Below are 113090 nucleotides of genomic sequence, written 5' to 3' on the forward strand. Positions count from 1 at the left end.
GCGCGCTCACCCCGTCGGAGACGACCGACAGGCGGTTGCGCAGCTTGTTGTCCTCGAACGCCTCGCGGGTCATCAGGACGTCGCCCGGGTCGTCCTCGACCAGGAGGACGTCGATGATCTTGGTGCTGGTGGGCACGGGGCTCTCCGTTCAGGCTCGGTCGTCGGCAGCGGGAAGGGTCCAGTGGATGCTCGTGCCCTCGCCGTCAGGCTGCTCGATCCAGATGCGACCGCCATGGAACTCGACGATCTTCTTGCACAACGAGAGCCCGATGCCGGTGCCCTCGTAGACGTCCTTCGCGTGCAGCCGCTGGAAGATGACGAACACCCGCTCCGCGTACTGCTCGTCGATGCCGATGCCGTTGTCCCGACACTCGAGCTCCCAGAAGTCTCCCACGAGCCGTGCGCTCAGGTGGACGGCAGGAGGCCGGTCCGGGTGGCGGAACTTGAGGGCGTTGCCGACGAGGTTCTGGAACAGCTGGACCAGCAGCGGCTCCTCCCCCCGGACCACCGGGAGCTCGTCGTGCGTCACCACGGCACCGGACTCGGCCACGGCCTCGCTCAGGTTGTCCAGCGCGTCCACGAGCACGGCGCCGAGGTCGACGTCGGTGACCTCGCCGCCGACGCGCCCGACGCGCGAGAAGCCCAGGAGGTCCTGGATGAGGCGCTGCATGCGCTTGGCACCGTCGACCGCGAACGCGATGTACTGGTCGGCGCGCTCGTCCATCTGCCCGCCGTAGCGCTTCTGCAGCAGCTGCGTGAAGCTCGCGATCTTGCGCAGCGGCTCCTGCAGGTCGTGCGAGGCCACGTAGGCGAACTGCTCGAGGTCCCGGTTCGAGCGGCGCAGCTCCTCGGCCTGATCGGTGAGCTGCTCGTGGGCCAGCGCGATCTCGGCGCGGGAGGCCTCCAGCACGTGCACCTGGTCGACGAGCGCCACGCGCATGCGCTCGACGTCACCCGCCAGCGCCGCGATCTCCCCCGGCCCGACCGTCTCGACCGGGTGCAGCAGGTCACCCGAGGAGACCGCGCGCGCGTCCGTGGCGAGCGCGTCGAGGGGTTCGAGGATCCAGCGTCGCAGGGTCACCCACAGCGAGACGCCCAGCGCGACGGCCGCCAGCACGAGCAGGCCGACCGTTGCCCCCGCGATCGTGGTCCACAGGTGGAGCTCGTGCAGGGCGTCGACGCGGCGCTCGCGCAGCAGAGCGGTGTAGCCGTCGGCGGCCGCGCGGGCCTGATCGAAGAGCACCCGGCCCTGCTCGATCTCGTCTGGGGTCACCGCTCCCTTGCCGCCCGCATCGACCTCGGCCATCACCGGGACGGCGAACTCCTCGTTCCACGTCCGGGCGGCGTCGGCCGCAGCCTGCGCGGCCGTCGCGAGCTCCTCGTCGTCGCCGCGCGCCGCGGTCTCGGCGAGGGTGGCGAACGACACGTCGTCGGCCATGGCGCGGTCGTAGGGCTCGAGAGTGATCGGGTCCCCCGTGAGGGCGTAGCCGCGGACTGCGGTCTCGGCGTCGATGAGCTGGATGTAGGCGCCGTCGGCGAGCGTGATGGCGTTGAAGTACGTCTGGGTCACGGCCTCCTGGCGGTCCACGAGCCGGACCAGCACGAAGGCGGCGCCGAGCACCACGACGAGCAGGGCGGCGCCCGCCGCGATGATGACCGTGCGCAGGCGCCGGCGCAGGGTCGAGGAACGCCTCGCGGGCGTCGTGCCAGCGCTCACGCAGACCATCCGAGGACGACCACCGCGGCGTCGTCGACGAGGTCGCCGCCGTGCAGGGCGCGCACGTCGTGCAGCACGCGGTCGACCAGGTCGTCCTGCGGCGCGCTGCCGAGTGCGCCGTCGACGATGCGCAGCAGACCGGTCTTGCCGACGCGGTCCGAGCCGCCGGCGATCGTGGCCTCGAGGACGCCGTCGGTGTACAGCAGGATGCGCCAGGACGCGCCGAGCTCCAGGCGGACGGGCTCCCACCCGCCGCTCACCGGGATGCCGAGCGCCCGCCCGCGACCGTGCGTGGGCAGGAGCTGGGACGGCGTGCCGAGCAGCAGCGGCACCGGGTGACCCGCCAGGTACAGGTCCACGGAACCGCGGTTCGCGGCGACGTCGAGCATGGAGACGGTGGTGAAGATCTCCGGCCGGGCACGCTCCGACATGAGGACCCGCTCGAGCAGGCCGAGGATCTGGACCGTCGGCACCTCGGCCAGGACCAGGGTCCGCCAGGCGGTGCGGAGGGTGGCGCCGAGCGCGGCCTCGTCGGGCCCGTGCCCGCAGACGTCGCCGACGAGCGCGAGGACGGAGCCGTCTGGGCGCTCGACCACGTCGTAGAAGTCGCCGCCCAGCACGCCGTCGCGACCGGCGCGGTAGCCCACCCGCACCTCGAGCTGCTGGTCCGCCACGGACGGCGTCGGCAGGAGCGCGCGCTCGAGCCGGTTGACCTCCTCCGCTCGGACGAGGCTGCGGTACAGGGCGCGGTCGGTGTCCTCGAGCCGGCGACGTTGGATCGCGTACCGGATCGACCGCCCGAGCAGCTCGCCGTCGACCTCGCCCTTGACCAGGTAGTCCTGTGCTCCGGCGGCCACGGCGGCCAGGCCGACGTCAGTCCCTGAGAGCCCGGTGAGCACGACGACGGCGGGGGCGCCCGCACCGAGCAGCCGCTCGAGGGCCGCGATGCCCATCGCGTCGGGCAGGCCCAGGTCGAGCAGCACGACGTCGACGTCCAGCCGGTCGATCGCCTCGTCCAGCGTCCTCGCCCAGGACAGGTCGACGCGCAGGCCGGCGTCCTCGAGGTGCTCGCGCACCAGGATCGCGTCGCCCTCGTCGTCCTCGACGAGCAGCAGACGGATCGGCGCGGCCACCGCGTGGGTCTCTCGGGGCACCGCAGTGCGTGCCTCGCTCAAGAATGCTCCTCCCGGCCGTTCGCCTGCCTCTGCTCGACAGACACCCGAAGCGTAGGGTGCCCGCCCGGCCCCTGCGCGCCATCTCACCCGCTCCGGGGCCGCACCCACCCGGACGGGCGTGTGCACCGGGGTCGCGGACAACGGATAATGGACGGCCGCTCCGCGCGCCGCGCCGTCCCTCGGCCGGAGCAGGAGCCGCGCAACGCACGGCCGGGTCGCCCCGGCGGAACGGAGATCGCCCAGGTGGCAGGCATGGACAACGAGCTGACCGGTGAGCAGCGGGTGGTCGACCAGCTGTACGGGCGGCTCGACGACCTGCGCGCGCAGATGCGGGCACGGTTGGCGGACGTCCGCCGCGAGGGTCCGTCGGGCTCGCCGCAGAACCGCAGCGAGCGGGACGCGTTCGCCACGCTCTACGAGGACCGCATCGCCCAGCTCGAGGCCGTCGAGGAGCGTCTCGTCTTCGGTCGGCTCGACCTCGACGACGACTCGCGTCGCTACATCGGCCGGCTCGGGCTGACCGACGAGGAGCAGTCGCAGCTGCTGACCGACTGGCGGGCACCGGCGGCGCAGGCGTTCTACCGGGCGACCGCGGCGCACCCGGACGGCGTCGTCCGCCGCCGCCACGTGGTGACGCGGGGCCGGACCGTGACCAGCGTGGAGGACGAGGTCCTCGACCTCGACCTGCTGACGGACGACTCCGGCGAGCGGCTGAGCGGGCTGTCCGGCGAGGGCGCGCTCCTGGCCGGCCTGGCGGCGGGGCGCACGGGCCGGATGGGCGACATCGTCGCCACCATCCAGGGCGAGCAGGACGCGATCATCCGCTCCGAGCTGGGCGGCGCGCTCGTGGTCCAGGGCGGGCCCGGCACCGGCAAGACCGCCGTCGCGCTGCACCGCGCCGCCTACCTGCTGTACGCGCACCGCCGCATGCTCGAGCGCTCCGGCGTGCTGCTCGTCGGCCCCAGCCGCACGTTCCTGCGGTACATCGACCAGGTGCTGCCGTCGCTCGGTGAGACGGGCGTCGTCACGACGACCGTCGCGGAGCTGTACCCCGGCATCCAGGCGACGGCCACCGAGGACGAGGCCGTCGCGGAGCTCAAGGGCCGCGCCCTGTGGGGCAGCGTCATCGCCCGCGCGGTGCGCGACCGCGAGCGCATCCCGGCGCAGCCGGTGCAGGTGCGGGTCGACGGGCACGACCTGGTCATCCGCCCGAACGACATCGCGTCCGCCATGGCCCGCGCCCGCCGCAACCACAAGCCGCACAACCAGGCGCGCGTCTCGTTCGTGCGCGACATGCTGGCCCGGCTCGCCGAGCAGTACGTCGTCCAGCTGGGCGGGGACGTGCCTGCCGACGAGCGCGGCGAGATCATCGAGGAGCTGCGGACCACCCGCGAGATCCGGGTGGCGCTCAACCTGGCGTGGATGCCGATCACGCCGCAGAAGCTCGTCGCGGACCTGTGGTCCAAGCCCCACCGGCTCGCCTCCGCCGCCCCGCAGCTCACGCCGCAGCAGCGCGCGATGCTCGTGCGCGACGCGGACGCACCGTGGACCCCGGCCGACGTCCCGCTGCTGGACGAGGCCGCGGAGCTGCTGGGCGAGGACGACCAGGCCGCCCGCGCCGAGGCCCGCGCCGCGTCCGAGCGACGCGCGTCCGAGCTCGCGTACGCCCGGCAGGTGCTCGAATCGACGGGCAGCGGCGGCATGGTGTCGGCGGAGATGCTGGCGGACCGGTTCGCGGTCACCGGCCCGACACTCACCACCGCCGAGCGCGCCGCGGCGGACCGCTCGTGGACGTACGGGCACGTCGTCGTGGACGAGGCGCAGGAGCTGTCCGCGATGGCGTGGCGCTCGCTCCTGCGCCGGGTGCCGACGAGGTCGCTGACGATCGTCGGCGACGTCGCCCAGACCACCGCGACGGCGGGCGCCCACAGCTGGGCGGCCCAGCTCGATCCGGTCCTGCGGACGTCGTGGCGGCTCAACGAGCTGACCGTGAACTACCGGACGCCCGCCGAGGTGGCCGACACGGCTCGTCGCGTCGCCGTCGCCGCCGGCCTGCCGGTGAGCCCACTGACGTCGGCGCGGGACGTCGACGACTCCCTGGTCGTCGAGCACACCGCCGACGTGGTCGGCGCCGTCACCGAGCGCACGGAGAAGCTCGTCGCCGAGGTCAGCGACGCCTCGGGCGCCGGTCGCATCGCGGTGATCGCCGTGGGCGCCCGGCTCGGGCCGGTCGCGGACGCCCTGCGTGCGGCCGGTCTGCGGYCCGCGCTCGGCACCGGGTCCAGCGCCGCCGACCTCGACGCGCCGCTGGTCGTGCTGACCCCGCGGGAGGCCAAGGGGCTCGAGTTCGACGTCGTCGTGCTGGTGGAGCCGGCCGAGGTGATCGACGCGAGCGCCGGTGACCTGTACGTGGCGATGACCCGACCGACGCGCGCGCTGCACGTGTTCCACGACCGTCCGCTCCCCCGTGGCTGGGGCGTGGCGGGCTGACGGGCGGCGTCTCACGTCTGTCCGAGGGCCGGACCGGTCTGGGCCGCGGGAGCTGTGGGGCGCACCATAGGGGCGTGCTGAAGGCCCTGCTGCTCGAGAACCTCCATCCCCAGGCTCGCTCGATCCTCGAGACGGCCGGCTTCGACGTGACGACCCGCACCGGGGCGCTCGACGAGGCCGAGCTGATCGAGGCGCTCGACGGCGTGCACCTGCTGGGCATCCGCTCCAAGACGCACGTCACCGCCGAGGTGCTCGCGCAGGCGCCCTCCCTGGTGACCATCGGCGCCTACTGCATCGGCACCAACCAGATCGACCTCGCCGAGGCGGCGTCGCGGGGGGTCGCCACGTTCAACGCGCCGTTCTCCAACACCCGGTCCGTGGTGGAGATCGCGATCGCGGACATCATCTCGCTGACCCGGCGCCAGACCGAGCTCGACCGGGCCATGCATGACGGCATCTGGAACAAGTCGGCCACCGGCGCCCACGAGATCCGCGGCCGCACGCTGGGGATCATCGGCTACGGCAACATCGGCACCCAGCTGTCGGTGCTGGCCGAGAACCTCGGCATGTCTGTCGTGTTCTACGACACGGCCGAGAAGCTCGCGCTGGGCAACGCGCGCCGCATGGACACTCTGGACGAGCTGCTCGAGACGGCGGACATCGTCACGCTGCACGTCGACGGCCGCAGCGGCAACGCCGGCCTCTTCGGCGCCAAGCAGTTCGCGCGGATGCGCCCGGGCGCGGTGTTCCTCAACCTCTCGCGCGGGTTCGTCGTCGACTACGCCTCGCTGCGCGACGCGATCGTCTCCGGCCACGTGGCCGGCGCGGCCGTCGACGTGTTCCCGGTGGAGCCCAAGCGCAAGGGCGACCCGTTCGAGTCGGAGCTGCGCGGGCTGCCGAACGTCATCCTCACGCCGCACACCGGCGGATCGACCGAGGAGGCCCAGGAGGCCATCGGGCAGTTCGTGTCCAACAAGGTCCGCGACTACCTGGCCACGGGCTCCACGACACTGAGCGTCAACCTGCCCAACCTCGCGCTCGAGCAGCGGCCCGGCGTGCACCGCCTCGCCTACCTGCACCGCAACGTGCCCGGCGTGCTGGCCGCGGTCAACGCGACGCTCGCCGAGCACGGCGTCAACATCGAGGGTCAGCTGCTCACCACCCGCGGGGAGCTCGGCTACGTGGTCACCGACGCCGGGGCCCCGGTCGACGACGCGGTCGTGCAGGCCCTCTCGTCGCGGCCCGAGTCCGTGCGGCTGCGCCTGCTGTCCTGACGGTCGTCATGCACGAAGGGCCCGACCACGTGTGGTCGGGCCCTTCTGCTGTCCATGAGGGCGGAGCTTCAGTCCTGTCAGGCGGAGCCGGACTTGCGCTGGAAGCGTCGCTGCGACGGTCCCGCGGTCTCGGAGCCGTGCACCTGACCGGTGTTGGCCGAGCCGTCCGCGGTGCGGTGCTGGTTCGACTTCTTGCGCTCCAGCGCCTCGCGGAACTTCGCCTTCGTGTCCTCGGTCACCGCCGCCTCCGTGGTCGCCGTTCCTTCGTCCTTCGCCATGGCGCCTCCTCTGATGCGGTGCAGTCTGTCGACGGACGTCTGCGCCCGCGACCCGCCCAGCCTGACCGACTCCCGCCCGCGGCGCCACCTCTTCTCACCCCGGGTAGCGTCGGACCGTGTCCGATGCCCCGTCCCTCGCCAGCCGGAACGCCGGCGGCCTGTCCTGGCCGGTCGTCTCCCTGGGCCTCTGGCAGAACTTCGGCACGGCGACACCGTTCGAGGACCAGCGCCGGCTCGTGCGGCACGCGGTCGACCGGGGCGTCGTGCACCTCGACCTCGCCAACAACTACGGCCCTCCGCCGTTCGCCGCCGAGGAGTCCGTGGGCCGGCTGCTGGCCCGTGACCTGCGCGGTMGCCGCGACGAGCTGCTCATCACCACCAAGGCCGGCTACCGCGCCTGGCCCGGGCCGTACGGCGAGCACGGCTCCGCCAAGTACCTGCGCGCGTCGCTCGACGAGTCGCTGCGCCGGCTCGGCCTCGACAGCGTCGACGTGTTCTACAGCCACCGGTTCGACCCGACAACGCCGCTCGACGAGACGCTCGGCGCCCTCGACCGCGCCGTCAGCTCGGGCAAGGCCCGGTACGCGGGGATCTCGTCGTACTCGGCCGAACGCACGACCGAGGCCCTGGCCGTGGCCCGGTCGCTCGGTCTGCGGCTGACCGTGCACCAGCCCGCCTACTCCATGCTCAACCGGTGGATCGAGCAGCCAGGCCCCGACGGGCGCTCCCTGCTCGAGGTCGCCGGCGAGGCCGGCATGGCCGTCGTCGCGTTCTCACCCCTGGCGCAGGGCATGCTCAGCACGCGGTACCTGCACGGTGTCCCCGCCGACTCGCGCGCCGCCCGCGGCGGCCCGTTGCGCACCGAGTGGCTCACCGACGAGGCACTGGGCCACGTCCGCGCCCTCGACGAGATCGCCCGCGCCGGTGGTCGGACGCTGCCGCAGCTCGCGCTGGCCTGGGTGCTCCGCGACCCGCGCGTCACGTCCGTGCTGGTCGGCGCGCGCACCACCGACCAGCTCGACGAGAACCTCGCCGCCGTCGCACGTCCGCCGCTGACCGGCGACGAGATCGCGGCGATCGAGCCCCACGCCGTCGACGCCGGCATCAACCTGTGGGGCGTGCGCTCGAGCGACCGTTAGCCCACCGGCAGGTGCGTGTCCCACCAGCGCAGCACGTGCTCGAACCGGGCCCGACGGTGCTTCGGGTTCCCCGAGCGCGAGAGCTCGTGCCCCTCGCCCGGGAACAGCAGCAGCTCCGCCTCCACGCCGCGGCGCTTGAGCTCCACGAACCAGCGCTGCCCCTGCTCGACCGGGCAGCGCCAGTCCTGCTCGGAGTGGATGACCAGGGTCGGCGTGCGGACCGCGCCGACGTGGGCCATCGGCGACTGCGCCGCCACCCGTACCGCGCCGTCGTCGTCGGCGGTGTCCCCCAGGTAGGCGGTGCCGAAGAACCAGCCGATGTCGCTGGACCCGACGAAGCTCACCGGGTCGAGGAAGCCGCGCTCGACGATCGCCGCCACGAACCTGTCCGTGCGCGTGGTCAGCCACGCGGTGAGGTACCCGCCGTAGGAGCCGCCCATGACGCCGACCCGCTCGCCGTCGAGCGTGGGATCTTCGAGCGCCGCGCCGAGCAGAGCGAGGACGTCCTCGGTGTCGACGGTGCCGAAGCCGCCCTGGATGGCGAGCCCGTGGGCGCGTCCGTAGCCCGACGACCCGCGCGGGTTGCCGTACACCACCGCGTACCCGGCCTCGGCGAGTACCTGCACCTCGTCGAACAGCCCGTGCGTGTACTGGGCGAACGGACCACCGTGGATCATGAGGATCGTCGGGTGCGGTCCCGCGCCGAACCGCTCCGGGTCCGGCGTCACCACCCAGCCGTGCACCTCGTAGCCGTCCGCCGCGGTGGCCAGCAGCTCGGTGGGCACGCGCACGCGACCCGTCGCCCGCAGCGGCGCGGAGAGATCGGTGCGCACGTCGACGGCGCCGGTGCCCAGGTCCACCGACAGCACCTCGCCGGAGGACGCCGGTGACGAGGCGACGACGACCGCGCGCGCCGCGCCCGACGCCACCGCCGCGCCGGAGACGACGAACGTGCCCCCGACCAGCGTCGTCGCCGTGCCGTCGGACGAGACGCGCACCAGGTGCTGGGCACCGCGACGCTCGACGCCGACCACGGGGTCTCCGTCGACCTCGACGAGGACACCGGTGAGCTGGTCGGCGTCCGGGTCCGTGAGCCGCTCCGCCGGGCCGCCTGCCGCGCCGAGCGCGAGCCGGTACAGGCCCGTCTGCGCGGCGACGAAGTCCCGGCCGGTCGGGCCGAGGTCGCTCGCAAGAAGCCACAGCGTCGTCCCGTCCGACGAGGGCAGCACGGTCTCCACGCCGAGCGGGCTTCCCGCGTCAGCGTCCGTGACCGGGATCGGCGCCGCCGGGTCGCCGTCCGGGGAGGCGTCGACGAGCACCGCGTCGCTGCGCAGGTCCGACTCGCGCGTCGCGTGCCGGGCGGAGACGCCGACCAGGGCGTCGCCCGACGGCAGCCACCGCGCGCCGGACACGCCGACGTCCCCGGCCGTGAGAGCGACGGCGTCCGGCAGGTGCGCCGGCCGCTCGCCGTCGGTCGGGACGTCGACGACGAACACGTGCTGCGGGCGGTCGCGCAGGAAACCGGTGCCGTCGGAGCGATACTTCAGCTCGGTGATGTGCCGGGGATCCTCCGACCCCGGCTTGCCGTCCGCCTCGTAGCGACCGGGCTCGGGGACCCGGGCCACGAACGAGATCCGCGTGCCGTCGGGCGAGAACCGCGGCTCGGCGGCGCCCAGCGGCGCGTCGGTCAGCTGCACGGGTTCCCCGCCGGCGGACTCGACGAGGAACACCTGCGGCTTGCCGTCGGGCTCCGCGCGCAGGAACGTCACCCACCGGCCGTCGGCCGACACCTCGGGGGCCGTGTCCTGGTGGCCGCGGGTCAACGCACGGGGAGGCTGGTCACCGACGAGGTCGACGGACCAGAGGTGGCCGGTGTACTCGTCGCCGGTCAGGTCGGGCCGGACGACCGAGACGATGGCGCGGCTGCCGTCGGGAAGGACGGCGGGCGGACCGGGGACATGAAGGAGCTCGAGGTCACTGGGAAGCACCCGACGAACCTACGTGCTCCCGCCGACAGGCGGCGAGCCGTGCTCGAGCTCGTCAGGCCGTGCGGGCGACCTCGTCCTGCGGCGCTACGGTCTCGTCGAGCCCATCGCCGTTCTCGGTGCCGTCAGGTCGTGCGCGCGGCCTCGTCCTGCGGCTCGACGGTCTCGTCGGGCTCCTCGCGGTCCTCGGTGCCGTCACGCTCGGCACGCAGGACCGTGATCGCCGCCTCGAAGTCCTCCAGGGAGTCGAACGCCTGGTACACGCTGGCGAACCGCAGGTAGGCCACCTCGTCGAGCTCCCGCAGCGGCCCGAGGATGGCGAGCCCGATCTCGTAGGCGTCGATCTCCGCCGAGCCCGCGCTGCGCAAGGTTTCCTCGACCTTCTGAGCCAGGAGCGCGAGGTCGTCCTCGCTCACCGGGCGGCCCTGGCAGGCCTTGCGCACCCCACCCGCGATCTTCTCGCGGCTGAACGGTTCCGTGGCGCCGGACCGCTTGACCACCGACAGGCTGGCGGTCTCGACCGTGGTGAACCGACGGTTGCAGTGCGGGCACTGGCGCCGGCGTCGGATGGTCGACCCGTCGTCCGAGGTCCGCGAGTCGACGACCCGCGAGTCCGGGTGACGGCAGAACGGACAGTGCACCGTGATCCCCTTCGAGCTGGCACGCCCGGCCGAGAGGTCGGCCGGCGGCGATGGCGTCGGAACGCCCCCGTGACGCTAGGCCACGGTCTGCGACGGTGCAAGGTCGACCCGCGCCGGCAGAGAGGCTGCGTCGGCCCGGACACACGCCAGCGACGGAAGGAACGAAGAAGGACGCACGAAGGGCGGCCATCCAAGATGGCCGCCCTTCGCGGGGACGCCCCCGTCCCTTGTCACGGGCCGACTCGCCTCGGCGCCGCGCAATACTGCGGGTCAGAGCGAGATGCTCACGCACCCTGGGTCCCGCACCTCCGGCAAGCCCCCCAGCTCGCCTTGTGAGGTAAGGCTAACCTAGCAAGCGAGGTCGAGGGTGACAACCGCGTCGCCGGCAGGCTGCGCCCGACCTTCCCTCCGTCTGCCTGACCCGGTGGGCCTCAGCCCGCCGGGACGACGATGACCTGACCGGCCATGAGGCCGGCGTCGGGCAGCTCGTTGAGGCGGACCAGGTCGAACACCACGTCCCGGACATCCTCGGACGGGCCGGCGACCGACGCGGCGATCTCCCAGAGGGTCTCCCCCGGCTCGACCGTGTGCCGCACGACCTCCTGCGCGCCCACCGGACCGTCGGCGGCGGCGCGGCTGCCGAGCAGCGTCACGAGAGCGACAACCACGGCGGCAAGGACCCAGAGCACGGCGCGGCCGCGGGCGGTGAGGCGGAGGTGCGCCGCTGCAGGTCGACCGGCGTCAGACGCGCGGATCGCAGCCGCGGTCCGACGCGCGCCGGCCGTGCGGGCCGCGGTGCTCGGCCGTGTGCTCGGCGTCGCGAAGCTCGACATGCTCGGCAAGGTCGGCATCGCGGGTCCCATCACCATCGCGCTCATCAAGTCTCTCGTTTCCTGCTCGGCCCGGGCTCCCGGGGTACCGCTGATCGTCGAACGCCTGTTCGTCGAACGTCTGTACGATGTCTACCAGCATCCGGTGACACTGTCGAGACACGATCGAACAGATGTTTGATCTTCGGTCCCGACATCCCTAGGCTGGCGATGCAGCACAAGCGCACCACGAGCCACTGACACGCCCGCCCCGAGCTTCCCGTCGGCGCAGGTCAGGAGCCCGGGGACGCCGGTGGAGCAGGCGAGGAGGCGGAGCGGGCCGAGAGGCGGCCGCCCGACGGAGGAGGAGCGCAGTGACGGACTCACGGGACACGTCCCAGCCCGAGCAGGACCTGGCGACGATCCACGCGCTGCCGGACAGCGCGCCGGGTCCGGACGGCCTGACGGCGCGTCAGCGGCTGGTGCTCGACACGATCCGGTCGTCGGTCGAGTCCCGCGGGTACCCGCCGAGCATGCGAGAGATCGGCGAGGCCGTCGGTCTGACCAGCCCGTCCAGCGTCAAGCACCAGCTCACGGCGCTCGAGCGCAAGGGCTACCTGCGCCGGGACCCCAACCGCCCCCGCGCCATCGAGGTCGTGCACGCGGACGACTCGCGCGGCGTCGGCACCTGGACCGCGCCCGACGGCAGCCGCTCCCACTTCCCGGACCAGGCCGACGGCGAGCGGATGCCGGCCCCGTCCTACGTCCCCGTCGTCGGTCGGATCGCGGCGGGCGGCCCCATCCTCGCCGAGCAGGTGGTGGAGGACGTCTTCCCACTCCCCCGCCAGCTGGTCGGGGACGGCGACCTGTTCCTGCTCAAGGTCGCGGGCGACTCGATGATCGACGCCGCGATCTGCGACGGCGACTGGGTCGTGGTCCGTCGGCAGCCCGTCGCCGAGCAGGGCGAGATCGTCGCGGCCATGATCGACGGCGAGGCCACGGTCAAGACGCTCAAGCGCATCGACGGCCACGTCTGGCTCATGCCGCACAACCCGGCGTACTCGCCGATCCCCGGCGACGAGTCGACCATCCTCGGCCGCGTCGTCAGCGTGCTGCGCAGCCTCTGACGCACCTGCCGGGCCACCCTCCGACGAGGGCGGCCCGGCAGGTCACTCAGAACCCGAACTGCCGCGCGACCGAGCGCACCGCATCGGCCGACTTCCGCAGGCCCGCGAGCTCGTCCCTGGACAGCGGCACCGGGAGGCGTTCGCCCACGCCGTGCGCTCCGACGATGGCGGGAACCGACAGGCACACGTCGCTGATGCCGTGGAAGTCGTCGAGCAACGACGAGACGGGAAGGACCCGGCCCTCGTCCTTGACGATGGCCTCGATGATCCGCGACCCGGCCAGCGCGACCGCGTAGTTCGTCGCGCCCTTGCCCTCGATGATCCGGTAGGCGGACTCGACGACCTCGCGGGTGATGCTCTCCCGGACGTCGGCCGTGAGCGGGCCGGAGCCGCCCGCCCCGGTCCACTCGAGCAGCGGGACGGACCCGATGCTGGCGGACCCCCAGAGCGGGAGCTCCGTGTCGCCGTGCTCGCCGGCGATGTAGGCGTGCACGTTCTGCACGGCGACGCCCGTGTGCTGCGCGATGAGGTAGCGCAGCCGCGAGGAGTCCAGCACGGTGCCCGAGCCGAAAAGCTGGGCCGGCGGCAGGCCGGAGATCTGCAGCGCCGCGTAGGTGACGACGTCGACGGGGTTGGTCACCATCACGTAGACCGCCTCGGGCGCGACCTCCACCAGCGCCGGGAGCACCTTGCGGACCAGCCCGATGGTCGCTTCCGCGAGCTCGAGCCGGGACTGCCCCGGCTTCTGCTTCGCACCCGCCGTGAACATCACGACGTCCGCGTCCGCGCACACGGCGATGTCGTCGGAACCCACGACCTGCGCCATCGGCATGAACTGGATGCCGTGCCCGAGGTCGAGCGCCTCCGCCTCGACCTTCGCCGCGTTGATGTCGTACAGGGCCACCGAGCGGGCGGCCCCGCGCATCAGCGCGGCGTACGCCATCGTCGATCCGACGGCCCCCGCGCCCACGATCGCGAGCTTCGACGTGCGGCGCGCGCTCCGATAGGGGGCCATGCCGACGTCTTCCATGTCCAGGCTCTCGGTCATCTTGCGTACCTCCGGGTCGTCGACCCGACGAGGCTATCCGGCGGTGGCGAGCCGCTGCAGCGCGGAGACGGCGACGGCGCGGTMGGTGGTCCGCCAGAAGTCGGGCAGCGACCGCGTCAGGAAGCTGCCGTAGCCGGCGGTCGCGAGCCGGGGGTCGAGCACGGCGACGACCCCCCGGTCCTCACTGGTCCGGATCAGCCGACCGGCGCCCTGGGCGAGCAGGAGGGCGGCGTGGGTGGCGGAGACCGCGAGGAAGCCGTTGCCGCCCGCCGCCTCGATCGCGTCCGAGCGGGCGGAGGTCACGGGGTCGTCGGGCCGCGGGAAGGGGATGCGGTCGATGAGGACGAGCCGGCAGGTGGCGCCGGGGACGTCGACGCCCTGCCAGAGCGACAGGGTGCCGAACAGGCAGGTGGGCTCGTCGGCGATGAACTGCGAGACGAGCGTCGGCAGCTGGTCGTCGCCCTGGACGAGGATCGGGACGTCGAGGCGCTCCCGCATGGCGGCCGCGGCCGCGATGGCCGCGCGGCGCGACGAGAACAGGCCCAGGGTCCGGCCGCCGGCCGCGGTGATGAGCTCGGCGATCTCGTCCAGCTGTGCGTCGGTGGCCGGCTCGCGGCCGGGCTTCGGCAGGTGCCGCGCGAGGTAGAGGATCCCCTGCTTCGGGTAGTCGAAYGGGCTGCCGACGTCGAGCCCGCGCCAGGGCTGGCCGGCGGGCGCGGCGCTCGGTGCGCCGGCCAGCGAGGTGGGCCCGACCGGCTCGGCGTCGGGGCGCACCTCGAGGCCCACCGCGCGGGCGATCGGGTCGAACGAGCCGCCGAGCTCCAGGGTGGCCGACGTGAGCACGCCCGAGCGGCCCGCGAGCAGGTGGGTGCGGATGAGGCCGTTGACCGCGAGCGGCGCGGCGTAGAGGCGGGTGAGCATGCTGCCGCGGCGGTCTTCGCTGCGGGAGCACCACAGCACGGTGTGCCGGTTGTCGTCGGGGTCCGCGGCCATCCGGTCGGCCACCTCGTGGAGCGCGAGCATGGTCGCCTGGGCCATCTTGCGGCCACCCTCGGCGGGCGCGCTCGGCCCGGACTCGGGCTTGAGCACGCTGAGCAGCGCCCGCGTGGCGTCGCGCACGCTGGCCACCGCGTCGCGGGCGGCGGGCGGTAGGCCGTCCCGGAACCGCGCCTCGGGCAGGCCGACGAGCACCGTCGCCAGTGCCTGGCTGGCCGAGTCGAGGTCCGTCGTCGGGACCCCGCCGTGCCGTCGGGCCAGGCGGGCGGCGTGCTCGATGGTGGCCACCGACAGCTCGGAGGTCGCCTGGGCGGTCACCCGGTCCGTGAGCTCGTGGGCCTCGTCGACGACGAGCACCTGGTGCTCGGGCAGCACTCCGGGCGACCCCGACGCGGCGATCCCGAGCATCGCGTGGTTGGTGACGACCACGTCCGCCTCGCGCGACGCGGCCTTCGCCTTCTCGGGGAAGCACTCGGCGAGCATCGGGCACTTGCCGCCGAGGCACTCCAGCGACGTGACCGAGACCTGCCGCCACGCCTGCGCGGTCACGCCGGGCACGAGGTCGTCGCGGTCCCCGGTCTCGGTCTCGTCGGCCCACTCGCGCAGCCGCAGCACCTGCTCGCCCAGGCTCTCGGTGGGGCCGGTCGCGCCAGTGCGAGCGGGCGCCGGGTGCTCGGCCGCGCCGGCGTGCTCGCCGAGGTCGAAGAGCGTGCCCGTGTCGTCGTCGGGGTACCCGCCCGCGACCTTGTGCACGCAGAGGTAGTTGTGCCAGCCCTTGAGCAGCGCGATCGACGGCGTCCGCGGGAGGTGTGGTTCGAGGGCCTTCGCGACGAGCGGCAGGTCCCTCGTGATGATCTGCCGCTGCAGCGCGAGCGTGGCCGTCGAGACGACCACGTGCTCGTTCTCGAGGACGGCGTGCCGCAGCGCGGGCACCAGGTACCCGAGCGACTTGCCGGTGCCGGTCCCCGCCTGGACGAGCAGGTGCTCGCCCTTCTCGATGGTCTCCGCGACKGCCACCGCCATCTGGTGCTGGCCGTCACGACGGACGCCACCGAGCGCCTCGACCGCGACGTCGAGCAGGTTGTCGACGGAGGGGTCGGCGTCTGGCACCGCGTCAGCCTAGTGGCGGCCGACGACGCTCACGGACGCGCGAGCGCGGCCGCCTCGAGCTCGGAGGCCAGGCCCGCGTCGACGCGCGCGCGGATCGCCGTCCCGTCGGCCGTGTGCTCCTCGGCCTGGATGTCGCCGTGCTCGTGCACCCGGCTGATCAAGTCACCGCGGTGGTACGGCACGACCAGGTCGACGGCCACGCCGGGGCGCGGGAGCTGGTCGGCGACGAGCGCCTGCAGCTCGTCGATGCCCTCGCCGGTGTGCGCCGACACGACGATCGAGTGCACCTCGCGCGACCGCAGGCGGGCGATCGCCTCGGGCGTGGCCAGGTCGGCCTTGTTGAGCACGATGATCTCGGGCACGTCCATGGCGCCCGGGATGTCCGCGAAGACGTGCCGGACGGCCGCGATCTGACCCTCCGGGTCGGGGTGCGAGGCGTCGACCACGTGCAGGATCAGGTCGGCGTCGGCGACCTCCTCCAGCGTCGAGCGGAAGGCCTCGACCAGCTGGTGCGGGAGCGCCCGGACGAAGCCGACGGTGTCCGCGAGCGTGTAGACCCGCCCGTCGACCGTCTCCGCGCGCCGCACGGTCGGGTCGAGGGTTGCGAACAGGGCGTTCTCGACGAGCACCCCGGCATGCGTCAGCCGGTTGAGCAACGACGACTTGCCCGCGTTGGTGTAGCCGGCGATGGCGACCGACGGGATCGCGTGCTTCTTGCGCGACGTCCGCTTGGTCACGCGGGCGGGCTCCATCGCCGCGATCTCCCGGCGGAGCTTGGCCATGCGGTTCCGGATGCGCCGGCGGTCGAGCTCGATCTTGGTCTCACCGGGACCGCGCGAACCCATGCCCGCGGCGGCGCCGCCGACCTGGCCACCGGCCTGCCGGGACATCGAGTCGCCCCAGCCGCGCAGGCGCGGCAGCAGGTACTCGAGCTGCGCGAGCTCGACCTGCGCCTTGCCCTCCCGCGACTTGGCGTGCTGGGCGAAGATGTCGAGGATCAGCGCGGTCCGGTCGATGACCTTGACGCGCACGATGTCCTCCAGCGCGCGACGCTGGGACGGGGCGAGCTCGCCGTCCACGACGACGGTGTCCGCGCCGACGGCCGCGACCAGCGCGGCCAGCTCCGACGCCTTGCCGGAGCCGAGGTACGTGCCCGGGTCCGGCTTCTGCCGGCGCTGGAGCAACCCGTCGAGCACCTCCGAGCCGGCCGTCTCGGCCAGCTGCGCGAGCTCGCGCAGGGAGATCTCCGCGTCCGTGACGGTCCCGGACCCCCAGACACCGACGAGGACGACCTTCTCCAGGCGCAGCTGGCGGTACTCGACCTCGGTGACGTCCTGGAGCTCGGTGGACAGGCCGGCGACGCGGCGCAGCGACGTGCGCTCCTCGAGCTCCAGCTGGTCCCCGTCGTAGGACGAGTGCACCGTGCCACCGGCGTGCAGCGAACTCCCCGCCCGGGCGAGCACCCGGGCGACGACGTCGTCGGCCACGTCCTGGGCAGAACGCTCGAGGGGGGCGTCGTCGGTCTCGCGGGTGATGGGCTGCGGGTCGGTCAAGGGTTCCTCTTCTCGTGCGGTGCCTCCAGGGTCGCACGCCCGCTCGGAGGCGGACGAGGTATTTCGCTGCGGGCCGAGCGCGCGGTCCTGGGTATCGTCGGCGGGTGAGCCAGCCCGACCACTACTTCACCGCCCAGCCGGCCTCGCCCGACGAGCGACGGCTCCTGCGCGTCTGGCTCGCCGGGCGGGATGTCGAGGTGGAGACCGCCGGCGGCATCTTCTCCCCGGACCACGTGGACCTCGGCACCCGGGTGCTCCTGGACCACGTCCCGGCGCCCCCGACCGAGGGCGACCTGCTGGACCTCGGCTGCGGCTGGGGCCCGATCGCGCTGACCCTCGCGCTGCAGTCCCCCGGCGCCCGGGTCTGGGCGGTCGACGTCAACGAGCGCGCCCTGGACCTCACGCGGCGCAACGCCGACCGGCTCGGCGTGACCAACCTCCACGCGGTCACGCCCGACGGTGTCCCCGCGGACGTGGTCTTCGCGGCCATCTGGTCGAACCCGCCGATCCGGGTYGGCAAGGACGCCCTCCACGCCATGCTCCGGCTGTGGCTCGGTCGACGCGCGCCGGGCGGCGAGGCGCACCTGGTCGTCGGCAAGAACCTCGGTGCCGACTCGCTGCAGCGCTGGATCGCGGCGGAGCTGGGTGTCGACGTCGAGCGGACCGCGAGCGCCAAGGGCTTCCGGGTGCTCGCCGTGCGCGACCGATGAACGACTGGAAGGCGCTGCGCCCGACCACCTGGAGCCTGGTCGCGCTCATCTTCATGGTGGCGTTCGAGTCGCTGGCCGTGACCACGGTGATGCCGACGGTGTCGAACGCGCTGAACGGCGCCTCGTTGTACGCGTTCGCGTTCGCCGGACCGCTGGCCACCGGCGTGGTCGGGATGGTGCTCGCCGGCCCGTGGAGCGACCGCAGCGGGCCGCGCACCCCGCTTCTGGTCGCCGTCGGCCTGTTCACGGTGGGCATCCTCGTCGCGGGGTCGGCGCCCACCATGGGCGTGCTCGTTGCGGGTCGCCTGCTCCAGGGACTGGGCGGTGGCGCGATGACCGTCGCGGTCTACGTCGTCGTGGCCCGGCTGTACCCCGCGCTGCTGCACCCGCGGGTGTTCGCCTGGTTCGCGGCCGCGTGGATCGTGCCCTCGCTCGTGGGTCCTGCCGGGGCGGGCGCCGTGGCACAGCACGTCGGGTGGCGCTGGGTGTTTCTCGGCGTCGCGCTCCTGGTGGTGCCGACGACGCTGGTGCTGGTCCCGGCGCTGCGCAGGATCGGGCCGCCGGAGACGCGCGGCGACGCGGYGCCGCGTGGGCGGGTCGCGTGGGCGGCCCTGGCCGCGGCAGCGGTGCTCGGGCTCAACCTGGCCGCCCAGGTGCCGCTGCCGTGGGCTGCGCTGGTGGCGATCGGTACGGCCGTCGCGGCCCTCGTCGCGCTCCGCGGGGTGGTGCCGCCGGGCACCCTGCGCGCGGCCCCGGGCCTGCCGAGCGTCGTCGCGACGCGTGGGCTGGTCTCGGGGGCATTCCTCGGGGCGGAGGTGTACCTCCCCTACCTGCTGACGGAGAGGTACGCGTTCTCGCCGACGACGGCCGGGATCGCGCTGACCTTTGCCGGCGTCGCGTGGGCTGGCACGTCGTGGTTCCAGGGCCGTCTCGGGGACCGGCTGCCGCACCGCACGGCCGTGGTCGTCGGCTCGGTCCTGGTCGCCGTGGCGGTCGCCGGCGTCGTGGCCGTCGCGGCCGCCCATCTCCCACCGGCGGTCGCGATCGCCTCGTGGACCCTGGCCGGCGCGGGGATGGGCCTCGTCTACACGCGTCTGACCGTCCTGGTGCTGGCGTACTCGACGCCGGGTAACCAGGGCGTCAACAGCTCCGCGCTGTCGATCGCCGACTCCATCGGCGCGGCCCTCGCCCTCGCGCTGACGGGGCTGGCGTTCAGCGCGGCAGCCGACCGCGGACCCGACGCGCCCTTCACCACAGCGCTGGCGGTCGCCGCCCTCTTCGCCGTCGGCGCGGCCCTGGTCGGACCGCGCGTGGGCAGCGGTCGGCGTCAGGCGGAGGACGCCACCGACGACGCCGCGTCGAGCGCGCTGCGCACCTGAGCGAGCGTCGGCACCCCGGACGCCCGGCGCACCACGTCTCCGCGGGCGTCGAGCACGAGGACCGTGGGCGTCACGTCGATGTCGAGGCGCTCGCCGAGCGCGGTGCGGTCCGCCACGTCGAGGTCGATGTACGCCACGCCCTGCGTCGTCGCCACGGCCCGCTCGACGACATACCGCGTGGACCGGCACGGCGCGCAGAACGTGCTGGAGAACTGCACGACCGTCGCGCGCTCGCCGAGCGGCGAACCCAGGTCGTCCGCGGTCAGGCGCGTGGTCATCGGCCGGCGGTCAGCGCGGACAGGTCGACGTCGGCCGACGCGACGAGCACCGCGGGACCGGCGAGCTCGACGTGCCCCTCGGGCAGCACGCTGACCCGGACCGTGCCGCCGGGCACGTCGACCAGCCAGACGTCCGGCGCCCCGACGCCGGCCCAGGTGCGGACCGCGAGCGCCGCGGCGCACGCTCCCGTGCCGCAGGACCGGGTCTCGCCCACGCCGCGCTCGTGCACGCGCATCCGCACCCGGCCGACCAGGGTGCCGTCGGGCGCGTGCTGCTCACCGAGCGGGACGACCAGCTCGACGTTGGTGCCGTTCGGCGGCACGGGCGTGACCAGCGGCGCGCGCGTGAGATCCGCAGCGGTCAGCTCGTCCTCGTCCATGAGGGCCAGCACGACGTGCGGGTTGCCCACGTCGACGCTCAGGCCGGCGCGCGCGACCTCCAGGCCCACGACCTCGACCTCGGCGTCCGCGCCGGCTCGGGCTGCCTCGGTGCCACCCGGCAGGTCCCAGCGCCCCATGTCGACCGCGTACCAGACGTCGTCGCCGATGCCCGCGGGCACCGGCACCTTGCGCACGCGGCGGACTCCGGCGCGCGTGCCCAACGCCAGCTCGCCGTCCGCGGGGTCCCACAAGCCGAGCCGCTCGAGGTAGGCGGCGAAGACCCGGACCCCGTTGCCGCACATCTCCGCGACCGAGCCGTCGCCGTTGCGGTAGTCCATGAACCAGCGCGCCGCGGGCTCCTCGGCGAGCGCGGTGACGCCCTCCGGCACGAGCTCGCCGGCGACCACCCGGATGACGCCGTCCCCGCCGACGCCCGCGCGCCGGTCCGCGAGCTCCCGGACGAGGGTGGCCGACAGGTCGACGCGGGCGTCGCGGTCGTCGAGCAGCACGAAGTCGTTCTGCGTGCCGTGGCCTTTGGTCACGTGCAGCGTCGGGGTGGCAACGACGGTCATGAGCCCAGGCTACGTCGTGGCGCGGGATCGTCCGTGGCCGGCCCGAGCTCGTCCGCGTCGGCCGCAGCGACGAGCGCCAGGGCCTTCGCGACGAGGTCCGGGTCCCGCGAGTCCAGCCAGTGCACCCGCGGGTCGCGGCCGAACCAGCCCATCTGCTTGCGCGCCAGCCGGCGGGTGCCCGCGGCGACCGCGGCCCGTGCCTCGTCGGCCGTCAGCTCACCGTCGAGCATCGCGAGCACCTCGGCGTAGCCGACCGCGCGGGAGGCTGTCCGGCCCAGGCCGTGCGCGCGCAGGTGCACGACCTCGTCCACCAGGCCGCGCGCCCACATGCGGTCCACCCGCGCCTCGATGCGCTCGTCGAGGACCGCACGGTCGCAGTCGAGCCCGATCTGCACCGCCGGGACCTCGTACACGTGCTGGGGCAGGCTCGCCGAGTACGGGCGCCCGGTGATCTCGATGACCTCGAGCGCGCGCACGGTGCGGCGGGCGTTGCGGGGGCCGATGCCCTCGGCGGCGACGGGGTCCTTGCCGGCCAGCTCGGCGTGCAGCGCCCGCGCACCCTCGGTCTCGACCCTCGCCTCGAGGCGCGCGCGGATCTCGGGGTCCGTGCCGGGGAAGTCCATGTGGTCCAGTAGGGCGCGCACGTAGAGTCCCGAGCCGCCCACCGCGACCGCCCGGGCGCCCCGCGCTGCGATGTCCTGGAGGGCTGAGCGGGCACGCGCCTGGTAGTCGGCGACCGACGCGTCCTCGTGCACGTCGAGCACGTCGAGGAGGTGGTGCGGGACGCCCTCGCGCTCGTCGGGCGTGAGCTTGGCGGTGCCGATGTCCATGCCGCGGTACAGCTGCATCGCGTCGGCGTTCACCACCTCGCCGCCGAGCGCGTGCGCGAGCGCGAGCCCGAGGTCGGACTTGCCGGTCGCCGTCGGGCCGACGAGCGCGACCACCCGGGACACCGCGAGGGGCACGGCGTCAGTCGATCGTCGGCCGCGCCGGGTCCGTGTACGACACGGGGGGCGCCGCCGGGGGCGGGACCGGCTGGGTCTCCGCGGCGTCCGGGTACTTCTCGTCGAGCTGCGCGAAGTAGCGCAGGGCGCTGGCGATCCCGCCGGTGATCTGCAGGTCCAGCTGCGCGTCGCTCACGCCGTGCTCGTAGTCGACGGTGTGCTCCGAGTACACGGCGACCTGCTCCATCTCGATCCGGACGTAGAGCTTGGGCCAGACCATGGTCTCCGACCACGCGTTGGCGCCCAGGAGCACGTTGCCGAACTCGGACGTCGGCACCTGGCGCGCCCAGCGGCCCCGCACCTGGAAGTACTCCTTGTCGCGGCCCATGGTGATGAACCAGAACGGGTGGCCGTCCCAGCGACCGACCAGGTCCCCGTCGGAGTCACGGCCGTATACCGAGCCGCGTGCGTCGAGCCGCGCGGCGACGCGGTCGATGGTGAGCGGCGGGAGGGTGGGCTCGGGGGCGTCGGCAGACATCAGGACCTCGGGTGTCAGGGGGTGGACAGCGAGACCCTACCCGGCGTCCCGCACGGGCTCCCAGACGAGGACGGCGTGCTGGGCGCCGAGCTCGGTGCTGGTCGCCAGCAGTCTCCCGGTGACGGCGTCGCCGGCCCCGACCGCGCCGAGCAGCACCTGCCACGGAGCCCAGCCGCGGACGGCGAGCTCGTCGGCGAGGGCCGGGTCGTCGAGCGCGAGCCGCGCGCGGGCGTCCGTACCGGCGTCGGTCAGGTCCTCGAGCAGACGGGCGTCGTGGGCCACGGCACGCGGGTCGTCGGCCAGGGGTGCATCGGGGCCGTGTCGGCCGCTCCCGGAGCCGACGACGACCAGCCCGGTCGGGCCGTCGGCGACCAGCGCGGACCCTAGCGCCGCGAGCTCGTCCGCCCGGTCTCGGCCCGTGACCTCGACAACACGCAGGTCGCGGCGGCGGTGCGCCTTGATCAGGAGATGCAGGGCGACCGCGGAGGCGATCGACGGCCCCGCCGATTCCGTGTCCGCGTCTGCGCGTCCGCCTGCGAGCGCCACGGCGTGGCTGGGCCACCAGAGCAGGTCGTCCGGGATCCCGGCCGCGCCCAGCGAGGGCCGCACGGTGCCGACGAGCTCCCGCGACGTCGGTCCGGGCGCCACGACCACGAGTGAACGGGCGCCGGACGCCACCACCTCGGCCACGGCCGCGAGCGCCGCCGTGCGCAGCCCTCGAAGCACATCGGCGGATCCCGCGGCCCCAGGCAGGAGCAGGGCGGTGTCGGGAACGAGCGCGGCACGCACGAGCATGGGGTGAACCTACGCGACGCCGGCGCGACACGGCGTCCCCCGGATGACGGCCGCCGTGTGTGGGCGAGCGCCGGTACTGTCGTGCGCATGGGGTCGTTCGGGGAACGTGCGCGGCGATGGTTCTCGGGGCGTCCGCGCCCTGAGGCGACCGACCGGCTCCCGGCGCCGGTAGCCGACGACGACGAGCTGCACGACCGGGTGGCGGAGCTCCTCGCGCGCGAGCTCGGCGTCGCGGAGCCCGCGACGGACCTGCCCACGGACGTGACCCCCGCGCGGATCGCGGCCTGGATGACCAACAACCAGTTCAGCTACTTCGTGGACAACGACGGAGACCTGGGCGGGCTGTGGCGCGGGCGGCTGTTCTATTTCTTCCTCTTCGGTGAGAAGTCCGAGATCCTCCAGGTCCGCGGGCAGTGGCACCGCGAGGTCGCCATCGAGCGCCTGGAGGAGGTGCTCGACGTGTGCAACGAGTGGAACGCCGACCGCATCTGGCCCAAGGCGTACGTGCGGGTCCGCGACAACGGGCGCGTGCACGTCGTCTCCGAGGTGGCCACCGACCTGGAGCACGGCGCGACCGACTCCCAGCTCAGCCAGATGCTCTTCTGCGGCCTGTCCACCGGCAGCATGTTCTTCGACGCCCTCGACGAGCGGTACCCGGACCCGGCGGGAGTGGCTCCGTGAGCGGCCCCGGCTGGCTGCTGCGGGTGCTCGGCGGACTGCCCAAGCCCACCAAGCGTCCGACCCCCGACGACGAGCCGCCGGGTCCGCTCACGCGCGAGCGCATCGCCGACTACCTGGTGGGCCGCGGCTACCGGTTCGTGATCGACGACGACGGCGACCTCACCGGCACGTGGGACGGGAGCCGGTTCTGGTTCCTGCTCCTGGGCGAGCAACAGGAGATCCTGCAGGTCCGTGGGCGCTGGCACCGCAGCCTGCCCCTGGACCAGCGCGAGATCGCGTCGCTCGCGGTCAATGACTGGAATCGCGAGCGGATCTGGCCGAAGGCGTACCTGCGTGAGGAGGAGGGCGTCCTCGCCCTCTACAGCGAGGTGTCGGCCGACTTCGAGCCGGGGGTCACCGACCCCCAGCTGGCGCAGCTGCTGGCCTGCGGGTTGGGCACGGGCGTGCAGATGTTCTCGTCGCTCGAGGCCGTGCTCCCGCACGACGGCGCCCCGCCGCCGGACGTGCCGGACAACTAGCCGACCGTCAGCGCCGACCGATCGTCGGCAGGCCCAGCACGACCGGGCCGGTCGGGCCGCCGGTGCCGCAGGAGTCGCCCGCGCCGCCGTGGCTGTGCTCGTCGTCGCCGTTCTGCCGGCGCTCCCACGCGTCCCCGGCCGCGGTGCGACGCACCGCGAAGGTGCCGCCGGTCAGGGCGGAGTCGGCCACGAGGTGGTACGGCGCGGCGCGCGTGACGGTCACGGCCACCAGGTCGCCCGGGCGCGGGGCGTCGGAATCCCCGCCGGGCAGCGCCAGGTGCACCAGCCGGTTGTCGGCCGCGCGCCCGGTCACGCGGTGCGTCGCGTCGTCCTTGCGCCCGTCGGCCTCGGACACGAGCACCTCGACGGTCCGGCCCACCTGCGCGAGGTTCTCCTCGTGCGAGATGCGGTCCTGCAGGGCGGTCAGGCGCAGGTAGCGCTCCTGGACGACGGCCTTGGGGATCTCGTCCGGCAGGTCGAACGCCGGGGTGCCGGGTCGCGGCGAGTACTGGAACGTGAAGGCCGAGGAGAACCGCGACGCCTCGACCACGCGCAGCGTCTCCGCGAAGTCCTCCTCGGTCTCCCCGGGGAAGCCGACGATGATGTCGGTCGTGATGGCCGCGTCCGGCATCGCGGCCCGGACGCGGTCCAGGATGCCGAGGAACTTGTCCGACCGGTACGAGCGGCGCATGGCGCGCAGGACCCGGTCGGAGCCGGACTGCAGCGGCATGTGCAGCTGCGGCATGACCGTGGGCGTCTCGGCCATCGCCGCGATGACGTCGTCGGTGAACGAGGCCGGGTGGGGCGAGGTGAAGCGCAGCCGCTCGAGCCCCTCGATCGCCCCGGCGGCGCGCAGCAGCTTGGCGAACGCAGCCCGGTCGCCGAAGCCGACGCCGTAGGAGTTCACATTCTGGCCCAGCAGGGTGACCTCGATGGCGCCCTGCGAGACGAGCGCCCCGATCTCGGCCAGGATCTCCCCCGGCCGGCGGTCGCGCTCCTTGCCGCGCAGGTGGGGCACGATGCAGAACGTGCAGGTGTTGTTGCAGCCCACGCTGATGGACACCCAGCCCGCGTAGACCGACTCGCGGCGCGTGGGCAGCGTGCTGGGGAAGACCTGCAGCGACTCCTCGATCTCCACCTGCGCCTCGGCGTTGTGCCGGGCCCGCTCGAGCAGCGTCGGCAGGACGTCGAGGTTGTGGGTGCCGAACACGACGTCGACCCAGGGCGCTCGCTCCACGATGCCCGCACGGTCCTTCTGCGCCAGGCAGCCGCCGACGGCGATCTGCATGCCGGGTCGTGCACGCTTGGTCCCGGCGAGCCGGCCCAGGTTCCCGTACAGCTTGTCGGCCGCGTTCTCCCGGACCGCGCACGTGTTGATGACGATGACGTCGGCGTCCTCCGCCGCGGCGTCCGCCGGGCTGGCCGCGACGTAGCCGGCCTGCTCGAGCATGCCCGCCATGTGCTCGGAGTCGTGCACGTTCATCTGGCAGCCGAGGGTCTTGACCAGATAGGTGCGCGCTCCGGGGGTCGCCGGCGGGGCGTACGGCAGGGCGAAGGGCAGGGTCGTGGACATCACCGCCCAGGGTACGGCGACCCGGTTGGCGGACCCGCATCGAGCCCGTGCCTTGACGATGCCGTGGCCCGATCGTGACTGGAAGCGCTCGCCAGATCGGACATTCCCCCCTAGGTTCGATGAATGGGGGACCCGTCAGCCGCTCCGACCGACCATCCGAACGACGCCCTCGTAGAACTACGAGGCGTCGACAAGCACTTCGGCTCTCTGCACGTGCTCCAGAACATCGACCTCACCGTGCGCCGCGGCGAGGTCGTCGTCGTCATCGGGCCGTCCGGCAGTGGCAAGTCCACGCTGTGCCGGACGATCAACCGCCTCGAGACCATCGACTCCGGCACCATCGCGCTCGACGGCCAGCCCCTGCCCGCGGAGGGCCGCGGGCTCGCCCGGCTGCGGGCCGACGTCGGCATGGTCTTCCAGTCGTTCAACCTGTTCGCGCACAAGACGGTGCTGCAGAACGTCGTGCTCGGCCAGGTGAAGGCCAAGGGCGTCAAGCCGGCGAAGGCCCGCGAGATCGCGCTCGACCTCCTCGACCGCGTGGGCGTCCGGGACCAGGCCGACAAGCTCCCCGCGCAGCTGTCCGGCGGTCAGCAGCAACGCGTCGCCATCGCGCGCGCCCTGGCCATGCAACCGAAGGTGATGCTGTTCGACGAGCCGACATCGGCGCTCGACCCCGAGATGATCAACGAGGTCCTCGACGTCATGGTCGGCCTCGCGCACGACGGGATGACGATGATCGTCGTCACCCACGAGATGGGCTTCGCCCGCAGGGCCGCGAACCGCGTCGTGTTCATGGACGGCGGCCAGATCGTCGAGGAGGCCGACCCCGAGACGTTCTTCACGGCCCCGGCCAGCGACCGCGCACGCGACTTCCTGTCCAAGATCCTGACCCACTGACGAGACCGACAACCCCACCGCACCCGACCGAAACCGCACACACACAAGGGGACACATCATGCGACGAGGACGACTGGTACTGGCTCTCGCAGCCGCCGCCACGCTCAGCCTGGCCGGCTGTTCGAGCGGCGACGACGACAACGACGCCGGCGCGACGAGCGACACCTCCGCCAGCAGCAGCGGCGGAGCCGAGGGCACCGTGAAGATCGGGATCAAGTTCGACCAGCCCGGCCTGGGCTACCAGGACGGCAGCGAGTACACCGGCTTCGACGTCGACGTCGCGAAGTACGTCGCGGGCAAGCTCGGCTACGGCGAGGACCAGATCGAGTGGGTCCAGTCGCCGTCCGCGCAGCGCGAGACGCTGCTGCAGAACGGCCAGGTCGACATGATCTTCGCGACCTACTCGATCAACGACAAGCGCAAAGAGGTCGTGTCCTTCGCCGGTCCGTACTTCGTCGCCGGGCAGGACCTCCTGGTTGCCGCGGACGACGACTCGATCAAGGGCCCCGAGGACCTGGAGGGCAAGAACCTCTGCTCCGTCACCGGGTCCACGTCGGCGCAGCGCATCAAGGACGAGTACGCCACGGGCACCAACCTGCTCGAGCAGCCCGGGTACGCCGAGTGCGTCACGGCCCTGACCGCCGGGACCGTCGACGCGGTCACCACCGACGACATCATCCTGGCCGGCCTGGCCGCCGTGCCCGCCAACAAGGGCAAGGTCAAGGTCGTCGGCAACCCGTTCTCGGAGGAGAACTACGGGGTCGGCATCCCCAAGGACAGCGACAAGTGCGAGGACATCAACGCCGCCATCACCGAGATGATCGACGACGGCACCTGGAAGAAGCTGCTCGACAAGAACGTCGGCGCCTCGGGCTACAAGGCGAACGAGGACCTGAACCCCCCGACGCCCGCCGCCTGCGCCTGATCCGTCCTCCGGGGGCCCGCGCGGTGATCGCGCTGTTCCGCGAGTTCGACGTACCCGCGGCCTTCTGGGTCAACATCCAGCTGACGTTCTACGCCGGCATCCTCGCCCTGATCCTCGGCACCGTGCTGGCGACCATGCGGATCTCCCCCGTGCCGAGCCTGCGCTGGGCCGGGTCGACCTACGTCACGCTCCTGCGCAACACCCCGCTGACGATCATCATGGTGTTCTGCGTGCTCGGCCTGTGGGGCCAGCTCGGCTTCACCCTGTCGACGAACTTCCAGACGAACTTCTTCCGGCTGGCGATCCTCGCGCTCGCCGTCTACCACGCCGCCTTCGTCTGCGAGGCCCTGCGGTCCGGAGTGAACACCGTGCCCGTCGGCCAGGCCGAGGCGGCCCGTGCGATCGGGCTGTCGTTCTGGCCCGCGGCGCGGTTGATCATCCTGCCGCAGGCGTTCCGCGGCTCCGTCGCACCGCTCGGCAACGTGCTGATCGCGCTCACCAAGAACTCGACCGTCGCCTCCGCCGCGGGCGTCGCCGAGGCGTCCGGGCTGATGAAGACGATGATCGAGTTCCGGCCGGACGTCATCGTCGCGATCTTCCTCACGTTCGCCTTCGGCTTCGTGATCATCGTCGTCCCGATCGGCCTGGCGACCACCGCGCTCTCCCGACGACTGGCGGTGGCCCGATGAGCACTCTGTTCGACGTCCCCGGCCCCGTCGCCCGACGCCGGATGGTCTGGGCGAACATCGTCGCGACCGTCGTCGTCGCGGGCATCGGCGTCTGGGTCCTGTTCCGCCTGGGCGCCAAGGGCCAGCTGGACCCTGCGCTGTGGAAGCCGTTCCTCACGGCGAGCCCGTGGACGAACTACCTGATCCCCGGGCTGGTGGAGACCCTCAAGGCGGCCGGCATCTCCATCGTCACCGCGTCGGTGTTCGGCCTCATCTTCGGCATCGGGCGACTGTCCGGCTCGGCCGCGGTGCGCTCCGTGTCCGGCATCATCGTGGAGTTCTTCCGCGCCGTCCCCGTGCTGCTGATGATGATCTTCTTCTACCTCGGCCTGGGCCAGATGCGGATCATGGAGCCGTCCGACGTGCCGCTGGTCGCCGTCGTCCTGGGGCTGACGTTCTACAACGGGTCCGTGTTCGCGGAGCTCGTCCGCTCCGGGGTGCACAGCCTGCCGCGCGGGCAGCGGGAGGCCGCGCTCGCCGTCGGCCTGCGTCCCACCCAGTCGCTGCGCCTGGTCGAGGTCCCGCAGGCGCTCATCGCGATGCTGCCGGCGATCGCCAGCCAGCTCGTGGTGATCCTCAAGGACACCGCTCTCGGCGTCATCATCACGTACCCGGAGCTGCTCGACGCCGCCCGGCGGTTCGGGTCCGGGAACGGCAACATCCTGCAGGCGCTGGTCGTTGCGGCGCTCATCTTCATCGTCATCAACTACGCGCTGACGCGGCTGGCGTCCCTGCTCGCCGGACGCGTCGGGAAGCGCACGGCCGGGCGTCCGCGGGCCGAGGCGCCGAGCCTCGTCGTCGCGACGGGCAAGGACTGAGCTCCGCGCCTGGTCGAGCGTCCTCGCCAGGACGAACCGACAGTCGCGAAGGACCGCGCGTCAGCCCGCCGTCGCGCTCGCGCGCATCTCGCGGACCACCGTCACCTTGATCTCGCCCGGGTACGCCAGGTCGGCCTCGATGTGCCGGGCGATGGCCACGGCGAGCTGTGGGAGGGCGTAGTCGTCCACCTCGGACGGCTCGACGACCACCCGGACCTCCCGACCCGCGGACATGGCGAGCGCGCGCCGCACGCCCGCGTGTGCGGCCACGAGCTGCTCGAGCTTGTCGATGCGCTCGACGTACTGGTCCAGCTCCTCGCGGCGCGCGCCGGGGCGTGCGGCCGAGATCGCGTCCGCGACCTGCACGAGCACGGCCTCGACGGTCTCCGGCGGGACCTCGTCGTGGTGTGCGGCGATGGCGTTGACGACGGTCGCCGACTCGCCGTGGCGGCGCGCCAGGTCCGCGCCGACGAGCGCGTGCGTGCCCGGGACCTCGGCCGTCAGCGCCTTGCCGAGGTCGTGCAGGAACGCCCCGCGCCGGCTGACCTCGACGTCGGCGCCCACCTCTGCGGCGATCGCGGCGGCGAGCACGGCGGACTCCACCAGGTGCTCGAGCACGTTCTGTCCGTACGACGTGCGGAGCCGCAGCCGACCCAGCGCCCGGACCAGCGTCGGGTGCAGTCCCCGCACGCCCGCGCGCTCGGCGGCGTCGTGGCCGGCCGCGTCGGTCCGCTCCTCCGCCCCGGCCAACGCCTCGGCGTACGCCTGCTCGATCCGCTGCGGATGGATCCGACCGTCGGCCATGAGCGCCTCGAGCGCGACCTGCGCGACCTCGCGGCGCTCCGTGTCGAAGCACGAGAGCACCACGGCGTCCGGCTGGTCGTCGATGAGCACGTTCACGCCGGTCAGCGCCTCGAAGGACCGGATGTTGCGGCCCTCCTTGCCGATGATCCGGCCCTTCATCTCGTCCGACGGKAGCGCCAGCACGGTGAGCGCCGACTGCGAGCTGGTGGGGACCGCGAGCCGCTGCACGGCCGTCGTGACGATCCGTCGCGCCCGCGCCTCCGCGGTCCGGCGCGCCTGCGCCTCGGCGCGGCGCACCTGGGCCGCCGCGTCGTTCTGGGCGTCCGCCACGATCCGCCGCGTGAGCTCGGCGCGAGCGTCGTCGGCCGTCAGACCACCGACCGCCTCGAGCTCCGCCCGCGCAGACCGCTCGGCATCGGCCACCCGCTGCGTGGCCGCGCGCTCGGCCTCCTCGACCACCTGCGCACCCGCCCGGCGGGCCTCCGCCGCGGCGTCGGCGTCCACGCGACTCCGCCGCTCGAGCTCGTCCACCGCGGAGCGGTCCGCCGCGACCAGCTGCTCACGCTCGGTCAGCCGCCGTTCGCGGCGCTCGACGTCCGCCAGCATGGCCCGCGCCTCGTCCTTGATCAAGGCCACGTCGCGCTCGGCCCGGGCGCGCTGGACGCCCGCCTCACGGCGGGCGACGAGGACGAGCACCAGAGCGACCAGACAGGCGCCGAGCAGCCCCACGATGGTGGCGATGGCGCCTGCGTCCACGTCGTTCTCCTGGTCCGTGCGGGTGGGACCCGCAACGAAGCCGGTGCGCGGTCCGGTCCATTGTTGCTCACCGGGAACGGCCGCCAGGGCCATCGCCACCCCGGTCGAACCGGTGGATTCCCGGCTCTCGACGGGTCAGAGGCCCACGTCGGAGCCGTCGAGGCCGGCGCCGTCCGCCGCGCCCACGGCTTCCAGCTCCTCGCGCACGAGCCGCGCGACCAGACCGGGCGGGTACCCCTTGCGACCCAGGGCGGCGAACGTCCGCCGCGTCCGCGTCTGCGCGTCGAGACCGGCGGTGGACCTCAGCTTGCGCCGCACCAGCTCGCGCGCGGCGGTCTCCTCGTCGTCGGAGTCGACCTGCTCGAGGGCCTCGCCCGCCAGCTCGTCGTCGATCCCCCGGCGCCGCAGCTCGACCGCGATGGCCCGGCGTGACAGGCCCCGCTCCGCGTGCCGGGTCCGCACGACCATCCGGGCGTACTCCGCGTCGTCGATGAGCCCGACCTCGGTGAACCGGTCGAGCACCCGCTGCGCGACGTCGTCCGGCACGTCCTTGCGCGCCATCGCCTCGGCCAGCTGCGACCGGCTCCGCGCCGACGACGTCAGGAGTCGGAGCGCGATCGCTCGCGCCACCGACTCCTGGTCCGGCTCGACGTCCTGAGCCGCCGAGCCCGTCGGGGGCGGCTCGCTGCCGTCCCGCCCCCGACGTCGGGTACCACCGGTCATGGGACTGCTCAGAAGTCGACAGCCGGAGAGACCTCGGCCGGCGCGTCGACGCGTGCGCCGATGCCGAGCTTCTCCTTGATCTTCTTGTCGAGCTCGTTGGCCAGGTCGGGGTTGTCCTTGAGGAAGGATCGGGCGTTCTCCTTGCCCTGCCCCAGCTGGTCGCCCTCGTACGTGTACCAGGCGCCGGACTTGCGCACGAAGCCGTGCTCCACGCCCATGTCGATGAGGCTGCCCTCGCGGGAGATGCCGACGCCGTAGAGGATGTCGAACTCCGCCTGCTTGAAGGGCGGCGCCATCTTGTTCTTCACGACCTTCACGCGCGTCCGGTTGCCGACCGCCTCCGTGCCCTCCTTGAGGGTCTCGATGCGGCGAATGTCCAGGCGGACCGAGGCGTAGAACTTGAGCGCCTTGCCACCCGTGGTCGTCTCGGGCGAGCCGAAGAACACGCCGATCTTCTCGCGCAGCTGGTTGATGAAGATGGCCGTGGTGCCGGACTGGTTGAGCGCACCGGTGATCTTGCGCAGCGCCTGCGACATGAGCCGGGCCTGGAGGCCGACGTGGCTGTCGCCCATCTCGCCCTCGATCTCCGCCTTGGGCACGAGCGCGGCCACGGAGTCGATGACGACGATGTCGATGGCACCGGAGCGGATCAGCATGTCCATGATCTCGAGCGCCTGCTCACCGGTGTCCGGCTGCGAGACGAGCAGGGCGTCGGTGTCGACGCCCAGCTTCTTGGCGTACTCCGGGTCCAGCGCGTGCTCCGCGTCGATGAACGCGGCGATGCCGCCGGCCCGCTGCGCGTTGGCCACGGCGTGCAGCGCGACCGTGGTCTTGCCCGAGGACTCCGGGCCGTAGATCTCCACGACGCGGCCACGGGGCAGCCCGCCGATGCCGAGCGCGACGTCCAGCGCGATGGAGCCGGTGGGGATGACCTCGACCGGGGCACGCCCGTCGTCGCCGAGGCGCATGATCGATCCCTTGCCGAACTGGCGGTCGATCTGGCTGAGTGCGGCCTCGAGGGCCTTGGCACGATCCTGGGGTGCGGGCATGTCCGACCTCGTCTGTCTCGAGCAGCTGTGGAGCTGCGGTACGGGGGCTGGTCTCGTCGCGAGTGACGCTATGCCCGACCACCGACATCCCGACCGGACCACCCCCACCCCCGGGATCCGGCAGACGCCGGACGGGGCTGTGGGAGGCTCGGTCGCTCACCCGCACGACCCACCCTAGCCGAACAGATGTTCGATGCACGCGACACGCCGTCAGCGTGTCGAGTGCGTGTCTCAGCGCGCTTCAGCCACGCTGATCTGCTCCCCGGGCATCGCCACGTGCACCTCCAGGCCGGGCGCCACGCGCGCCGCGGCGGCGGCGAACGCGGGGCCGGAGTGGTCCATCCACCCCGGCGGCAGGCGTCGCGACACCGGTGCGTGCAGCGTCCCCCAGTGCACCGGGACCGCCACCCGCGCGCCGACCACCGCACAGGCGCGCGCGGCCTGGACGGCGTCCATGTGACCGCCCGACAGTCGCGGACCCCACCCGCCGACCGGCACCAGCGCGAGGTCGATCGGGCCGCCCGCGAGCGCCGGGATGTCGGCCATCGCCGCGAACGGCGCGGTGTCCCCCGCGAACCAGATGCGCAGGGAGTCCGTCACCACGACGAACCCGTGGGTCGCGTTCGGCCGGTGAGGCATCGGCCGGTGCACGTGGATCGCGGGGACCAGGCGCACCCGCACGTCGGAGCCGGGGACCGACCACCACTCGGTGTCCGTGAGGCCGACGGCGCCGCCGATCCCCTTGTGGCGCAGCCAGCGGGCGTTGGCGGGCGCGCTGACCACCGGGACGTCGTCGAGCAGGCGCAACGAGCCGAGCTCGGCGTGGTCGTGGTGCAGGTGCGAGATGAGCACGGCGTCGGGGTCCCGCCAGTCCACCCGCCGCGGCGCGGCGCCCCGGCGACGCAGGAGCCCGGCGTGCCGGAGCAGCAGCGGGTCGGTGAGCAGCCGGACGCCGTCCACGTCGAGCACGGTGCTMGCGTGGCCGAGCCAGCGGACCTGCAGGGTCACGGCCGCAGGCCCGCGGCGTCCGCCCACCGGACCAGCTGCTCGTGCACCGACTCGGCGCCCACGAGGATCTCGTGGTCGCCGACGGGCTCACGCAGCTCGTCGGACAGGGCCCATCGCGTCGGGTKGAGCAGGAAGGCGTGGTTCTGGGCGCCGCCGATGCCACCGTGCGAGCCGACCTGGCCCTCGAACGCGTGGATGTGCCCGCGGTCGGTCACGGTCGAGATGAGCAGCAGGTCCCCGGTGTGCGTCAGCCGTGCCGCGCGCAGCAGGTCCGCGTGCCCGCGCGGGCCGTAGGGCGCGAGCGGGTCCTCGCCCTCCGGCTCGGCGCCGGGCTGCTCGAGGAGCACGAGTCCGCGGGGGCCGATGGCGACCAGGCCGCTGGCCAGCGTGTCGACCACGACGACGCCCACACCGGGCCGCTCGGCGAGCCCGGTGACCAGGCCCGGCCAGCGCTCCTGGAACTCCTCGAGCGTCAACCGGTGCGGCACCTGCGGGAACCAGACGAGACCCAGGTTCCCCGACCCGACCGTGACCACGTCGGGCAGGTCGCCGGCCTCGGCGGGCTTCTTGGGGCGCCCCTGGTCGGGCCCGAGGACGGTCGAGCCGCGGGAGAGGTTGAGGGCGCTGTTGACCAGGGCGTTGAGCAGACCCCAGTCCTCGCCGGTGCTGCTCTCGACGCCGTCCGCGGCCGGCTCCGCCATGAGCGCGCGGACCGAGTCGAGCAGCGTCTCGCCGCCGAGCTGCTCGTACGTGGCGCCGAGGGCCTGGCCGTGGTCGGAGAGCACCACGATCTCGTAGTCGCGCGGCGCGACCGCCACCACCCGCTCGAGCGTGCCGAGCACCCGGTCGAGGCCCTCGAGCGAGCGCAGCGACTCCGGCCGGGTGGGCCCGGCGTGGTGCGCGATCTCGTCGTAGTCGACGAGGTCGACGTAGATCGTCGGCGCACCGCGCAGCAGCGCCTCGGCCACGAGCGACGTGTTGAGATCGCGCAGGAGGACGTTCGTGATTCCCCGCAGCACGACGTACCAGCCGGAACGCGAGATGCGCGGCTCGACCTCGCGCACGCGCTGCCGATGGGCCTGGTACAGCTCCTTGAGCATCTCGCCGACCGACACGGTCACGGCGCGGGCGAGCACGAAGGGGCTCGCGAAGAACCGCACGTACGCGGGGCCGGGCCCGAGACCTCCGTCGGGCCCCTTGGTCCGCGACCGGCTCATCACCACGAACGCCGTGGCGGCGTCGCCGGAGAACATCGTGGAGACCGCCGTCCCGCCGCCCGCGAGGAGCCCCTTGCCGGTGGTGAGCCGCTGCTCGACCAGCGCGGCGTCCTCGGGGTGGTTGGTGACGACGAGCCGGCCGAGGTCGCGGTCCCACCAGCGGAACGCCGGGATCTGCGACGAGTCGCCGTGCAGCAGGCCCGCCTGGCTCGCGGGGGTGGTGGACGGGATCCGGGCCCACCATTCCTCGAGCGTGTGGCCGCCCGTGCTCAACCAGCGCTGGATGTTGGGCGCGAGGCCGGCCTCGATGGCCTCCCGGAGCACCGGCGCGGCCACCCCGTCCAGCTGCACGACGAGCATCCCCGCCTGGCGCTCCTCGCCCGCCACCGGCGTGCGCACACCCTCACGACGAGCCTGCCGCCGCGCCCGCCGCACCAGGTCGGAGACGACGTAGTCGCTGTTGCTCGCGCCGATCACCCACCGGCCGATCGCCATGACGACCGCCGTGAGCACCAGGACCCCGAGGACGGACCAGAGGTTGTCCGCGCCGATGCCGGGCACCACCCCGAGGGCGAGCCACAGCACCGCGACCTGAGCGAGCAGCCCGAGCCCGAGCGCCAGCGCGGCGCTCCCCCGCCGGGCCAGGAACCGCAGCGGCGCCCGGAGCAGCAGGTCGCCCGCCGCCACCACGACGGCCGCGAGCACGATGGCCCACGGCGTGTCCGCGCGGACGCCGTCGATGAGCCACACGGCGATGGCGAGACCCAGGGTGGTCGTGGCGAGCGTCAGCACCGCCTCCCCGATGTCGCGCAGGGTCGGCATCCAGGTGGGGGTGCGCATGCCGGTCGATGAGGTCATCGGGGGTTGACGCTCCTATGCCCGCGGCGGGGCCGGACGCCGGGCGTCAGCCCCCCAGCGCGCGTTGTCGGGGATCTCGAGCTCGTCGCAGAGCGCGTGCCAGACCGTGCGCGGCTCGACGTTGTCGTCGAGCGCCTGCATGGCGGTCCGCTGGTCGAGCCCACGCAGCACCAGCTCGCGGGTGAGCTCACGCCCGTGCGCACTGCCGAGCACCTCGTCCACCAGCTGCCAGAACTCTCGTAGCCTCACGGGGACACCCTGCCATCCTCTGGGGCGCGCGGGTGTCGGTGGCGGCCGACAGAATGGCCCGGTGGTGCTCGACCGCTTCTCCGACCCGACCCGGGCGTGGTTCACGGGTGCGTTCCTCGAGCCCACGAGCGCGCAGCTGGGCGCCTGGACGGCGGTGGCCGGGGGCGACCACGCGCTCGTCGTCGCACCCACCGGGTCGGGCAAGACGCTCGCGGCCTTCCTCTGGGCGCTGGACGGCCTGCTGTCGGGTCAGGCACCCGAGGACCCGGTCGAACGGTGCCGGGTCGTCTACGTCTCGCCGCTCAAGGCACTCGCCACGGACGTGGAGCGGAACCTGCGCTCGCCGCTGGTCGGCATCCGGCAGGCCGCGACGCGCCTGGGCCTGACCCTGCCGGACGTGACCGTCGGCATCCGCACCGGCGACACACCGCCCAGCGAGCGTCGGGCCTTCGCGACGAAGCCGCCGGACATCCTCATCACCACGCCAGAGTCGCTGTACCTCGTGCTGACGTCGGGCGCCCGCGCCGGCCTCGCGGGCGTGCGCACGGTGATCGTCGACGAGATCCACGCGGTCGCCGGCACCAAGCGGGGCGCGCACCTCGCGCTGTCGCTCGAGCGGCTCGACGCCCTCCTCGACCACCCCGGCGGTCCCGGACCGGCGCAGCGGATCGGCCTGTCGGCCACGGTCCGCCCGGTCGACGCGGTCGCGGAGTTCCTGGGCGGTGCCCGCACGCCCGAGGACCGGGGGCGACCGGTCGTCGTCGTGCAGCCGCCGTCGACCAAGAAGATCGTGGTCGACGTCGTCGTCCCCGTGCCGGACCTGTCCGACCTGCGCAGCGCGTCCCCGGCGGACGACGAGCTCGACCTGTCGGGGGCGGCGGCGGGCGAGCTGCCCCGCCCGTCCATCTGGCCGCACGTCGAGGAACGCGTGGTCGACCTGGTCGCCGCGCACCGCTCCACGCTCGTGTTCACCAACTCCCGCCGTGGTGCCGAGCGGCTCACGGCGCGGATGAACGAGGTGTGGGCGGAGCGCTCGGGCGAGGACGTGCCCGATCCCGCGACCCTCCGCGCGGCGCAGGTCCCGGCGCAGTCCGGCACGGCCGTCGGCGTCGACACCCGCGAGGCGGCGACGATCCTGGCGCGCGCGCACCACGGTTCGATGAGCCGCGCGGAGCGGACCCGCACCGAGTCGGAGCTCAAGGCCGGCCTGCTGCCCGCGGTCGTCGCGACCAGCTCGCTCGAGCTCGGCATCGACATGGGCGCCATCGACCTCGTGGTGCAGGTGGGCTCACCGCCGTCGGTCGCCAGCGGGCTGCAGCGCGTCGGGCGCGCGGGCCACCAGGTCGGGGCCGTGTCGCGCGGCATCGTGTTCCCGACGTTCCGCGGCGAGCTGGTGCCMGCGGCGGTGACGGCGCAGCGGATGCGGGACGGCGCGCTCGAGGCGCTGCGGATCCCGCGCAACCCGCTCGACGTGCTCGCGCAGCAGATCGTGGCGATGGTCGCGATCGAGGACTGGTCGCTCGAGGATCTCTCGGCCGTCGTACGCCGCGGGTCGCCGTTCTCCGGGTTGGGCGAGGCGACGTTGCGTGCGGTGCTCGACATGCTGGCCGGGCGGTACCCCAGCGAGGAGTTCGCGGAGCTGCGCCCGCGGCTCGTGTGGGATCGGGTGCGGGACGTGCTCAGCGGTCGTCCCGGCGCGCTGCGCCTGGCGGTGACCAGCGGCGGGACCATCCCGGATCGCGGGCTCTACGGCGTGTTCCTCGCCAGCAGCGCGACCACGAGCGACGTGCCCGTCGACGCCGAGCGCACCGGCGGCACCGTCCGCGGCGGCAAGCGAGTGGGCGAGCTGGACGAGGAGATGGTCTACGAGTCGCGCGTGGGCGACATGTTCACGCTCGGCTCGAGCACCTGGCGCATCGACGACATCACGCCCGACCGCGTCCTGGTCACCCCCGCCCCCGGGGTGCCGGGCCGGCTGCCGTTCTGGAAGGGCGACGCACCCGGCCGCCCCGCGGAGCTGGGCCAGGCGATGGGCGCCTGGGTGCGCGAGCTGGGGGCGCTGTCGCCCGACGACGCCCGCGCCCGCGTCGAAGGTGCGGGCCTGGACCCGTGGGCCGCCGACAACCTCCTGACGTACCTGGGCGAGCAGCGCGAGGCGACGGGCGAGGTGCCGTCGGACACGGTCCTGGTGGTCGAGCGGTTCCGCGACGAGCTGGGCGACTGGCGGGTGGTCTTGCACTCGCCGTACGGCGCGCGCGTGCACGCTCCGTGGGCGATCGTCATCGGAGCCCGCCTGCGCGAGCGGTACGGCGTCGACGCGGCGGCGATGCACTCGAACGACGGGATCGTGCTGCGGCTGCCGGACATGCTCGACGCGGGCTTCGAGGGTGGCCTCGGGGTCGAGGACCCGTGGGCGGAGTCGACCGGCCCGGCGATCGACATGGCCGACTTGCTGATCGACCCCGACGAGGTGCTCGACGCCGTCCGGGCCGAGCTCGGCTCGTCGGCCATGTTCGGCGCGCGGTTCCGCGAGGCCGCCAGCCGGGCGCTGCTGCTCCCCCGGCGCCGCCCGGACCGGCGCCAGCCGCTGTGGCAGCAGCGGCAGAGGTCCGCGCAGCTGCTGGCGGTCGCGGCCGAGTACCCCGACTTCCCGATCCTCCTCGAGGCCGTCCGCGAGTGCCTGCAGGACGACTTCGACACCGACGCGCTCACCACCCTCATGCGGGACGTGGCGGCGCGCCGGATCCGCGTCGTCGAGGTCACCACGACGCAGCCGTCGCCCTTCGCGCAGTCGCTCCTGTTCGGGTACACCGCCCAGTTCCTCTACGACGGCGACGCCCCGCTCGCCGAGCGCCGCGCGGCGGCCCTGACTCTCGACCCGACCCTCCTGGCCGAGCTGCTCGGCCAGGGCGGCGAGTCCCAGCTGGCCGATCTGCTGGACCCCGAGGCGGTCCTGCGCACCGAGGCCGAGCTCAGCGGTCGGGCCCCCGAGCGCCAGGCGGGCACGCTCGAGCAGCTCGCGGACGCCGTCCGGCGCCACGGACCGCTCACCGCCGACGAGCTCGGCGAGCGCACCCAGGCCGAGGTCCGGGACCAGGTGCCGACCTGGCTGACCGAGCTCGAGGGCGCCCGGCGGCTGATCCGCGTGCGGCTCGGTGCCGTGAGCCCCGAGCGTGCGGAGCAGTGGGCGGCCGTCGAGGACGCCGGACGGCTGCGCGACGCGCTCGGGGTCGCCCTCCCGGTCGGCGTGCCCGAGGTCTTCACCGAGATCGTGCCCGATCCGGTGGGTGACCTGCTGCGCCGGCACGCGCGCACGCACGGCCCGTTCACGGCGGCGCAGGCCGCCGCCCGGTTCGGCTGGGGTGTCGCGGTGGTGACCGAGACCCTGCGCCGGCTCGAGCGGCTCGGGGTGCTGGTCCAGGGGCGGCTGCGCCCCGACGTGCTGGGCGGCACGGGCGACGAGTTCTGCGACGCGGACGTGCTGCGGACGCTGCGACGACGCTCGCTCGCCGCGCTGCGGGCCGAGGTCGAACCGGTCGCTCCGCAGGCGCTGGGGGTCTTCCTGCCGCGCTGGCAGGGCGTCCAGCCGGTCGGTGGGTCCGGGCGGAGCTCCGCGACGGGGTCGCTGCGCGGCGTCGACGGGGTCGCCCGGGTGGTGGAGCAGCTGGCCGGCGCGGTGCTGCCCGCGTCGGCGCTCGAGACCCACGTGCTGCCCGCGCGCGTGGCGGACTACACCCCGGCGATGCTCGACGAGCTGACCGCCGCGGGCGAGGTCGTCTGGGCGGGCCACGGAGCGCTCGCCGGGCACGACGGGCTCATCTCGCTGCACCCCGCGGCCGTGGCGGACCTGACGCTGCCGCCCGCCCTGGCGCTGCCCGACGAGCCGCTGCACGCCGCGATCCTCGAGGCGCTCGACGGGGGCGGCGCCTGGTTCCTCGGCGCGCTCGCCGAGCGCGTCCGCCAGCTCCACCCCGACGAAGCCTCGCCGAGCCAGGCGGCCGTCGCCGAGGCGGTCTGGGACCTCGTGTGGAGCGGGCACGTGACCAACGACGGGCTCGCGCCGCTGCGCGCCTGGCTGGGCAGCGGCAGCACCGCGCACAAGACCCGCGCGGCCGCCCCGCGGGGTCGGCCCCTGCGTCCGCGGCTCGGGCTGCGGGCCGCGGTCGAGCTGGCCGGCGACCCCGCCACGCGGTCGTCCGCCCTCGGCCTGAACGGGGCCGGGAGCGGCGGCCGGTGGTCGCTGCTTCCGGCGCGCGAGGCCGATCCGACGCTGCGCGCCCACGCGCTCGCCGCACAGCTGCTCGACCGGCACGGGATCCTCACCCGGGCCGTCGCGCCGGCCGAGGGCATCGGCGCCCGGTTCGGCGACGTCTACAAGGTGCTCTCCGCGCTGGAGCAGGGCGGGCAGGTGCGCCGCGGCTACTTCGTGGAGCGGCTCGGCGGCTCGCAGTTCGCGCTGCCCGGCGCGGTCGACCGGCTCCGGGTCGACGCCCAGGTGGTCGATCGGGCGGCCGACGAGCAGGCCGCGCGCGACCCGCAGGTGGTCGTCCTCGCCGCCACGGACCCCGCCAACCCCTACGGCGCCTCGTTGCCGTGGCCGGCCCCCGGTCCCACGCCGAACGACCCCGCCGCCGGGCGACACCGGCCGGGCCGCAAGGGCGGAGCCCTCGTGGTGCTGGTCGACGGGGCGCTGGTGCTCTACCTCGAGCGCGGCGGGCGCACGGTGCTGTCGTTCACTCCCGACCCCGCGGTGCTGACGGCGGCCGCGGACGGGCTCGCGTCGACCGTGCGCGCCCGGCGCGCCGGCCGGCTCACGATCGTCCGCATCGACGGCGTCGAGGTCTTGGCCGGCGCGTTGCACGGCACCCTCGGGCAGGCCTTGGTCGGCGCGGGGTTCGCGACGACGCCCCGCGGGCTGCGCCTGCGGGACCGCCCGTGACGGCGAGCCCCCGTGCCTGAGGGCGACATCCTGCGCCGGACCGCCGACCGGTTCCAGCTCGCCCTCACCGGGCACGTCGTGGTCCGCTCCGACCTGCGCTGGCCGTCCGCCGCCACGGTGGACCTCGTCGGCACGACCGTGCTGGAGACCCGGTCCTACGGCAAGCACCTGCTCACCCGGTTCGACGACGGCCGCACGCTGCACACCCACCTGCGCATGGAGGGCTATTGGCGCATCTGGCGGACGGGAACCCGCGAGGCCGCCGCACGCTCACCAGAGGTCCGCGCCGTTCTGGCCACCGATGCCTGGACGGCGGTCGGCCATCACCTGGGAATGCTCGACGTGGTGCGCACGCGGGACGAGCGCACCCTGATCGGCCACCTGGGACCGGATCTCCTGGGCGAGACGGTCGACGTCGACGAGGCGCTCCGGCGCTGGGCGGCCCGCGGGTCGACGCCGGTCGCCGAGGTGCTGCTCGACCAGACGGTCGTCGCCGGGATCGGCACCATCTTCGCCGCCGAGTCGCTGTTCGCCGAGCGCCTGTGGCCGTGGACCCCGGCCGACGCGATCCCGGACCCGTCCCGGCTGCTCGCCGTCGCTCGCCGGCTCCTGCAGCGCGCGGTCGCCGAAGGCAGGCCGCCGGGGCACGTCCACGGGCGGCTGCGCCAGCCGTGCCACCGCTGCGGTGCCCGGATCGAGGTGCGCCAGGCGCGCAAGCCGCCGATGGAGCGGCCGATCTTCTACTGCCCGCGCTGCCAGGCCGACCGCGGCTGAGCCACCGGCAGCGATGGGCGCCCCGGGCATGTGGCGGGAACAGCACGAACCCGCGAACAGCAACCACGGAACGAGCAGGGGACGAAGCGGGAACGAGCAACAGCCCGGGGACAACGTCCACGGCGGAGCGGAACGAGCAACGGCCCGCGGACAACGTCCACGGGCCGTGCATGAGGTCGGAGCACCAACGAGCAACGGCCCGCGGACAACGTCCACGGACCGTGCATGAGGACGTCCGGACATCGCTGTCCGCCGTCGTGGGCGCGCTCAGAGCGACCCACCGATCGGACGGACGCATCCGTCCGATCATCCGAGGATGACCGAGGCCATCCGATCAGCCGATGGCGGCGAGCTCCGACCGCGACCGCGCCCATCCGGAGTCGGCGGCACCGGCCACCGACGCCGCGAGGTCCGCGGGCACCGTGTCGGGGATCAGCAGACCCTCGGCGACTGCGACGCGGTCACTGACCTCGCGCAGGACGAGCGACATCGGGACATCGAGCGCCTCGCAGATGCTGTTGAGCAGCTCCGACGACGCTTCCTTCTGACCCCGCTCCACCTCGCTCAGGTACCCGAGCGAGACGCGGGCCGCCGACGACACCTCGCGCAGGGTGCGCCCCTGGCGCTGTCGCGCATCCCGCAGCACATCGCCGATCTCTCGACGGAGTACAACCATCCGGGCTCCCCCTCTCGCGTCACGTGCCTCATTCACTCCGGAAACCGGAGTCCGAACAACCGAAGAACCCTGCTGTCCMTTGACCGGGAGGATTCCACCGTACCTTGCACCGCCGACACGCGAAGGCATGCGTCGTGCCGGGGGTCGAGTGCTCATCACGGTCGTAGTAACGGTCCGTCGAGCGCAAGTGTTCCCGCTCACTCGCCCCGCGCGCCCTCGGACGCGCGAGATTCACCCCGGCCCGCCACGATCTCCACCCCGAGTGCCAGCACCGCGTCCACACTCTGGGCGCGGACGGCTCCCCGGTCGCCGGCGAGCCGGAGCGACCGGACATGCGTGCCGGCGGGCGTCGAGACCGCGACGTGCACGGTGCCTGGCGGGTGCCCGTCCTGCGGGTCGGGTCCGGCGACGCCGGTAGTCGCGAGGCCCACGTCGGCGCCCAGCCGAGCTCGGACGCCGGTCGCCATGGCGCGCGCGACATCGGGGTCGACGGCGCCACGCTCCGCCAGCAGCACCTTGTCCACGTCGAGCAGCGTCGCCTTGAGCTCGGTGGCGTAGGCGACGACCCCGCCCCGCAGCACGGACGAGGCGCCGGGCACGTCGACGAGGGTCGCGCTGACCAGGCCGCCGGTCAGCGACTCGGCGACGGCCAGGGTCCAGCCGCGGTCGCCGACGGCCGCGAGCAGGTCCGAGGCGAGCGACACGTCACAGTCCGGCGGCGGGCGGCCGGCTCGCGGCGCGGTTGATCCGCAGGCCGGTGCGCGCGTAGTCGAGGCCCGTCACGACCGTCACCACGAGCGCGGCGGCCATCAGGATCTGCGCGACGACGGTGACGAACGTCGGCAGCTGGTCGAGCGGCAGCAGGTAGAGACCGATGGCGACGGACTGCAGCACCGTCTTCAGCTTCCCGCCGCGCGAGGCGGGCAGCACGACGTAGCGCAGCAGGAAGAAGCGCATGGCGGTGATGCCGAGCTCGCGGACCAGGATGATGACCGTGACCCACCACGACAGGTCCCCCAGGTACGACAGCAGGATCAGCGCGGTGCCGATGAGCACCTTGTCCGCGATGGGGTCGAGCAGCTTGCCGAGGTTGGTGACCTGACCCGAGCGGCGGGCGAGCCAGCCGTCGAGGCGGTCGGTGGCTGCCGCGAGGGCGAACAGCGCGGTCGCGACGAGGCGCCCGGTGGTGCTGTGACCCCCGTCGATCAGCAGTGCCCACGCGAAGAACGGCACCATCGCGATCCGCAGCACCGTGAGCGCGTTCGCCAGGTTCCAGGCGGACGGCCCAGAGGACGCGGCGGGCACGGAGGGCGCTGGGGGTACGGCGTCGGACACCCAGACAGCCTAGAGCGATGCGGAAGGTGGCCCGTCCACCCATTACAGTCCGCCCGTGACCCGCCATGCCCGCGCCGGCCGAGGCCTGCCCGTAGCCGTCGGCCTCGCGGTCCTGCTGGTCGTCGTGGTGAGCCTCGGTGCCGCCGGGGCCGCCGCTCTGCGCTCGTCGGACCAGAGGGTCGCCGCGCAGACGGCCGCACCCACGGCACCGACGTCCGACCCCACCCCGGAACCGGAACCGGCACCGACCCCCACGGCCGATCCCGACGCGGAGTTCTCGATCGTCGCGGCCGGGGACGTGCTGCCGCACCTGCCGGTGCTCGCGGACGCTCGGGTGGCCGGCGGCGGCTACGATTTCGCGCCCGTGCTCTCGCCGATGGACCCGTGGATCCAGGGCGCCGACCTCGCCCTGTGCCACCTCGAGGTGCCCGTGGCGCCCGCCGGAACGCCACCGAGCGGGTACCCGATGTTCGGCACCCCGGCGCAGATCGCGTCGTCGCTGGAGGCGCAGGGCTGGGACGGCTGCTCGACCGCGTCGAACCACTCGGTCGACCAGGGGTTCGCGGGCGTCACCGCGACGCTCGATGCGCTGGACGCCGCCGGGCTCGGCCATGTGGGCACCGCCCGCAGCGCGCTCGAGCAGTCGCAGCCGCAGCTGTACATGCTCGAGCGGGCCGGTCGGACGATCACCGTGGCGCAGATCGCCGCGGCGTACGGCACGAACGGGATGCCGATCGACGCTGACAAGCCGTGGTCGGTGAACCTCATCGACGTCCCGGCGCTGGTGGCCCAGGCCACCGCCGCTCGGGCGGCCGGCGCGGACCTCGTGATCGCGAGCATCCACTGCTGCGTCGAGTACCGCACGGAGCCGACGCCCGAGCAGGTGGCGATCGACCAGCAGCTGGCCGACTCCGGCGTGATCGACCTGGTCATCGGCCACCACGCGCACGTCCCGCAGCCGGTGGTGCACCTGGCCGGCGGGCCGCGCGGCGAGGGTATGTGGGTGGCCTACGGCCTCGGCAACTACGTCTCCAACCAGGACAGCGAGTGCTGCGTGGAGAACACCGACTCCGGCTTGCTGCTCACGGCGCACGTGGAGGCCACCGGTGCCTTCCCGGCGGAGGGTCGCGCGGCCGGATCCGCCCGCGTGACCGGCGTCGAGTGGACGCCCGTCACGGTCGACCGCCTCGGCGGCCACCAGGTCCACGCGCTCGTCGACATCCCCGCCGGCACGGGCACGCTGACGTCCGCGCAGGTGGCGGACCGGACGGCCCGGGTGGTCGCCGCCGCCGGGGCGGACGCGCCGCAGCGGACCGCGCCCCTTTCACCGACGGGGCGGGCGCCCGTCGTCGTGGCCCGCGTCAGCGGCTGATGTCGCCCGGCTGCGCGCTGCCGTACAGCCAGCCCTGCCCGTAGCGCCACCMGTTGCGGTGCAGGTACTCGGCCTGCTCCTCGTGCTCGATGCCCTCGGCGATGGTCACCATGGCGAGCTCGCGGGCCAGGGCACCGAGTGCGCGGGCGACCTTGCCGGCTGTCGGGTCCTCCGGGATGCCGGAGGTGAACGACATGTCGAGCTTGACGCCGGCGACGGGCAGGTCCCGCAGGTAGGACAGCGGGGACACCCCGGTGCCGAAGTCGTCGAGCAGGATCGGGACGCCCGCGGCGGACAGCTGCGTGAGCTCGTGCCGGATCCGGGTGCCGGACGCCACGAGCGAGGACTCGGTGAGCTCGACGACGATCCGCCCGGCGGTCAGGCGGTGCCGCGAGATCTCCGCGAGCAGGGTCGTCGCGAACTCCCCGTCGCCCAGCTGGTCGGCGGAGACGTTGACCGACACCCAGCGGGTGCGGTCGTGGATCGACGCGACGAACTCCACGACGCGCGTGGCAACGAGCTGGCCGAGCGCGACGGACATGCCCGTCTCCTGGATGAGCGAGAGGAACGAGGCCGGCAGCAGCAGGCCGCGCGTCGGGTGCTCCCAGCGGACCAGGGCCTCGTACCCGACCACCCGGGCGTCGGACAGGTCGACGATCGGCTGGTAGTGGACCACGAGCTGGTTCTCCGCGATCGCCGCGGCGAGCTCGCGGTGCAGGTCGGAGGCCGAACCCCGGGTCATCGACGCCTCGTAGACCTCCGTGCGGCCGCGGCCCGACCCCTTGGCGCGGTACAGCGCCGCGTCCGCGGCGGCGAGCAGCGCGGGCGCCCCGCCCTCGATCGTGTCCGGGTCCGCGAGGGCGATCCCGATGCTCGCCGCCACGGTCAGGCGCCGCCGACCGACCCGGACCGCCTCCAGGAGGCCGGTGTGGATCGCCGCCGCGACCTCGAACACCGCCCGCGGACCGTCGAGATCCTGCACGACGACCACGAACTCGTCGCCGCCGAGCCGCGCGACCGTGCCCCGGCGTGCCGTCGCGGCCCGCAGCACGCCCGCGACGTGCACCAGCACCTCGTCGCCCGCGGCGTGGCCGTACCGGTCGTTGATCTCCTTGAATCCGTCGAGGTCACAGGCCAGCACGGCGACGCGGTCGACGATGCCGGGCTGCTCGAGGACCGACTGCAGCACCTCCTGCAGGAGCGTGCGGTTGGCCAGGCCGGTCAGGGGGTCGTGCATCGCGCGGTGCGTGAGCATCTCGGCCTGCAGCCGCGACTCGGTCGAGTCCCGCACCTGCACGACGAAGTGGTCCGGCGCGCCGGCCGGCGTGCGCACGAGCGCCGCGTCCAGCGCGACCCACACCTGGTGCCCGTCGGCCCGCTGGTAGCGCTTCTCGAGGGAGAACCGGTGCTGCCCCCCGCCCAGCAGGCGATCGACCTCGAGGCGCTCGGCGGGCCGCCCCTCGGGGGTGCTCAGGTCCTCCATGCGGTAGCCGCGCAGGGCGCCCACGCTCGTGCCCAGCAGCTCCGCGAACGCGGCGTTGGCCTCGACGATCCGCCACTCCACGTCGACGAGCGCCATCCCGATCGGCGCGTTCTCCATCGCGACCCGGAACTGCATCTCGCTGCGCGACAGCGCCGCCTCGACCTCCCGGCGGCCGGTCACGTCGACCAGCGTGGTGAGGACGGCCGCGGCGTCGCCGTCGCCGGCCGGGACCAGCTGGCTGGCCACCTGGACCATCCGGGCCTGCGTGGTGTCGGTGCCCGGCAGCGCGACGCCCACGAGCTCGGAGTCGACCGTCCACCCCGCGCGCGCCACCCCGGACCGGTGCCCCAGGACGGCCGCGGGGTTCATGGCGAGGCCCATCTCGTTGACCAGCACGACGGGCAGGTCACCCACCGACCGCCCGACGGAGGCCGCCGCGTCGATGCCGAGGATCGCCGCCGCCCGCTCGGAGATGTCGAGCACCCTGCCGGAGAGCGACTGGACGAGCACGCCCTCCTTGGTCACGGCCTGGAGGGCGTCGTACCGGTGCCGCAGCTCCCGCGACAGCTCGAGCAGCTCGTTCGCCCGCCGGACCTGGGCGCGCTGCTTGCCCAGCAGGATGAGCACGGCGACCAGGGACACGATCGCGACGATCGCGATCACCGTGCTGACGACCCCGAGGGGGCCGGAGGTCGCGGCGGTCACCGACCCCCGCCGGACCAGCGTCCGGCGTCGTCCTCCTCCGCGCCGTCGAAGTAGTCGGTGGCCACCGGCGGCTCGCCCGGCAGGGCTCCGTCGACCGTGGCGTACCGGTCCTCCTCCTCGCCCGGTGCCCCGCGCAGCATCGCGAGCGTCCCCGGCAGGTCCTCCGGCTGCACCAGCACCTCGCGCGCCTTGGAACCCTCGGAGGGGCCGACGATCTCGCGCGACTCCAGCAGGTCCATGAGGCGGCCGGCCTTGGCGAACCCGACGCGCAGCTTGCGCTGCAGCATCGACGTCGAGCCGAACTGCGTGGTCACGACGAGCTCGGCGGCCTGCAGCAGCAGGTCGAGGTCGTCGCCGATGTCCTCGTCCACCTGCTTCTTCACCGCAGCCACGGTGACGTCCTGGCGGTAGACGGGCTTGAGCTGCTTCTTCACGTGCTCGACGACGGCGTGGATCTCCGACTCCGAGACCCACGCCCCCTGGGTGCGCATGGGCTTGGCCGCGCCCATCGGCAGGAAGAGCGCGTCACCCTGGCCGATGAGCTTCTCGGCGCCCGGCTGGTCGAGCACGACGCGGGAGTCCGTCAGGCTGCTCGTGGCGAACGCGAGGCGGGACGGCACGTTGGCCTTGATGAGGCCGGTGACCACGTCGACGCTGGGGCGCTGCGTGGCCAGCACGAGGTGGATGCCGGCCGCGCGGGCCAGCTGGGTGATGCGCTGGATCGACGCCTCGACGTCACGGGGGGCGACCATCATGAGGTCGGCCAGCTCGTCGATGATCACGAGCAGGTACGGGTAGGTCGCGATCTTGCGCTCGGAGCCCGGCAGCGGCTTGACCTTGCCCGCGCGGACCGCGGTGTTGAAGTCGTCGATGTGCTTGAACCCGAAGTTCGCCAGGTCGTCGTAGCGCGCCTCCATCTCGCGCACCACCCACTCGAGCGCCTCGGCGGCCTTCTTCGGGTTCGTGATGATCGGCGTGATGAGGTGCGGGATGCCCTCGTAGATCGTCAGCTCGACCCGCTTGGGGTCGACCAGCACCATGCGCACCTCGTCGGGCGTCGCGCGCATGAGGATCGAGACGATCATCGAGTTGACGAAGCTCGACTTGCCCGCGCCGGTGGCGCCGGCCACGAGCAGGTGAGGCATCTTGGCGAGGTTGGCCGTGACGTAGCCGCCCTCGACGTCCTTGCCGACGCCGATCACCATCGGGTGCTCGGTGCGCTTGGCCGCGCTGGAGCGCAGCACGTCGCCCAGCGACACGGTCTCGCGGTCGGTGTTGGGGATCTCGATGCCGATCGCGGACTTGCCGGGGATGGGCGACAGGATCCGGACGTCCGCGCTGGCCACCGCGTAGGCGATGTTCTTGCTCAGCGCGGTGACGCGCTCGACCTTGACGGACCGGCCCAGCTCGACCTCGTACCGCGTGACCGTCGGGCCGCGCGTGAAGCCGGTGACCTGCGCGTCGATCTCGAACGCCTCGAGCACGGACGTGAGGGACTCGACGACTCGGTCGTTCGCGGCCGAGCGCACCTTGTGCGGCGCGCCCTTGGCCAGGGCGTCCTCGGCCGGGAGCGTGTAGAGGACGTCGCCGCCGAGCATCGGCTGCTCGCCCCGCGGGACGGGCGTGGTCTCCGGGGCGACGAGGGGCGCCTTCGCGACCACCGTCGTCGGCACCGTGTCCGGGGCCGCGTCGCGCGCCGCCTGCGCCTCCGCCTCGGCCTCGGCGGCCGCGACGATCGCCGCACGCGCGAACGCCTCGTCGCCGTCGTACTCGTCGAGCCGGGTGTCCTCGGGCTCGTCGACCTCGTCCGCACGCTTGCGCCGGCGCCCGAGCAGGCTCCGCTTGGCGGGCGGTGCCTCGATCTCGGGCACTGCGGTGTGCAGGGCGTTGATCACCAGCGGCGCGTCGTCGTCGACCTCGACCGGCTCGGCCGCGTCCCGGTGGTTGCCGGTCAGCTTGTCGTAGACGCCGCGCAGCCGCGGGATCACCTGGTGCACCGGCGTCGCGGTGACGACGAGCACGCCGAAGAACGCCAGCAGGATCAAGAGCGCGACGGCCACGCCGGGCGTGAGCAGGCTGGCCAGCGGGGTGCCGACGAGGAAGCCGACGATCCCGCCCGCGGCGCGCAGGGCCGCGAAGTCGTCGGTGCCCGGCATCCCGGCACCGATGTGGACCAGCCCGCACACGGCGAGGGTGATCGCCGAGAGGCCGATGACGATGCGGCCGTTCGCTTCGACTCGGTCCGGGTGTCGCATGAGCCGGACGGCGAGCCCCACCAGCACGATCGGGACCACGACACCGACCTTGCCGAACGTGCCGGCGACGATGTTGTGCACGACCGTCCCGGCGGTGCCGGACAGGTCCCACCACTCGCGGGCGGCGATGACGATCGCCAGCGCGAGCAGGGTGAACGCGAGCCCGTCCCGGCGGTGCGACGGGTCGAGGTCCCGGGCGCCGCGACCGACGCGCCGCGCGGCGCCGCCGACGAGGTGCGCCGTGCCCATGAACACGCCCTTGACGATGCGCACGGGCAGCGCGGGGCGCGGCGGCGCGGGGGCCGGCTTGCGGCCCTGCGGTCGGGAGGATCCGGACGGTTTGCCGGAGGCGCGCGACGTCGCCGGCGCACCGGAGCGGGCGCGAGGGGTGGACGTACGAGTCGCCATGGTCCTCAAAGTAGTCGGGGGCGACCCGGACACGGGCGTGCCCGGGTGCGTGTCGGCCGCGCGTTCACCCGAGCAGCAGGCCCACGCCCAGCGTGACCACCCCGGCGGCGAGCAGCACGGCCCCCACGCCGAGCAGCGCGACGGCCCGGTTCGGCCGCTCACGCCCCCGCCCCATGGCGGAGAAGAAGAAGCCGGCGGACATGACGATCGCCGCGAGCAGCACCCCGGTCTGCGCGAGCCAGCGCCAGAACCCGGTGAGCGACGTCGCCTCCCCCAGCAGCAGGCAGACGAGCCCGAGCGTGACCAGCACGCCGGCGTGCGCGTGGCCGGCGCGGTAGAAGGCCTTCTGGAAGTCGGTCGCCTGGTCCTTGCCGGTGGCGACCCGCAGCAGGAACGCGCCCCCGGACTCGATCGCGACCACCGTGAGGGCCACCACCCCGGCGGTGGCCCGGGCGGCGTCGGTCAGCTCGATCATGGCTCCTCCTCGTTTACGAACACTGTTATAGAACGCTGTTCGCAAACGTCCGTCAACCCCTAGACTCGCCCGATGGCCCGTCCCCGCGTCCACGACGACGCCCTGCGCGCCCGCCTGCTCGAGCAGGCGTCGGCCCTCGTCGCGACCGGCGGCGCGGCTGCGCTGACCGTCCGCGACCTCGCCGCCCGCGCCGGCACGTCGGCATCCGCCGTCTACTCCTTGTTCGGCAGCCGCGACGACCTCGTGCGCGCCGTGGGCGACGAGGCCTTCGCCCGGTTCGCCGCGCGCCTCGCTGCGGTGCCCCGGACTCCCGACCCCGCCGCCGACCTGCTGGGCCTGGGCCTCGCCTACCGGCAGCACGCGCTGGACGACCCGCACTTCTACCGCGTGATGTTCGGTGCGCGCGGCGCCGGCCTCCAGGACGGGACGCGCGGCACGGCCACGGCCAGCGCGACGTTCGGCGTGCTGCGCGACGCCGTCGCGCGCGTGCTCGGCGTCGACGACGCCACTGCGCAGGAGCCCGCGCTCGGGCTGTGGGCGCTGGTCCATGGCCTGGTCGAGCTGGAGCTCGACGGCCTGCTGCCCGGTGGGACCGACGAGCGGTACGCCCGCGTGCTGCGGGCGGCCGGTCCGGCGATCCTCGGCAGCTGACCATTGTCGGTGGCCCGTGCCACGGTGGTGGCATGTCGGTGACCCGCGAGCAGGTGCTCCGCTACCGCGTGAACGCCCAGCAGCTGGACCGGCCCGTCGCGGCCGGTCGCTCCCCCGACGACGCCGCGATCCTCGACCTCGGCGTCCAGGACACCGGCCCCGACGGCGCGCTGTGGGCGCTCGCGCTGCGGGGCGTCCCCGTCCGGGCGCACGACTGGCCGCGCGAGCTCGCGCTCGCCTGGACGCTCCGCGCCGCCCCGCACGCGTACCGGCGCGCGGACCTCACGGCGGTCGAGAGGGCCGTGCGCCCCTGGTCCGAGGCCGATGCCGCGTCGCGCGTGCTGAACGCCGCAGGCTCGCTGCGGGCGGCGGACATCCCGGTGGTCGAGGCACTGGCTGCCACCGCGCGCGCGATGCGGGGGGTCGTCGACCACCCGATGGACAAGGGCACGGTGTCCACCCGGATGACCGCCGAGATGACCGAGCCGTACCTGCGCTGGTGCGAGGGCTGCGGCGCCACGCACATGTACGAGATGCCGTTCCGCCTCGCCGCCCTGCACGCCGGCCTCGAGCTCGAGCCCGACACCTCTCCCCCGGTGCTGCGACGGATCCCGCGCTGGCCCGCCGGCCAGGTCGGCGTGCTGGACCGCCCGTCGACCCAGGACGACGGCCCGCTCGATCCGCTGCGCGGCCTCCTGCACCTGCTCGGGCCGCTCACGCACAAGCAAGCGGCGGCGTACGTCGACTCGCCCTTGCGGGACGTCAAGGAGCGGTGGCCCGACGACGCGGTCGAGGTCGACCTCGACGGTCACCCCGCCTGGCTCCTGGGCGCGGACCGCGCGGCGCTCGAGAACCCGCCGGACGAGCCGGTCGTCCGGCTGCTCGGACCGTACGACCTGTACCTGCAGGGCCGCGAGCGCGAGCTCCTGGTGCCCGACAAGGCCCGTCACAAGGCGCTCTGGCAGAGCATCGGGCGGCCGGGCGCGGTCCTGGCTGACGGCGAGATCGTCGGCACGTGGCGACCGCGCGCCAAGGGCACCACGCTCGCGCTCGAGCTCGACGAGTGGGTGCCGTGGTCGGCGCGGACCAAGGGCGCGGTCGGCGTCGAGCACGAGCGGCTGGCCGAGTTCCGCGGGCTGACGCCGGCCTGAGGCGCTCGACTGCCAAAGTTCAGAGCTCGGTCGGGACCCCGCGCTCCAGCACGACCAGCCGGTCGCGCCGGCCTGCGGCCTCGAAGCGCGCCTCCACCGCGGCCAGCGGCTCGACGAAGTGCGCCCAGTCGCTGTGGTGCACCGGGACGATCCGCGCGCCGGGCAGCAGGTCCACCGCGGCGCTCGCCCGGGCGGCGTCGAGGGTGAGCGGCTCGTCGCCGAACCGGCCGACGTCCGCCCCGCCGACGAACAGGACCGCGAGCTCGATCCCCGGGACGCGGCGGGCGATCGCGTCGACGACGTCGAGCGACGCGTTGTCGCCCGACACATACAGGGTCGGCCACCCGTCGGCGTCGAGGACGAAGCCGGTGACGACCCCGGTCACCGGCTCAGCGCCCTCGGGCCCGTGCCGCGCCGGCACCGCGGTCACCGTCACCGGGCCGACGGTCACCTGCTCCCACGGCTCGAGTCCCCGCACGCCGTCCACGCGAGCCGCGGCGTCCGGGGTGGACAGGACCGTCGGCACCGAGGCGAGCAGGGCGCGCCCCGCCGTGTCCAGGTTGTCGGCGTGCTGGTCGTGCGAGAGCAGGACGACGTCGACCGGGCCCAGCTGCCCGGGCGTGACCGCCGGTCCCACCAGCTTGTGCAGCGTGGTCCCGGCGCCCGTGTGCTCGCCGGGCGGGTCGAACGTCGGGTCGGTGAGGAACGCGAGCCCCGCGTACGTGAGGTGCAGCGTCGGTCCGCCGACGAAGGTCGCGGTGATCGGGGAGGTCATGCCTCCAGCGTCGCCGTGCCCGCGCGGGCAGACCAGTGGCCCGCAGGACGAGGTTCGCTAGGATCGGGCCATGCACGAGGTCGCCGTCGTCGCCTTCCCCGGGATCAGCCCGTTCCACCTGGCCGTGCCGTCCACGGTCTTCGCCGCCCGCTCGCGCAGCGCGCCGACCCCGCGCTACCGCGTCACGGTCTGCGCGGAGACCCCCGGCCCGATCAGCACGGACGCGGGCTACGACCTCGTCGTCGCGCGCGGCCTCGACGCCCTGGCCGAGGCGCAGACCGTCGTGATCCCCAGCTGGCACACCGACCTCGAGCCGTCGGGCGCCCTGCTCGCGGCGGTCCGCGGCGCCCACGCCCGCGGGGCGCGCGTCGTCGGGCTCTGCCTGGGCTCGTTCGTCGTCGCCGCGGCCGGGCTGGTCGACGGCCGGGAGGTGGCGACCCACTGGTCCGCGGCTCCGGAGCTGGCGCGGCGGCACCCGTCCGCCACGGTGCGGTCGGACGTCCTGTGGTGCGACCTGGGCGACGTCGTCACCTCCGCCGGCGTCGCGGCCGCGCTCGACTGCTGCCTGCACGTCGTGCGCACCGACCACGGCGCCGCGTTCGCCGCCGACGTGGCGCGCACCCTCGTGCTCGCCCCGCACCGCGACGGCAGCCAGGCCCAGTACATCCCCGCGCCCGTCGCTCCCGGACCGTCCGCCGACCCCGTCGAGGTCGCCATGGGCTGGGCCGCCKCCCGCCTCGACGAGCCGTTCGACCTCGACGCCTGGGCGGCGAGCGTGCACCAGTCGCGGCGGACGTTCACCCGTCACTTCCGCGCGCGCACCGGCGCGAGCCCGGCGCAGTGGCTCCTGCGCCAGCGCCTGGTGCGAGCCCGGGTGCTGCTGGAGTCCTCCGACGCACCCGTCGAGCAGGTGGCCACCGCCGCCGGGTTCGGCTCGTCGGCGGCGCTGCGCCAGCACTTCGCGCGCGAGTTCCGCACGAGCCCGCGCCAGCACCGGGCGACGTTCCGCACGTCGCCGTGAGTGTCGGCGGGTCGTCCTACGGTGGGCCCATGGTTCTCGTGGCGACGGCGTCGCTCCCCCGCCTGGATCTCGCATGAGCCGCCGCGGCTGGTTCCTCCTGGTCGCGGTCGGCGTGATCTGGGGCATCCCGTACCTGCTCATCAAGGTCGCCGTCGGGGAGGTCACCCCGGCGACCGTCGTCTTCGTCCGCACGGCCCTGGGTGCGCTGCTCCTGCTGCCGTTCGCCGTCCGCGGCGGGGGCCTGCGCGTGCTGCGCGGGCACTGGCGCGCCGTCCTCGGGTTCGCGACGCTCGAGATCGTCCTGCCGTGGATCCTGCTGTCCAACGCCGAGCGGACGCTCTCCAGCTCGACCACCGGGCTGCTGGTCGCCACGGTCCCCATCGCGGCGGTCGTCCTCGGCCGGTTCGTCGACCACCGTCCCGTCGCCCTCGTGCGCTGGATCGGCCTGCTGGTCGGCCTCGGCGGCGTGGCGCTGCTGCTCGGTCCGGGTGCCGCCGGCGGCGACCCGTGGGCCGTCGCACAGGTGCTGCTCGCGGCGCTGGGCTACGCGACGGCGCCGATCATCGCGGACCGCTGGCTGCGGGACGTCCCGGCGATCCCGCTGACCGCGACGTGCCTCGCGATCACGGCGCTGGTGTACGCCCCGTTCGTGCTGGCCACGGGCCCGCAGCCCTGGCCGCCGCTGGACGCCGTGCTCGCGCTGGTCGGGCTCGGCGCCCTGTGCACCGCGCTCGCGTTCGTCCTGTTCTTCCGCCTGATCGTCGAGGTCGGCGCCGCCCGGTCCACGCTCGTCGCGTACCTCAACCCCGTCGTGGCGGTGGCGCTCGGCGCCCTCGTGCTCGACGAGGCGATCACGATCACGGTGCTCGCCGCGACGGCCCTGATCCTGCTCGGGTCGGCGGCCGCCTCCCGCCGTCCGCGCGACGACACACCCGTGCCGCCAGGGCCACCGGGCCACGCAACGGTCGAGCAGGCACTCGCCAACGACGGCGTCACCCCGGCCTGACGGCGACGGCCCCGCCCTGGAACGGGACGGGGCCGCGCGGCGCGAGCGGCTCGGTCAGGCTTCGACGACCACCGGGATGATCATCGGGCGGCGCCGCAGGCGGTTGGAGACCCACCGGCCGACCACCCGACGCATCACCTGCTGCAGCACGTGGGCGTCGGAGTTCCCGTTCCGCGCCGACTCCTCGAGGGCCGCGGTGAGCTCCGGGAGGATGTCGTCGAACACGGCGTCCTGCTCCGCGAACCCGCGGGCGTGGATCTGCGGACCGGCGAGCACCTTGCCGTCGGCGGAGCTGACCACGGCGAAGATCGAGATGAAGCCCTCGTCGCCGAGGATCCGGCGGTCCTTGAGCTCGACCTCGGTGATCTCGCCGACGCTCGAGCCGTCGACGTAGACGTAGCCGCAGGGCACGGCGCCGACGATGCTCGCCCGGCCGTTGACCAGGTCGACCACGACGCCGTCCTCGGCGAGCACGACCCGGTCCGCCGGCACACCGGTCTGCACGGCCAGCGCGGCGTTGGCCACCAGGTGCCGGATCTCGCCGTGCACCGGCATGACGTTGCGCGGCTTGAGGATGTTGTAGCAGTACAGGAGCTCGCCGGCGCTGGCGTGGCCGGAGACGTGCACCTTGGCGTTGCCCGAGTGCACGACGCGCGCGCCGAGGCGGGTCAGGCCGTTGATCACGCGGAAGACGGCGTTCTCGTTCCCCGGGATCAGCGACGACGCCATGATGACCGTGTCGCCGGGGCCGACGGAGACCTTGTGGTCGTTGTTGGCGATCCGGGACAGCGCGGCCATGGGCTCGCCCTGCGAGCCGGTGCACATGAGCACGATCTCGTCGTCGCGCAGCGAGTCGACCTGCTTGAGGTCGATGAGCACGCCCTCGGGCACCTTGAGGTAGCCGAGGTCGGACGCGATGCCCATGTTGCGGACCATGGACCGGCCGACCAGCGCGACCTTGCGGTCGTGCGCGTACGCCGCGTCGAGCACCTGCTGCACGCGGTGCACGTGGGAGGCGAACGACGCCACGATGATGCGCTTGGTGGAGTCGGCGAAGACCTGGTCGAGCACCGGGCCGATGCCGCGCTCCTGCGCCACGAACCCGGGCACCTCGGCGTTGGTGGAGTCGACCATGAACAGATCGACGCCCTCCTCGCCCAGGCGGGCGAACGCGCGCAGGTCGGTGATGCGGCCGTCGAGCGGCAGCTGGTCCATCTTGAAGTCGCCGGTGTGGAGCACGGTGCCGGCCGGGGTCCGGACGGCGACGGCGAGGGCGTCGGGAATCGAGTGGTTCACCGCGACGAACTCGCAGTCGAACGCGCCGAACGAGACGCGCTGGCCCTCGCGGACCTCACGCGTGGTCGGCTGGATCCGGTGCTCCTTGAGCTTGGCCTCGATGAACGCGAGCGTGAGCTTCGAGCCGACCAGCGGGATGTTCTTGCGCAGGCGCAGCAGGTACGGCACGGCGCCGATGTGGTCCTCGTGGCCGTGCGTGAGGACGATCGCCTCGATGTCGTCGAGCCGGTCCTTGATGTACTCGAAGTCGGGCAGGATCAGGTCGACGCCGGGCTGGTGGTCCTCGGGAAACAGGACGCCGCAGTCGATGACGAGCAGGCGGCCGGCGTACTCGAGGACGGCCATGTTGCGGCCGACCTCTCCGAGACCACCCAGTGCGACGACGCGCAGGGCGCCGGCGGCGAGGGCCGGCGGCAGGGTGAGCTCGGGGTGCGGGTGACTCATGGGGCTCCTGGTGGGATCACGTGCGGTCAGCCGACGGCGAGATCGAGCAGCCCGGCGGCCCGCAGGCCGTCGCGGATCAGCGCGAGCTCGTCGTCGGACGCGGGGACGAGCGGGAGACGCACCGAGCGCTCGGGCAGCACGCCCAGCACCTGGAGCGCGGCCTTCGCGGCGACGGCCTGGAAGCCGGCGCCGTTGAGTGCATCGATCGCGGGGATGATCGATCGGAAGATGGTGAGCGCGGTGTCGTGGTCGCCGGCGTCGAACGCGCGGCCGATGGCCGCCAGCTGGTCGCCGGCGACGTGACCGGACACGCTGACGATCCCGACGCCGCCGAGGGCGAGGAGCGCGAGGAACGCGCTGTCGTCGCCGGAGTACCACGCCAGGCCCGAGCGGACGATGGCCTTGGCGGCGGCGTAGAGGTCGCCGCTGGCGTCCTTCATGGCGACGATGCGGTCGTGGCCCGCGAGGGCCTCGATGGTGTCGGCGGAGAACCGGACGCCCGTGCGGCCCGGGACGTCGTAGAGCATGACCGGCAGCGCGGTGGCGTCGGCGACGGACTCGACGTGCCGGCGGACACCCTCCTGCGAGGGCCGCGAGTAGTAGGGGCTGACCACGAGCAGGCCGTGCGCGCCAGCCTCGGCCGCCTGCTCGGCCATCCGCACGGCGTGCGCGGTGTCGTTGGACCCCGCGCCGGCGATGACCCAGGCGCGCTCGCCGACGGCCTCGACGACGGCCTGCACGAGCTCGGCCTTCTCCGGGGCGTGCGTCGTGGACGCCTCGCCCGTCGTCCCGTTGAGCACGAGCCCGTCGTTGCCGTGGTCGACCAGGTGCCGGGCGAGCTGCACGGCGGCGCTGATGTCGACCGCTCCGTCGGCCGTCAGCGGCGTCACCATCGCGGTGAGCACGGTCCCGAACGGGCGGGCGGACGTGGAGGTGCGCGGCATGGTGCCACGGTACCGCCCCGGGGCGGCTCGCCGTCCGGAGCGTCCCGCCACCGAACGAGCTCAGGCACGCAGGTAGGTCTCGAACCGGTACCGCGTCCCGCCGGCGGTCGAGACCTGCCAGCTCTGGTCCCGGTCGACCCCGCTGCGCCGCCAGGTGCCGGGGTCGAGCGCCGGAGCGCGCGTGCCGCCGCCGACGTCGAGCGACACGACGGTCATCTCGACGCGGTCGGCCAGCGGCAGGAACGCCTCGTAGACCTGACCGCCCCCGATCACCCACGCGTGGCGGTCCCCGACGAGCCGGAGCGCCTCGTCGATCCCGTGCGCGACCAGCGCCCCGGCCGCCTCGAGCTCCGGTGTGCGCGTGAGCACGATGTTGTCGCGGCCGGGCAGCGGGCGGAACCGCGGCGGGAGGGACGCCCACGTCGCGCGGCCCATGATCACGGGATGACCGCGGGTGAGCTCCCGGAAGTGCGCCATGTCCTCGGGGATGTGCCACGGCAGCGTGCCGTCGCGCCCGATCACCCCCGTCGGCGTCTGGGCCCAGATGAGCGCCAGGCTCACACGGCCACCGGGGCCTTGATGGCCGGGTGGTAGGTGTAGTCGACGACCTCGACGTCGTCGAACGTGTAGTCGAAGAGCGAGGCCGCCTGGTGCAGCACCAGCGTCGGCGCCGGGTACGGCGTGCGGGTCAGCTGCTCGCGCACCTGCTCGACGTGGTTGTCGTAGATGTGGCAGTCACCGCCGGTCCACACGAAGTCGCCGACCTCGAGGCCCACCTGCTGGGCGACCATGTGCGTGAGCAGCGCGTACGACGCGATGTTGAACGGCACGCCGAGGAACAGGTCCGCCGACCGCTGGTACAGCTGGCAGCTGAGCCGGCCGTCGGCCACGTAGAACTGGAAGAAGGCGTGGCACGGGGCCAGGGCCATCGACGGGATGTCGGCCACGTTCCAGGCCGAGACGATGTGTCGACGGGAGTCGGGGTCCCGGCGCAGGTTCGCCAGCAGCTCCGTGATCTGGTCGATGTGCCCGCCGTCGGGCGTCGGCCAGCTGCGCCACTGGACGCCGTACACCGGGCCGAGCTCGCCGTCGGGGCTCGCCCACTCGTCCCAGATGGTCACGTTGTTCTCGTGCAGGTAGGCGATGTTGGACTCGCCGCGCAGGAACCAGAGCAGCTCGTGGACGATCGAGCGCAGGTGTACCCGCTTCGTCGTGACCAGCGKGAAGCCGGCCGACAGGTCGAACCGCATCTGATGGCCGAACACGCTGCGGGTGCCGGTCCCGGTGCGGTCCGCCTTCGGCGTCCCGGTCTCGAGGACCAGCCGCAGGAGGTCCTCGTACGGGGATGGCACTGGCGCGTCCGTCATGGTCGCCATCGTAGGTCGAGGGTCGACCCGGCAGCGGGCACGTCCGTCCGTGCGTCGGCGCTCGCCGCGAGACATACTGCCGGGTATGACGCCGCCGTCGCTGCCCCCCACCGTCGCCGCTCACGTGCCCACGGGAGTGCTCATCGACGGGGCGTGGCGCCCCGCGAGCACCGGCCGCACGTTCGAGGTCGCCGATCCCGCGACCACCGAGACGCTCTTCGACGTCGCGGACGGCGGCGAGCAGGACGCTCTCGACGCGCTGACCGCGGCGCACGACTCCTTCCCGCAGTGGCGCGCGACCGCTCCCCGCGTCCGCGCCGAGCTGCTGCGGGCCGTCTACGAGACGCTGACGGCGCGCACCGAGGACATTGCCGCCCTGGTCACGGCCGAGGGCGGCAAGCCGCTGGCCGAGTCCCGTGCCGAGGTCGCCTACGGCGCCGACTACGTCCGCTGGTACTCCGAGCAGGCCGTGCGCTTCGAGGGCCTCGCCCGCCGCGCGCCCTCCGGGACCAACCACCAGCTGGTGCTGCGCCGCCCGGTCGGCCCCGCCCTGCTGATCACGCCGTGGAACTTCCCGATCGCGATGATCGCCCGCAAGGTGGCCCCGGCGCTCGCGGCCGGCTGCACCGTGGTCATCAAGCCCGCGCAGCTCACCCCGCTGACCACGGCGTACGTCGCGGAGATCATCCGCGAGGAGCTCGAGGGCCGCGGGCTGCCCACCGGAGTGATCAACGTGGTCCCGTCGGCGTCGGCGCGCGCCATCTCCGGCCCGCTCCTGGCCGACCCGCGGCTGCGCAAGCTGTCGTTCACCGGCTCGACCGAGGTGGGCGCGGCGCTGCTCAAGGCGTCGGCGGACAACATCCTGCGCACCTCGATGGAGCTCGGCGGCAACGCCCCGTTCCTCGTCTTCGAAGACGCCGACATCCCCGCGGCCGTGCAGGGCGCGGTGCAGGCCAAGATGCGCAACGCGGGGCAGACCTGCGTCGCCGCCAACCGCTTCCTGGTGCACGCATCGGTCGCCGAGGAGTTCACCGCGGGGTTGACCGCGGCGTTCGACAAGCTCGTCGTCGGGCACGGCGCCGACGAGGGCACCACCGTCGGACCCCTGATCGAGGCGTCGGCGGTCGACCGCGTCGAGGAGGTCGTGGCGGAGGCCGTCGACGCCGGCGCGCGGGTCCGCATCGGCGGAGACCGACCCGACCGCCCGGGCTACTTCTACGCACCGACCGTGCTCGACCGCGTGTCCGCGGACCTGCGCGTGATCACCGAGGAGACGTTCGGCCCGGTCGCCCCCGTGGTGACGTTCGGCTCGGAGGACGAGGGCGTCGCGCTGGCCAACTCCACGCCGTTCGGCCTGGTCGCCTACGCGTACACCCGCGACATCGCGCGGGCGCTGCGCCTGGCGGAGTCCGTCGACACCGGGATGCTCGGCATCAACCGCGGGCTGGTGTCGGACGCGAGCGCGCCGTTCGGCGGCGTGAAGTCGTCGGGACTCGGGCGCGAGGGCGGCGAGGCCGGCATCGAGGAGTATCTCGACAGCGTGTACGTGGCGATCTGACGTACGACCCCTGTGCCACAGTTGCCCGCGTGACGCAGGACGCCGAGGGACGGGCCGCCATCCGGCAGGCCGTCTCCGTCTCGCTGGCCACCGGGCTCTACGGCATCTCGTTCGGCGCGCTCGCCGTCGCCGCGGGGCTCTCGGTGCCGCAGGCGATGGCGCTGAGCCTGCTCATGTTCTCGGGCGGCTCGCAGTTCGCGTTCATCGGCGTCGTCGGTGCCGCCGGCCTGGCGGGCGCGGCGATCGCCACCGCCGGTCTGCTCGGCGTGCGCAACGGCCTCTACGGTCCGCAGGTCGCGCCGCTGATCGACGCCCATGGCTGGCGCCGCCCGCTTGCCGCGCACCTGACCATCGACGAGTCGACCGCGGTCGCGACCGTCCACAAGGCGCCGCACGCCGCCAAGCTCGGCTTCTGGTGGACCGGCGTCGGCGTCTTCGTGCTCTGGAACTCGTTCACGCTCGCGGGCGCGCTCGTCGGCGACCGCCTGGGCGACCCGCGCAAGTACGGGCTCGACGCCGCCGCCGCGGCCGCGTTCCTCGCCCTGGTGTGGCCCCGGATCACCGGGCCCGGCACCGGTCTGGCGCGCCTCGTCGCGGGCGGCGCGGTCGTGGTCGCCCTGGCGCTCACGCCGGTCACCCCCGCCGGGATCCCCGTGCTGCTCGCCGGCGGCGTGGCCATCGTGGTGGGGTTCGTCGCGAAAGAGCCCGCGGTATGAGCAGCGCCGTCACCTGGGTCGCGCTGCTCGTCGCCAGCGCCGTGTGCTTCGCGCTCAAGCTGGCGGGCCACCTGGTGCCCAAGCACTGGCTCGCGGAGCCGCGGGTCGCCCGGACCGCCGCGCTCGTCACGGTCGCGCTGCTGTCGGCGCTGGTCGCGGTCCAGGCCGCCACGCGCGGCAACGAGATCGTGCTCGACGCACGGCTCCCAGCGCTCGTCGTGGCCGCCGTCGCGCTGGTCCTGCGCGCGCCGTTCGTCGTCGTCGTCCTCCTCGCCGCGGTCACCGCGGCCGTGCTGCGGGCGCTCGGCATGCCGTAGCGGGCACCATTCGCCGCCCTCGACCGTTGGGGGTCCGAACGCCCTGCCTCGTGGCGCGCACTCGCGCCCGGCACCCGTCACCACCCGGAGGACCCCATGGCCGCTCCCGTCCGCAGCAACCGTCTCGGCTCGCTGATCTTCTTCTCCCGCTGGCTCCAGGTGCCCCTGTACCTGGGCCTGATCGTCGCGCAGGCGATCTACGTCTGGCAGTTCATGCTCGAGCTCTGGCACATCGCCGAGGAGGTCTTCCTGCACGGGGGGCTGTCCGAGGAGGCGATCATGCTCGGCGTCCTCGGCCTGGTGGACGTCGTGATGATCGCGAACCTGCTGATCATGGTGATCGTCGGCGGCTACGAGACGTTCGTGTCTCGCATCAAGCTCGACGGCCACCCCGACCAACCCGAGTGGCTCTCGCACGTGAACGCCAACGTGCTCAAGACCAAGCTGGCCATGTCGATCATCGGCATCTCGTCCATCCACCTGCTGCGCAGCTTCATCGAGGCCCGCACGATCATCGACTCCAGCGGCACCGACGTACTGCTGTGGCAGACCGTCATCCACCTCGCGTTCATCGTCTCTGCCGTGGCGCTAGCGTGGATCGACAAGATGTCGGTCAAGCACCCGCCCAAGGCCGTGGCGCCCGCGACCACCCCCGAACTCGTCGAGGTCTGATGCCCCTGTTCACCGACAACGCGGACGTCTCCGTCCGCCCCGCCGTCCGCGGCGACGAGCACGCCATCGCGCGCGTGCAGGTCGAGGCGTGGCGCCTCTCGCACGCCGAGGTCCTCGGCGACGGGGCTCTCGACCTGCTCGACGAGCAGGCGATCGAGGCACAGTGGGCCGCGGCCGTCGTCGCCCCGCCCGGTGCCGGCTTCCGCGTGCTCGTCGCGTGCGACGGCCCGACCGTGGTCGGCGTGGTGTCCGTGGCGCCCGTCCCGGCCCCCGAGGACCGGCCGTTCGACGCGCCCGGCGGGGCGATCCTCGCGCTCGAGGTCGAGCCGGCCCGCCAGCGGGTCGGCCACGGCTCGCGGCTGCTCGCGGCCGCCGTCGACACGCTGCGCGAGGACGGCGCCGACCAGGTCCACACGTGGGTCCTGGACGGCGACGCTGCGCGCGCGCAGTTCCTCGCGTCGGCGGGTCTGGGCCCCGACGACGTCGCCCGGGAGCTGATCTCGGGGCGGATGCCCGACGGGTCGACGCGCACGGTGACGGAGCACCGCTGGTCGGCGTCGATCTGACGCCCTACGAGCGATGCAGGCGGCTCGCCTTGCGCAGGGACTCGCGGGCGCGCCGACGGTCCCCCGCCGCGTCGTAGGCGAACGCCAGGTGGTACCAGGACCGCCAGTCGTCGGGCTCCGCCTCGGCCAGCTCGCGAGCCGGCTCGAAGGCCGCCCGGGCCGCCGCCCGGTCGATGCGACCACCGGGTGAGCGGGGCAGGTCGTCGACGGGCAGCTCGTCCGCCGCGGCCAGCTCGTCGGCCATCCGCTGCACGTCCACGGCCAGCCGCCACTCGCGCGCGACCAGCCAGATCACCAGCGGCGGCAGGATCCAGAAGGCGACGCCCAGCGCGATGCCGACGGGCTCCCCCGTGCGGATCAGGGCGGTGGCCCGGGTGGCCACGACCCAGACGTAGAGGACCAGCAGGCCGGTGAGCGCGAGCGCCCCCGCCAGCGAGGTCCAGCGGGCGCGGCTGGACGAGGTCGCCACGCTCACGCCAGGTCGAGCAGGTGCTCGAGCCCGACCGTGAGGCCGGGACGCGCCCCCACCTGGCGCACGGCCAGCAGCACGCCGGGCATGAAGCTCACCCGGTCGAACGAGTCGTGCCGGATGGTGAGCTGCTCGCCGGCGTTGCCCAGCAGGATCTCCTCGTGCGCGACGAGCCCGCGCAACCGCACGGAGTGCACGCGGACACCGTCGACGTCCGCCCCCCGGGCGCCGTCGAGCGCCTGCGTCGTCGCGTCGGGAGCAGGTCCGAGCCCGGCTGCTGCCCGGGCCGCCGCGATGGCCGACGCGGTGTGCCGCGCGGTGCCGGAGGGCGCGTCGACCTTGTCGGGGTGGTGCAGCTCGATCACCTCGACGGACTCGAACCAGCGGGCGGCGCGCGCGGCGAACGCCATGGCCAGCACGGCGCCGAGCGCGAAGTTGGGGGCCACGACGACGCCGACGCCCGGCCGGTCCGCGAGGTGGTCGCGCACGCGCGCCAGGGACTCGTCGGTCCAGCCCGTGGTGCCGACGACCAGGTGGACGCCGCCGTCGACCAGCGCGTGCACGTTGCCCTCGGTGGCCGACGGGACGGTGAAGTCGACCGCGACCTGGGCGCCCGCGTCGACGACCGCCCGCAGGTCGGCGTCGGCATCGAGCGCGGCGACAAGCTCCAGATCGGGGGCTGCCTCGACGGCGGCCACGACGGTCGATCCCATGCGGCCCGCCGCACCCAGCACTGCCACCCTGATGCGCTCGCTCACGACCAGCAACCCTAACGTCAGGCCGGGACCCCGAGCGCCGCCGCGATGCCGGTCTCCAGCCGGCGCAGCTCCACGTGGCCCAGCCCGGTGAAGCGCTCGACCTCCCGCGGCGGGTACCCGGCCCGCAGGTACCACTGCAGGACCGCGAGCGCATCGCTCGGACGGACCGGACCCGGCCCGACCGCGTCGCGCACGAACGCCGAGAACCGGACGGCGGCCAGGAACGCCTCGGGCGTGATCCCGACGGTCTGCGCGACCTCCCGGTACAGCACGCCGATCGCCAGGTCCGCCTGCCGCGCCAGGTCCGATGCCCGCACCAGCCCGCGCTGGTCGATCACGCTGCGCAGCACCGGCGCGAGGGCCTCGAGCGTCGATCCGACGATGACCGGGGCAGCCCGGACCGCCAGCGCCGAGCCGAGGGTGACGGCCGCGTCCGCGTCCCGGCCCTCCCCCAGCGCCGCCGCGCACTCCTGCTCGACGTGCGCACCGAGGAACGTCGCGAGCTCGATCGGGTCGTAGGACGGCGCGCGCACGCCCATCCGCGCCAGCGCCACCGGGTCGAGCTGTGCCCCGAGCCGGACCGAGGGACCCCGCTGCTCACGGACGAACGCCCGCTCCGCTAGCCCCCGGACGCCGCTGCCGTCGGGCGTGCGCGCGAGGCTCAGGGGGTCGACGTGCTCGCCGGGGGTCCCCACCGCGACGGTCACCAGCCCGTGCCCGTCGGGCAGGAGCACCTCGCGCTCGACGACGCCCTCGGGCACATGCACCACCCAGAGGTGCTCGACGATCCCGAGCGCGCTCGGCGGGGGTGCGTAGCGCCGGTAGACGACCTGGTCGAGGGCCATGCCCCATCATCGCGCGCGGCGGGCGCGCGTGGGGGCGGTCAGTCGCCGAACGGTCCGACGCGGACGACCGAGCGCGGGCGTGACGCCAGCTCGGCGGCCAGGTCCTGCACGTCCTGCACGGTCACGGCGCGGATGAGGTCCAGCGACTCGTCGATGCTCAGCAGCGAGCCGTGCACCAGCTCGGACTTGCCCAGGCGGCTCATGCGCGACCCGGAGTCCTCCATGCCGAGCACCAGCCCGCCGGCCAGCTGGCCCATGGACCGCCGGAGCTCGGCCTGCGTGATCGGCGCGTCGGCCATGCGCTCCCACTCGGCGACCATGAGCGCGACGACCTCGTCGACCTTGCCGGGCGTGCAGCCCGCGTAGAGCCCGAAGACGCCGGTGTCGGCGTGCCCGGACGCGAAGGAGTAGGTCGAGTACGCGAGGCCACGGCGCTCGCGGATCTCCTGGAACAGGCGCGACGACATGCCGCCGCCGAGGACCGCGTTGAGCACCGAGAGCGTGAACCGCTTCGGGTCGGTCGCGGTCAACGAGGTGCCGCCGATGATGACGTTCGCCTGCTCGGTGTGCCGGCGGATGGTCAGCTCGACACCCTTCGCCGGGATGCCGCCCTCGCCCGCCTGCACCGCGACGTCGGTCGGGATCCGGCGGCTGCGCGGCTCCGCGCCGGCGTCCAGCGGCCAGCCGCCCGTGGTGAGCGCCTCGCTCACCTGCGCGCAGAGCACGTCGTGGTCGACGCCGCCGGCGGCCGTGACGACGAGCGTCGACGGCCGGTAGTGCTCGCGGTAGTGCTCCCAGACGGCGTCGCGCGGGACGGCGCGGATGGTGTCGGGGGTGCCGCCGATCGGCCGACCGAGCGCGTGGGCGCCCAGCACCGCGGCGGCGAACTGCTCGTGGACGACGTCGCTCGGGTCGTCGTCGTTCATCGCGAGCTCTTCGAGGATCACGCCGCGCTCGGTCTCGAGCTCGTCGGTGTCCAGGCGCGCGGAGGTGACCATGTCCGCGATGACGTCGACCGCCATCGGGAGGTCCGTGTCGAGCACGCGCGCGTAGTAGCAGGTGTGCTCCTTGCCGGTGGCGGCGTTGGCCTCTCCACCGACGGCGTCGAACGCCTCCGCGATATCCATCGCGGTGCGGCGCGCGGTGCCCTTGAACAGCAGGTGCTCGAGGAAGTGCGTCGAGCCGTGGTGGCCGTCGGACTCGTCACGCGAGCCGACCCCGACCCAGGCGCCCACGGTCGCCGAGCGCAGGCCCGGCATGTGCTCCGTAAGCACGCGGACCCCGCCGGGCAGGACGGAACGACGCACGATGGCGTCGCCGTCCTGCCCGACGGACTGCTCGGCCCCGGGCTGACCCGGGCGGACGAGCGGGAGGTCCAGCGGCATCGTCAGGCGTCGACCGGCTCGGAGGCGTCCTCGGCCGGGGCATCGGCCTGCTCGCCCTCGATGACCGCGTGCAGCGACAGCTTGCCGCGCGGGTCGATCTCACCGATCTCGACCTGGACCTTCTGGCCCACGGCAAGGACGTCCTCGACGTTCTCGACGCGACGACCACCGACGAGCTTGCGGATCTGCGAGATGTGCAGCAGACCGTCCTTGCCCGGCGAGAGCGAGATGAACGCGCCGAACGTCGTGGTCTTGACGACCGTGCCGACGAAGCGCTCCCCGATCTCGGGCATGTGCGGGTTGGCGATCGCGTTGATCGCCGCACGCGCGGCCTCCGCCGACGGACCGTCGGTGGCGCCGATGTAGACCGTGCCGTCGTCCTCGATCGAGATGTCGGCGCCGGTCTCCTCCTGGATCTGGTTGATCATCTTGCCCTTCGGCCCGATGACCTCGCCGATCTTGTCGACCGGGACCTTCACCGTGATGACGCGAGGAGCGAACGGGCTCATCTCGTCGGGCACGTCGATCGCCTCGGCGATCACGTCGAGGATCGCCAGGCGAGCCTCCTTGGCCTGCGTCAGCGCGCCGGCCAGGACCGAGGCGGGGATGCCCTCGAGCTTGGTGTCGAGCTGGATGGCCGTGACGAACTCACGGGTGCCGGCGACCTTGAAGTCCATGTCACCGAACGCGTCCTCGGCGCCGAGGATGTCGGTCAGCGCCGCGTAGCGGGTCTCACCGTCGACGGTGTCGGACACGAGGCCCATCGCGATGCCGGCGACCGGCGCGCGCAGCGGCACACCGGCGTTGAGCAGCGACAGGGTCGACGCGCAGACCGAGCCCATGGACGTCGAGCCGTTGGAGCTCAGCGCCTCGGAGACCTGGCGGATGGCGTACGGGAACTCCTCGCGGCTGGGCAGGACCGGCATGAGCGCGCGCTCGGCGAGCGCCCCGTGGCCGATCTCGCGACGCTTCGGCGAACCGACACGACCCGTCTCGCCCGTGGAGTAGGGCGGGAAGTTGTAGTTGTGCATGTAGCGCTTGCGCGTCTCCGGGGAGAGCGTGTCGAGCTGCTGCTCCATGCGCAGCATGTTCAGCGTGGTGACACCCAGGATCTGGGTCTCGCCGCGCTCGAAGATCGCCGAGCCGTGCACGCGGGGCAGGACCTCGACCTCGGCCGAGAGCGTGCGGATGTCCCGCAGGCCACGGCCGTCGATGCGGAAGCCGTCCGTGAGGATGCGCTGGCGGATGAGCTTCTTCTGCACCGAGCGGTACGCGGCGGAGAGCTCCTTCTCGCGACCCTCGAACTGCTCGGAGAGCTGCGCGACGACCTCGGCCTTGATCTCGTCGAGGCGGTTCTCGCGGGTCTGCTTGTCCGCGATCCCCAGCGCGTCGCTCAGCGACTGCGTCGAGGCGGACTCGACGGCGGCGTAGGCGTCGTCCTGGTAGTCGGGGAACGTCGGGAACGCCTGGGTCTCCTTGGCGGCCTTCGACGCCAGCTCCTGCTGGGCCTGGACGAGCACCTTGATGAACGGCTTGGCCGCCTCGATGCCCTGGGACACGATCTCCTCCGTGGGGGCGGTGCCACCCTCGAACTTGATGAGGTTCCAGGACTTCTCGGGCGCCTCGGCCTCGATCATGGCGATCGCGACGTCATCACCCACGACGCGGCCGGCCACGACCATGTCGAACGTGGCGCGCTCGCGCTCGGAGTACCGCGGGAACGCGACCCACTGGTTGTCGATGAGCGCGATGCGCACACCGGCGACGGGGCCGGAGAACGGCAGGCCCGACAGCTGCGTCGAGATGGACGCCGCGTTGATGGCCAGCGTGTCGTAGGAGTCGTCCGGGTGGATCGACAGCACGGTGATGACGACCTGGACCTCGTTGCGCAGGCCCTTGACGAACAGGGGGCGCAGCGGGCGGTCGATCAGGCGGCACGCGAGGATGGCCTCGGTGGACGGGCGACCCTCACGGCGGAAGAACGAGCCGGGGATCTTGCCGGCCGCGTACGACCGCTCCTCGACGTCGATCGTCAGGGGGAAGAAGTCGAACTGCTCCTTCGGGTGCTTGCCGGCCGTCGTGGCGGCGAGCAGCGTCGTCTCGCCGTCGAGGTAGGCGACAGCGGCACCGGCGGCCTGCTTGGCGATGCGGCCGGTCTCGAAGCGGACGGTGCGGGTGCCGAAGCGACCGTTGTCGATCAGTGCCTCAGCGAACTGGATCTCGGGACCCTCCACGGGTGCCCTCCTCTTTGGTGAAGGCGCCGGCCGTCCGCGAGCGATCTTCGATCGAGGCCACCGGACCTCTCCTCGCGGAGCTTCCGGAAGCCACTACCGAGGACCGGACCGAGCGGACCGACGCGGTGTGGTGGTGCTGTTCGTGCTCTGTGGTGCGGGTGGTGCGATGTGGCCGTGACGCCACACCAGCCCGGACCCTTGAGCGGGTCCGGGCTGGTGTCAGGCGTTATCGGCGCAGACCGAGCTTCTCGATCAGGGCGCGGTAGCGGTTGATGTCGATCTTCTGGAGGTAACCCAGCAGGCGACGACGCTTGCCGACGAGAAGCAGCAGACCGCGGCGGCTGTGGTGGTCGTGCTTGTGCGTCTTGAGGTGCTCCGTGAGGTCCTTGATGCGCTGCGTGAGCATCGCGATCTGGACCTCGGGGGAACCGGTGTCACCCTCGTGGGTGGCGTGTTCGGTCATGATGGACTGCTTGACGGCACTTTCGAGCGGCACGGTTCTCCAGGTTGTCTCGTTGCGCGGTGCTCCGGGGCTTGTCCACCCGGGCTCTCTCGCTCCGCGGCCGTTCAGACGGCGCACACAGACTATCAGGCTGCGGGACCGCTCCCCGCACCGGGCCGTGTGACCTCGGCCCCGTCCAGGATCTGTCGTACCCGGTCGACGTCCTCGTGCATCCGCACCAGCAGCTCGTCGACGGAGTCGAACCGCAGCGTCGGACGCAGCCGCTCGACCAGCTCGAGCACGACCTCCTGGTCGTAGAGGTCGAGGTCCGTGCGATCGAGCACGTAGGCCTCGACCCGGCGCTGGACGCCGTCGAAGGTCGGGTTGGTGCCGATGGACACGGCCGCCGGCAGGACGCGGTCGGGATCGGTGGCCTCGACCGGCGTGCCGTCCGCCTGGCGCACCCGGCGCAGCCACCCCGCGTAGACGCCGTCGGCGGGAACCATGCCCTGCGACTCCTGGCCGAGGTTCGCCGTCGGGAAGCCCAGGTCGCGGCCGCGCGCGTCCCCGTGCACCACGACGCCCCGCACGCGGTGCGGCCGGCCGAGCACGCGCGCGGCCTGCACCACGTCCCCGGCATCGAGCAGCTCGCGCACCCACGTCGACGACCAGCGCCGGCGCAGCGGGTCCGCCGCGCGGTCCTCCGCACTGCCCGGGTCCGCGGCGGCCGCGGGCGCCACGTCCTCGATCACCTCGACGTCGAAGCCGTGCTCGCGGCCGAGCTCGACCATCGTCGAGAGGTCGCCGGAGTTGTTGACGCCGAACCGCACGTCACGGCCGACCACGACGGTCCGCGCGTGCAGCACGTCCACCAGGTACCGCTGGACGAACTCCGCGGGCGTCTGCCGCGCGAACTCGAGCGTGTACTCGAGCAGGAGCACGGCGTCGAGGCCGGTCTGCTCCAGCAGCTCGAGCCGGTCGGCGTCGCCCGTGAGCAGCGGCGGCGCGGTGTCGGGCCGGTGCACCTGCTGCGGGTGCGGGCTGAACGTCACCGCGACCGCCTGCGCGCCCGCCGTCCGGGCGTCGGCGCACATGCGCTGCAGCACGCCGACGTGGCCGCGGTGGACCCCGTCGAAGTTGCCGATCGTCACCACCGACGGACCGAAGTCCGCGGGCACGTCGGACAGCTCCCTCCAGACCTGCACACCTGCTCCTCGTCGTCCGGCCCGGTCGTGGATCCGGGCTCGACCGACAAGACTGCCACCCCGGGCACCCCGCGCCCGCATCCGGGGTCTCAGGCTGGCGCGAACACCAGCGCCGGGCGGACCTTCCCGCCACGCTCCTCGAGCAGCGCGACCAGCTCCCCGTCCGAGCGGATGCCTGCGACGGTGGACCCCGCGCACTCCCCGACGACGCCGATCGACTGGCCGTAGGACAACGCGCGCGCCTCGTCATCGCTGAGCTCGCGCACCGGGAACGTCGCCCGCGCCGCGTCCGCGAGCGGCACGACGTCGATCGGCGCGTCCATCGGCAGCGCGCCGAGGTCGTCGAGCGACCGAGCGACATCCAGCCCGTACCCGCCCACCCGGGTGCGGCGCAGCGCCGTGAGGTGGCCGCCGACGCCGAGCCCGGCGCCGAGGTCGCGGGCCAGCGCGCGGACGTAGGTCCCCGACGAGACCACCACGGTGACATCGACGTCGAGCACCGGCGAACCGTCGTCGGTCAGCGCGGGCCGCACGTCGTGCACGTCGAACCGGCTCACCGTGACGGGCCGCGCGGCGAGCTCGACGTCCTCACCGGCCCGCACCCGGGCGTAGGCGCGCTGCCCGTCGACCTTGATCGCCGACACCGCGCTGGGCACCTGCTGGATCGCGCCGGTCAGCGCCGCGACCCCTGCCTCGACGTCCGCGCGGGTCAGCGCGGAGGCGTCCGTGACCGCGAGAGGCTCCCCCTCGGCGTCGTCGGTCGTCGTCGAGACCCCGAGCCGGATCGTCGCCGTGTACTCCTTGTCGGCCCCCACGATGTAGGTGAGCAGCCGCGTCGCGCGGCCGATACCGATGACCAGCACGCCGGTCGCCATGGGGTCCAGCGTCCCGGCGTGGCCCACCTTGCGGGTGCTCGCCAGGCGTCGCATGCGCGCCACGACGTCGTGGCTGGTCCAGTCGGCCGGCTTGTCGACGACGACCACGCCGTCTGCGGCCGTGGGCCGACGCTCCCCCGGCTGGTGCGGACGGTTCACGCGGTGCGCCGCTCGGCGATGCCGTCCTGCACGCACTGCACGAGGGCGTCCAGACCGGCGTCCTCGGCGCGGTGCGCGGGCGCGTCGACCGCGAGCAGCACGTTGATGAGCATCCCCTGCGCGACGAACACGCGGGCCTCGTTCTCGTCGGCGCCCGACCGCTCCTGGAACAGCCGGAAGGCCTCGCCGAGCGTGTGCCGCGCCACCCGCCCGACCTCCTCGTCGGCCCCGGCGATGAACCCGTGCATCGTCAGGCGCAGGAGAGCACGGTCGGCGAGCAGCCCGACGTACGCGTCGCCCATGAGCATCCCAGCCTCCGGACCTGCGGGAACGCTCGAGAGCGCCGCGATGATCTCGGCGCTCGCCTGCTTGTACGCCTCGAGGAACAGCTCGCGCTTGGTGCCGAAGAGGCGGACGACGTACGGCTGCGAGACACCCGCGGCACGGGCGACCTCGTCCGTGCTCGCCGCGTAGCCGCGCTCCGCGAACACCGTGCGGGCCGCGAGAAGGATCTCCTCACGCCGCTGCGCACCGGTCATGCGCCGAACCGGCTTCGTCGCCGGGAGCTCCGTGGTCTGGTCGAGAGACATGGTTGACATGTTATCAGTCGATGCCTACGGTCGTCCTTGTTAGTAATCAATCAATGCCAACAAGCACCGGCAGGGAGTCATCGTGACCATCACGACCCCGGCACCACCCCGGGCGGCCGCTCCGGGACCGCTGTCGACGCCACGTCGGCGCGGCACCGCGATCGCGCTGATCGCCGCGTCGCTGCCCATGTTCATGGCGACGCTCGACAACCTCGTCATGACCACCGCGCTCCCCGTCCTGCGCACCGAGCTCTCCGCGTCGCTCGAGCAGCTGCAGTGGATGGTCAACGCCTACACGCTGAGCTTCGCCACGCTGATGATCGCGGCGGCGACGATGGGTGACCGCTGGGGTCGGCGCCGGGTGTTCCTCGCCGGCATCACCCTGTTCGCCGTCGCCTCGATCGCCTCCGCCCTGTCCACGAGCGCCGAGATGCTCATCGCCGCCCGCGCGCTGCAGGGCGCCGGCGCCGCGGCGATCATGCCGCTGTCCCTCACGCTCCTCGCCGGTGCGGTCCCCGCGGCCCGCCGCGCGATGGCCATCGGGATCTGGGGCGGAGTGTCCGGCCTCGGGGTCGCCCTCGGACCGGTCATCGGCGGCGCCGTCGTCGACGGCATCTCGTGGGAGGCGATCTTCTGGATCAACGTCCCGGTCGCGCTCGTCGCCATCCCGCTCGTGCTCTGGGCGCTCCCCGAGTCGTACGGCCGACGCCAGCGCCTCGACCTCGCGGGCCTCGTGCTGGCCGGGTCCGGCATCCTCTCCCTGGTCTGGGCGATCATCCGCGGCAACGACGACGGCTGGGGATCCTCGACCGTGGTCGGGGGCCTCGTCCTCGGCGTGCTGCTCCTGGCCGCGTTCCTCTACCGGGAGTCGCGGACCGACCACCCGCTGGTGCCGCTGCGCCTGTTCCGGGTGCAGTCGTTCTCGGTGGCCAACGCCAGCGCGCTCGCGTTCTCGTTCGGCGTGTTCGGGCTCGTGTTCCTGCTCGCCCAGTACCTGCAGATCGGCATGGGCTACACGCCGCTGCAGGCCGGCATCCGCACGCTCCCGTGGACCGCCGCGCCCATGATCTTCGCGCCGATCGCCGGCATGCTGGCGCCCCGGATCGGGGTCCGCCCGCTGCTCACGGCGGGCCTCGCCCTGCAGGCCGCGGGTCTGGCGTGGCAGGGTCTCATCGTCACCTCGGACACGCTCACCTACGCCGACCTGGTGCCCGGCCTGGCGCTGGCCGGCATCGGCATGGGCCTCACGTTCGCGCCGAGCGCCACGGCCGTGCTGTTCGACATGGCGCCCGACGACCACGGCACCGCGAGCTCCGTGAACTCGACGATCCGGGAGATCGGCGGGGCGCTCGGCGTCGCCGCGCTGGTGGCCGTGTTCACGGCGTCGGACGGCACGCTGACCCCCGACGGCTACGTCGCCGGTCTGCAGCCGGCCGCGCTGGTCGCCGCCCTCGTCGTCGCCCTAGGTGCCCTCGTCGTCCTGATCTGGATGCCGCGCGACACCGGTCGCATCCAGGCCTGAACGCACGACGGCGCCCCCGGATCCTTCCGGGGGCGCCGTCGTGCGTCGAAGGTCAGTCCTCGGCGTCCTCGTCGTCCGCCTTCTTGTACGGGTCCGCGTCGCCGGCGAAGCTCGCCTGCGCGGCCAGCGCGGCGACCTCACGGTCGCGCCGAGCGGCCTCGAGCAGCGCCGCGTCGAGCTGGGCCGACGTGTCGGGCAGCGCGTCGAGGTGGAAGTCGAGCGAGGGCGTCAGCCGGATCCCCGTCTGCTTGCCCACCTCGGACCGGATGATGCCCTTCGCGCTCTCGAGCGCCGCGGCGGAGTCGGTGCGCGCGGCGTCGTCACCCAGCACCGTGTAGAAGACGTCGGCGTGCTGGAGGTCACCCGTGACGCGCACGTCGGTGACGGTGACGAACCCCAGGCGCGGGTCCTTGATCCGGGTGTCGAGCATCTGCGCGACGACCTGCTGGATGCGCTCGCTCAGCTTGCGGGCGCGGGCGGTGTCCGCCATCGGATCACTCCTTGTCTAGTTGTGAGACCGCAGGGCGGGCGAGGAGGAGTCCTCGCCCGCCCTGCGGGCGTTGATCACCGGGGTCAGGCGCGAGGCTTCTCGCGCATCTCCCAGGTCTCGATGGTGTCGCCGATCTCGACGTCGTTGAACGAGCCGAGGCCGATGCCGCACTCGAAGCCCTCGCGGACCTCGGTGGCGTCGTCCTTGAACCGCTTGAGCGACTCGATCGTCAGGTTGTCGCCGACGACCTTGCCGCCACGCGTGACGCGCGCCTTCGTGTTCCGTCGGATGAGGCCCGACCGGACGATCGACCCGGCGATGTTGCCGAACTTCGACGACCGGAAGACCTCGCGCACCTCGGCGGAACCGAGCTGCACCTCTTCGTACTCGGGCTTGAGCATGCCCTTGAGAGCAGCCTCGACGTCGTCGATCGCCTGGTAGATGACCGAGTAGAAGCGCACGTCGACGCCCTCGCGGTCCGCCAGCTCCTCGACGCGCTCCGCGTACTTGACGTTGAAGCCGATGATGATCGCCGAGTCGACGGTCGCCAGGTTGACGTCGTTCTGCGTGATGGCACCCACCCCGCGGTGGATGACGCGCAGGTCGACCTCGTCGCCGACGTCGATCTTGAGCAGCGCGTCCTCGAGCGCCTCGACGGCACCCGACACATCGCCCTTGAGGACCAGGTTGAGGGTCTCGACCTTGCCCTGCTGGAGCGCCTGCGTGAAGTCCTCGAGGCTGATGCGCTTGCGACGCTTGGCCAGGAGGGCGGCACGCTCGGCCGCCTCGCGCTTCTCGCCGATCTGACGTGCGGTGCGGTCGTCCGGGGCCACGATGAACGTGTCGCCGGCGCGGGGCACCGAGGTCAGGCCGAGCACCTGGACCGGACGCGACGGCCCGGCCACCGTGACCGGCTCGCCGTGCTCGTCGAACATCGCGCGGACGCGGCCGTAGGCCGTGCCGGCGACGATGGAGTCGCCCACCTCGAGCGTGCCCGACTGGACCAGGACGGTTGCCACGGCACCGCGTCCCTTGTCGAGGTTCGCCTCGATGGCGACGCCTCGCGCGTCCTTGTCGGCGTTCGCCCGCAGGTCGAGGGCAGCGTCCGCCGTGAGGAGGACCGCCTCGAGCAGCTGGTCGATGCCCGTGAGCGACTTCGCGGAGACGTCGACGAACATCGTGTCGCCGCCGTACTCCTCGGCCACCAGGTTGTACTCGGTGAGCTGCTGGCGGACCTTGGCGGGGTTGGCCCCCTCCTTGTCCACCTTGTTGACCGCGACCACGATCGGCACACCGGCCGCCTGGGCGTGGTTGAGCGCCTCGATGGTCTGGGGCATCACGCCGTCGTCCGCCGCGACCACGAGGATCGCGATGTCGGTCACCTGCGCACCACGGGCACGCATGGCGGTGAACGCCTCGTGGCCCGGGGTGTCGATGAACGTGACGGCACGGTCGATGCCCTCGTGCGTGGTGTGCACCTGGTAGGCACCGATGTGCTGCGTGATACCGCCGGCCTCGCCCGCGACGACGTCCGTCTGACGGATGGCGTCAAGGAGCTTGGTCTTTCCGTGGTCGACGTGACCCATGACGGTGACGACCGGGGGCCGCGCCGTCAGGTCGTCGTCGCTCTCGGCCTCGAGCTCGGCGTCCAGGTCGATGTCGAAGGCCCCGAGCAGCTCGCGGTCCTCCTCCTCGGCCGACACCATCTCGATGCGGTAGCCGAGCTCCTCGGCCAGCGTGCCGAACGTGTCCTCGTCCAGCGACTGGGTCGCCGTGGCCATCTCACCGAGGTGGAAGAGCACGGTGACCAGCGCGGCCGGGTTGGCGTCGATCTTGTCGGCGAAGTCGTTGAGCGACGAGCCGTGGCGCAGGCGGACGACGGTCTTGCCGTTGCCGCGAGGAACCTGCACGCCACCCAGCGAGGGGGCCTGCATCTGCTCGAACTCTTGACGCTTCGCACGCTTCGACTTGCGGCCACGGACGGGACGACCGCCCGCGCGACCGAAGGCACCCTGCGTGCTGCCGCGACCGGCACCACCGGGACGCCCGCCGCCGCCACCGGGACGACCGGCGAAACCGCCGCCGCCACCGGGAGCGCCACCGGGCGCACCGCCACCGGCACCGCCGGGACGACCGGCGTAGCCGCCGCGTGCGCCACCGGCACCGCCGGGGCCACCACGGCCACCGGGGCCGGCCGGACGCTCGCCGGGACGACCGACGCCGCTGGAGGTCTTGCCCGGCATCATGCCCGGGTTGGGGCGCGGACCACCGGGACGGGGACCGCCGGGACGGGGACCGCCCGGACGCTCGCCCGCCGAGGCGGCCGGAGCACCCTCGGCAGCGGGACGCCGGTCACGGTCGCCCGGACGCGGCATGCCCTGCGAGGGCGCGAAGGGGTTGTTGCCCGGACGCGGCGGACGGGGGCCACCGCCGCCGGGGCGMTCGCCCTGACGGGGCATGCCCTGGGACGGCGCGAACGGGTTGTTGCCCGGACGGGCGGCAGGCGCGGCCTGACGCGGGCCGGGACGGACGGCCGGAGCCGTCGCAGCAGCCGCCGGGGCGGCGGCAGGTGCCTGCGCGGCGGCCGGGGCCGGACGCGCGGGAGCCGGACGTGCCGGGGCGGGGGTTGCCGGAGCCGGAGCAGCGGGAGCTGCCGGTGCGGCGGGGGCCGCAGCAGCGGCGGGCGCGGGGCGGGGAGCCTCGACCGGCGCAGCGGATGCGGGTGCTGTGGGGGCAGCGGCGGCCGGGGCGGGCGCCGGGCGTGCCGGTGCCTTCGGGGCGGGTGCTGCTGCGGGGGCGGAACCTCCGCCACCGACCGGGTAGGTGTCCCGCAGCTTGCGGACGACCGGCGGTTCGATGGTCGAGGATGCCGAGCGAACGAACTCACCGAACTCGTTCAGCTTGGTCATGATGGTCTTGCTGTCGACCCCGAGCTCTTTGGCGAGCTCGTAGACGCGGACCTTGGCCACATCTCTCCTGTCTCGGTCCGCCCGGACAGGGTCGGACCGTCGTTAGTGCTGGGTACTCATCGCTGGGTACTCATCGGTGCGTGCTCATCGGGCAGCCATCGGCTTCCAACCCGCTTTCCGTATCGACGATCGGCCTCGCCGCCGGGAACTACCCGACGACGTCCTGCTCCTGCTGCTCGAGGTGGCGGTGGACCGCGCTCGCATCGGGCTGCCCTGCAACACGCAGGGCACGCCCGAACGCTCGCCGGCGTTCGGCCTTCTCGAGACATCCAGGATCGGGGTGCAGCCATGCCCCCCTGCCCGGCATCCGGCGACCGACGTCCACGACGAGTGCGGAAGCACTGTCCTTCGCGACGACCACCCTCAGCAGGGCCGACCTCGGGCCGGTGGCTCGGCACCCCACGCACGTGCGCACCGGACCCATGCCAGAGACATCCTTCTGCATCTGTGGGGTCCGCCGGCTCGACGGGAGGAGCCGGACATCCGGCCCAGCCGCGATCAGTCTACCGCGCCGAGCCCCCGACGGCGTCACACGTGAGGTCACTCACTGCCGTCCGCACCGTCACGCGCGCCCTGCGAGGCGGTCTCGGGCACCTCGGCGTCGGACCGGATGTCGATGCGCCAGCCGGTGAGCTTCGCCGCGAGGCGGGCGTTCTGGCCCTCCTTGCCGATCGCGAGCGAGAGCTGGTAGTCCGGCACGACCACCCGGGCGGCGCGCGCCTCGGCGTCGACCACGGTCACGGACAGCACGCGGGCGGGCGACAGGGCGTGCCCGATCATCTCCGCCGGGTCGTCCGAGTGGTCGACGATGTCGATCTTCTCGCCATGCAGCTCCGCCATGACGGCGCGGACGCGGCCGCCCATCGGGCCGATGCAGGCGCCCTTGGCGTTCACGCCCGGGACGGTCGCGCGGACGGCCATCTTGGTGCGGTGGCCCGCCTCGCGCGCCATCGCGGTGATCTCGACGGTGCCGTCGGCCACCTCGGGCACCTCGAGCGCGAACAGCTTGCGCACCAGGTTCGGGTGCGTGCGCGACAGGGTCACCTGGGGTCCGCGCTGGCCGCGGGCCACCTCGAGGACGTAGCCGCGGATACGGTCGCCGTGCACGTACTCCTCGCCCGGCACCTGCTCGTGCGCGGGCAGGACGGCCTCGGTCCCGCCGACGTCGATGAGCACCGTGCGCGGGTCGCGGCCCTGCTGGATGACACCGCCGAGGACCTCGCCCTCCTTGCCGCGGAACGCACCGAGCACCTGGTCGTCCTCGGCGTCCCGCAGGCGCTGGACGATGACCTGGCGGGCGGTGGCCGTCGCGATGCGACCGAACCCGTCGGGGGTGTCGTCGTACTCGGGACCGTCAGGACCCGGCGGCGGCAAGATCCCCTCGTCGTCCGGCTCGCCGACCGGCGCGGCCTCGCGCGCCCACACGGTCACGTGCCCGGTCTTGCGGTCGACCTCCACCCGCGCGCGGGTCTGGGCGCCCGGCGTGCGGTGGTAGGCGGACAGCAACGCCTGCTCGATCGCGGAGACCAGCACGTCGAGGCTGATCTCCCGCTCACGCTCGAGCAGCCGCAGCGTGCTCATGTCGATGTCCATCTCAGCTCTCCTGTCCGGCGTCGTGGCCGGCGCTCTCGTCTTGGTCCACGTCCACAGGGCCGATGCCCGACAGGTCCACCTCGACGTGCGACTCGCGCACCTCGGTCAGGAGCACTCGGACCGGGTCGCCGACCACCGGCTTGCGGCCCTTGCGGCCCGGCGTCACCGGCACGACGACGATCACGTCGCCCTCCGCCTGGTCGGCACGGTCGACCTCGGTCAGCCGGCCCGCCAGCTTGGCGCCGTCCGACAGCGTGACCGTGACCATGCGTCCCACGGCGCGCGTGTAGTGCCGGCGCTCCGTCAGCGGGCGGTAGACGCCCGGGCTCATGACGTCGAGCGTGTACTCGCCGACGATCACGTCGGCCGCGTCGAGCGCGTCGGAGACCGCGCGGGTCGCCTCGGCCACCCGGTCGAGGTCCAGCTCGCCCTCGTCGTCCTCGGTCACGTCGACGACCACCTCGACGACGGAACGCGTCCCGGACTTGCGCACGGTGACGTCCTCGAGCACGAGACCCCCGGCCACGACGGCAGGCTCCACGACGTGGCGGACCCGCTCTGCGTGTGCTGGCGCGACCATGTCAGCCTCCTGTCGGTCCAGCGGGTCGTCGGCGAGCGACGTTGCGACCCTGTGATGTTGTGGGTCCAGAGTAACGAGTCCGCGCGTGCCCGACGGCCGCGCGCCGGTGGCGTGGCAGGATCACCGGCGATGAGCGCGCGACCCGACCCTGCCAGCCCGCGGGATCTCGCGCGCCCGCTGGTCCGCGCGCTCGCCGCGGCCGTGATGGTTCTCACGCTCGCGGCCTGCGGTCTGCGGGCCGAGACACCCCCTCCGACCGAGCCCAGCCCCGATGCCGTCGAGCAGGTCCGCGCCCGCACGGTCGCCGACTCGCTCGCCCTCGCGCAGGCCGCGGCGGCGGCCGCCCTGCTGCCCGACGGCGCGGCGGAGCCGGTCGCGCCCGTCCTCGCCGACGTGTCCGCGTTCTCGGAGCAGCACGCCGACCAGCTGGGCGGCGTCTACGTCTCGGGCCTCCCGGCACCCACCGGCTCCCCCACCAGCTCACCCACGACGGCGGCCGCCACCGTCGGCGACGTCCTGGTGGAGCTCGCGACCGCGACCCGCACCGCCCTGACCGATGCCGACGCCGTCCCGGACGGACCGCTCGCGCGGCTCGTCGCCTCGATCGCCACCTCCCGGGGCGAGCTGGCGACCCGCCTGGCGCGCGCCGCCGGCGCGGAGGTGCCGTCGCTGGTCCCCGACGAAGCGCCACCGGTCGACCCGACGCCCAGCCCGAGCGCCAGCGTCGACGGCCTGGGCACGGACGAGCTGGCGACGCTCGCGCTCGTGCACGACCAGGCCGGCTACGGGTTCGAGGTGATCGCCGCCAAGCTCTCCGGCGACCAGCGCAGCGCCGCCTCCGCAGCCGCCGCGACGCACCGCGCGCGCAGCGAGGCCTGGGCGGGCGCCGCCGGCATCGACGGGTCCGCGCAGGACCCCCGGCGGGCCTCCTACACACTCCCCTCGGGGCTCGACGACCCGGCCGTCGCGACGACCCTGGCCCGCACGCTCGAGACCTCGGTCGCCGACGCCTATGCGAATGCGGTCGGCGAGGCTCCCCCGGGGACCCGGGCAACGCTCATCGACGGCCTGCGCGCCGCGACCGACGCGGCCGCCGCCTGGGGGGCGACCCCGGTCCCGTTCCCGGGCCTCCCGGAGCGCGCCCAGCAGCCCACCGGCTGACGACAACGTCCGAGCAGATGCGGGCCAGGGCCTGCCTCTGCTCGGACGTTGCGTGCTGTTCAGGCGGTCAGCAGCTCCGTGACCAGCGCGGAGACCCGGTCCGCCGCCTCGGCGACCGGGACCTGCTCCGTGGTGCCGCCGACGCGCGGACGCACCTCGACGAGACCCTCGGCCAGACCGCGGCCGACGACGACCACCAGCGGGACGCCCAGGAGCTCCGCGTCCGCGAACTTCACGCCGGGCGAGACCTTGCCGGGACGGTCGTCGTAGAGCACCTCGACACCGCGGCCCGACAGCTCGGTGGCCAGCGCCTCGGCCGCCTCGAACACGGCCGGGTCCTTGCCGGTGGCCACGACGTGCACGTGCGCAGGGGCGACGTGCGCCGGCCAGGCCAACCCGCGCTCGTCGTTGTTGGCCTCCGCCAGGGCGGCGAGCACGCGCGTCACGCCGATGCCGTAGGAGCCCATGGTGACCACCTGCGCCTTGCCGTTCTGGTCCAGCACCGTCAGGCCGAGGGCCTGGGCGTACTTGCGGCCGAGCGCGAAGATGTGGCCGATCTCGATGCCGCGCGCGAGCTCGAGCGGACCGGAGCCGTCGGGCGCCGGGTCGCCGGCGCGCACCTCGGCGGCCTCGACCGTGCCGTCGGCGGTGAAGTCGCGGCCGGCGACGAGGTCGAACACGTGCTTGCCGTGCTCGTTCGCCCCGGTGATCCACCGCGTCCCGTCGACGACCCGGGGATCGAGCAGGTAGCGGATGGCCGTGCGCTCTGTGTCTTTGGTGCCTTCGGCACCTGGGACGTTCGGGCCGAGCACCTCGGGTCCGAGGTAGCCACGGACCAGCTCCGGGTGCGGGGCGAAGTCGGCGTCGCCGGCGGCCTCGACCTCGGCCGGCGCGACAGCCGCCTCGAGGCGCTTGAGGTCGACCTCACGGTCGCCGGGCAGGCCGACGACGAGCAGCTCACGCTCGCCGCTCGGGTGCACGAGCGCCAGCACCACGTTCTTCAGCGTGTCCGCCGCAGTCCACGCGCGGTCGGGCCGGGCGAAGCGCTCGTTCGCGACCGCGACGAGCGTGTCGATGGTCGGCGTGTCGGGGGTGTCCTCGACGTGGGCCGCCGGGGCGTCGTCGAACGGCACCGCCTCGGGGACGACCGTGGTGACGGCCTCGACGTTCGCCGCGTAGCCGCCCGGCGAGCGCACGAAGGTGTCCTCACCGATCGCGGTCGGCGTGAGGAACTCCTCCGAGCGGGAGCCGCCCATCGCCCCCGACGTAGCCGCGACGATGACGTACTCGAGGCCGAGGCGGTCGAAGATGCGCTGGTAGGCGTCGCGCTGCCGCTGGTAGGAGGCCTCCAGGCCCGCGTCGTCGACGTCGAACGAGTAGGCGTCCTTCATGATGAACTCGCGGCCGCGGATGAGCCCGGCGCGCGGCCGGGCCTCGTCGCGGTACTTGGTCTGGATCTGGAAGAGCGTCAGCGGCAGGTCCTTGTACGACGAGTACAGGTCCTTGACCAGGAGCGTGAACATCTCCTCGTGCGTCGGCGCGAGCAGGTAGTCACCGCCCTTGCGGTCCTTCAGCCGGAAGATGTTCGGCCCGTACTCCGACCAGCGACCCGTCGCCTCGTACGGCTCCTTGGGCAGCAGCGCCGGGAAGTGCACCTCCTGGGCCCCGGCCGCGGTCATCTCCTCGCGGACGACCTCTTCCACCTTGGCCAGCACCCGCAGGCCCAGCGGCAGCCAGGTGTAGATGCCGGGGGCCGCGCGGCGGATGTAGCCCGCGCGCACGAGCAGCCGGTGGCTGGCGACCTCGGCGTCGACCGGGTCCTCGCGCAGGGTGCGGAAGAAGAGCTGGGAGAGGCGGATGAGCATAGGGAGGAGCGTAGTTGTCCMCGCCCGGTAGCTCGCACGGGATTGCCTCGTAGGACACGATGGGGACCGTGCCGGAGCTGCCCGAGGTCGAGGCGCTCGCGCAGTTCCTGCGCGGGCGGATGGCCGACCACGCCGTGACCGAGGTGTCGGTCGGGGCGATCAGCGCGCTGAAGACGTTCCGGCCGCCGCCCGACGCGCTCGTCGGCGGCACCGTCGTGGACGCCCAGCGGCACGGCAAGTGGCTGGACCTCATGGTCGCGACCCCGACGGGCGAGCCCCTGCACCTGGTCTGGCACCTCTCGCGCGCCGGTTGGGTGCGCTGGTCCGAGCAGCTGTCCACCAACCCGGTGCGGCCCGGGAAGTCGCCGCTGGCGCTGCGGGTCCGCCTCGACGACGGCTCGGGCTTCGACCTCACCGAGGCGGGGACGCGCAAGCGGCTCGCGGTGCACGTCGTCGAGGACCCGTCCGACGTGCCGCAGATCGCGACGCTCGGCGTCGAGCCGCTCTCCGACGAGTTCACCGAGGACCGGCTCGCCGAGCTGCTCGCCGCGCGCAACCAGCAGGTCAAGGGCCTGCTGCGCGACCAAGGGACGATCGCCGGCATCGGCAACGCCTACTCGGACGAGATCCTGCTCGCGGCGCGGATGAGCCCGTTCGCCATGACGAAGTCGTTCGATGCGGACCGCACCCGCACGCTCTGGGAGGCCATCCGCGAGGTCCTCACCGGTGCCGTGGAGTCGGCCTCCGGCAAGCCCGCCACCGAGCTCAAGGACGCCAAGCGGCGCGGCATGAAGGTGCACGGCCGCACGGGCGAGCTGTGCCCCGGGTGGAACGACGTGCCGTGCGGCGACACGGTCCACGAGGTGTCGTTCGCCGACTCGTCGCTGCAGTACTGCCCGACGTGCCAGACGGGCGGCAAGCCCCTGGCGGACCGCCGGATGTCCCGGCTGCTGCGCTGACGGCCCGACCCTCACACGCTCGCGAGCACCCGGTCGGGCTCGTCCGCGGGTGCCGTCGACCGGTCGCCAGGCCACCACAGGTGGCGGCGTGCGAGCATCATCGTCGCGGGCAGCACCACGACCCGGACCAGCGTCGCGTCCAGCAGGATCCCGACCGCGAGCCCGACGCCCAGCTGCCTGAGGTCGACGTAGCTCTGCACCGCGAAGATCGAGAACACCCCGATCATCACGAGCGCGGCGCTGGTGACGGTCCCGGCGGTGCGGCTCACCCCGTCGAGGATGGCGTCCCGCGTCGACATCCCGGACATCGCGTTCTCGCGGACCCGGCTCACGACAAACACGTGGTAGTCGATCGAGAGGCCGCTGAGGATCACGAACACCAGCATCGGGATGTAGGCGACCACGTGCCGTGAGGTCGGGTCCGCCCACGGGCCCTGGAACGCCGCGGTCAGGATGCCGAACGTGGCGCCCATCGAGAGCACGTTCAGCAGCACGGTCAGGCCGGCCACCGCCAGCGAGCGGAACGCGACGAGCATCACCGTGAACGTCAGGGCGAGGACGACGAGCAGCACGATCGGCGTCGCGCGCTCCAGGTTCGAGGTGAAGTCGACGTCACTCGCCGTGTCACCCCCCACGCCCACGTCGGCGCCGTCGATCGAGCCCAGCGTCGCAGGGACCAGCGAGTCGCGGAGCGTGTCGACCGCGCCCGGCCCGGAGTCGGTGGTGGCGAAGGCCACGGGCAGGACCACGGTGCGACCGTCCGTCGAGAACCACGGTGCATCGCCACCGGCAGCGAACGCCTCGGGCCGATCCGTGACCGCGTTCTCCAGCGCCTCGACCTGGGTGGCGAGCTCGCCCTCCTCGCCCACCGGGACCGTGGCCACGACGACACCGGCCGGCGTGCTCTGCGGGAACTCGGCGACCAGGCGGTCGTACCCCTGCATGGTGGACAGCTCCCGCGGGAAGTCGGCGACGCCCGAGTTGTGCAGCGAGATCCCCAGCAACGGCGCGGCCAGCGCGAGGAGCAACCCGACCGACGCGGTCGTCGCGACGGCGGGGTGCGCCAGCACGGGGCGCAGGACCGCCGGCACGACGCGGGGCTGCCGCGCGGCGCCGCCCAGCCGCCACAGCACCGGCACCCGCGGCCGGTCGACCCACCGTCCGACGACGGCGAGCAGCGCGGGCAGCACGGTCAGCGACGAGACCAGCGAGACCAGGACCACGAGGATCGCGCCGGTGGCGATCGCGGAGAACACGGGGTTGCCCGCGACGTACAGCCCGCCGACCGCGACCATGACCGCGACGCCGGACACCAGCACGGAGTGCCCGGCGGTACGGGCTGCAATCCGGACCGCGTCGACCTCGCCCTGGCCGCTGCGGCGCTCCTCGCGGAACCGGCGCAGGTAGAACAGCGAGTAGTCGACCCCGACGGCCAGCCCCATCAGGACGAGCACGTCCGGCACCATGCCGGGATCGGGGATGAGCTGCGACGCCACCGCCCACAGGCCCAGGCCGGATGCGACCGAGCACAGCGCAAGGACCAGCGGGATGCCGGCCATGACGATCGCGCCGAAGACCACCAGCAGGATCACCAGCGTGACGGGCACGCTGAGCACCGTCGCACCGCCCAGGCTCTGCCCGAGCCACTCCTGGAACTGCGCATCGATCGACGCCGGTCCGACCTCCTCGACCCGCAGGCCGGGGTGGGCCGCCTGGACCTCGGCGACGACGGCCTGCAGAGCGGGGACGCGCGCGTCGGCCGTGTCCGGGTCGCCGGACATCGTCGCGCGGACCAGGACGGCGGAACCGTCGTCGGACGCGATGGGGCCCTGGACGGCGGACACCTCGGCCAGTGCGCCGAGCCCGGCCGAGAGCTCGGCCGCCGCAGCGCCGGCGTCGGTCGCGTCCAGGGTGCCCGAGCGGGCCGTGAGCAGCGCGTTCTCGACGAGGGGGTCGACGTGCCCGGCATCGGCGGCGATGCGTGCCGCTACCCCCGACTCGCCGACGCCCAGCTCGAGGGGGGTCGCAGCGTGCGTCGGCGTCAGCACGCTGAACGCCGCCGTCAGCGCGACCACCGCCAGCCAGAGGCCGATCGCGGTCCACCGGTGCGTCGCGCTCCAGGTCGCGATTCGGGTCAGCGGGCCGTCATGAGTCGTCATGCGTCCATCGTTGAAGACGCGGCGGCCCAGGTCAGGAGTGCATGCACACGTCTTGGGGGTAGGGCTGGCTGGACCATGCCCGGTCCGAGCCGACCCCGACGGGACCCGCTAGAAGAGCACCGTCGCGTACGTGCCGACCTGACGGAAGCCCACCGCGCGGTAGGACGCGAGCGCGCGGGCGTTGTAGTTGTTCACGTACAACGACACCTGCGACGCGACCTCGCTGCGCGCGATCTGCACGACCGCCGCCATCCCCGCCTCGGAGATCCGCTCCCCTCGCCGGTCGGGGGCCACCCAGACGCCCTGCACCTGGGCCACTCCCCCGGCGACCGCCCCGAGCTCGGCCTTGAACACGACCTTGCCGGAGGGCCGCCGCACGAGCCGGCGGTCCTGCTCGACGGGTTCGATGCGGACGAACGACCGGCCCTGCGCGATGAGCCCGGTGACGCGCGTCTCGTAGGGCCCGCCGGGGCCGCTGACCGGCGAGTAGCCGACCTCCTCGGTGAACATGCTCACGCAGGCCGGAAGCACCACGTCGAACTCGTCGGGCCGTGACCTGCGGACGCGAGGATCGGCGGTGACAAGCGGGGCGCTCTCGATGAGCATCGACGGCTGGTCGTCGCGGACCTCGCGAGCGGCGGGCCAGAAGTAGCGGAGCCGGCCCCACAGTCCGAGCACGGCCTCGGCCGGGCCGACGATCGACGAGCACCGCCTGCCCTGGCTGCGGGCGAGCCCGGCGAAGGCGTCGAGCGCGCGGCTCGCGGTCCGCGAGTCGTCCACCGGCACCACGGGGACCATGTTGGCGCCGGCGAAGCAGACGGCGAGGAGCTCACCGTCCTCCTCGTACCCCCACAAGGAGCCGCCCGCCGCCCGCAGCGACGTGCCCACCGCCTGCTCGAGCCGCGCGGTCGCCAGCACAGACCCGACGGCGTCCCGGGCGCAGACCGCCAGGGCGCTCGCGACGTCGACGTCGCCGAGAACTCTGCCGCCGGCCCGACCATCGAGCAGCGCAGCGCGGTCTTGCACCATGGGTAGATCCTGCACCACCCGGGCCGCGAACACCTGCTGTCGCGACGCGTCGATCGAGTGACCTGGGCGTCAGCACCCCGTCAGCCGACGGTGACCACCGGGGAACCGTCGCCGGCCTCGACGGGATCCATGCTCTCGGCGAGGCGCATGGCCTCCTCGATGAGGGTCTCGACGATGAGCGCCTCGGGCACGGTCTTGATGACCTCGCCCTTGACGAAGATCTGGCCCTTGCCGTTGCCCGACGCGACACCGAGGTCGGCCTCGCGCGCCTCGCCCGGACCGTTGACGACGCAGCCCATGACGGCGACGCGCAGCGGGACCTCCATGCCCTCGAGGCCAGCGGTCACGCGCTCGGCGAGCGTGTACACGTCGACCTGCGCGCGGCCGCACGACGGGCACGACACGATCTCGAGCTTGCGCGGCCGCAGGTTGAGCGACTGCAGGATCTGGATGCCGACCTTGACCTCCTCGACGGGAGGCGCGGACAGGGACACGCGGATGGTGTCGCCGATGCCCTGGCTCAGCAGCGCGCCGAAGGCGGTCGCGGACTTGATAGTGCCCTGGAACGCCGGGCCCGCCTCGGTCACGCCGAGGTGCAGGGGCCAGTCGCCGCGCTCGGACAGGAGCTCGTAGGCCCGGACCATGACGACCGGGTCGTTGTGCTTGACGGAGATCTTGAAGTCGCGGAAGCCGTGCTCCTCGAACAGCGACGCCTCCCAGACGGCGGACTCGACGAGCGCCTCCGGGGTGGCCTTGCCGTACTTCGCCAGCAGGCGGGGGTCGAGCGAGCCCGCGTTGACGCCGATCCGGATCGACGTGCCGGCGTCGGTGGCCGCGCGGGCGATCTCCTTGACCTGGTCGTCGAACTTGCGGATGTTGCCCGGGTTGACGCGGACCGCGGCGCAGCCCGCGTCGATGGCGGCGAACACGTACTTCGGCTGGAAGTGGATGTCCGCGATCACGGGGATCTGCGACTTGTGGGCGATGGCCGGGAGCGCATCGGCGTCGTCCTGCGTGGGGACGGCGACGCGCACGATGTCGCAGCCTGCCGCCGTCAGCTCCGCGATCTGCTGCAGGGTCTTGTTGATGTCGGTGGTCTGCGTCGTGCACATGGACTGGACGCTGACCGGGGCGTCGCCGCCGACCTCGATCTTGCCGACCTTGATCTTGCGCGTCTTGCGCCGGGGTGCCAGGACCAGTGGGGGCGCCTCCGGCATGCCGAGGCTGATCGGGATGCTCACGTCGCCATCATCGCACCCGGCACGTCGCCCGCCCGTCCGCACGGGCCCGTGTGCACGAGATCACCATGGGTCGTCCCCGACGGCGCCGTCAGATCTGCACCGGGTTCACGATGTCGGCGTACACCAGCAGCAGGCCGACCGCACCGAGCACGACGAACACCGAGTACGCGAGCGGGACGAGCTTGGCCGAGTCGAACGGGCCGGGTCGCGGCAGACCGCGCAGGCGGGCGACCTGTCGGCGTCCGCCCTCCCAGAGGGCGGCGGCGGCGTGGCCACCGTCGAGGGGCGGGAGCGGGATGAGGTTGAACACGAACAGGGCGATGTTCAGCGCGGCGAGCATCTGCAGCAGCGAGGCCGCCTTGATCTGCCAGTCGACGGCGTCGCTCGCGGCGATCTCCCCGGCGAACCGGCCGATGCCGACGACGCCGACGACGCTGTTGACGTCGCGGGGCGTGTTCTCCACCTCGGCCTGGACCAGGTCGACCACTCGCGCGGGCAGCGTGGCGACGACCGTGACGGTCTGCCAGGTGGTGCTCGCGACGACGCCGGGCACGCTGAGCACCGACTGCCGCTGCAGCTCGTTCGCGGGCGAGACGCCGAGGAAGCCGACGGGTTTGGTCACCGGCTGCCCGTCCGCGCCGAGGACGACCTCGCCGTTCTCGTCGTACACGGGCCGGTCGGCGACGACCGGCGTGACGGTGAGGTCGACCGTGGCGCCGTCACGCTCGACCACGACCGGGACGGCCTCCTCGCCGGTGGACCGGATGAGCGTCGAGAGCTGGTCCCAGGACTCGATCTCGGTGCCGTCGTACGACACCACGGTGTCGCCGGGCTCGAGCCCGGCGGCGGCGCCGGGGGCGGCCTCGTCGGCGGCGGTGCACCCGCGGTCCTGCGCGGCGCTGGCGGGGATGACGCACTGCGAGACGGACTCGAGCGTGGTGCTCGTGCCGGGCAGCCCGAACCCGACGAGCACGATCGTCATGAGCACGAACGCGATGACCAGGTTCATCACCGGCCCGCCGAGCATGACGACCAGCTTCTTCGGCGTCGACAGGTGGTAGAACGCCCGGGAGTCCTCCCCCGGACGGATCTCGTCGGCACTGGCCTGACGGGCGTCGCGGGCCAGCCGGCCGGGCCACGACTGGGCGGGCGGGTTGCCCACCGCGGCGTCCGGCGGGTACATGCCGACCAGCCGCACGTAGCCGCCCAGCGGGATGGCCTTGAGGCCGTACTCGGTCTCTCCCTTGGTTCGCGACCACAGCGTCGGCCCGAAGCCGACCATGTAGTGGCTGACGCGGACGCCGAACCGCTTGGCGGGCACCATGTGGCCGATCTCGTGGAGCCCGATCGAGGCGAGCAGCACCGCGAGAACGATCAGCACACCGATCAGGTACGCCATCTACCCCTCCGTCAGGAACCCGCACGGCGCCGGAGCGCGTTCGGGGGCGGGTCCACCGACGGCCCGCGGCGCCCATCCTCTCCCGACACCCTGGGAACCTTCTGAACGCGTGCCCGAGTCACCCGAACGGCCGTCGGCCGCGCCGCCGACGCCGGTAGTGGGATTTCGTCGGTCCGGCGCTTCCGGAAGCACGAGATCCGCAATAGCGTCCGTCCATGACCACTGTTTCCGCCCCCGTGAACCCCCTCGAGCAGCGGCGCGTCCTGCGCACGGCGATCCCCGGCCCGCGCTCGCTCGCCCTGGGCGAGCGGCGCCGAGCGGCCGTGGCCGCGGGGGTGTCGTCGACGCTCCCCGTGTACGTGTCGCGCGCCGCGGGGGCCGTGATCGAGGACGTGGACGGCAACGTCCTGATCGATCTCGGCGCCGGCATCGCGGTGACGTCCGTAGGCGCCAGCGCCCCGGAGGTCGCGGCGGCGGTGGCCGCGCAGGCGGCGGACTTCACCCACACCTGCTTCATGATCAGCCCGTACGAGGAGTACGTGGCCGTGTGCGAGGGGCTGGCCCGGATCACGCCCGGTGCGCACGAGAAGCGGTCGGTGCTGGTGAACTCGGGCGCCGAGGCCGTCGAGAACGCGGTGAAGATCGCCCGCCGCGCGACCGGCCGGGAGGCCGTGGTGGTGCTCGACCACGCGTACCACGGGCGCACCAACCTCACGATGGCGATGACCGCCAGGGCCATGCCCTACAAGACGGGGTTCGGCCCGTTCGCGGGCGAGGTGTACCGGGTCCCGGCGTCCTACCCGCTGCGGGACCCCGAGGGGATGACCGGCGAGCAGGCGGCGCTGCGCGCGATCGACGTGGCGGAGCGGCAGGTCGGCGCCGACCAGGTGGCCGCCCTCGTGGTCGAGCCGATCCTGGGCGAGGGCGGGTTCGTCGTGCCGGCACCGGGCTTCCTGCCGACGCTGGCGGCGTGGGCCGCGGACAAGGGGATCGTGTTCGTCGCCGACGAGGTGCAGACCGGCTTCGCACGCACGGGGGCGATGTTCGCGAGCGAGCACGAGGGCGTCGTCCCCGACCTCGTCGCGCTGGCCAAGGGCATCGCCGGCGGGCTGCCGCTGGGCGCCGTCACCGGCCGCGCGGAGCTGCTCGACGCCGTGCACGCCGGCGGGCTGGGCGGCACGTTCGGCGGCAACCCGATCGCGTGCGCGGCCGCCCTGGCGTCCCTCGAGATCTACGAGCGCGACGACCTGGCCGGCGCGGCCCGCGCCATCGAGGCGGCGGTGGTCCCCCGGCTCCGCGCGGCGTTCGCGGACGTGCCCGCGGTGGCCGAGGTGCGGGGTCGGGGCGCCATGCTCGCGCTCGAGCTGGTCCGGCCGGGCACGCTCGAGCCCGACAAGGCCGCCGCGCAGAGGGTGGCCGCCGCGTGCGCGGCCCAGGGCGTGCTGGTGCTCACCTGCGGCACCTGGGGCAACGTCCTGCGCCTGCTCCCCCCGCTGGTCATCGGCCTCGACCTGCTGGACGAGGCCCTGACCGTCCTGGAGGACGCGGTCCGGGGTCTCTAGGCCGAGGGGACCCGCTCCTCGAGGCCCCACGGCGAGCCGTAGCCCTCGGGCGTCGGTGCGGCGAGGAGCTCGAGGAACGGGACGGCGTCGAACGCCTCGGGCCCGAGCACACCGGTCCCGACCCACGTGCCCGCCGCCAGCAGCTCGAGCGCGACCACCGGGTTGACGGCCGTCTGCCACACGACGCACTGCGCGCCGTACTCGGCCATCGACCAGGCGTTGTCGACGAGGTGGTGCAGGTACACCTCGCGGGGTGCGCCGTCCTTGCCGGTGCCGGTGACCAGCAGGCCGGCGCACGTCGACCCGGTCATGCGGGGGCCGATGGTCGCGGGGTCGGGCAGCGCGGCGGCGACGACGTCGCGGGGGCTCACGGGGACGCCGCGGACGGTCACCGGCTCGGTCCGGTCGAGGCCCAGGCGGTGCAGCGTCTGCAGCACGCCGATGAACTCCTCGCCCAGCCCGTACTTGAACGTCACCTTCCGGGCGTCCACCCAGCGGGGCATGAGGAGCACCTCCTCGTGCTCGACGTGCACGCACTCGACGTCGCCGATCGGCTCCGGGAACCGGAACACCTCCGGCTCGTGGAACGGCGCGACAGTGAACCAGCCGTCCTCGAGCCCGGCACCGGCCTCCGCCCGGTCGGCTGACCAGATCACCGGCGGGTTGAGGCACTCCTCGATCGTGGTCCAGATGGAGAACGAGGGCGCGAAGATCGGTTCGCCGTCGTCGCCGCGCACCTCGAGGTTGGCGCCGTCGCGCACCMCCAGCTCGTCGATCGCGCTGAACAGGTGGTCCGCCGCGTACCGGGCGAAGACGTCGGACAGCCCGGGCTCCACGCCGATGCCGACCAGGGCCAGCTGGCCCGCGTCGGCCCAGCCGCCGGCCTGCGCGAACTGCTCGTCGCMCAGCTTCACGCCCGGCAGCTCGTACGGCCGCTCCGGGTGGGCGTGCGACAGGGACATCGCCATGTCGAGGTAGTGGGCGCCCGCGGCCCGCACGCCCTCGAAGATCGGCAGCACGAACCGCGGGTCGACGGCGTTGAGGACGTGCGTCGCCGCGTGCTCGCGCACCAGGGCCTCCACCGCGTCCGCGCTCGACGCGTCGACCACCGCCGCGACGAACCGGCCGCCCACCACGTCGTGCGCGCTCGCCGCCTCGACGGTCCGCTGCGACCGCCCGAGGTCGACGTCGGCCACCACGAGCCGCTCGAAGAACCGCCGACGCGCGGCGATCCGGGCGACCGCGTCGCCCACCCCGCCGCTACCGACCACCAGGATCCGCACGAGTGCCGCCTCCGACCTCACTGTGTCGTTCGCTGTGCCCCGAGCCGCTTGCCCCGGGCGTAGCCGAGCACCTGGACCAGCACCACGATGACGAGGGCCAGGACGAACATGAACGAGCTGATGACGTTGGCCTGCGGCGGGATCCCGCGGGTCGCGCTCACGTACACGAACTTCGGGAACGTCGTGTACGAGCCGGACGTGAAGTTGGTGACGATGAAGTCGTCGAAGCTCAGGCTGAACGCGAGCAGCGCCGCGGCGGCGATGCCGGGCAGCAGGAGCGGGAACGTGACCCGCCAGAACGCCTGCCACGGGGAGGCGTACAGATCCGCCGCGGCCTCCTCGAGCGCCGGGTCGAGGCTGGACACCCGGGCCTTGACCGTGACGACGACGAAGCTGATGCAGAACATGACGTGGGCCGCGACGACCGTGCCGAAGCCCAGCGGCACCCGCACGGAGAGGAACTGCGCGAGCAGCGCGGCCCCCAGCACGACCTCGGGCGTCGACATCGGCAAGAAGATCAGCAGGTTGGTCAGCGCGCGCCCCCGGAACCGGAACCGGACGAGCGCGATCGCGATGAGGGTGCCGAGCACGGTGGCGACCAGCGTCGAGACGAGCCCGACCTGCAGGGAGTTGGCGAAGGCCTCGCAGACCTGCGGCGCACCGCAGGGGTTCTGCCAGTTGTCGAGCGTGAAGCCCTGCCACACGAGGTTCGTCTTGCCCGCGTCGTTGAACGAGAACACCACGGTGTAGGCGACGGGGACGAGGAGGTAGACGAACGCGAGCGCGGCGAAGATCGGCACGATCATGTCGCCGAGGCGCCGGCGCCTCCTGCGCGGTGCGGCGCCGCGCACCGGGGTCGTCGTCGTGACCGGCTCGAGCACCGCCGTCACAGCAGGTCCTCCGTGCCGGCGCGCCGGATGTACGCCCCCACCAGCAGCAGGATCGCCACCATGAGGATCACGGACAGCGACGCCGCGGTCGGGTAGTCCAGCACCTTGAAGAACCGCGCGTCGATGACCTGGCCGACCATCGTCGTATTGGTGTTGTTGCCCAGCAGCGAGGCGTTGACGTAGTCACCCGCGGCGGGGATGAACGTCAGCAGCGTGCCCGCGACGACCCCGGGCATCGACAGGGGCCACGTGACCGTGCGGAACGTGGTCGTCGGCGAGGCGTACAGGTCCGCGCCCGCCTCGAGGAGCCGGGAGTCCAGCCGCTCCAGGGCCGCGAAGATCGGCAGCACCATGAAGGGCAGGAAGTTGTACGTCAGGCCGCAGACCACCGCGAACGGCGTCGCCGTGAGCCGGGCGTCCGGTGGCAGCAGGTGAAGCCAGTGCAGGACCGACACCACCAGAGAGTCGTCGGCGAGGATCTGCTTCCACGCGATGGTCCGCAGGATGAAGCTGGTGAAGAACGGCGCGACGACGAGCACGAGCAGCAGACCCTGCAGCAGCTTGCGCCCGCGCGCGCGGACCGCGATGACGTAGGCCATCGGGTAGCCGATCACCAGCGCCGCGCCCGTCGCCAGGAGCGCGAACCAGAACGAGCGCAGGATCGTCGGCCAGAACTGGGCGATGGCGTCGACGTAGTTCTGCCAGTGGAGCGCCGGCTGGTACTGGCCCACGTCGCCGCCGGGCACCGGGACGTACAGCGACGTCGCGAGCAGCGCGCCGACGGGCACGACGAACAAGAGCAGCAGGTAGAGCAGCCCGGGGCCGAGCAGGAACAGGTGGGCGCGCTGGGCCGTGCGACGTGGCGGTGGCCCGTCCGGGCCGCTGGCGACGCTGTCCCCGAGCGCGGCGGCGATGCTCATAGCTCGTCGTCGAGGTCGACGGTGCCGTCGTCGGCGGCCTGCGCGCCGTCCAGCCCGAACGTGAAGTCGACCGCCCAGGCCAGGCGCACCGACGCGCCGACGGCGACCGTCGCGCCGCCCAGCAGGTTCTGCGCGAAGACCCCGAAGGTGCCCAGGCCCGGGACCTCCACCTGGTACTGGGTGCTGACGCCCATGAACGAGACGTCGGTGACCGTCCCCGGGCCGAGCACGTTCTCGTTCGGGTCGGCCGCCTGGTCGCCCATGAGCAGCCGCATCTTCTCGGGCCGGGCGCCGACGAGCACGGCGCCCTCGGCCCGCACGGCGCGCGCCTGGGGCACCAGGACCCGCGTGCCCCGGACGTCGACCCCCAGCAGACCGCGCTTGCTCAGCCGCTCGGTCACCGTCCCGGCCGCGAGGTTCGACTGGCCGAGGAAGTTGGCGACGAAGGCGGTGCGCGGCAGCTCGTACAGGTCGGCGGGCGAGCCCATCTGCTCGATCCGGCCGTGGTTCATCACCGCCACGGTGTCGGCCATCGTCATGGCCTCCTCCTGGTCGTGCGTGACGTGCACGAACGTGAGGCCGACCTCCGTCTGGATGCGCTTGAGCTCGAGCTGCATCTGGCGGCGCAGCTTGAGGTCGAGCGCGCCGAGCGGCTCGTCGAGCAGCAGCAGCGCGGGCCGGTTCACCAGCGCCCGGGCCAGCGCGACCCGCTGCTGCTGGCCGCCGGAGAGCTGGGCGGGCTTGCGGTCGGCGAGGTGGCCGAGCTCGACCAGGTCGAGGCCGTCGGCGACGCGGCGGGCGATGTCGTCGGCGCGCGAGCGCTTGAGCCCGAACGCCACGTTCTCCCCGACGGTGAGGTGCGGAAACAGCGCGTAGCTCTGGAACACCGTGTTGACCGGGCGCTGGTGCGCCCGCGTGCCCGTCACGTCCCGGCCGCCGATCGACACGGTGCCGGCGGTCGGCTGCTCGAGCCCGGCCACCATGCGCAGCGTCGTCGTCTTGCCGCAGCCGGACGGGCCGAGCAGGGCGAAGAACGACCCCGACGGGACTGTGAGCGTGAGGTCGTCGACCGCGACGAACGCGCCGAACTCCTTGGTCACGCCCACGATCTCGAGCGCGGCACCACCCGCACCCGCCGCGGCGTCCGCCACGGCATCGGTCGTGGTGCTGGTCATGCGCCGATCACGGTGAGGAACTCGCCGTTGTAGCGCTCCTCCTCGTCGGGCGTCAGCGTCCGGAACACGCTGACCTTGGAGAGGATCTCCTCGGTCGGGAAGATGTACGGGTTCTCCGCGAGGCTCGGGTCGATCTTCTCCATCTCCTCGCGGGCACCCTGGACGGGGGTGATGTAGTTGACCCACGCCGCGACCTGCGCCGCGACCGCCGGGTCGTAGTAGTAGTTGATGAGGTCCTCGGCGCTGCTCCGGTGCGGCGAGCCGACCGGCACCATCAGGTTGTCGCTCCAGAGCGTGCCGCCCGAGTCCGGGATGGCGAACTCGAACTTGTCGTCCGCCTCGTAGTTGAGCGACGTGATGTCCCCCGACCACCCGATGACGGCGATCGCGTCGCCCGACGCGAGGTCCTGCGTGTACGCGTTGCCGCGGACCTGCCGGATGTGCCCGGAGTCGATCTTCTCCTTGAGGATCTGGAGGGCGCCGTAGAAGTCGTCGTCGCTCCAGTCGCCCGACGGGTCGATGCCCTGGTCGAGCATGATGATGCCCATCGTGTCGCGCATCTCCGAGAGCACCTCTACACGGCCGGCCAGCTCCGGCGCCCACAGGTCGCTCAGCGTGTGCACGCCGCCGGACACCTTCTCCTTGTCCCACGCGAAGCCCGCGAAGCCCGACTGCCAGGTCAGCGAGTGCGCGCGGCCCGGGTCGAAGTCGACGTCCGCCAGGGTGGGCAGGATGTTCGCGGCGTTGGGGATCCGGGACTTGTCCAGCTCCTGGGTGTAGCCCAGGCGGATCAGCCGCGCGGCCATCCAGTCGGTGAGGGTGATGATGTCGTAGCCGATGTCCTGGCCGTTCTTCAGCTGGCCCGAGATCTTGCCGTAGAACGCGTCGTTGTCGTCGATGTCCTCCGCGTAGGTGACCTTCAGGCCGCTCTGCTTCTCGAACTCGGCGAGCGTGGGGTACGTGGTCCCGTCCTCGTCCTGGTCGAGGTACTGCGTCCAGTTGGCCCAGCGGACGAGCTTGTCGCTGTCCGAGACGTCCTTGGCGGTCTGGGCCGTTCCGGACGGCGATCCCGTGCCGCAGGCGGCCAGCAGCGCCCCCGCGCCGGCCGTGCCGAGTGCACCGATCAGGAACGAGCGCCGTGAGAGCTGGGCCCGGTTCGCCTGGGCGACGAGCGCGCGCACGCGCGGGTCTGCCGGGGCCGGTCGGCGGAGGGGGCTCATGGGGCTCCTAGGGTGCCGGGTGGTGCCGCCGGAGCGGCGGAGTCCGTGGATCTTCGCAAACAGACAGCCGTCCAGCAAGGAATCCGTCGTGAAAGCACCCGTCCGCAACGAAAATGTTGCACGGATGGAACACGAGGGTCCCGTATCCGTCGACTTACGCGTCAAATGCCGACATGACGTGCTTGATCCGGGTGTAGTCCTCGAACCCGTACATCGAGAGGTCCTTGCCGTACCCGGAGTGCTTGAAGCCGCCGTGCGGCATCTCGGCCACGAACGGGATGTGGGTGTTGATCCAGACCACCCCGAAGTCGAGCGCCCGGGACATCCGCAGCGCCCGGCCGTGGTTCTGGGTCCACACCGAGCTCGAGAGCCCGTAGCGCACGCCGTTGGCCAGCCTGATCGCCTCGTCCTCGTCGGTGAACGTCTGGACCGTGATCACCGGGCCGAAGATCTCGTCCTGCACGGCCTCGTCGTCCTGCCGCAGCCGGTCGACGACCGTGGCCTCGACGAAGTAGCCGGCGTCGCCCACGCGGTGGCCGCCGGCGACGATCGACGCGTGGTCGGGCAGGCGGTCGAGGAAGCCGGTCACGCGCTCCAGCTGGACGGCGTTGTTCACCGGGCCGAACGCGACGTCCGGGTCGTCCGGCTTCCCCGTGCGCTGGCCCTTCGCCGCCTCGGCGAGGGCCGCGACGAAGTCGGCACGCACGGAGGCGTGCACGAGCACGCGGGTGGCGGCCGTGCAGTCCTGGCCGGCGTTGTAGTACCCGGCGCCGGCGATGCCCTCGGCGGCCGCGGCGATGTCCGCGTCGGCGAACACGATCACGGGGGCCTTGCCGCCCAGCTCGAGGTGCACGCGCTTGACGTTCGCCGCGGCGGCCTCGGCCACCTGCGAGCCCGCCCGGACCGAGCCTGTGATGGCGACCATGTCGGGGCGCTGGTGGGAGACGAGCGCGCGACCCGTGTCGCGGTCGCCGCAGATCACGTTGAGGACGCCCGGCGGCAGCACCTCGGCAGCGACCTGGCCGAGCAGCAGCGTCGAGGCCGGCGTCGTGTCGGACGGCTTGAGCACGATCGTGTTCCCGGCCGCGAGCGCCGGCGCGATCTTCCAGATCGCCATCATCAGCGGGTAGTTCCACGGCGTGACCTGCCCGACCACCCCGACCGGCTCGCGCCGCACCCACGAGGTGTGGCCCGCCATGTACTCGCCCGCGCTGAGCCCGTCGAGCACGCGCGCGGCCCCGGCGAAGAACCGCAGCTGGTCGACGCACGGCGGGACCTCGTCGGTGGCCGTGAGGTGCAGCGGCTTGCCGGTGTTGCGCGACTCGACCGCGACGAACTCGTCGGCCCGCGCCTCGACCGCGTCCGCCAGCCGGAGCAGCGCGAGCTGGCGCTCGGCAGGCGTCGTCCGGCCCCACGTCGTGAACGCCTCCGAGGCCGCGCCGTACGCGGCGTCGACGTCCTCGGCCCCCGACAGGGGCGCCCGGGCGTACTCCAGCCCGGTCGAGGGGTCGATGACGGCCGTCGTGCGGCCGTCCGCGGCGGGGCGCTGCACGCCACCGATCACGTTCCGCAGGTCGAGCGTCTGGTCGGTGGCCTGGCTCACGGGAGTCTCCTCACAGTCGGTGGCCCGCACGCTACGCCGCAACCGGACCGCACGGGAGCCCTCGACGAGCCATTCGGCCGATCGGAGGGTGCAGAACGCCGAAATCAGAAGTTCACACGGCCTGTCGCAACGGATTCCTTGCATTGCAGCGCACGGCCGACCACCATCGGGCGGGTGGGCACACGCAGACCAGCACCGGGGCACCCGGCACTCGACGACGTCTCCAAGGCCATCGTCGAACAGCTCCAGGAGGACGGTCGGCGCCCGTACGCCGCCATCGGCAAGGCCATCGGGCTGTCCGAGGCGGCGGTCCGGCAGCGCGTGCAGCGGCTCACGGACTCGGGCGTCATGCAGATCGTCGCCGTCACCGACCCCCTGCAGGTCGGGTTCACGCGGCAGGCGATGATCGGGCTGAAGTGCGAGGGCGACCTGTCGCTGGTCGCCGACGCCCTGGCGGCGCTGCCCGAGGTCGACTACGTCGTCATCACCGCCGGGGGCTTCGACGTGCTGTGCGAGATCGTGTGCGAGGACGACGACCACCTGCTCGAGGTCCTCAACCAGAAGATCCGCACGCTCCCCGGCGTCCGGACCACCGAGACGTTCGTGTACCTGCGGCTGCGCAAGCAGCTCTACAACTGGGGGACCCGATGAGCACCACTCCGCGAGGCACCGACCGCTCCGAGGCGGCCCGGTCCCACCTCTGGGGCCACTTCACGCGGCAGAGCTCCTGGGACCACGGCGTCCCGACGATCGTTCGCGGCCAGGGCCACCACATCTGGGACGACCAGGGCCGCCAGTACATCGACGGGCTCTCTGGCCTGTTCGTCGTGCAGGTGGGGCACGGCCGGGCCGAGCTGGCCGAGGCGGCGCGGGTCCAGGCCGAGCAGCTCGCGTTCTTCCCGCTGTGGTCCTACGCCCACCCGCAGGCCATCGACCTCGCGGAGCGCCTCGCCACCTACGCGCCGGGCGACCTCAACCGGGTCTTCTTCACCACGGGCGGCGGCGAGGCCGTCGAGACCGCCTGGAAGCTGGCGAAGAACTACTTCAAGCTGACCGGCAAGCCCAACAAGTACAAGGTGATCTCGCGGTCGATCGCCTACCACGGCACCCCGCACGGCGCCCTGTCGATCACGGGCCTGCCGGCGCTCAAGGAGCAGTTCGAGCCGCTGGTCCCGGGCGCGCACAAGGTGCCCAACACCAACGAGTACCGCGCCCCCGAGCACCTCCGCGGCGACCCGAAGGCGTTCGGTCGCTGGGCCGCCGACCGCATCGGCGAGGCCATCGAGATGGAGGGCCCGGACTCGGTGGCGGCCGTCTTCCTCGAGCCGGTGCAGAACGCCGGGGGCTGCTTCCCGCCGCCCCCGGGGTACTTCGAGCGCGTGCGCGAGATCTGCGACCAGTACGACGTCCTGCTGGTCTCCGACGAGGTCATCTGCGCGTTCGGCCGCATCGGCTCGATGTTCGCGTGCGACGACTTCGGCTACGTGCCGGACATGATCACGTGCGCCAAGGGCCTGACCTCGGGCTACTCCCCCATCGGCGCGCTCATCGCCTCCGAGCGGCTCTTCGAGCCGTTCGCGAAGGGCAACGCCTCGTTCGCGCACGGGTACACGTTCGGCGGCCACCCGGTGTCGGCGGCCGTCGCCAACGCGAACCTCGACCTGTTCGAGCGCGAGGGCCTCAACGCCCACGTGAAGGAGAACGCACCGGCCTTCCGGCGCACGCTGGAGGGGCTGCTGGACCTCCCGATCGTCGGGGACGTCCGCGGAGAGGGCTACTTCTTCGGGATCGAGCTGGTCAAGGACAAGGTCACGCGGGAGACGTTCGACGACGACGAGAGCGAGCGGCTGCTGCGCGGGTTCCTCTCCGGTGCGCTGTACGACGCGGGCCTGTACTGCCGGGCCGACGACCGCGGCGACCCCGTCATCCAGCTGGCGCCGCCGCTGACGTGCGGGCAGGCCGAGTTCGACGAGATCACCGGCATCCTGCGCGGCGTGCTGACCGAGGCGTGGGCGCGCCTGTGAGCCCTGTTGGCCCCGGTTCCCTCTGGTTCGACCAGGTCCCGTACCGCGACCCGCTCGACCCGCTCGACGGCGACGCGCAGGCCGACGTCGTCGTGGTGGGCGCCGGCCTCACCGGCCTCTGGACCGCGTACTACCTGCTCGAGGCCGACCCGTCGCTCGACGTGCTGATCGTCGAGGCGGAGCTCGCGGGCTTCGGGGCCAGCGGCCGCAACGGCGGCTGGTGCTCGGCGCTGCTGCCGCTGTCCGGCGACGAGCTGGCCCGCCAGCACGGGCACGACGCCGCGGCGGCGATGCGCGCCGCGATGCGGGACACCGTGGTCGAGGTGGGCGGCGTGGCCGCTGCCGAGCAGATCGACTGCGGCTTCGCGTTCGGCGGGACCGTCACGCTGGCCCGCAACGGGCCGCAGCTCGAGCGGGTCGCGGCCGACGTCGCGACGGACGCCCGCTGGGACGACGAGTCGCACCTCCTGGACGCCGCCGGCGTCGAGGAGCACGTGCGTGCCGCCGGCGTCATCGGCGGCTCGTTCACGCCGGACTGTGCCCGGATCCAGCCCGCCCTGCTGGTCGCCGGACTGCTGGACGTGGTGCTCTCGCGAGGTGCGCGGGTGGTCGAGGGGACCCGCGCGCTACGACTCTCGCCGCGCGCCGTGGTGACCGACCATGGCATCGTGCGCGCCCGCTGGGTCGTGCGCGCCACCGAGGCCTGGAGCGCCCACCTGCCCGGGTCGCGACGCGACGTCGCCCCGGTGTACTCGCACATGGTCGCCACCGAGCCGCTGCCGCCCGAGGTGTGGGCCGAGATCGGGCTCGCCCGCGCGCAGACGTTCACGGACGCGCGCAACCTCATCGTCTACGGCCAGCGGACCACCGACGACCGGCTCGCCTTCGGGGGTCGCGGCGCGCCGTACCACCTGGGCTCGTCCATCCTGCCCGCGTACGACCGCACCGGGTCCACCGCGGCGCACCTCGAGCGCGAGCTCGTCGACCTGTTCCCGGTGCTCGACCGGGCCGAGTTCACGCACCACTGGGGCGGCCCGCTGGGCGTGCACCGCGACTGGCACCCGTCGGTCGGTCTCGATCCCGACACGGGGATCGGCTGGGCCGGCGGCTACGTGGGCGACGGTGTCGCGCTGACCAACCTGGCCGGCCGCACGCTCGCCGACCTGATCACCGGCGCCGAGAGCCCCCTCACCCGGCTCCCCTGGGTGAACCACCGCTCCCCCGCCTGGGAGCCCGAGCCCCTGCGGTGGGCCGGCATCACCGCGACCCGCCGGGCCACGGCGTGGGCGGACCGCACCGAGACCCGCACCGGCCGCCCGAGCCGCTTGACCGGCCTGCTGGACCAGGTCCTGGGCCACTGACGGCGATTCACACGCGCGCGAGGATCTCCTGCGCCCGGGCTCGCGCCCACGTCTCGGCCGCGAGCACCGCATCGAGGGTGAGCGCGTCGGGCGAGGTGCCGTCGTGCTCGCCGAGCACCCGCTCGACCGTCGACACGATGTCGAGGAAACCGATCCGGCCGCTGAGGAACGCCTCGACGCACTCTTCGTTGGCCGCGTTGTAGACGGCGGGGTGCGTGGCCGAGGTGGCGACCGCCTCGCGGGCCAGCCGGACCGCGCCGAAGACCTGCTCGTCCAGCGGCTCGAACGTCCACGCGGTCGCCCGGGTCCAGTCGCAGGGCGGCGCGACGTCGGCCACGCGGTCCGGCCAGGACAGCCCGAGGGCGATCGGCAGCCGCATGTCGGGCGGCGACGCCTGCGCGAGCGTGGAGCCGTCGACGAACTCGACCATCGAGTGCACGACCGACTGCGGGTGCACGACGACGGTGATGTCCTCGACCGGGACGTCGAACAGCAGGTGCGCCTCGATGAGCTCGAGGCCCTTGTTCATGAGGGTCGAGGAGTTGATCGTCACCACCGGCCCCATCGACCACGTGGGGTGCGCGAGCGCCTGTTGCGGCGTCACCGCCTTGACGTCGTCGTGCGTCCAGCCCCGGAAGGGGCCGCCCGACGCCGTGAGGATGATCCGACGGACCTCGGGGTGCGTGCCGCCGCGCAGCGCCTGCGCGATGGCCGAGTGCTCGGAGTCCACCGGCACGATCTGGTCCGGGCGCTGTCGGGCGGCGTGCACCAGCCGTCCGCCGACGACCAGCGACTCCTTGTTCGCCAGCGCGAGGGTGCTGCCCGCCCGGAGCGCCGCGAGCGTCGGGCCCAGCCCGACAGAGCCGGTGACCCCGTTGAGCACCACGTCCGCGCCCCGGCCGGCCAGCTCGCTCGACGCCTCAGGACCCACGAGCACCTCGACGCCYGGCAGCGCGTCGCGCAGCGGATCTTCGGCCCGCGGGTCCGCGACGGCCACCGTCGAGACGCCCAGCTCGCGCGCCTGCCGAGCCAGCAGCGCGACATCCCCGCCACCCGCGGACAGGCCGACCACGGAGAACCGGTCCGGGTTGCGGGTGATGACGTCGACGGCCTGAGTGCCGATCGAGCCGGTGGACCCGAGGAGGACGACGCTGCGCTGTGTCACGCTGCCCATCTTCGTGCATGGCCCGTGGCAGGATCGCCGCATGTCCGCTCCTGCGACGCCCCAGGGCTCCGCGACGCGCCTGCTCGTGCTCGGCTGCGTGCGGATCTTCCAGCCCGTGCACGGCTACTTCCTGCGCCGCGAGCTGGTGAGCTGGGAGGTCGACAGGTGGGCGCACGTGCACCCGGGGTCGATCTACAACGCGCTCAAGTCCCTGACCCGCTCGGGACTCCTGGAGGAGGTCGGCGTGGTCGCCGACGGCCCCCGCCCGCCGCGCACCACGTACCGGCTCACGGCCGCCGGTGAGCACGAGTTCCTCGCCCTCGTGCGCGCGGGGCTGCTCACGAGGGACGACCCCACGCTGTTCCTCACCGCGGTGAACATGGCGTTCGCGCTCCCCCGCGACGAGGTCGTCGCGTCGATCCGCACCCGCGTCGGGCTCATCGAGGACTACCTCGCGGTGCTGGCGACGCAGGTCGAGGAGATGCTCGACGCGAAGGACACCCCGGACACCGCGACCGAGGTCGCTCGCCTGATCAGCGCGCGGTTCCGCGGCGAGCTCGAGTGGGCACGCGACTACCTCGACCGGGTGGTCGGCGGCGCGTATGCGTTCCAGGGCGAGCCGCCACTGTGGACGCCGACGCCCGAGCAGATCGAGGTCGCCCGGCTGGCGGGTGTCGGACCCGGGGTGCTCGTCGCGGTGGCGGAGGAAGACACGTAATAGTCAAGGTTGACGAGTAATAGATCATCTTGAATACTGGGTCTCCACCCGAAGGAGATCCCGCATGATCCATGCCCGCGGCCTGGCCCGCACCTACAAGACCCGCCGAGGAGACGTCGACGCCGTGCGCGGCGTGGACCTCGATGTCGAGGCCGGCGAGATCGTCGGGTTCCTCGGCCCCAACGGGGCCGGCAAGACGACGACGCTCCGCATGCTCACCACGCTCCTGAAGCCCACGCGCGGCGAGGCGACGGTCGCCGGCGCCGACCTGCGGCGCGACCCGGGCGCCGTCCGGCGCCGCATCGGGTACGTCGCCCAGTCCGGCTCGACCTCGGGCGAGGCCCGCGCCGGCGAGGAGGTCATCGACCACGCGCTGCTCTACGGCGTCGAGCGCACCGTCGCCGCCGCCCGCGGTCGCGAGCTGTTCGACCAGCTCGAGCTCGACGGCCTCTGGGACCGCAAGTGCTCGTCCCTGTCCGGCGGCCAGCGCCGCCGGCTCGACATCGCGATGGGCCTGATCCACACCCCGCGGCTCGTCTTCCTCGACGAGCCGACCACCGGCCTCGACCCCCAGGCGCGCGCGAACCTCTGGACCCACGTGCGGGGGCTTCGCGACGAGCGCGGCAGCACCGTGTTCCTCACCACGCACTACCTCGACGAGGCCGACGCGCTGTGCGACCGGATCCTCGTGATCGACCACGGCCAGATCGTGGCCCAGGGCTCCCCCGAGGAGCTCAAGCAGCGCGTGAGCGGCGACGCGGTCCTGCTCAGCGCGTCGCAGCCCGCCGACGTCGTCCGCATCGCCGCGATCGCCGCCCAGCTGCCCGGCGCGGACGTGCCCACCGTCGACGGCTCGCTGGTCGAGGTCCGCGTCCCCCAGGGCCGGACCCTGCTCGCCGGCCTGCTGCGCTCGCTCGACGCGGAGGCCATCGATCTCGACGGCGTCGAGCTGCGCCGCCCCACGCTCGACGACGTCTTCCTCACCCTCACCGGCCGCTCGCTGCGGGACGGCGAGAGCCGCCACGAGACCGGCGACACCGACGGAGCAGCAGCATGACCGCCACCACCGCCACCACGAGCACGTTCGCCGACGAGCAGAGCGGGCGCAGCACGTTCGCCCGCGACACCGTCACGGTGTTCCGGCGCGCCATGCGCATCTCTCTGCGCAACCCGGTGTGGTCCGTCATGGGACTCCTGCAGCCGGTGCTCTACCTGTCCCTCTTCGGCCCGCTGCTCGAGCCCCTGGCTCCCCAGCTGGGCGCGACCAACGCCTACCAGCTGTTCGTGCCGGGCCTGCTGGTCCAGCTCGGCATGTTCGGCGCGCTGTTCGTCGGCTTCGGGCTCATCGGCGAATGGCGCGACGGCGTCATCGAGGCCGAACGGGTCAGCCCCGCGCCGCGCTCGGCGCTCGTGCTCGGCCGCGTGCTGCGCGACGTGATCGTCGTCGCCGTGCAGGGCGTGGTCCTCGTGTCGGTGGCGTTCCTGTTCGGCTTGGAGGCGCCGTTCTGGGGCATCGTGCTCGGCATCATCACCGCCGCGCTGCTCGCCGCCGCGTTCGCCTCGGCGTCCTACGCCGTCGCGCTCACGCTCAAGAGCGAGGACGCCCTGGCCCCGCTCATGAACGGCATCGCGCTGCCCCTGCTGCTGCTGTCGGGCATCCTGCTGCCGATCACCGCGGCGTCCGCGCCTGCGTGGCTCAACACGCTGTCCAACCTCAACCCGATCAAGCACGTGGTCTCGGGCATCCGCGCCCAGTTCGCGGGCGACATCGGCACCCCCACGGCCCTGTGGGGCTCCGCGCTGACGATCATCCTCGCGGCCCTGGGCATCTGGTTCGGCGCCCGCACGTTCAAGCGCGAGGACGGCTGACCCCACCCACAGAAAAACGGCCGCGCTCCCTCGTCGGGAGCGCGGCCGTCGTCGTCTCAGGGGCCCTACTCGACGCCGAGCAGCACCTCGACCGCGCGGGCCAGGAAGGCGTCGACCGGTCCCTCGGCGTAGGCGTTGCGGCCCTTGCGGCGCCGGAACGTCGCCGACCGCACCTCGGCCGCAGACAGCGGCGTGCCCTTGTCGAAGTAGGCGACCAGGCGCTGGCACAGCTCGTCGACGTCGGCCGGCTCGTAGCCCTGGTGCCGACCGTCCGGTGCGGCGAACCGGTCGCCGTCGGGGCGGCCGAGCCGGCCGTAGAGCGTGCGCGCCTGCTCGCTCAACCTGCTCATCCACGCCTGCTGACCCTGCGTCGCGATGTACTCCGCACGCGACCGCGCCACGAACGCCGCCTCGAGCCGGTCGAGGGCCGCGTCGACCGCCGCCGTCACGTACCCGCCGCGGACCATGTCGAACGCGACGCCGCGCACGTCCTTGCTGGCCAGGCCGCCGGCGGGGCCCTGCTCGTAGACCGCCCGAGCGTGCGAGAAGAAGTCGTCGACCTCGTCCGGGTCGTACCCCTGCTTCAGGCCCGAGACGGTCCGGAACATCCCGTCGCTCACTCGTCCTCCTCTGCTGCGAGCTGGCCGCAGGCACCGTCGATCTCGCTGCCGCGGGTGTCCCGGATCGTCGTCGGGATCCCGTGCGCACGCAAGCGTGCCACGAACTCCTGCTCGACCCGCGGATCGCTCGCCGTCCACTTCGAACCCGGCGTCGGGTTCAGCGGGATCGGGTTGCAGTGCACCCAGCCGCGCCCGCGGGCGTTGAGCTTCTCGCCCAGCAGATCGGCGCGCCAGGCGTGGTCGTTGATGTCCCGGATCAGCGCGTACTCGATGGAGACCCGGCGGCCGGTGACCTCGAAGTAGCGGTGCGCGGAGTCGAGCGCCTCGTCGACGCTCCACCGCGTGTTCACCGGCACGAGCTCGCTGCGGAGCTCGTCGTCGGGCGCGTGCAGGGACAGCGCCAGGGTGACGGGGATGCCCTCCTTGGCCAGCCGGTCCATCGCCGGCACCATCCCGACGGTCGACACCGTCACGTTGCGCGCGGACATGCCCAGGCCGTCGGGCGTCGGCGCCACCAGGCGGCGGACCGTCTCCATGACGGACTTGTAGTTGGCCAGCGGCTCGCCCATGCCCATGAACACGACGTTGGACAGGCGCGTCGGGCCACCGGGCACCTCACCGTCGGCGAGCGACCGGGCCGCCGCGCGCACCTGCTCCACGATCTCCGCGGTCGACAGGTTGCGGGTCAGGCCCAGCTGGCCCGTCGCGCAGAACGAGCACGCGAGCCCGCAGCCCGCCTGGCTGGACACGCACAGGGTGGTGCGGTTGGCGTAGCGCATGAGGACCGACTCGACCTTGGCGCCGTCGAACAGGTGCCACAGCGTCTTGACCGTCGTGCCCTTGTCGGCCGTCTGCGTGCGGTGCGCCGTGAGCAGCTGCGGGAACAGGCCCTCGACCAGCTTGTCGCGCGTCGCCTTGGGCAGGTCGGTCATCAGCGCGGGGTCGTTGGTGAGGTGGGTGAAGTAGTGCGTCGCCAGCTGCTTGGCGCGGAACGGCTTCTCCCCCAGCTCCGTGACGGCCTCGATGCGCTGCTCGGGCGTGAGGTCGACGAAGTGCTTGGGCGGCTTGCCGCGAGGTCCCCGGCTGGGCGAGGACAGGTCGAGGCGAACGGGTGTACCAGTCATGTCGGTACCCCTCTCAGATAGATCAGGCGGGCTGCAGGACCGTGAGGACCACGTACACGGCGGGGGCGGTCAGGACGAGGGAGTCGAGCCGGTCCAGGAGGCCGCCGTGCCCCGGCACCAGCCGCCCCATGTCCTTGAGCTCGAGGTCGCGCTTGAGCATCGACTCGGCCAGGTCGCCGAGCGTCGCGGTCACGACCGTCGCCAGGCCGAGGAACACGCCGACCAGCGGTTCGCCGTCGAACGCGACCTGGATGCCGACGACACCCACCACGCACGCGAGCACGATCGAGCCGGCCAGCCCCTCCCAGGTCTTCTTCGGGCTCACCGACGGCGCGAGCGGGTGCCGACCGAGCAGCACCCCGACCGTGTAGCCGCCGACGTCGCTGGCCACGCACAGGAGGATGAACAGCATCACGCGCGACGGCCCGTCGGGTTCCGCGAGCATGAGCATGACGAACCCGCCGAGGAACGGCAGGTACGCGGCCGCGAAGGCTCCGGCCGTGGCGTCCCGCAGGGCGGGCTGGCCGCTCCCGTCGAGCACGCGCCAGACCACGACACCGCCGACCGTCAGCATGAAGGCGACGAACAGCGCCTCGGGCCCGGCCGTGTACGCCGAGACGAGGATGCCGATCGCGCCGACCAGCAGCGGGAGCAGCGGAAGGTGGATGTTGCGGCGCGTGAACGCCTGCGCCAGCTCCCACAGCCCGGCGCACACGGCGAGCACGGCCACGACGGCGAACGCTTCCTTGCGGATGAACAGCGACGCGACCACCGCCACGAGCATGGCGACGCCGACGACGATCGCGACCGGCAGGTCACGACCGGGGCGGGGGGTCCGGGTGGCGGCGATGGCTGTCTGGCTCATCAGACCTCGAGGAGCTCGTTCTCCTTGGACGAGAGCAGGTGGTCGATGAGATCCACGTGCTTCTTCGTCAGGGACTCGAGCTCCTTCTCCGCACGAGCGACCTCGTCCTCGCCGGCCTCACCGTCCTTGACGATGCGGTCCAGCTCCTCCTTGGCCCGACGGCGCACGTTGCGCACCGAGATGCGCCCGTCCTCGGCCTTGGTCCGGGCGAGCTTCACGAAGTCCTTGCGGCGCTCCTGCGTGAGGGCGGGCAGGACGATCCGGATGACATTGCCGTCGTTCGTCGGGTTGACCCCGAGGTCCGAGTCGCGCAGCGCCTTCTCGATCGCCGTCGTCGACGACTTGTCGAACGGGGACACGAGGATGGTGCGCGCCTCGGTGACGTTGAACGACGCGAGCTGCTGCAGGGGCGTCGGGCTGCCGTAGTAGTCGACGAACACCTTGGAGAACATCGCGGCGTTGGCGCGGCCGGTGCGGATCGTCGAGAAGTCCTCCTTGGCGACCTCGACGGCCTTGTCCATCTTCTCTTCAGCCTCGAAGAGGGTCTCGTCGATCACCGGAGCTCCTTCGTCTGCATGCGTAGTGGGGCGGTGCTGGCTGCTGGCGCTGGTGCTCAGCTAGCCGTGATCAGCGTGCCGATCTTCTCACCCTGCAGCGCGCGCGTGACGTTGCCGGCCTCCTCGAGGCCGAACACGCGCATGCGCACGTCGTTGTCGCGGCACAGGCTGAGCGCCGAGCCGTCCATGACGCCGAGGTCGTTGACGAGCGCGTCGGTGTAGGTCAGGTGGTCGAGCTTCACCGCGTGGGGGTCCTTGCGCGGGTCCGCCGTGTACACGCCGTCCACGCCGTTCTTGCCCATGAGGACCTCGTGGCAGTGCGTCTCGAGGGCGCGCTGCACGCTGACCGTGTCCGTCGAGAAGTACGGCATGCCCGCGCCGGCGCCGAAGATCACGACGCGGCCCTTCTCCAAATGCCGGATGGCGCGCAGCGGGATGTACGGCTCGGCGACCTGGCCCATCGCGATCGCGGTCTGCACGCGGGTGCTGACGCCGGCCTGCTCGAGGAAGTCCTGGAGCGCCAGGCAGTTCATCACCGTGCCGAGCATGCCCATGTAGTCGGCGCGAGCCCGGTCGAGGCCGCGCTGCGAGAGCTCGGCGCCGCGGAAGAAGTTGCCGCCGCCGACCACGATGGCCACCTGCACACCGGCCCGGACGGCCACGGCGATCTCGGCGGCGACGCGCTGGACCACGTCGGCCGCGAGGCCGACGTCACCGCCCCCGAACGTCTCGCCGGAGAGCTTGAGCAGGACACGCCGCTCCGGCACGGCCCCACGGGTCGACTCGGGGTCCTGGGTCACAGCGCCTCCACAAGAGTTGGGTCGATCTGGTGCCGACGACGGCCCCGGTCCCCGCAAGGGCCGGGGCCGTCGTCGATCACATGGGGTCAGGCTCCCACGCGGTAACGGACGAAGCCCGTCAGCGTGCCGCCGGCCTCGGAGAGAACCTGCGCGACCGTCTTCTTGTTGTCCTTGGCGAACGCCTGCTCGAGCAGGACGTTCTCCTTGAAGAAGCCGTTGAGGCGGCCCTCGATGATCTTCGGCAGAGCAGCCTCGGGCTTGCCCTCGTTGCGGGCCGTCTCCTCGGCGATGTGGCGCTCGTTCGCGACGATGTCGGCCGAGACCTCCTCGCGCGTGAGGTACGTGGGCGAGAACGCCGCGATGTGCGTCGCGATGTCCCGCGCCACGCCGGCGCCGGCCGCGTCGGTCGCGACGAGCACGCCGACCTGCGGGGGCAGGTCCTTGCTGACCTTGTGCAGGTAGACCTCGACGTGCTCGCCGGCCACGCGGGCCAGGCGGCGGACGACGACGCGCTCACCCAGGGTGGCCGCGGTCTCGTCGACGATCGTCTGCACGCTGGAGCCGTCGACGTCCGTGGCGAGCAGCGCGTCGGCGTCGCGCGCCGGGCTGGCGACCGCGGCCGCGAGGACGCGGTCCGCGAGGGCGACGAAGTTCGGGCTCTTCGCGACGAAGTCCGTCTCCGAGTTGATCTCGACCAGCACGCCGGTCTGACCCTCACCATCGGCCGTCGGGCCGACGTGAGCGACGACGAGGCCGTCCGAGGCCGCGCGGCCCTCACGCTTGCCGACGCCCTTCAGGCCCTTGACGCGGATGAGCTCGAGAGCCTTGTCGGAGTCACCCTCCGCCTCCTCGAGCGCCTTCTTGACGTCCATCATTCCGGCACCGGTCTTCTCGCGCAGCGCCTTGATGTCTGCGAGCGAGTAGTTCGCCATCAGTCGTGTCCGTTCCTGTTGAGTCGTGATGTGTCGAGCGGGACCCGTCCGGGTCGGTGACGTGCTGCAGTGCCGGTGGCCCCTAGGGGACCACCGGCACCGGCTGGGTCACTTGGAGTCGGCGTCGCCCTCGGCGGCAGCCTCGTCGGCGATCTCCTCGGCGACGACCTCGGCGACGATCTCCTCGGCGGCGGCCTCGGCCACGACCTCCTCGGCGATCTCGGTCTTCGCCTCGGCGACGGCCTCGGTCGCGTCGGCGGCGACCTCGGTGCTCGCGAGGTCGGCCTCGGCGCCGGCGAGCAGCTCGCGCTCCCACTCGGCCAGCGGCTCGGCGTCGGCCTCGGTGCCCTCGGCGGCCGCGGTGCGACCCGAGTGACGCTTGAGCAGACCGTCGGCCGCGGCGTCCGCGATGACGCGGGTCAGCAGCTGCACGGCGCGGATCGCGTCGTCGTTGCCCGGGATCGGGTAGTCGACGACGTCCGGGTCGCAGTTGGTGTCGAGGATCGCGACGACCGGGATGCCGAGCTTGCGCGCCTCGTTGACGGCGAGGTGCTCCTTGTTCGTGTCGACGATCCACACGGCCGAGGGAACCTTGGCCATGTCGCGGATGCCGCCGAGCGTCTTCGCGAGCTTGTCCTTCTCGCGGCGCAGGACGAGCAGCTCCTTCTTCGTGAGGTTCGAGCCCGCCACGTCGTCGAAGTCGATCTGCTCCAGCTCCTTGAGGCGCTGGAGACGCTTGTGCACCGTGCTGAAGTTGGTGAGCATGCCACCGAGCCAGCGCTGGTTGACGTAGGGCATGCCGACGCGCGCGGCCTGGTCGGCGACCGGCTCCTGCGCCTGCTTCTTCGTGCCGACGAACAGGATCGTCCCGCCGTGCGCGACGGTCTGGCTCACGAAGTCGTACGCGTTGTCGATGTACGACAGCGACTGCTGCAGGTCGACGATGTAGATGCCGTTGCGCTCGGTGAAGATGAAGCGCTTCATCTTGGGGTTCCAGCGGCGGGTCTGGTGCCCGAAGTGGACACCGCTCTCGAGCAGCTGGCGCATGGTCACGACGGCCATGGCACGTCCTTCCGGCGCGCACCGCAGGGTGCACGCGTCAAAGGCGGACCCTCGTGGGGCCCGCATCTCGGTTGTCGGCTCCGACCAGCTGGTCGTCGCCCCTGGCGTCATGTCGTCGTCCGCTCCGGGACTGCCACTGGTGCAGGAGCCCGGACCGCTGCGGAGATCGACCCCGTCCTGGTGCTCGTCGGCACGATGGCCGGCGGGTCCCTGATCGGGTGGATGACGCGCGAAGTCGACCGGTACGGACCGGTCGCACCAGAAGTTTAGCCGATCGCCGGGGCTGCTCCGCACCGGCGACCCGCCCACAGCCCGACGCACGGCGGCACCGTCCCCAAATCCGTGCACCCGCCTCGGTGGGGCGAGCCCGCCACACGACGATCGCCGTCATGACCCGAGCACCCGACTTGACCCACCCAGCGCCTTCGTCAGGAGCCCACGCCGGCCGGCTCGCCCGGCGCCGCGCGGCCTCGCCACCAGGGACGGGCCGCACCGACGCGTCACCGGTGCCGGACAGCGCGCCGAGGATCGGCGCTGATCGCCCCGAACCGTCACCAGGCGAGAGCGGCCCGCGGACGACTGGCACTCGTCGCACAGCACCTTCCCTGCCCGGCACCGCACGCGCCTGCCGGACCTGTCCTCTGCCGGCGGCCGAGCTGTCCAGGACCGGTTCGCGCCGGACCCGGCCTCTGCCGGCGGCCGTGCCGTCTGGGACCCTCTCCCGCCGGACCCGGCCTCTGCCGGCGGCCGTGCCGTCCGGGACCGTCTCCCGACGGACCCGGCCTCTGCCGGCGGCCGTGCCGTCCGGCACCGTGTCGGGCCCGACCGGCCGCCTCCGAGCAATGCTCGGGGGCGGCGCCGTGGCGGGCCTCGTCGCCCTGGCGATGGCGGTGCCGGCATCGGCCGGCTCCGCGGTGCCGAGTCTTCCCGTCGCGCCGGCCGGGACCTACCGTCTCCCGCTCGCCGGCCCGGCCGACGTCGCTCGTGGGTTCGAACCTCCACCGCAGCCCTGGGCCGCGGGTCACCGCGGCGTCGATCTGCGCACGACTGCCGGAGCGCAGGCGCTCTCGCCCGTTGCCGGCACGGTCACCTACGCCGGCGCGGTCGCGGGCCGGGGGGTCGTGACGGTGACCGATGCGGACGGCCGCCGGTCGAGCGTCGAGCCGGTTCTCGCCGGTGTGCGGGCCGGCGACGTCGTCGGCGCGGGCCAGCTCGTCGGGGTCGTCGTGGCGGACGGCTCGCACTGCGCGCCTGCCATCTGCCTGCACTGGGGCGTGCGGGTGGGCACCGAGTACGTCGACCCGCTCGCGCTGCTGCCGGGCGCGGGTCCCGTGGTGCTCCTGCCGCTCGGGGAAGGAGTCTGAGCATCCCGTCGCAGCGCCCGGGTCGACTCTGTCGAGCTGCTGCCCCTACTCACCGACGTCGGCAGCCCCCCGCGCTCGCTCGGTATGAACCGTGCATCGACGGTGGGGAAGGGAAGACCCGCCCGCCGCAGCGTCTCGGTCGGGCAGTCCAGTCGTCAGGTGGTCAGACGCGCTCGGCCTCGAGGAGCCGGGTGCGGAGGCGGACCATCGCGGCCGTATGCATCTGCGAGATGCGCGACTCGGTCACACCCAGCACGCGGCCGATCTCCGCGAGCGTCATGCCCTCGTAGTAGTAGAGGACGACGACGATGCGCTCGCGCTCACCGAGGCACTCGATCGCGCGGGCCAGCAGGAACTTGGTCTCGGCCGCCTCCATCGAGCTGGCCGGGTCGAGCGTGCGGTCGTCGCCGAGGGTGTCGCCGAGCGAGACGCCGCCCGGGCGGTCGTCGCCGCCGCCGAGCAGCTCGTCGAGCGCCGCCACGTTCACCGTCGACAGCTGGGAGTAGATGGCGCGGAGGTCCTCCACCGGCATCTCGAGGTGCCGGGCGACCTCGTCCTCGGTCGGCGTGCGGTGCAGCTTGGCCTCGAGCTCCGCATAGGCACGGTCGACCGCGCGAGCCTTGGTGCGGACCGAGCGCGGCACCCAGTCCATCGCGCGCAGCTCGTCGATGATCGCGCCGCGGATGCGGGACGACGCGTACGACTCGAACTTCACGGCGCGGTCGGTCTGGTACTTCTCGATCGCGTCGATGAGGCCGAACATGCCGTAGGAGACGAGGTCGGCCTGCTCGACGGTGCTGGGCAGGCGCATGCCGACGCGGCCGGCGACGGCCGACACCAGCGGCGCGTAGTTCAGGATCAGGCCCTCGCGCGCCCGCGGGGACTGCGACGACTTGTAGTCCTCCCACAGGGCGTCGACCTCCTCGACCGAGCGGCTCGGCGCGACGGGTCCACGCGGCGCCGGCACCCCGCGGGTGATCGGGACCGTCGGGGATGCGACCTCCGTGGCGGAGGCGGGCCACGGCTGGGGGACGACTCCCTCGGGGGCCGTGCTGGTCATCCGGGTGCGCACCGGGAAGGCGGCGTCCAGCTTCGTCGTCATCGTCGACTCCAAGTTGTGCGTCATGCTCGCGGGTGCGCTTGCTGGAAGGCCGACCGCAGGCGGTCGGCCGAGACGTGGGTGTAGCGCTGCGTCGTGGCCAGGCTGGCGTGGCCGAGGATCTCCTGGACGCTGCGCAGGTCCGAACCACCCTCGAGGAGGTGGGTCGCGGCGGTGTGGCGCAGCGCGTGCGGCGCCACGTCGTCGACGCCCGCGAGGGCGGCGGACTGGTGGACGACCGTGCGCGCCTGGCGCTGGTCGAGGCGGCCTCCGCGCAGGCCGAGGAAGACGGCCGACGG

Annotated in this window: 104 protein-coding genes (2 of these 104 running past the window's edge); 36 read left to right on the forward strand and 68 right to left on the reverse strand. The window is 73.1% G+C overall.

Going from position 1 to position 113090, the window contains the following annotated elements:
- The 3 genes from AC1DYZ_RS15875 to AC1DYZ_RS15885 form a co-directional block, all read right to left on the reverse strand.
- Positions 1-73, reverse strand: partial view of a response regulator gene (locus tag AC1DYZ_RS15875; protein ID WP_477066209.1) — the beginning only. Its footprint begins 305 nt before the window's first position; the window shows 73 of its 378 coding nt (coding positions 1-73); it begins with the start codon at positions 71-73; its stop codon lies off the left edge, out of view.
- 75 nt (positions 74-148) lie between these two features.
- A complete protein-coding gene (locus tag AC1DYZ_RS15880; RefSeq protein ID WP_477066114.1) occupies positions 149-1717 on the reverse strand; it encodes a sensor histidine kinase in 1569 nt (522 codons plus the stop codon).
- On the reverse strand, positions 1714-2892 hold the full coding sequence (locus AC1DYZ_RS15885; protein ID WP_477066115.1) for a PP2C family protein-serine/threonine phosphatase: 1179 nt from the start codon (positions 2890-2892) through the stop codon (positions 1714-1716). The genes AC1DYZ_RS15880 and AC1DYZ_RS15885 overlap by 4 nt, the downstream gene beginning before the upstream one ends.
- Positions 2893-3144: 252 nt before the next feature.
- On the opposite strand from AC1DYZ_RS15885, the gene AC1DYZ_RS15890 reads away from it, so the two are divergent.
- Both AC1DYZ_RS15890 and serA read left to right on the forward strand, forming a co-directional pair.
- The gene (locus AC1DYZ_RS15890) at positions 3145-5382 is read left to right on the forward strand and encodes a HelD family protein (RefSeq protein WP_477066116.1); all 2238 of its coding nucleotides are present in this window, start codon (positions 3145-3147) and stop codon (positions 5380-5382) included.
- A gap of 74 nt (positions 5383-5456) precedes the next feature.
- A complete protein-coding gene (serA, locus tag AC1DYZ_RS15895) occupies positions 5457-6656 on the forward strand; it encodes a phosphoglycerate dehydrogenase (RefSeq protein WP_477066117.1) in 1200 nt (399 codons plus the stop codon).
- Between the two features lie 77 nt (positions 6657-6733).
- Here the strand turns inward: serA and AC1DYZ_RS15900 are convergent, their stop codons facing one another.
- Positions 6734-6934, reverse strand: coding sequence for a DUF5302 domain-containing protein (locus tag AC1DYZ_RS15900; RefSeq protein ID WP_456825248.1), 201 nt, complete (start codon positions 6932-6934; stop codon positions 6734-6736).
- Between the two features lie 116 nt (positions 6935-7050).
- Here AC1DYZ_RS15900 and AC1DYZ_RS15905 point away from each other — a divergent pair, with 116 nt between their 5' ends.
- Positions 7051-8073 (forward strand): aldo/keto reductase, encoded by a 1023-nt coding sequence (locus tag AC1DYZ_RS15905; protein ID WP_477066118.1) that lies wholly within the window; start codon positions 7051-7053, stop codon positions 8071-8073.
- Here AC1DYZ_RS15905 and AC1DYZ_RS15910 read toward each other — a convergent pair.
- From AC1DYZ_RS15910 to AC1DYZ_RS15920, 3 genes are all read right to left on the reverse strand, one after another.
- The gene (locus AC1DYZ_RS15910) at positions 8070-10061 is read right to left on the reverse strand and encodes a S9 family peptidase (RefSeq protein WP_477066119.1); all 1992 of its coding nucleotides are present in this window, start codon (positions 10059-10061) and stop codon (positions 8070-8072) included. The two genes, AC1DYZ_RS15905 and AC1DYZ_RS15910, sit on opposite strands and share 4 nt — an antisense overlap.
- A gap of 122 nt (positions 10062-10183) precedes the next feature.
- Positions 10184-10699 (reverse strand): transcriptional regulator NrdR, encoded by a 516-nt coding sequence (gene nrdR / locus AC1DYZ_RS15915; RefSeq protein ID WP_477066120.1) that lies wholly within the window; start codon positions 10697-10699, stop codon positions 10184-10186.
- 431 nt (positions 10700-11130) lie between these two features.
- Positions 11131-11532, reverse strand: coding sequence for a LysM peptidoglycan-binding domain-containing protein (locus AC1DYZ_RS15920; protein WP_477066121.1), 402 nt, complete (start codon positions 11530-11532; stop codon positions 11131-11133).
- Here AC1DYZ_RS15920 and AC1DYZ_RS15925 point away from each other — a divergent pair.
- Both AC1DYZ_RS15925 and lexA read left to right on the forward strand, forming a co-directional pair.
- Positions 11531-11710, forward strand: a complete 180-nt coding sequence (locus AC1DYZ_RS15925) for a hypothetical protein (protein ID WP_477066122.1) — start codon at positions 11531-11533, stop codon at positions 11708-11710. The genes AC1DYZ_RS15920 and AC1DYZ_RS15925 overlap by 2 nt on opposite strands.
- 172 nt (positions 11711-11882) lie before the next feature.
- Positions 11883-12635, forward strand: a complete 753-nt coding sequence (gene lexA, locus AC1DYZ_RS15930) for a transcriptional repressor LexA (protein ID WP_477066123.1) — start codon at positions 11883-11885, stop codon at positions 12633-12635.
- Between the two features lie 46 nt (positions 12636-12681).
- Here the strand turns inward: lexA and AC1DYZ_RS15935 are convergent, their stop codons facing one another.
- Genes AC1DYZ_RS15935 through hflX form a run of 3 tightly spaced genes read right to left on the reverse strand, consistent with a single transcriptional unit; the run spans position 12682 to position 17342 of the window.
- Positions 12682-13683 (reverse strand): L-lactate dehydrogenase, encoded by a 1002-nt coding sequence (locus tag AC1DYZ_RS15935; protein ID WP_477066124.1) that lies wholly within the window; start codon positions 13681-13683, stop codon positions 12682-12684.
- A gap of 33 nt (positions 13684-13716) precedes the next feature.
- Entirely contained in the window at positions 13717-15789 is a 2073-nt protein-coding gene (locus tag AC1DYZ_RS15940) for an ATP-dependent DNA helicase (protein ID WP_477066125.1), read from the reverse strand.
- A gap of 29 nt (positions 15790-15818) precedes the next feature.
- Positions 15819-17342 (reverse strand): GTPase HflX, encoded by a 1524-nt coding sequence (hflX, locus tag AC1DYZ_RS15945; RefSeq protein ID WP_477066126.1) that lies wholly within the window; start codon positions 17340-17342, stop codon positions 15819-15821.
- 104 nt (positions 17343-17446) lie between these two features.
- Between hflX and AC1DYZ_RS15950 the strand changes: the two genes are divergently transcribed.
- Positions 17447-18052 carry a class I SAM-dependent methyltransferase gene (locus tag AC1DYZ_RS15950; protein WP_477066127.1) on the forward strand — a complete coding sequence of 202 codons (606 nt, stop codon included), beginning with the start codon at positions 17447-17449 and terminating at the stop codon, positions 18050-18052.
- Positions 18049-19431, forward strand: coding sequence for an MFS transporter (locus AC1DYZ_RS15955; protein WP_477066128.1), 1383 nt, complete (start codon positions 18049-18051; stop codon positions 19429-19431). The genes AC1DYZ_RS15950 and AC1DYZ_RS15955 overlap by 4 nt, the downstream gene beginning before the upstream one ends.
- On the opposite strand, the gene AC1DYZ_RS15960 is transcribed toward AC1DYZ_RS15955, so the two are convergent.
- The 5 genes from AC1DYZ_RS15960 to AC1DYZ_RS15980 are packed head-to-tail and all read right to left on the reverse strand — an operon-like array spanning position 19380 to position 22939.
- A complete protein-coding gene (locus tag AC1DYZ_RS15960) occupies positions 19380-19709 on the reverse strand; it encodes a TlpA family protein disulfide reductase (RefSeq protein ID WP_477066129.1) in 330 nt (109 codons plus the stop codon). The genes AC1DYZ_RS15955 and AC1DYZ_RS15960 overlap by 52 nt on opposite strands.
- On the reverse strand, positions 19706-20662 hold the full coding sequence (gene dapF, locus AC1DYZ_RS15965) for a diaminopimelate epimerase (RefSeq protein ID WP_477066130.1): 957 nt from the start codon (positions 20660-20662) through the stop codon (positions 19706-19708). The genes AC1DYZ_RS15960 and dapF overlap by 4 nt, the downstream gene beginning before the upstream one ends.
- Positions 20659-21627 carry a tRNA (adenosine(37)-N6)-dimethylallyltransferase MiaA gene (gene miaA / locus AC1DYZ_RS15970; RefSeq protein WP_477066131.1) on the reverse strand — a complete coding sequence of 323 codons (969 nt, stop codon included), beginning with the start codon at positions 21625-21627 and terminating at the stop codon, positions 20659-20661. The genes dapF and miaA overlap by 4 nt, the downstream gene beginning before the upstream one ends.
- A 4-nt stretch (positions 21628-21631) precedes the next feature.
- Complete coding sequence (locus AC1DYZ_RS15975) at positions 21632-22144, reverse strand: type III secretion system chaperone family protein (protein WP_477066132.1); 513 nt, start codon at positions 22142-22144, stop codon at positions 21632-21634.
- A 36-nt stretch (positions 22145-22180) separates the two neighbouring features.
- On the reverse strand, positions 22181-22939 hold the full coding sequence (locus AC1DYZ_RS15980) for a class III extradiol ring-cleavage dioxygenase family protein (protein ID WP_477066133.1): 759 nt from the start codon (positions 22937-22939) through the stop codon (positions 22181-22183).
- Positions 22940-23026: 87 nt separating this feature from the next.
- On the opposite strand from AC1DYZ_RS15980, the gene AC1DYZ_RS15985 reads away from it, so the two are divergent.
- Entirely contained in the window at positions 23027-23620 is a 594-nt protein-coding gene (locus AC1DYZ_RS15985; RefSeq protein WP_477066134.1) for a type III secretion system chaperone family protein, read from the forward strand.
- Positions 23617-24138 (forward strand): type III secretion system chaperone family protein, encoded by a 522-nt coding sequence (locus tag AC1DYZ_RS15990; RefSeq protein ID WP_456825265.1) that lies wholly within the window; start codon positions 23617-23619, stop codon positions 24136-24138. Before AC1DYZ_RS15985 ends, AC1DYZ_RS15990 begins: the two co-directional genes overlap by 4 nt.
- Positions 24139-24145: 7 nt before the next feature.
- On the opposite strand, the gene miaB is transcribed toward AC1DYZ_RS15990, so the two are convergent.
- Positions 24146-25711, reverse strand: coding sequence for a tRNA (N6-isopentenyl adenosine(37)-C2)-methylthiotransferase MiaB (gene miaB / locus AC1DYZ_RS15995; protein WP_477066135.1), 1566 nt, complete (start codon positions 25709-25711; stop codon positions 24146-24148).
- 123 nt (positions 25712-25834) lie between these two features.
- Between miaB and AC1DYZ_RS16000 the strand changes: the two genes are divergently transcribed.
- Genes AC1DYZ_RS16000 through AC1DYZ_RS16015 form a run of 4 tightly spaced genes read left to right on the forward strand, consistent with a single transcriptional unit; the run spans position 25835 to position 29079 of the window.
- Entirely contained in the window at positions 25835-26608 is a 774-nt protein-coding gene (locus AC1DYZ_RS16000) for an amino acid ABC transporter ATP-binding protein (protein ID WP_477066136.1), read from the forward strand.
- A gap of 58 nt (positions 26609-26666) precedes the next feature.
- The gene (locus AC1DYZ_RS16005; RefSeq protein ID WP_477066137.1) at positions 26667-27533 is read left to right on the forward strand and encodes a glutamate ABC transporter substrate-binding protein; all 867 of its coding nucleotides are present in this window, start codon (positions 26667-26669) and stop codon (positions 27531-27533) included.
- A gap of 23 nt (positions 27534-27556) precedes the next feature.
- A complete protein-coding gene (locus tag AC1DYZ_RS16010; RefSeq protein WP_477066138.1) occupies positions 27557-28222 on the forward strand; it encodes an amino acid ABC transporter permease in 666 nt (221 codons plus the stop codon).
- Positions 28219-29079, forward strand: coding sequence for an amino acid ABC transporter permease (locus AC1DYZ_RS16015; RefSeq protein ID WP_477066139.1), 861 nt, complete (start codon positions 28219-28221; stop codon positions 29077-29079). The genes AC1DYZ_RS16010 and AC1DYZ_RS16015 overlap by 4 nt, the downstream gene beginning before the upstream one ends.
- Positions 29080-29139: 60 nt before the next feature.
- Here the strand turns inward: AC1DYZ_RS16015 and rny are convergent, their stop codons facing one another.
- The 6 genes from rny to AC1DYZ_RS16045 all read right to left on the reverse strand — a co-directional run bounded on the left by rny (position 29140) and on the right by AC1DYZ_RS16045 (position 35743).
- On the reverse strand, positions 29140-30639 hold the full coding sequence (gene rny / locus AC1DYZ_RS16020; RefSeq protein WP_477066140.1) for a ribonuclease Y: 1500 nt from the start codon (positions 30637-30639) through the stop codon (positions 29140-29142).
- A 135-nt stretch (positions 30640-30774) separates the two neighbouring features.
- Positions 30775-31362, reverse strand: a complete 588-nt coding sequence (locus AC1DYZ_RS16025) for a regulatory protein RecX (protein ID WP_477066141.1) — start codon at positions 31360-31362, stop codon at positions 30775-30777.
- 8 nt (positions 31363-31370) lie between these two features.
- On the reverse strand, positions 31371-32411 hold the full coding sequence (gene recA, locus AC1DYZ_RS16030; protein ID WP_477066142.1) for a recombinase RecA: 1041 nt from the start codon (positions 32409-32411) through the stop codon (positions 31371-31373).
- 231 nt (positions 32412-32642) lie between these two features.
- The gene (locus AC1DYZ_RS16035) at positions 32643-33419 is read right to left on the reverse strand and encodes an MBL fold metallo-hydrolase (RefSeq protein ID WP_477066143.1); all 777 of its coding nucleotides are present in this window, start codon (positions 33417-33419) and stop codon (positions 32643-32645) included.
- Complete coding sequence (locus AC1DYZ_RS16040; RefSeq protein WP_477066144.1) at positions 33416-35494, reverse strand: alkaline phosphatase family protein; 2079 nt, start codon at positions 35492-35494, stop codon at positions 33416-33418. The genes AC1DYZ_RS16035 and AC1DYZ_RS16040 overlap by 4 nt, the downstream gene beginning before the upstream one ends.
- A 15-nt stretch (positions 35495-35509) precedes the next feature.
- A complete protein-coding gene (locus tag AC1DYZ_RS16045) occupies positions 35510-35743 on the reverse strand; it encodes a DUF3046 domain-containing protein (protein ID WP_477066145.1) in 234 nt (77 codons plus the stop codon).
- A gap of 61 nt (positions 35744-35804) precedes the next feature.
- On the opposite strand from AC1DYZ_RS16045, the gene AC1DYZ_RS16050 reads away from it, so the two are divergent.
- A complete protein-coding gene (locus AC1DYZ_RS16050; RefSeq protein WP_477066146.1) occupies positions 35805-40682 on the forward strand; it encodes an ATP-dependent helicase in 4878 nt (1625 codons plus the stop codon).
- 12 nt (positions 40683-40694) lie between these two features.
- Positions 40695-41456: a DNA-formamidopyrimidine glycosylase family protein gene (locus AC1DYZ_RS16055; protein ID WP_477066147.1), complete on the forward strand. Its 762-nt coding sequence runs from the start codon at positions 40695-40697 to the stop codon at positions 41454-41456.
- 334 nt (positions 41457-41790) lie between these two features.
- Here AC1DYZ_RS16055 and AC1DYZ_RS16060 read toward each other — a convergent pair whose 3' ends face one another.
- From AC1DYZ_RS16060 to pgsA, 3 genes are all read right to left on the reverse strand, one after another.
- Positions 41791-42132, reverse strand: coding sequence for a helix-turn-helix domain-containing protein (locus AC1DYZ_RS16060; protein WP_056021088.1), 342 nt, complete (start codon positions 42130-42132; stop codon positions 41791-41793).
- Positions 42133-42329: 197 nt separating this feature from the next.
- The gene (locus tag AC1DYZ_RS16065) at positions 42330-42836 is read right to left on the reverse strand and encodes a CinA family protein (protein WP_477066148.1); all 507 of its coding nucleotides are present in this window, start codon (positions 42834-42836) and stop codon (positions 42330-42332) included.
- Between the two features lies 1 nt (position 42837).
- Positions 42838-43467, reverse strand: coding sequence for a CDP-diacylglycerol--glycerol-3-phosphate 3-phosphatidyltransferase (gene pgsA, locus AC1DYZ_RS16070; protein ID WP_477066149.1), 630 nt, complete (start codon positions 43465-43467; stop codon positions 42838-42840).
- Positions 43468-43522: 55 nt separating this feature from the next.
- Between pgsA and AC1DYZ_RS16075 the strand changes: the two genes are divergently transcribed.
- Positions 43523-44839 (forward strand): CapA family protein, encoded by a 1317-nt coding sequence (locus tag AC1DYZ_RS16075; protein WP_477066150.1) that lies wholly within the window; start codon positions 43523-43525, stop codon positions 44837-44839.
- Here AC1DYZ_RS16075 and AC1DYZ_RS16080 read toward each other — a convergent pair.
- The 3 genes from AC1DYZ_RS16080 to AC1DYZ_RS16090 form a co-directional block, all read right to left on the reverse strand.
- The gene (locus AC1DYZ_RS16080) at positions 44829-47027 is read right to left on the reverse strand and encodes a putative bifunctional diguanylate cyclase/phosphodiesterase (protein ID WP_477066151.1); all 2199 of its coding nucleotides are present in this window, start codon (positions 47025-47027) and stop codon (positions 44829-44831) included. The two genes, AC1DYZ_RS16075 and AC1DYZ_RS16080, sit on opposite strands and share 11 nt — an antisense overlap.
- Positions 47024-49690 (reverse strand): FtsK/SpoIIIE family DNA translocase, encoded by a 2667-nt coding sequence (locus AC1DYZ_RS16085; protein WP_477066152.1) that lies wholly within the window; start codon positions 49688-49690, stop codon positions 47024-47026. Before AC1DYZ_RS16085 ends, AC1DYZ_RS16080 begins: the two co-directional genes overlap by 4 nt.
- A gap of 64 nt (positions 49691-49754) precedes the next feature.
- A complete protein-coding gene (locus tag AC1DYZ_RS16090; protein ID WP_477066153.1) occupies positions 49755-50165 on the reverse strand; it encodes a hypothetical protein in 411 nt (136 codons plus the stop codon).
- A 72-nt stretch (positions 50166-50237) separates the two neighbouring features.
- Between AC1DYZ_RS16090 and AC1DYZ_RS16095 the strand changes: the two genes are divergently transcribed.
- On the forward strand, positions 50238-50816 hold the full coding sequence (locus AC1DYZ_RS16095; protein ID WP_477066154.1) for a TetR/AcrR family transcriptional regulator: 579 nt from the start codon (positions 50238-50240) through the stop codon (positions 50814-50816).
- Between the two features lie 32 nt (positions 50817-50848).
- Entirely contained in the window at positions 50849-51967 is a 1119-nt protein-coding gene (locus tag AC1DYZ_RS16100; protein WP_477066155.1) for a winged helix DNA-binding domain-containing protein, read from the forward strand.
- A gap of 19 nt (positions 51968-51986) precedes the next feature.
- Here AC1DYZ_RS16100 and AC1DYZ_RS16105 read toward each other — a convergent pair whose 3' ends face one another.
- Positions 51987-52742 (reverse strand): MBL fold metallo-hydrolase, encoded by a 756-nt coding sequence (locus tag AC1DYZ_RS16105; RefSeq protein WP_477066156.1) that lies wholly within the window; start codon positions 52740-52742, stop codon positions 51987-51989.
- 70 nt (positions 52743-52812) lie between these two features.
- Here AC1DYZ_RS16105 and AC1DYZ_RS16110 point away from each other — a divergent pair, with 70 nt between their 5' ends.
- Together AC1DYZ_RS16110 and AC1DYZ_RS16115 are read left to right on the forward strand one after the other, a co-directional pair.
- The gene (locus AC1DYZ_RS16110) at positions 52813-53763 is read left to right on the forward strand and encodes a GlxA family transcriptional regulator (protein WP_477066157.1); all 951 of its coding nucleotides are present in this window, start codon (positions 52813-52815) and stop codon (positions 53761-53763) included.
- Between the two features lie 73 nt (positions 53764-53836).
- Positions 53837-54769 (forward strand): DMT family transporter, encoded by a 933-nt coding sequence (locus tag AC1DYZ_RS16115; protein WP_477066158.1) that lies wholly within the window; start codon positions 53837-53839, stop codon positions 54767-54769.
- A 54-nt stretch (positions 54770-54823) separates the two neighbouring features.
- On the opposite strand, the gene AC1DYZ_RS16120 is transcribed toward AC1DYZ_RS16115, so the two are convergent.
- From AC1DYZ_RS16120 to AC1DYZ_RS16135, 4 genes are read right to left on the reverse strand one after another with little or no spacing between them, the layout of a single operon-like run.
- Complete coding sequence (locus tag AC1DYZ_RS16120; protein WP_456825291.1) at positions 54824-56509, reverse strand: ribonuclease J; 1686 nt, start codon at positions 56507-56509, stop codon at positions 54824-54826.
- 26 nt (positions 56510-56535) lie between these two features.
- Entirely contained in the window at positions 56536-57453 is a 918-nt protein-coding gene (gene dapA, locus AC1DYZ_RS16125; protein ID WP_477066159.1) for a 4-hydroxy-tetrahydrodipicolinate synthase, read from the reverse strand.
- A 60-nt stretch (positions 57454-57513) separates the two neighbouring features.
- The gene (locus AC1DYZ_RS16130; protein ID WP_477066160.1) at positions 57514-58014 is read right to left on the reverse strand and encodes a dihydrofolate reductase; all 501 of its coding nucleotides are present in this window, start codon (positions 58012-58014) and stop codon (positions 57514-57516) included.
- Positions 58011-58820, reverse strand: a complete 810-nt coding sequence (locus AC1DYZ_RS16135) for a thymidylate synthase (RefSeq protein ID WP_477066161.1) — start codon at positions 58818-58820, stop codon at positions 58011-58013. Before AC1DYZ_RS16135 ends, AC1DYZ_RS16130 begins: the two co-directional genes overlap by 4 nt.
- 85 nt (positions 58821-58905) lie before the next feature.
- Between AC1DYZ_RS16135 and AC1DYZ_RS16140 the strand changes: the two genes are divergently transcribed.
- The 5 genes from AC1DYZ_RS16140 to AC1DYZ_RS16160 all read left to right on the forward strand — a co-directional run bounded on the left by AC1DYZ_RS16140 (position 58906) and on the right by AC1DYZ_RS16160 (position 62649).
- Positions 58906-60378 carry an NAD-dependent succinate-semialdehyde dehydrogenase gene (locus AC1DYZ_RS16140; RefSeq protein WP_477066162.1) on the forward strand — a complete coding sequence of 491 codons (1473 nt, stop codon included), beginning with the start codon at positions 58906-58908 and terminating at the stop codon, positions 60376-60378.
- A gap of 29 nt (positions 60379-60407) precedes the next feature.
- Positions 60408-61094 carry an AzlC family ABC transporter permease gene (locus AC1DYZ_RS16145; protein ID WP_477066163.1) on the forward strand — a complete coding sequence of 229 codons (687 nt, stop codon included), beginning with the start codon at positions 60408-60410 and terminating at the stop codon, positions 61092-61094.
- A complete protein-coding gene (locus AC1DYZ_RS16150; RefSeq protein WP_477066164.1) occupies positions 61091-61411 on the forward strand; it encodes an AzlD domain-containing protein in 321 nt (106 codons plus the stop codon). The genes AC1DYZ_RS16145 and AC1DYZ_RS16150 overlap by 4 nt, the downstream gene beginning before the upstream one ends.
- 96 nt (positions 61412-61507) lie before the next feature.
- The gene (locus tag AC1DYZ_RS16155; protein WP_477066165.1) at positions 61508-62083 is read left to right on the forward strand and encodes a TIGR00645 family protein; all 576 of its coding nucleotides are present in this window, start codon (positions 61508-61510) and stop codon (positions 62081-62083) included.
- The gene (locus tag AC1DYZ_RS16160) at positions 62083-62649 is read left to right on the forward strand and encodes an N-acetyltransferase family protein (RefSeq protein ID WP_477066166.1); all 567 of its coding nucleotides are present in this window, start codon (positions 62083-62085) and stop codon (positions 62647-62649) included. The genes AC1DYZ_RS16155 and AC1DYZ_RS16160 overlap by 1 nt, the downstream gene beginning before the upstream one ends.
- Before the next feature lie 4 nt (positions 62650-62653).
- Here the strand turns inward: AC1DYZ_RS16160 and AC1DYZ_RS16165 are convergent, their stop codons facing one another.
- The 9 genes from AC1DYZ_RS16165 to AC1DYZ_RS16205 all read right to left on the reverse strand — a co-directional run bounded on the left by AC1DYZ_RS16165 (position 62654) and on the right by AC1DYZ_RS16205 (position 71611).
- Positions 62654-63118, reverse strand: coding sequence for a hypothetical protein (locus AC1DYZ_RS16165; protein ID WP_477066210.1), 465 nt, complete (start codon positions 63116-63118; stop codon positions 62654-62656).
- 2 nt (positions 63119-63120) lie between these two features.
- Entirely contained in the window at positions 63121-63876 is a 756-nt protein-coding gene (gene dapB, locus AC1DYZ_RS16170; protein ID WP_477066167.1) for a 4-hydroxy-tetrahydrodipicolinate reductase, read from the reverse strand.
- Positions 63877-63893: 17 nt separating this feature from the next.
- Positions 63894-64721, reverse strand: coding sequence for a hypothetical protein (locus AC1DYZ_RS16175; protein WP_477066168.1), 828 nt, complete (start codon positions 64719-64721; stop codon positions 63894-63896).
- A gap of 38 nt (positions 64722-64759) precedes the next feature.
- A complete protein-coding gene (locus AC1DYZ_RS16180; RefSeq protein ID WP_477066169.1) occupies positions 64760-66106 on the reverse strand; it encodes a M16 family metallopeptidase in 1347 nt (448 codons plus the stop codon).
- Between the two features lie 2 nt (positions 66107-66108).
- Positions 66109-68340 carry a polyribonucleotide nucleotidyltransferase gene (locus AC1DYZ_RS16185; RefSeq protein ID WP_477066170.1) on the reverse strand — a complete coding sequence of 744 codons (2232 nt, stop codon included), beginning with the start codon at positions 68338-68340 and terminating at the stop codon, positions 66109-66111.
- 226 nt (positions 68341-68566) lie between these two features.
- Complete coding sequence (rpsO, locus tag AC1DYZ_RS16190; RefSeq protein WP_370504829.1) at positions 68567-68836, reverse strand: 30S ribosomal protein S15; 270 nt, start codon at positions 68834-68836, stop codon at positions 68567-68569.
- A gap of 92 nt (positions 68837-68928) precedes the next feature.
- Positions 68929-69987 carry a bifunctional riboflavin kinase/FAD synthetase gene (locus AC1DYZ_RS16195; protein ID WP_477066171.1) on the reverse strand — a complete coding sequence of 353 codons (1059 nt, stop codon included), beginning with the start codon at positions 69985-69987 and terminating at the stop codon, positions 68929-68931.
- Between the two features lie 89 nt (positions 69988-70076).
- Complete coding sequence (gene truB, locus AC1DYZ_RS16200; RefSeq protein WP_477066172.1) at positions 70077-71021, reverse strand: tRNA pseudouridine(55) synthase TruB; 945 nt, start codon at positions 71019-71021, stop codon at positions 70077-70079.
- Positions 71018-71611, reverse strand: coding sequence for a TetR/AcrR family transcriptional regulator (locus AC1DYZ_RS16205; protein WP_477066173.1), 594 nt, complete (start codon positions 71609-71611; stop codon positions 71018-71020). Before AC1DYZ_RS16205 ends, truB begins: the two co-directional genes overlap by 4 nt.
- 82 nt (positions 71612-71693) lie before the next feature.
- Between AC1DYZ_RS16205 and AC1DYZ_RS16210 the strand changes: the two genes are divergently transcribed.
- Positions 71694-73133, forward strand: a complete 1440-nt coding sequence (locus AC1DYZ_RS16210; RefSeq protein WP_477066174.1) for an MFS transporter — start codon at positions 71694-71696, stop codon at positions 73131-73133.
- A 52-nt stretch (positions 73134-73185) separates the two neighbouring features.
- Here AC1DYZ_RS16210 and rbfA read toward each other — a convergent pair whose 3' ends face one another.
- From rbfA to AC1DYZ_RS16235, 5 genes are all read right to left on the reverse strand, one after another.
- Positions 73186-73623, reverse strand: a complete 438-nt coding sequence (gene rbfA / locus AC1DYZ_RS16215) for a 30S ribosome-binding factor RbfA (protein ID WP_477066175.1) — start codon at positions 73621-73623, stop codon at positions 73186-73188.
- Positions 73624-73706: 83 nt separating this feature from the next.
- Positions 73707-76592 (reverse strand): translation initiation factor IF-2, encoded by a 2886-nt coding sequence (infB, locus tag AC1DYZ_RS16220; RefSeq protein ID WP_477066176.1) that lies wholly within the window; start codon positions 76590-76592, stop codon positions 73707-73709.
- A gap of 148 nt (positions 76593-76740) precedes the next feature.
- Positions 76741-77037: a YlxR family protein gene (locus AC1DYZ_RS16225; protein WP_477066177.1), complete on the reverse strand. Its 297-nt coding sequence runs from the start codon at positions 77035-77037 to the stop codon at positions 76741-76743.
- Between the two features lie 95 nt (positions 77038-77132).
- Positions 77133-78185, reverse strand: a complete 1053-nt coding sequence (gene nusA / locus AC1DYZ_RS16230) for a transcription termination factor NusA (protein WP_477066178.1) — start codon at positions 78183-78185, stop codon at positions 77133-77135.
- A gap of 1 nt (position 78186) precedes the next feature.
- Complete coding sequence (locus AC1DYZ_RS16235; RefSeq protein WP_477066179.1) at positions 78187-78765, reverse strand: ribosome maturation factor RimP; 579 nt, start codon at positions 78763-78765, stop codon at positions 78187-78189.
- Positions 78766-78894: 129 nt separating this feature from the next.
- Here AC1DYZ_RS16235 and AC1DYZ_RS16240 point away from each other — a divergent pair, with 129 nt between their 5' ends.
- A complete protein-coding gene (locus tag AC1DYZ_RS16240; protein ID WP_477066180.1) occupies positions 78895-79926 on the forward strand; it encodes a DUF4439 domain-containing protein in 1032 nt (343 codons plus the stop codon).
- Positions 79927-79985: 59 nt separating this feature from the next.
- Here the strand turns inward: AC1DYZ_RS16240 and AC1DYZ_RS16245 are convergent, their stop codons facing one another.
- A complete protein-coding gene (locus AC1DYZ_RS16245; RefSeq protein ID WP_477066181.1) occupies positions 79986-81791 on the reverse strand; it encodes a proline--tRNA ligase in 1806 nt (601 codons plus the stop codon).
- Positions 81792-81859: 68 nt separating this feature from the next.
- On the opposite strand from AC1DYZ_RS16245, the gene AC1DYZ_RS16250 reads away from it, so the two are divergent.
- Complete coding sequence (locus AC1DYZ_RS16250) at positions 81860-82750, forward strand: Fpg/Nei family DNA glycosylase (protein ID WP_477066182.1); 891 nt, start codon at positions 81860-81862, stop codon at positions 82748-82750.
- Between the two features lie 11 nt (positions 82751-82761).
- Here AC1DYZ_RS16250 and AC1DYZ_RS16255 read toward each other — a convergent pair whose 3' ends face one another.
- From AC1DYZ_RS16255 to AC1DYZ_RS16270, 4 genes are all read right to left on the reverse strand, one after another.
- A complete protein-coding gene (locus AC1DYZ_RS16255; RefSeq protein ID WP_477066183.1) occupies positions 82762-84909 on the reverse strand; it encodes an MMPL family transporter in 2148 nt (715 codons plus the stop codon).
- Between the two features lie 108 nt (positions 84910-85017).
- Positions 85018-85938: a GNAT family N-acetyltransferase gene (locus tag AC1DYZ_RS16260; RefSeq protein WP_477066184.1), complete on the reverse strand. Its 921-nt coding sequence runs from the start codon at positions 85936-85938 to the stop codon at positions 85018-85020.
- Positions 85939-86018: 80 nt separating this feature from the next.
- Complete coding sequence (gene ispG, locus AC1DYZ_RS16265) at positions 86019-87155, reverse strand: flavodoxin-dependent (E)-4-hydroxy-3-methylbut-2-enyl-diphosphate synthase (protein ID WP_456826627.1); 1137 nt, start codon at positions 87153-87155, stop codon at positions 86019-86021.
- A 112-nt stretch (positions 87156-87267) separates the two neighbouring features.
- Complete coding sequence (locus tag AC1DYZ_RS16270; RefSeq protein WP_477066185.1) at positions 87268-88578, reverse strand: M50 family metallopeptidase; 1311 nt, start codon at positions 88576-88578, stop codon at positions 87268-87270.
- 215 nt (positions 88579-88793) lie between these two features.
- On the opposite strand from AC1DYZ_RS16270, the gene gabT reads away from it, so the two are divergent.
- Positions 88794-90140, forward strand: coding sequence for a 4-aminobutyrate--2-oxoglutarate transaminase (gene gabT / locus AC1DYZ_RS16275; protein WP_477066186.1), 1347 nt, complete (start codon positions 88794-88796; stop codon positions 90138-90140).
- On the opposite strand, the gene AC1DYZ_RS16280 is transcribed toward gabT, so the two are convergent.
- The 6 genes from AC1DYZ_RS16280 to AC1DYZ_RS16305 form a co-directional block, all read right to left on the reverse strand.
- The gene (locus tag AC1DYZ_RS16280) at positions 90137-91423 is read right to left on the reverse strand and encodes a saccharopine dehydrogenase family protein (protein ID WP_477066187.1); all 1287 of its coding nucleotides are present in this window, start codon (positions 91421-91423) and stop codon (positions 90137-90139) included. The two genes, gabT and AC1DYZ_RS16280, sit on opposite strands and share 4 nt — an antisense overlap.
- A 17-nt stretch (positions 91424-91440) precedes the next feature.
- Positions 91441-92229, reverse strand: a complete 789-nt coding sequence (locus AC1DYZ_RS16285; RefSeq protein ID WP_477066211.1) for an ABC transporter permease — start codon at positions 92227-92229, stop codon at positions 91441-91443.
- Between the two features lie 80 nt (positions 92230-92309).
- Positions 92310-93233: an ABC transporter permease gene (locus AC1DYZ_RS16290; protein WP_477066188.1), complete on the reverse strand. Its 924-nt coding sequence runs from the start codon at positions 93231-93233 to the stop codon at positions 92310-92312.
- Positions 93230-94408, reverse strand: a complete 1179-nt coding sequence (locus AC1DYZ_RS16295) for an ABC transporter ATP-binding protein (RefSeq protein ID WP_477066189.1) — start codon at positions 94406-94408, stop codon at positions 93230-93232. Before AC1DYZ_RS16295 ends, AC1DYZ_RS16290 begins: the two co-directional genes overlap by 4 nt.
- A complete protein-coding gene (locus AC1DYZ_RS16300; RefSeq protein WP_477066190.1) occupies positions 94405-95628 on the reverse strand; it encodes an ABC transporter substrate-binding protein in 1224 nt (407 codons plus the stop codon). Before AC1DYZ_RS16300 ends, AC1DYZ_RS16295 begins: the two co-directional genes overlap by 4 nt.
- Before the next feature lie 154 nt (positions 95629-95782).
- Positions 95783-97231: a gamma-aminobutyraldehyde dehydrogenase gene (locus tag AC1DYZ_RS16305; RefSeq protein ID WP_477066191.1), complete on the reverse strand. Its 1449-nt coding sequence runs from the start codon at positions 97229-97231 to the stop codon at positions 95783-95785.
- A 174-nt stretch (positions 97232-97405) separates the two neighbouring features.
- Here AC1DYZ_RS16305 and AC1DYZ_RS16310 point away from each other — a divergent pair, with 174 nt between their 5' ends.
- The 3 genes from AC1DYZ_RS16310 to AC1DYZ_RS16320 are packed head-to-tail and all read left to right on the forward strand — an operon-like array spanning position 97406 to position 100616.
- Positions 97406-97882: an Lrp/AsnC family transcriptional regulator gene (locus tag AC1DYZ_RS16310; RefSeq protein WP_456826596.1), complete on the forward strand. Its 477-nt coding sequence runs from the start codon at positions 97406-97408 to the stop codon at positions 97880-97882.
- Positions 97879-99255: an aspartate aminotransferase family protein gene (locus AC1DYZ_RS16315; RefSeq protein WP_477066192.1), complete on the forward strand. Its 1377-nt coding sequence runs from the start codon at positions 97879-97881 to the stop codon at positions 99253-99255. The genes AC1DYZ_RS16310 and AC1DYZ_RS16315 overlap by 4 nt, the downstream gene beginning before the upstream one ends.
- The gene (locus tag AC1DYZ_RS16320; RefSeq protein WP_477066193.1) at positions 99252-100616 is read left to right on the forward strand and encodes an NAD(P)/FAD-dependent oxidoreductase; all 1365 of its coding nucleotides are present in this window, start codon (positions 99252-99254) and stop codon (positions 100614-100616) included. The genes AC1DYZ_RS16315 and AC1DYZ_RS16320 overlap by 4 nt, the downstream gene beginning before the upstream one ends.
- Before the next feature lie 7 nt (positions 100617-100623).
- Here AC1DYZ_RS16320 and dxr read toward each other — a convergent pair whose 3' ends face one another.
- Positions 100624-101790: a 1-deoxy-D-xylulose-5-phosphate reductoisomerase gene (dxr, locus tag AC1DYZ_RS16325; RefSeq protein ID WP_477066194.1), complete on the reverse strand. Its 1167-nt coding sequence runs from the start codon at positions 101788-101790 to the stop codon at positions 100624-100626.
- A gap of 31 nt (positions 101791-101821) precedes the next feature.
- Between dxr and AC1DYZ_RS16330 the strand changes: the two genes are divergently transcribed.
- The 3 genes from AC1DYZ_RS16330 to AC1DYZ_RS16340 all read left to right on the forward strand — a co-directional run bounded on the left by AC1DYZ_RS16330 (position 101822) and on the right by AC1DYZ_RS16340 (position 104368).
- Positions 101822-102499, forward strand: coding sequence for a PadR family transcriptional regulator (locus AC1DYZ_RS16330; protein WP_477066195.1), 678 nt, complete (start codon positions 101822-101824; stop codon positions 102497-102499).
- Between the two features lie 64 nt (positions 102500-102563).
- Positions 102564-103556: an ATP-binding cassette domain-containing protein gene (locus AC1DYZ_RS16335; RefSeq protein ID WP_477066196.1), complete on the forward strand. Its 993-nt coding sequence runs from the start codon at positions 102564-102566 to the stop codon at positions 103554-103556.
- On the forward strand, positions 103553-104368 hold the full coding sequence (locus AC1DYZ_RS16340) for an ABC transporter permease (RefSeq protein WP_477066197.1): 816 nt from the start codon (positions 103553-103555) through the stop codon (positions 104366-104368). The genes AC1DYZ_RS16335 and AC1DYZ_RS16340 overlap by 4 nt, the downstream gene beginning before the upstream one ends.
- 65 nt (positions 104369-104433) lie before the next feature.
- Here the strand turns inward: AC1DYZ_RS16340 and AC1DYZ_RS16345 are convergent, their stop codons facing one another.
- The 7 genes from AC1DYZ_RS16345 to rpsB form a co-directional block, all read right to left on the reverse strand.
- A complete protein-coding gene (locus tag AC1DYZ_RS16345) occupies positions 104434-104988 on the reverse strand; it encodes a DivIVA domain-containing protein (protein ID WP_477066198.1) in 555 nt (184 codons plus the stop codon).
- The gene (gene rlmN, locus AC1DYZ_RS16350; protein WP_477066199.1) at positions 104985-106112 is read right to left on the reverse strand and encodes a dual-specificity RNA methyltransferase RlmN; all 1128 of its coding nucleotides are present in this window, start codon (positions 106110-106112) and stop codon (positions 104985-104987) included. The genes AC1DYZ_RS16345 and rlmN overlap by 4 nt, the downstream gene beginning before the upstream one ends.
- Before the next feature lie 22 nt (positions 106113-106134).
- On the reverse strand, positions 106135-106977 hold the full coding sequence (locus AC1DYZ_RS16355; RefSeq protein WP_456826605.1) for a phosphatidate cytidylyltransferase: 843 nt from the start codon (positions 106975-106977) through the stop codon (positions 106135-106137).
- Positions 106977-107534 (reverse strand): ribosome recycling factor, encoded by a 558-nt coding sequence (gene frr, locus AC1DYZ_RS16360; protein WP_477066200.1) that lies wholly within the window; start codon positions 107532-107534, stop codon positions 106977-106979. Before frr ends, AC1DYZ_RS16355 begins: the two co-directional genes overlap by 1 nt.
- 56 nt (positions 107535-107590) lie before the next feature.
- Positions 107591-108334, reverse strand: coding sequence for a UMP kinase (pyrH, locus tag AC1DYZ_RS16365; protein WP_477066201.1), 744 nt, complete (start codon positions 108332-108334; stop codon positions 107591-107593).
- An 86-nt stretch (positions 108335-108420) separates the two neighbouring features.
- Positions 108421-109266, reverse strand: coding sequence for a translation elongation factor Ts (tsf, locus tag AC1DYZ_RS16370; protein WP_477066202.1), 846 nt, complete (start codon positions 109264-109266; stop codon positions 108421-108423).
- Positions 109267-109374: 108 nt separating this feature from the next.
- Positions 109375-110328: a 30S ribosomal protein S2 gene (gene rpsB, locus AC1DYZ_RS16375; protein ID WP_477066203.1), complete on the reverse strand. Its 954-nt coding sequence runs from the start codon at positions 110326-110328 to the stop codon at positions 109375-109377.
- Between the two features lie 812 nt (positions 110329-111140).
- Between rpsB and AC1DYZ_RS16380 the strand changes: the two genes are divergently transcribed.
- On the forward strand, positions 111141-111692 hold the full coding sequence (locus AC1DYZ_RS16380) for a murein hydrolase activator EnvC family protein (RefSeq protein ID WP_477066204.1): 552 nt from the start codon (positions 111141-111143) through the stop codon (positions 111690-111692).
- Between the two features lie 163 nt (positions 111693-111855).
- On the opposite strand, the gene whiG is transcribed toward AC1DYZ_RS16380, so the two are convergent.
- Both whiG and AC1DYZ_RS16390 read right to left on the reverse strand, forming a co-directional pair.
- Positions 111856-112794, reverse strand: a complete 939-nt coding sequence (gene whiG / locus AC1DYZ_RS16385) for an RNA polymerase sigma factor WhiG (protein WP_477066205.1) — start codon at positions 112792-112794, stop codon at positions 111856-111858.
- A gap of 20 nt (positions 112795-112814) precedes the next feature.
- Positions 112815-113090, reverse strand: partial view of a tyrosine recombinase XerC gene (locus AC1DYZ_RS16390; RefSeq protein ID WP_477066206.1) — the end only. 657 nt of this gene lie beyond the right edge of the window; only the last 276 of its 933 coding nucleotides appear in the window; its start codon lies off the right edge, out of view — the gene reads right to left on this strand; the stop codon is at positions 112815-112817.

Source organism: Cellulomonas sp. P1_C4, assembly GCF_056406355.1.

What these genes read in the sequence shown, in the direction of transcription:
- AC1DYZ_RS15975 (WP_477066132.1), bottom strand. Translation starts at nt 22,144, where the DNA reads ATGTCTGCCGACGCCCCCGAGCCCACCCTCCCGCCGCTCACCATCGAC.
- AC1DYZ_RS16000 (WP_477066136.1), top strand. Translation starts at nt 25,835, where the DNA reads ATGGGGGACCCGTCAGCCGCTCCGACCGACCATCCGAACGACGCCCTC.
- AC1DYZ_RS16140 (WP_477066162.1), top strand. Translation starts at nt 58,906, where the DNA reads ATGACGCCGCCGTCGCTGCCCCCCACCGTCGCCGCTCACGTGCCCACG.
- rlmN (WP_477066199.1), bottom strand. Translation starts at nt 106,112, where the DNA reads ATGACTGGTACACCCGTTCGCCTCGACCTGTCCTCGCCCAGCCGGGGA.
- AC1DYZ_RS15900 (WP_456825248.1), bottom strand. Translation starts at nt 6,934, where the DNA reads ATGGCGAAGGACGAAGGAACGGCGACCACGGAGGCGGCGGTGACCGAG.
- AC1DYZ_RS15920 (WP_477066121.1), bottom strand. Translation starts at nt 11,532, where the DNA reads ATGTCGAGCTTCGCGACGCCGAGCACACGGCCGAGCACCGCGGCCCGC.
- AC1DYZ_RS16255 (WP_477066183.1), bottom strand. Translation starts at nt 84,909, where the DNA reads ATGACGACTCATGACGGCCCGCTGACCCGAATCGCGACCTGGAGCGCG.
- AC1DYZ_RS16150 (WP_477066164.1), top strand. Translation starts at nt 61,091, where the DNA reads ATGAGCAGCGCCGTCACCTGGGTCGCGCTGCTCGTCGCCAGCGCCGTG.
- AC1DYZ_RS16270 (WP_477066185.1), bottom strand. Translation starts at nt 88,578, where the DNA reads ATGGCGTACCTGATCGGTGTGCTGATCGTTCTCGCGGTGCTGCTCGCC.
- dapF (WP_477066130.1), bottom strand. Translation starts at nt 20,662, where the DNA reads ATGACCGTCGTTGCCACCCCGACGCTGCACGTGACCAAAGGCCACGGC.
- AC1DYZ_RS16015 (WP_477066139.1), top strand. Translation starts at nt 28,219, where the DNA reads ATGAGCACTCTGTTCGACGTCCCCGGCCCCGTCGCCCGACGCCGGATG.
- AC1DYZ_RS16260 (WP_477066184.1), bottom strand. Translation starts at nt 85,938, where the DNA reads ATGGTGCAAGACCGCGCTGCGCTGCTCGATGGTCGGGCCGGCGGCAGA.
- AC1DYZ_RS16025 (WP_477066141.1), bottom strand. Translation starts at nt 31,362, where the DNA reads ATGACCGGTGGTACCCGACGTCGGGGGCGGGACGGCAGCGAGCCGCCC.
- AC1DYZ_RS16105 (WP_477066156.1), bottom strand. Translation starts at nt 52,742, where the DNA reads ATGACCTCCCCGATCACCGCGACCTTCGTCGGCGGACCGACGCTGCAC.
- AC1DYZ_RS16100 (WP_477066155.1), top strand. Translation starts at nt 50,849, where the DNA reads ATGTCGGTGACCCGCGAGCAGGTGCTCCGCTACCGCGTGAACGCCCAG.
- rpsB (WP_477066203.1), bottom strand. Translation starts at nt 110,328, where the DNA reads ATGGCCGTCGTGACCATGCGCCAGCTGCTCGAGAGCGGTGTCCACTTC.
- ispG (WP_456826627.1), bottom strand. Translation starts at nt 87,155, where the DNA reads ATGCCGGAGGCGCCCCCACTGGTCCTGGCACCCCGGCGCAAGACGCGC.
- AC1DYZ_RS16240 (WP_477066180.1), top strand. Translation starts at nt 78,895, where the DNA reads ATGAGCGCGCGACCCGACCCTGCCAGCCCGCGGGATCTCGCGCGCCCG.
- AC1DYZ_RS16090 (WP_477066153.1), bottom strand. Translation starts at nt 50,165, where the DNA reads ATGATCGAGCTGACCGACGCCGCCCGGGCCACCGCCGGGGTGGTGGCC.
- AC1DYZ_RS16300 (WP_477066190.1), bottom strand. Translation starts at nt 95,628, where the DNA reads ATGAGCCCCCTCCGCCGACCGGCCCCGGCAGACCCGCGCGTGCGCGCG.
- AC1DYZ_RS16285 (WP_477066211.1), bottom strand. Translation starts at nt 92,229, where the DNA reads ATGATCGTGCCGATCTTCGCCGCGCTCGCGTTCGTCTACCTCCTCGTC.
- AC1DYZ_RS16175 (WP_477066168.1), bottom strand. Translation starts at nt 64,721, where the DNA reads ATGGCCCTCGACCAGGTCGTCTACCGGCGCTACGCACCCCCGCCGAGC.
- AC1DYZ_RS16245 (WP_477066181.1), bottom strand. Translation starts at nt 81,791, where the DNA reads ATGCTCATCCGCCTCTCCCAGCTCTTCTTCCGCACCCTGCGCGAGGAC.
- AC1DYZ_RS16160 (WP_477066166.1), top strand. Translation starts at nt 62,083, where the DNA reads ATGCCCCTGTTCACCGACAACGCGGACGTCTCCGTCCGCCCCGCCGTC.
- nusA (WP_477066178.1), bottom strand. Translation starts at nt 78,185, where the DNA reads ATGGACATCGACATGAGCACGCTGCGGCTGCTCGAGCGTGAGCGGGAG.
- AC1DYZ_RS16155 (WP_477066165.1), top strand. Translation starts at nt 61,508, where the DNA reads ATGGCCGCTCCCGTCCGCAGCAACCGTCTCGGCTCGCTGATCTTCTTC.
- AC1DYZ_RS16005 (WP_477066137.1), top strand. Translation starts at nt 26,667, where the DNA reads ATGCGACGAGGACGACTGGTACTGGCTCTCGCAGCCGCCGCCACGCTC.
- AC1DYZ_RS16315 (WP_477066192.1), top strand. Translation starts at nt 97,879, where the DNA reads ATGAGCACCACTCCGCGAGGCACCGACCGCTCCGAGGCGGCCCGGTCC.
- AC1DYZ_RS16180 (WP_477066169.1), bottom strand. Translation starts at nt 66,106, where the DNA reads ATGCCGCTGGACCTCCCGCTCGTCCGCCCGGGTCAGCCCGGGGCCGAG.
- AC1DYZ_RS15925 (WP_477066122.1), top strand. Translation starts at nt 11,531, where the DNA reads ATGCTCGGCAAGGTCGGCATCGCGGGTCCCATCACCATCGCGCTCATC.
- AC1DYZ_RS16115 (WP_477066158.1), top strand. Translation starts at nt 53,837, where the DNA reads ATGAGCCGCCGCGGCTGGTTCCTCCTGGTCGCGGTCGGCGTGATCTGG.
- AC1DYZ_RS15980 (WP_477066133.1), bottom strand. Translation starts at nt 22,939, where the DNA reads ATGCTCGTGCGTGCCGCGCTCGTTCCCGACACCGCCCTGCTCCTGCCT.
- rbfA (WP_477066175.1), bottom strand. Translation starts at nt 73,623, where the DNA reads ATGGCGGACACCGCCCGCGCCCGCAAGCTGAGCGAGCGCATCCAGCAG.
- AC1DYZ_RS16120 (WP_456825291.1), bottom strand. Translation starts at nt 56,509, where the DNA reads ATGAGTCACCCGCACCCCGAGCTCACCCTGCCGCCGGCCCTCGCCGCC.
- tsf (WP_477066202.1), bottom strand. Translation starts at nt 109,266, where the DNA reads ATGGCGAACTACTCGCTCGCAGACATCAAGGCGCTGCGCGAGAAGACC.
- AC1DYZ_RS16290 (WP_477066188.1), bottom strand. Translation starts at nt 93,233, where the DNA reads ATGAGCATCGCCGCCGCGCTCGGGGACAGCGTCGCCAGCGGCCCGGAC.
- AC1DYZ_RS16205 (WP_477066173.1), bottom strand. Translation starts at nt 71,611, where the DNA reads ATGTCTCTCGACCAGACCACGGAGCTCCCGGCGACGAAGCCGGTTCGG.
- whiG (WP_477066205.1), bottom strand. Translation starts at nt 112,794, where the DNA reads ATGACGACGAAGCTGGACGCCGCCTTCCCGGTGCGCACCCGGATGACC.
- AC1DYZ_RS15985 (WP_477066134.1), top strand. Translation starts at nt 23,027, where the DNA reads ATGGGGTCGTTCGGGGAACGTGCGCGGCGATGGTTCTCGGGGCGTCCG.
- AC1DYZ_RS16330 (WP_477066195.1), top strand. Translation starts at nt 101,822, where the DNA reads ATGTCCGCTCCTGCGACGCCCCAGGGCTCCGCGACGCGCCTGCTCGTG.
- AC1DYZ_RS16340 (WP_477066197.1), top strand. Translation starts at nt 103,553, where the DNA reads ATGACCGCCACCACCGCCACCACGAGCACGTTCGCCGACGAGCAGAGC.
- AC1DYZ_RS15935 (WP_477066124.1), bottom strand. Translation starts at nt 13,683, where the DNA reads ATGACCGAGAGCCTGGACATGGAAGACGTCGGCATGGCCCCCTATCGG.
- dapA (WP_477066159.1), bottom strand. Translation starts at nt 57,453, where the DNA reads ATGCCGCGCACCTCCACGTCCGCCCGCCCGTTCGGGACCGTGCTCACC.
- AC1DYZ_RS16085 (WP_477066152.1), bottom strand. Translation starts at nt 49,690, where the DNA reads ATGGCGACTCGTACGTCCACCCCTCGCGCCCGCTCCGGTGCGCCGGCG.
- AC1DYZ_RS16235 (WP_477066179.1), bottom strand. Translation starts at nt 78,765, where the DNA reads ATGGTCGCGCCAGCACACGCAGAGCGGGTCCGCCACGTCGTGGAGCCT.
- AC1DYZ_RS16355 (WP_456826605.1), bottom strand. Translation starts at nt 106,977, where the DNA reads ATGAGCCAGACAGCCATCGCCGCCACCCGGACCCCCCGCCCCGGTCGT.
- AC1DYZ_RS16335 (WP_477066196.1), top strand. Translation starts at nt 102,564, where the DNA reads ATGATCCATGCCCGCGGCCTGGCCCGCACCTACAAGACCCGCCGAGGA.
- AC1DYZ_RS16295 (WP_477066189.1), bottom strand. Translation starts at nt 94,408, where the DNA reads ATGACCAGCACCACGACCGATGCCGTGGCGGACGCCGCGGCGGGTGCG.
- AC1DYZ_RS15960 (WP_477066129.1), bottom strand. Translation starts at nt 19,709, where the DNA reads ATGACCACGCGCCTGACCGCGGACGACCTGGGTTCGCCGCTCGGCGAG.
- gabT (WP_477066186.1), top strand. Translation starts at nt 88,794, where the DNA reads ATGACCACTGTTTCCGCCCCCGTGAACCCCCTCGAGCAGCGGCGCGTC.
- miaB (WP_477066135.1), bottom strand. Translation starts at nt 25,711, where the DNA reads ATGTCCACGACCCTGCCCTTCGCCCTGCCGTACGCCCCGCCGGCGACC.
- AC1DYZ_RS16095 (WP_477066154.1), top strand. Translation starts at nt 50,238, where the DNA reads ATGGCCCGTCCCCGCGTCCACGACGACGCCCTGCGCGCCCGCCTGCTC.
- AC1DYZ_RS16225 (WP_477066177.1), bottom strand. Translation starts at nt 77,037, where the DNA reads ATGCAGAAGGATGTCTCTGGCATGGGTCCGGTGCGCACGTGCGTGGGG.
- recA (WP_477066142.1), bottom strand. Translation starts at nt 32,411, where the DNA reads ATGCCCGCACCCCAGGATCGTGCCAAGGCCCTCGAGGCCGCACTCAGC.
- AC1DYZ_RS16060 (WP_056021088.1), bottom strand. Translation starts at nt 42,132, where the DNA reads ATGGTTGTACTCCGTCGAGAGATCGGCGATGTGCTGCGGGATGCGCGA.